Here is a 112,412-nt window from a genome sequence, read left to right as displayed (position 1 = left end):
GCGGCTACGAGATCCACACGACCTTCGACAAGAAGAAGGTCAAACAGCTCGAGAAGGCGATCAACACGGTCTACAAGGCCAAGATCGACCCGAAGAAGCGTCCCGACAAGGACACACACGTCGAGTTCGGCGGCGCGTCGGTGGACACCAAGACGGGTGCCATCGTCGCCACGTACGGCGGCCAGGACGCGACGAAGCACTACACCAACAACGCGGACGCGACCGGTGCGCAGGTCGGCTCGACGTGGAAGCCGTTCGTGCTGGCAGCCGCCATGCAGTACGGAAAGCGTGACCCGAAACTCCCTGAGGACCAGGGCCTTTCGGACCGCAAGCTCGTGTCGCAGAAGAGTATCTACAACGGCGACAACAAGCTGAGGATCACGAAGTACAACGGCGAGGTCTGGCGCGCGAAGGACCAGGCCGAGCTGCTCCAGACCAACGACGGTGACCACAGTTATGGGCCCGTCACCCTGCGCTACGCCATGCAGGAGTCGGCGAACTCCCCCTACGTCCAGCTCGGCATGGACGTCGGCACCGACAAGGTCAAGCAGGCGGCGATGGACGCGGGGTTGCGTGACGACGAGTTCATGGCCGACTCGAACGTGCCCTCGTTCTCCATCGGCACGTCCTCTCCGAGTGCCATCCGCATGGCCGGCGCCTACGCCACCTTCGCCACCAGCGGCAAGCAGCGGGACCCCTTCTCGGTCACCGAGGTGAAGCACAAGGGTGAGGTCATCTACCAGCACGAGACGGAGACCAAGAACCGGTTTTCCCCTGCCATCGCGGACAACGTCACCGACGTGCTGAAGAACGTCGTCGAGCACGGGACGGGTACACCCGCGCAGCTGCCGGGACGCGACGTGGCGGGCAAGACGGGTACCACCGACGGCAACAAGTCGGCCTGGTTCGTCGGCTACACCCCGCAGCTGTCCACCGCCGTCAGCATGTTCCGGCTGGACGACGACGAGACGAAGAAGAACCGCAAGTTCCTTGAGATGTACGGCACCGGCGGCGAGAAGTCGATCCACGGTGCCTCGTTCCCGGCACAGATCTGGCACGACTACATGGCCGACGCCATGCAGGGCAAGAAGGTCATCAACTTCCCGAAGCCCGAACCGTGGGGCGAGAAGCTCTACGGCGGTGGCGCCAGCCCCAGCCCGACGCCGAGCCCGACTCCCTCGCCCTCGGAGACCACCAAGGCCCCCGAGACGCCGTCGCCCACCCCGACGACCCCGTCCCCCACGCCGAGCGACACGTGTGCGCCGCTCGACTGGGACTGCAAGAACAACGGCGGAGCGACCGCGGGCCAGGACAACGGCGGCACCACCGACGGGACCACGAACGCAGGGACCGACGCCGGGACCACGGACGGCGGTACTGACACCGGCACGACGCAAGGCACGACGCAAGGCACGACGCAGGGCACGACGCAGGGCACGACCAACGGCAACTCGAACAGCAACGGCGCGCTCTTCGGAGGCGGTGGATAGCGCCGCAGAGGGCGGTGGACACCACCACCGCCCTCCGGGAAGCCCTCCAGGGCCCGCCCGACGCGTATGAGGAGGGCCGCCGCACCAGCCAGGTGCCGGCGGCCCTCGTGCGTCGCGTGGGCGGCCCACGCCCGCACACAGCGCCGTACGGCAGGATGTGGGGCATGCCAAGCGCAGAAGCCACGAGCGTGGACCAGGAGCCGTCCGTCGTACCGCCCACGCGACAGGACGAGATCGCCGCCGCGGGCAGCGAACTGATCGGCGGGCCGAAGGGCCGCTGGGCGCGGTTCGGTTCCGGGCCGCTCACCCCGGTGCGCGTCATCGCGCTCCTGGCGATCGGGATGTTCGCACTCGGCATGGTGCAGAAGGTCCCCTGCTACGACTGGGCCTGGTTCCGCGGCACCAGCTCGCAGTACACGCACGCCTGCTACTCCGACATCCCGCACCTCTACCTCGGGCGCGGCTTCGCCGACGGCCTCGTGCCGTACTTCGACCGGCTCAGCGGCGACATGGCGTACCTTGAGTACCCCGTCCTGACCGGCCTGTTCATGCAGATCGCGTCCTGGCTGACGCTGACGCCGTCCTCGGACCCGATCCAGCAGCGCGAGCAGATCTACTGGATGGTCAACGCGGGCATGCTGATGATCTGCGCCGTGATCATCGCGGTGTGCGTCGCCCGTACGCACCGGCGCCGCCCGTGGGACGGCCTGCTCGTCGCGCTCGCCCCGGCCCTCGCCCTCACCGCGACCATCAACTGGGACCTGCTCGCCGTCGCGCTGACGGCCGCGGCGATGCTCATGTGGTCCCGGGGCAGGCCCCTCGCGTTCGGCGTCCTGATCGGCCTTGCGACGGCCGCCAAGCTGTATCCCGTGCTGCTCCTGGGGCCCCTGCTGGTGCTGTGCTTCCGGGCCGGGAAGTGGCGCGAGTGCGGTTCCGCCGTGTTCGGCGCGGCCGCGGCCTGGCTGGTGGTGAACCTGCCGGTGATGCTGTACGCCCCCGAGGGCTGGAAGAAGTTCTACACGTTCAGTCAGGAACGGCAGATCGACTACGGCTCCTTCTGGCTGATCATCACCCAGCGCACCGGCAGGCCCATCGACGTGGACACGGTCAACACCGCCTCCGTGGCACTGATGATCGTGCTGTGCGCGGGGATCGCCGGGCTGGCGCTGGGAGCCCGGCGCAGGCCCAGATTCGCGCAGCTCGCGTTCCTGGTCGTGGCCGCGTTCATCCTGACGAACAAGGTCTACTCGCCGCAGTACGTCCTCTGGCTGATCCCGCTGGCCGCGCTGGCCAGGCCGCGCTGGCGCGACTTCCTCGTCTGGCAGGCCTGCGAGGTCGCGTACTTCCTGGGCATCTGGTTCTACCTCGCCTACACGACGAGCGGCGACAAGCACCAGGGGCTGCCGCAGGAGGGCTACCAGGTCGCGATCCTCCTGCACCTGGTGGGAACGCTCTACCTGTGCGCCATGGTCGTCAGGGACATCCTGAGGCCGGAGAGGGACCCCGTGCGGCGCGACGGGGCCGACGACCCGTCGGGCGGGGTGCTCGACGGTGCGCCGGACAAGGTCGCGCTCGCGGGTCCGGCGGACCGCCGTGCGGCCGGAAACACCGCACCCGCGGTCGAAGGACCGCGGGTGGAGTGGGGCACCGCCGGCCGGACGGCGTCCGACTGAGGGGAGGGCCGGGCTACCGTTCCACGAGGCGGTCGAACTGGGTGGTCGTGTGGCGCAGGTGGGCCACCAGTTCGTCGCCGACGCTCGGCTCCTGGGCGTCCGAGGGAACGAAGAGGATCGACACCTGCATGTGCGGCGGCTCGGCGAACCAGCGCTGCTTGCCCGCCCAGACGAACGGCGACAGGTTGCGGTTCACCGTGGCCAGCCCCGCGCGTGCGACACCCTTGGCGCGGGGCATCACTCCGTGCAGGGCCTTCGGAGCCTCCAGGCCCACACCGTGGGATGTTCCGCCGGCGACGACCACGAGCCACCCGTCGGAAGCGGCCTTCTGCTGGCGGTAGCCGAAGCGGTCGCCCTTGACGACGCGCGTGACGTCGAGCACGGCGCCGCGGTACTCGGTGGCCTCGTGGTCGCCGAGCCAGAGCCGCGTGCCGATGCGTGCGCGGAAGCGGGTCTGCGGGAACTGCTGCTGAAGGCGGGCCAGCTCCTCGGCACGCAGGTGGCTGACGAACATCGTGTGCAGGGGCAGCCGGGCGGCGCGGAGACGGTCCATCCAGGTGATGACCTCCTCGACCGCGTCCGAACCGTCCGTGCGGTCGAGCGGCAGGTGCAGGGCGAACCCTTCGAGGCGCACGTCCTCTATCGCCGCGTGCAGCTGGCCGAGCTCCTCCTCCTTCACGCCGTGGCGCTTCATCGAGCTCATGCACTCGATGACCACCCGCGCGCCCACCAGGGCGTGTACGCCGTCCACGGAGGAGACGGAGCGGATGACGCGGTCGGGCAGCGGCACCGGCTCCTCGCCCCTGCGGAAGGGGGTCAGCACCAGCAGGTCGCCGCTGAACCAGTCCTTGATGCGGGCGGCCTCGTACGTGGTGCCGACGGCCAGGGTGTCGGACCCGAAGCGGATCGCCTCGTCGGCCAGCCGCTCGTGGCCGAAGCCGTATCCGTTGCCCTTGCAGACGGGGACGAGCCCCGGGAACTGGTCGAGCACGGACTTCTGGTGCGCCCGCCAGCGCGCGGTGTCGACGTAGAGGGAGAGCGCCATGGCCGGCCCGGAACCTTTCTGGTGGCTGCGGTGTAAGTGAGATGAGGGAGAGGAGCTGGTGGTGATCGTGACCGGGGTGCGCCTAGCGGCGCGACATGTACATATCGAGCGCCTTGTGCAGCAGCTTGTTGAGGGGGAAGTCCCATTCCCCGACGTACTCGACGGCTTCCCCGCCGGTGCCCACCTTGAACTGGATCAGCCCGAAGAGGTGGTCGGTCTCGTCCAGCGAGTCGCTGATGCCGCGCAGGTCGTAGACGGTCGCGCCCATGGCATACGAGTCGCGGAGCATCCGCCACTGCATGGCGTTGGAGGGACGGACCTCGCGCCCGATGTTGTCGGAGGCGCCGTAGGAGTACCAGACGTGGCCACCGACGACGAGCATCGTGGCAGCCGAGAGGTTCACTCCGTTGTGCCGGGCGAAGTACAGCCGCATGCGGTTGGGGTCCTCGGAGTTGAGGACCGTCCACATCCGCTGGAAGTACGAGAGCGGGCGCGGCCTGAAGTGGTCTCGCACGGCGGTGATCTCGTACAGCCGCTGCCACTCGGCGAGGTCCTCGTAACCGGCCTGCACGACCTCGACGCCGGCCTTGTCGGCCTTCTTGATGTTGCGTCGCCAGAGCTGGTTGAAGCCCTTCAGCACGTCCTCGAGGGAGCGATTGGCCAGCGGCACCTGGAAGACGTAACGCGGCTGCACGTCGCCGAAGCCGGCTCCGCCGTCCTCGCCCTGCTGCCAGCCCATCTTGCGCAGCCGGTCGGAGACCTCGAAGGCGCGGGGCTCGATGTGGCTCGCCTCGACGTCGCGGAGCCGCTTCACGTCGGGATCCTGGATGCCCGACTTGATGGCGGCCGAGTCCCAGCGCCGGATGACCACGGGCGGGCCCATCTTCACGGAGAAGGCGCCCTGCTGCTTCAGGTGGGCGAGCATCGGCTGGAGCCACTCGTCCAGGTTCGGGGCGTACCAGTTGATGACCGGGCCCTCGGGAAGGTAGGCGAGATAGCGCTTGATCTTGGGCAACTGGCGGTAGAGCACCAGTCCGGCGCCGACCATCTCGCCGCTCTTGTCGAACCATCCGAGGTTCTCGGAGCGCCACTCGGTCTTCACATCAGCCCACGCCGGGACCTGGCAGTGACTGGCCGAGGGGAGGCTCTGGATGTAGGCCAGATGCTGTTCTCGGCTGATGGTCCTCAGGGTCAGGCTCATGCTGGGGCGCTCCTCGGCAGGTGTGTCCCCATCGGTCAGGGGCTCCGGCTCTCGCGCCGAAGCCTACTGTGGCCGACGGGCGCCCGGCCCGGCCCCGTCGGGACCGAACCGGGCTGCCGCCTCGCCGCATGGCCTGCTGGAGCGCTGCGGGGGTGGCCGACCGGAGTCGCCGGAGGTTCTGCCGGTCAGGTGATGACGCCGCCGAAGAGGCCCCCGTGCGCCATCCCGAGGTAGAAACCGACGGCGGCGGAGCCCATGCCCATGATGAAGCCGAATCGCTGCCAGGTGGTCTTGGAGTGGTACTGCCCGTAGGCGCCCACCAGCACGCCGATCAGGCCCGCCCACGAGCTGAGCAGGTGCAGGCTGTGGAACTGCGCCGCCACGAAGGCGAGGATGCCCAGCACCCCTGTGACCGCCATCAGCGCTTCCTGGAGCGGATGGGGCCTGCCGTCCGTGGCGAACAGCGAACCGGTGGCGGGACGGGCGTTGGCCACGCGGCTGGGAGCCGTTCGGCCGCCGGGGGACCGCATTGTCTGCGCCATGGAGCACCTCCTGGCAGAAGAGCGGTGCGATGTTGTGCCGATCACACCGCGACTGTCTCGATTGTGCGCCCTGAACACCGGATTTCAACCGGAAGCCCGTCTGCGGGTACTCTGTACGGTCTGCACCCGTGTCTGCCTTGAGCCAGCACAGCAGCTCCCCTCGATCATCGAAGACGGGCGCTGTCAGTGGCGGCTGTTTTACTCGGAGACACTGTTGCTTACGCATCACGACCCTCCTGCCACGGAACGACCGTGGCCGCTGAGTCCAAAGGAGGTGGGTTCCACATGCGTCACTACGAAGTGATGGTCATCCTCGACCCCGATCTCGAGGAGCGAGCTGTCTCCCCGCTGATCGAGAACTTCCTCTCCGTCGTCCGTGAGGGCAACGGAAAGGTCGAGAAGGTCGACACCTGGGGCCGTCGTCGTCTCTCTTACGAGATCAAGAAGAAGCCTGAGGGCATCTACTCGGTCATCGACCTGCAGGCCGAGCCTGCGGTCGTCAAGGAGCTCGACCGACAGATGAACCTGAACGAGTCGGTCCTCCGGACCAAGGTCCTCCGTCCCGAGACCCACTGAGCATCTAGCTCAGTGGTTCCCGGGTTCGAGTAGCAAGCAGCCAGAAGCAATCCCCGCCGAGAGGTTCACCCATGGCAGGCGAGACCGTCATCACGGTCGTCGGCAATCTCGTCGACGACCCCGAGCTGCGCTTCACCCCGTCCGGTGCGGCGGTCGCGAAGTTCCGTGTCGCGTCCACTCCCCGCATCTTCGACCGGCAGACCAATGAGTGGAAGGACGGCGAAGGCCTGTTCCTCACCTGCTCGGTCTGGCGTCAGGCGGCGGAGAACGTCGCGGAGTCGCTTCAGCGAGGCATGCGCGTCGTCGTGCAGGGCCGGTTGAAGCAGCGGTCCTACGAGGACCGTGAGGGCGTCAAGCGCACGGTCTACGAGCTGGACGTCGAGGAAGTCGGCCCCAGTTTGAAGAGCGCCACGGCCAAGGTCACCAAGACCAGCGGTCGCGGTGGCCAGGGTGGCGGCCAGGGTGGATACGGCGGTGGCCAGCAGGGCGGCGGCAACTGGGGCGGCGGTCCCGGTGGCGGTGGCCAGCAGGGCGGCGGCGGTACTCCCGCCGACGACCCGTGGGCCACCAGCGCGCCTGCCGGCGGTCAGCAGAGCGGGGGCCAGCAGGGCGGCGGAGGCGGTTGGGGCGGAAGCTCCGGCGGTTCCGGCGGATCTGGTGGTTCTGGCGGCGGCTACTCGGACGAGCCTCCCTTCTAGGGCTGCTCGTACCCCCACTTCTTGATCACACAGGAGAAACACCATGGCGAAGCCGCCTGTGCGCAAGCCTAAGAAGAAGGTCTGCGCGTTCTGCAAGGACAAGACCCAGTACGTGGACTACAAGGACACGAACATGCTGCGGAAGTTCATTTCCGACCGCGGCAAGATCCGTGCCCGCCGCGTCACCGGCAACTGCACGCAGCACCAGCGTGACGTCGCCACGGCAGTCAAGAACAGCCGTGAGATGGCGCTGCTGCCCTACACGTCCACCGCGCGATAAGGGAAGGGTGACCGAATCATGAAGATCATCCTCACCCACGAGGTCACAGGCCTCGGTGCCGCAGGTGACGTCGTGGACGTCAAGGACGGGTACGCCCGTAACTACCTGGTTCCGCGTGGCTTTGCCATTCGCTGGACCAAGGGTGGCGAGAAGGACGTGGCGCAGATCCGCCGCGCCCGCAAGATCCACGAGATCGCGACGATCGAGCAGGCCAACGAGATCAAGGCCAAGCTCGAGGCCGTCAAGGTCCGGCTGGCTGTTCGCTCCGGCGACGCCGGCCGTCTGTTCGGCTCCGTCACCCCGGCCGACATCGCTTCGGCGATCAAGTCTGCCGGTGGCCCGGACGTCGACAAGCGTCGCGTCGAGCTCGGCTCGCCGATCAAGACGCTTGGCGGACACCAGGTGTCCGTCCGGCTGCACCCCGACGTTGCCGCGAAGCTCGGCATCGAGGTCGTTGCTGCCTAAGGGCACAGCTCAGCAGAGCTAGGTGAAGGGCCGCACCCCTGGGTGCGGCCCTTCGTCGTGTCGTGTGAATGGGCAAGACTGCCCGTTTCACGTGAAACGGGCAGAGAGATGACTGCCCGCCTTGAGTGCAGCCGGATATACAGGGGGCTGGGTGCTTGGTGGGCGAGGGGCTAACAGGCACAGACCGGTTTCACGTGAAACGAACGTGCCGGGACCGTACATGCTTCAGCGCGTGGCGCCGGTGACGATCCAGCGCCCCGAACGCGCACGCAGCCAGAGTGTCACCAGCCGTACTCCCATCATCAGCGTCATGGCCCACCAGAGAGCGGTGAGACCGCCTCCGAAGCTGGGGACGAGGAGCGCGAACGGAGCGAAGACTGCCAGGGTCAGGATCATGGCCGAGGCGAGGTATCGGCCGTCCCCCGCCCCCATGAGGACTCCGTCCAGCACAAAGACCACACCGCAGATCGGCTGGGAGAGTGCCACCACGAGCAAAGCGGGGAGAAGGGTGTGCTGTACATCGTTGTCGCTGGTGAACAGGGGGACGAACAGCGGCCGGGCGAGCACGATCAACAGACCCAGTACCACCCCTGACGCGATTCCCCACTGGATCATCCTGCGGCAGGCCTCCCGGGCGCCCTCTGTGTCGCTCGCTCCCAGGTACCGGCCGATGATGGCCTGGCCCGCGATGGCGATCGCGTCGAGCGCGAAGGCCGTGAGGCTCCAGAGCGACAGGATGATCTGGTGTGCGGCGATGTCCGTATCGCCGAGTCGTGCGGCCACCAGTGTGGCGATCAGCAGGACTGCCCGTAGGGAAAGGGTGCGGACCAGCAAGGGGATACCCGCTTGGGCGCTGGCGCGGATGCCCGCCAGGTCTGGACGGAGCGAGGCTCCGTGCTTACGCGCTCCGCGCACGACGACGATCAGGTAGACGACCGCCATCGCTACCTGGGCGATGACCGTTCCCCACGCGGACCCTGCGATCCCGAGGCCGGCACCGTAGACGAGGGCGAGGTTGAGGGCGCCGTTCACCGCGAATCCGCCGATTGCGACGTAGAGGGGTGTGCGGGTGTTCTGCAGTCCGCGCAGTACTCCGGTGGCCGCCAGGACGATGAGCATGGCCGGAATGCCCAGGCTGGAGATCCGCAGGTAGGTGCTGGCGTACGGTGCTGCGGTGTCGGACGCACCGAAGGCATTCACCAGCCATGGAGCCAGGGGAAGGGTGAGCGCGACCACCACCACGCCGATGAGAAGGGCGAGCCAGATGCCGTCCATGCCCTGCCGGATGGCGGAAGCGAGATCTCCCGCGCCCACGCGGCGGGCGACGGCAGCGGTGGTGGCGTAGGCGAGGAAGACGAAGATGCTGACCGCGGTGGTCAGCAGAGCCGCCGCGATGGCCAGGCCAGCCAGTTGAGGAGTGCCGAGATGGCCGACGATGGCGCTGTCGACCATCACGAAAAGTGGCTCCGCGACGAGAGCGCCAAAGGCGGGGACGGCGAGCGCGATGATCTCGCGATCATGTCTGCGGCGGGACGGCCGCCGGTCGGCGGGGGCCTGGGTCATGGGGGTCAATCTAATCTTCCACAGGTAAGAGATGCAAACCCTATGGAGTCCTTACTTAAGTCGCAGCAACGACGGCTCTCGGGGGCTGGTTACGGTGATCTTGAGCTGAGGGCAAAAGTTTTTCTCTCCCACAGCCCGTGGACGGAGAAAGGCCAGTTCACAGGGGGTGCAAGGGATCCGGTATGAGTTTGTCCACAGTGCTGTCCCCCGGTCCGTGCACAGGTTCTGCCGAGTTCTCCACAGCATCTGGTCCGTCGTCCACATGCCCTGTGGATAACCAGATTGGCTGACGGTGCCGACGGGCCTACCGTGGTGCGGCGCCCGCACTCCGTCTCGGCTCGGAAAACCGCAGAACCAGACGCGCCGGAACCGGAGTCGGGCGTCTTGTTTGTCGGTGCCGTGCCGTAAGAAAGAGTGGCACGGCTAGGTCCGCGACGCGGACGGGAGGAGGTGGCCCGGTGAGCATTCCCGAGCCTTTGGACGATCCCTGGGCCGACGTCGGTCCCAGTGACCGTCTGCCCGTGTCCCGTCAGCGCCGCGGAGAGGGCAAGGGGCGCGACGAGCAACACGAGCGCGGCCGCGAGAGCGGCTGGGACGGCGGATCGGCCGGCTTCGAACGGGTGCCTCCGCAGGATCTCGATGCCGAACAGTCGGTGCTCGGCGGCATGCTGCTCTCCAAGGACGCCATCGCCGACGTCGTGGAGATCATCAAGGGTCACGACTTCTACCGGCCGGCCCACGAGACCGTCTTCACGGCGATCCTCGACCTCTACGCCAAGGGGGAGCCGGCCGACCCCATCACCGTCGCGGCCGAGTTGGTCAAGCGCGGCGAGATCACCAAGGTCGGCGGAGCTCCGTATCTGCACACCCTGGTCCAGTCCGTCCCCACAGCGGCCAATGCCTCGTACTACGCGGAGATCGTCCACGAGCGGGCGGTGCTCCGCCGCCTGGTCGAAGCCGGTACGAAGATCACGCAGATGGGATACGCGGCAGACGGCGACGTAGACGAGATCGTCAACTCGGCCCAGGCCGAGATCTACGCCGTCACGGAACAGCGCACCAGCGAGGACTATCTCCCGCTCGGCGACATCATGGAAGGGGCTCTCGACGAGATCGAGGCCATCGGGTCCCGAAGCGGTGAGATGACGGGTGTGCCGACGGGCTTCACCGACCTCGATGCCCTGACGAACGGCCTGCATCCCGGTCAGATGATCGTCATCGCGGCCCGCCCGGCCATGGGTAAGTCCACACTGGCCCTGGACTTCGCCCGTGCCTGCTCGATCAAGAGCAATCTGCCGAGCGTGATCTTCTCCCTGGAAATGGGGCGTAACGAGATCGCGATGCGCCTGCTGTCCGCCGAGGCACGCGTGGCGCTGCACCACATGCGGTCGGGCACTATGACCGACGAGGACTGGACGAGGCTGGCCCGGCGCATGCCCGACGTCTCCGCCGCTCCGCTCTACATCGACGATTCGCCGAACCTGTCCATGATGGAGATCCGGGCGAAGTGCCGTCGCCTGAAGCAGCGCAATGATCTGAAGCTGGTGGTCATCGACTATCTGCAGCTGATGCAGTCCGGTGGCGCCAAGCGGGCCGAGAGCCGTCAGCAGGAGGTCTCGGACATGTCCCGAAATCTCAAGCTCCTGGCCAAGGAGCTGGAATTGCCGGTCATCGCGCTCTCCCAGCTGAACCGTGGCCCCGAACAGCGCACCGACAAGAAACCGATGGTCTCCGACCTGCGTGAGTCGGGTTCCATCGAGCAGGACGCCGACATGGTGATCCTGCTTCACCGGGAGGACGCGTACGAGAAGGAGTCGCCGCGCGCGGGCGAGGCGGACCTGATCGTCGCCAAGCACCGTAACGGTCCGACGGCGACGATCACCGTGGCGTTCCAGGGCCACTACTCGCGGTTCGTGGACATGGCGCAGACCTGAGGCGCCGCTGTGTAGCGGCTCCAATTTCGTGTCGGAATCTCACGGTCGGTGTCGGATCGAAGTCGGATCCGACACTGAGCCGAGATTCGCAGGTCGCTGCCGTGGCTCGTTCGAGTGAAAGCGTTGCTGGTGTGCTCCCCACGACCTGGGCGGCCTCGACAGCGCAGAGTTCCGGGCGACGTCCTTGCGGTTCACAGCGCTTCAGATCCCTGAACTCGCACACGCCCTCCAGCAGGAAGCCCTCTGCCGGGATAGTTTGCCGTGCTTCCTGCCGAATGCGACCAGTGGCTCCGACGGTGTTCTTTGTCAGTGTGTGGGTGCAGGGGCTGGATGTCACCGGCCCATACGCGCGGCACCGACTTGCGCGATTCCTGGCAGTCCTGCCGGTGAGCCGGGACGGCTCCGAAGACCCACATGGCCGTGAGACAGCACCCATGCCAACCCGCGTGAGACACCGCCAAGACCTGCAGGTCACAGCGTCGCGATAAGACACCGAAAGCGAGAACCTACAGCCGCCTTAAGGGCCTCTTGATCCGCGCCGTAGGTGCGGAACCGCCAGAACCACCAGATCCAGCAGAGCCGGTGCCTGTCGTCGGCACATCTGGTGTAGTGCCGACAAGCGCGGTACAGCGGAGCCGGTCCTCAGGGGCGAGAGCCGGCACCCGAAGGGCCAAAGCGCTCAACTCCGAGGCGGGTCCGGGGCTTCGTCCTGGCCGCGGCCGATCGCGGCCAGCGCGCGGTCCAGGATCTCCTGGACCCGGCCGACGGCCGAGACGGTGGTCAGCAGGCCCTGTGCCCTGTAGTGGTCGACGACAGGCGCTGTCTCGCTGCGGTACACCTCCAGCCGCCTGCGCACAGTCGCCTCGAGATCGTCGTCGCGCTGGTACAGCTCACCGCCGCAGAGGTTGCAGCGTCCTGCCACCTCAGGCGGGCTGTACTCGACGTGGAAGATGTGCCTGCGGTCCTGACGGCACAGCCGCCGCCCGGCGATACGCCTGACCACCTCGGCCTCGGGGATCTCCAGGTCGAGCACGGCATCCAGCCTCGACTCCGAGGCTGCCAGGATGCCGTCCAGAGCCTCTGCCTGGAAGCGATTGCGGGGGAAGCCGTCCAACAGGAATCCCCGCACGGTGTCCGCGCGGGCAAGGCGCTCTTCGATCACCTCGATCGTGACCTCGTCCGGCACCAGAAGACCGGCCAACATGTGCGTGTGGGCGTTCCGCCCGAGCTCGGAACCCTGGTCGATGTGCTCGCGCAACAGGTCACCGGCGGAGATGTGCTGGATCGACAGATGCGCGGCGAGGCGCACTGCCTGCGTGCCCTTGCCCGCTCCGGGCGGACCGATCAGAAGGATGCGCATCGATGAGGTGTCCCTTCGTCATGCGTGAACAGTTCCTGGGATCGAAGTGGCCGGGCGCCGTGACGAAGTGGACGGCACCCGGGGAGCATCCCAGCCCGGCAGGCCGCGCCACAACCGGCTTGCGGGCCGATCACAGCAGCCGGGCGCCTGGCCCTTGCCGCGTCCGCCCCGGGACTCGAGGCGCACGGGAAACGGTTAGCCGGATGATCGCCGTACGGGCCATCCTTGGGCATGAACTCTTCCGAATCCCTGCTCCCCGGCACTCGACGTGCCCTGCTCCATCGTGTGGCCACCGCGCAGTCCGAAGGGCGGACTCCTTCGCTCGTCGCCGCGGTGCAGCGGGACGGCCGGATCGCCTGGAGCGGTGCCCGGAGCTGTGTGGAGGGCCATGCCCCCGATGGCGACACCCAGTTCCGGATCGGCTCCATCACCAAGACGTTCACCGCGGTGCTGGTGATGCGGCTGCGGGACGAGGGCCTGCTGGACTTGGACGACCCTCTGGAGAAGTACCTGCCCGGTACTGACGCGGGCCAGGTGACCGTGTTCCAGCTGCTCGGTCACACCGCGGGTCTGGGGGCCGAGACGCCCGCTCCGTGGTGGGAGAGGACGCCGGGAGACACCCGGCCGGGACTGGCCGACGTGCTGGGCGAGAAGCCGTTGATGCATCCCGCGGGCCACGGCCACCACTATTCCAACCCCGGTTACACGCTGCTCGGTTCACTCGTGGAGAAGCTCCGGGGAGCGCCCTGGGCCGACGTACTGCGCCGGGAGGTCCTGGAACCTCTCGGGATGGACCGTACGACTCCTGAGGCTCGGGCCCCGCACGCCGGAGGCTGGGCCGTCCATCCGTGGGCGGACGTCATGCTGCCGGAGCCGGCCGAGGATCTCGGGCTCATGGCTCCGGCCGGCCAGCTCTGGTCGACCACCACCGATCTTCTCCGCTTCGCCTCCTTCATGGCCCGGGGCGACGAGCGTGTACTGCGGGCCTCCTCGGTCGAGGAGATGCGTGCCCCGGCCGCGCCGCTCGAAGCAGGCGAATGGGCCGCCACTTACGGACTCGGTCTGCAGGCTGTGCGACGGAGCGGCCGCACGCTTCTGGGTCACTCGGGATCGCTGCCGGGCTTCGTCGCCGCTCTGTGGTTCAGCGTCGAGGACGATGTGGCTGTGGTGGTGCTCTCCAATGCCACTTCCGGTCCGCTCACGGGTTCGATCGCTGCGGACCTCCTGCAGATCGTCGCGGACGCCGAGCCGAGGATTCCCGAACCGTGGCGCCCGCTCCCAGAGTTCGACGAAGAGCTGCTCGCGCTCACGGGCCCCTGGTACTGGGGCACTCACGTCTACGGCCTGAAGCTACTGGCCGACCGAGGTCTGGAACTTGTGCCGTTGCGCGGGCCCGGTCGTTCCGCCCGGTTCCGGGCGCGCACCGACGGGACGTGGACGGGCCTGAACGGCTACTACGCGGGGGAGACCCTCAGAGTCGTGCGCGCGGCCGACGGCACGGTCGATCACCTGGACCTCGGGTCGTTCGCCTTCACGCGGGAGCCGTACGAGCGGGGCGCGGACGTCCCCGGCGGCGTGGACGAAGGAGGCTGGCGAGGTCTCGCCACCTGAGGGGCGTGGCCGGCGTTTCACGTGAAACGCCGGCCACCGCGCCGTAGTCACGCACCCTTCGCCGGCCGTATCCGTGCCCTCGGCGCCCACGTCTGCTGCCCTCAGCTCGCGGGCCCACCGTCCTCAGCCCTCGCGCCCGGGGCCCCTGCTCCCTGTGCGGTCCGCCCGGACCCGTGCCGCGGCCCGGGAGCATGCGCGCACGTCCCTCGGGCGGGCAGGGGGGATCAACCCGTCAGCTCGCGCTCCAACGGGGTGCGGAAACGGGGAGTGACCCGGGCGGGGCCCACCCATGCCGACAGCCGGGCAGCCTCTGCCTCGATCAGTCGGGAGCCCTCTTCGCCCACGTCGGACAGGAGTCGCCACACCAGCTCACCGTCCGCACGCTGGGCCCAGCCGCCCACGATCCTGCCGTTCCACCACACCGTGGGGCCGACGTTGCCGGCTCGGTCGAAGAGCACGGCGCGATGATCGGCGGACAGATGGAAGCCGCGGTCGGCCCAGCCCATCGCGCTGGGGTCCAGGCCGGGCAACAGAGCCGCCCAAGGCTCCGGTGCCGGTTCCGGGACATGATCACCCGGGGCGACCAGGCCCACGGCCCCGCTGTCGAGCAGTACCTCCTGCGCGCCGGCGGCGGCCAGAGCCGCACGCGTGTCCCGGACGCCCCAGCCCGTCCACCACTTCAGATCCCCCTCGGTGGCCGGACCGTAGGAACGCAGCCAGCGTCCGGCCACCTCCGCCCGTGCTGCGGCGGGCTCCGACGCGGGCCATGGCTCGGCGGTCGTCCAGCGGAACTGGCTGGAGGTCCATGAACCGCGTGGCCGGTCGCGTCGGATCCGACCGTCCGCGGCGAGCACTCTGATGACGCGCGAGGCGACCCCCTGCACCGACTCCTGCCTCGTGCCCGGGAAGACCGTGATCCTCGTACGCAGGGCCGGTACGACAGCGGAGAGCTCGCTTCCCGTCGCCTGCCCTCGGGTGGCCAGAGCGGTGAGCGTCTCGGCCTCCGTGGCGGCGAGCCACCGCTCGTCCAGGCCGTTGCCGTCCTCCCGCAGATGCTTGAGGAGCTTGAGGCGTTCCTTGGCTGCCACTGCGCGTGCGCTCGCCGCGTCGACGAACGGTGCGACGTCCGTGGACACCGTGAACAGGGTGTTCCGCATCGAGAGCAGACGGACCAGCGCGACGTCCTCGTAGAGCGCCCGCTCCACGACGGCCGTCCCGGGGTCGGAGAGGCGCGCGCACACGGAGAGATGGAGCGTCGCGGCGTCAGTCGCGTGCAGGGCCACCAAGGCGTCCGCCACGGCCACGACCGAGTCGGTGCGCACGGACGCTGCCAGCAGATGACGTCGCCCCAGTCTGCTTCTGCGCTGCTCGTCGTCGATGCGGTACATGTGTGCCTGCCTTCTTGGAGGCGGGGACTTCCCGGGTCCTACGGATTCACAGTGCGAGTTTGAACCCCACATGGCTCGCCGTGAAGCCGAGCCGCTCGTAGAAGCGGTGGGCGTCCAGGCGGGTGGCGTCCGAGGTCAGCTGTACCAGTTGGCAGTCCTGGCGGCGGGATTCGTCGACCGCCCACTGGATCAGCTGGGTGCCGAGACCGCTGCCCCGTTCGTCGGCGTGGACGCGGACACTCTCGATGAGGGAGCGGGTGGCCCCGCGGCGCGACAGTCCGGGAACGACGGTGAGCTGCAGTGTCCCCACGACACGGCCCTCGCGCACGGCCACGACCAGATGCTGGTTCGGGTCGCCGGCGAGCCGCTGGAAGGCGGCGTGATAGGGGGCGAGGTCGTCCGGGGACTCGCGCTGCGCTCCCAGCGGGTCGTCGGCGAGCATGGCCACGACGGCCGGGATGTCCGTGGGTGCGGCAGGGCGTATGACGAGATCGTTCATGATCGGCAGAGTACGCAACTCACCGGCCCAGGAGAGGACCTTGAGCGCCGCGGGTTCCGGGGAGGGTGGGCCCGGACCGTTGAACCCGAAGCGCGCGTCGCGTTCAGGAGGTCGGTTCAGGCGCTCATCGCGCGCACCCGGTCAGTTCGAGCGCAGGGACCTGGGGACAGGCCGCCCTGCGCGTGTCGTGCTTCAGGCAGGCACCTTGAGTGCTTCGACCGTCCGGACGAGCGGAGCGAGCTCCGGGTTCTCGGCGGCCTCGTCCAGAGCGGCGCGCAGCGCGGTGTCGTTGGTGGGCCTTGCCTCGCCGAGAAGTTCGAGACCCGCGTCCGTGACATCCGTGTAGATGCCCCGGCGGTCGGTGTCGCAGAGGTAGCGGGTGAGCAGACCACGGTCCTCGAGTCGTGTGACGAGCCGGGTGGTGGCGCTCTGGCTGAGCACCACGGCGTCGGCCACCTGCTTCATCTGCAGATGTCCTCCCGTGCCGCTGTGCTGGCGGCTCAGGACGTCGAGCAGCGAGAACTCTCGCGCACTGAGGTCGTGGCTGGACTGCAGCGCCCGCTCGATCCGCGCCTCGATCTTTCCGTGGAGCAGAGAGAGGGCGCACCAGCTCTGAGCCAGGGCCGTCAGTGCGGGATCCGTCGCTGTCATGGGTCTTCCCTCCGTGCGGGAGCTGCTTGCCTCAAGGATAGGGCACGCACGCAATAGCCCGCGTTTGCAATTAACCTGCGCCTGCAATTATTGTGAGCGCTCGTAAAGCGCAGACGCAATCTCTCGGAAGGTGGCACTCATGCCGCTCGCGCTCCTCGCCCTGGCCATAGGGGCCTTCGGTATCGGGACGACAGAGTTCGTGATCATGGGACTCCTCCCTGATGTCGCGGCGGACTTCCACGTCTCGATTCCGACCGCCGGCTTCCTGGTCACGGGCTACGCCCTGGGTGTGGTTCTCGGTGCTCCGCTGATGACGGTGCTGGGCACCCGGGTGACTCGTAAGCGCATGCTGATGGTTCTGATGGGGCTGTTCATCGTGGGCAACGTCGTCTCCGCGCTCGCTCCGACGTTCGGTGTGATGCTCGCGGGGCGGGTGATCGCCTCTCTCGCCCACGGGGCCTTCTTCGGCATCGGATCCGTCGTGGCGGCAGATCTGGTGGCGCCGCAGAAGAAGGCCGGCGCCATCGCCATGATGTTCACCGGCCTCACCGTCGCCAATGTCGTCGGTGTGCCGCTGGGGACCTACATCGGGCAGAACTTCGGCTGGCGGCTCACGTTCCTGGTCGTCGCCGGCCTGGGAGCCCTCGGGCTCGCCGGCGTCGCCAAGCTGGTGCCCGAGCAGCCGAAGCCCCGAGGTGTCAGGATCCGGCACGAGCTGGCCGCGTTCCGCAACGTCCAGGTGCTGCTCGCCATGGCGATGACGGTGCTCGGGTTCGGAGGGGTGTTCGCGGCGATCACCTACATCACGCCGATGATGACGGAGACCGCCGGATACGCGACCTCGTCCGTCACCTGGCTGCTGGTTCTCTTCGGGCTCGGAATGGTCGGCGGCAACCTGCTCGGCGGCCGGTTCGCGGACCGACACCTGATGCCCATGCTGTACGTGTCCCTCGGCGCTCTCGCCGTGGTCCTGGCCCTGTTCACTCTGACCGCGCACAACAAGGTCGGGGCAGCGATCACCATCGTCCTCATCGGTGGCCTGGGCTTCGCGACCGTCCCGCCGCTGCAGAAGCGGGTCCTCGACCAGGCGGCGGGTGCGCCGACCCTGGCCTCGGCCGTCAACATCGGGGCCTTCAACCTGGGCAACGCGCTGTCGGCCTGGCTCGGAGGCATCGTCATCGCCGCAGGGTTCGGTTACACCGCGCCCAACTGGGTCGGTGCCGTACTCGCCGGCTCGGCGCTCCTCCTTGCGGCGTTCTCCGGCATGCTGGAGCGCCGCACGGTCACCCGGGACCCGCTGGCCGTCGGCCGGTCTCCCGAGACCGTCGCAGGAGGTGGCCGCGGCGGGTCGGGCCCCACGGCTTCAGTACCGATATCGCGGTGATGAAGAGGTACGTGGCCGTGGCCACCGAGGGTGCGATGACGAGATCGATGTCGGTCGCACCCCGCGCCGCGGCCTCGTCGATGCCCGGGCGGAGCAAGAAGACCGACAGCCCGGCGGTGACGAGTGTCAGCCAGAACTTCACCCAGACCCATCGGTGCCTGGCCAGGCCCCATGGGGTGCCGAGCGCAAGGATCAGCCCGCTGACAAGGGAAAGCAGGGCGACCGGCGTCACGAGCCAGTCGGCGAGCACCTTCATCGCGCGGGTGGCAGCCGTCGCCATCGTGGTGTCGTCGGTGAGGAACGCGGCGAGGCCGAGAGCCAGCAGGCACACGGTGAGGCCGAGCCAGCCCACGGACACCGCTACATGGGCGACGAGCATGCTTCGGCGCACTGGGCGCTTGAGTGGTTTCACGTGAAACACGGTGCCAAGCGCGGGACGCGGGGTCATCCGGCGGCGGGAGTATTCACGTCTACTGGCCTCGGCGTACACGACGGACCCCACCCGCGCCGGTCGGGCTCGGGCCGCGGTGAGAAGGCTCAGCCCAGGTCGGGGGCGTGCAGGGCTCGTACTCCCTCGATGTTGCCGTCCAGATAGTGACGCAACGAGAGCGGCACCAGGTGCACCGCCGCGATGCCGACACGGCTGAAGGGCACCCGCACGATCTCGTACTCCCCGCAGGGTTCGTCGATCTCCGGACCGTGACGGAGCGAGAGGTCCATCGATGCCAGCCGGCAGACGAAGAAGTGCTGCACCTTCACGCCTTTGACGCCATCGCCGACGATGTGCTCGACGGTGTCGACGAAGCACGGCACGACATCGATGACCTTGGCGCCGAGCTCTTCGTCGATCTCGCGGTGGAGCGCCTCGACGACGGAGGAGTCCTCCTCCTCGACTCCGCCGCCCGGCGTGACCCAGTACGGGTCGACCCCGGGCTTCGTGCGCTTGATGAGGATCAGGTCATTGCCGTCCAGCAGGACGGCTCGGGCTGTGCGCTTGACCACAGGACGTTCGGTCATGGCAAGAGAGTGGCCCAGGAAGGTCGATCTGAAACTCCTGTCGGCAGACCGGTCACCAGTCCACGGCAGCGCGCGTCAGCCACTCGTGCGCCCGCGCGATGTGCGGGAGGCCGAGTGTGCCGGTCCTGGCGATGAGGAAATAGGTGCGGAGCGGGGGTACCGGAGGGTCGAGCAGCGCGACGATCTCGCCGCGCTCCAGCGCGTTCGCGCAGAGGTAGCGGGGCAGCACCGCGAGACCGGTGCCGGCCGCGGCGCATTCCAGCACGGCGCGCAGGTCGGGAACGATGACTGCCGCGGAAGCTGCGGGGCGGCTGTCGAAGACGGCCGCCCAGTAGCGCGAGACCAGGGGAAGGCTCTCGTGCACCTCGACGACGGGGAGTTGCTCCAGCAGGACGGGTCCCTTGTGCTTCAGGGCTCCCGGCCCCAGCCGCCCGGCCCAGCGCGGTGCCGCGATGAGTACGTGTTCCTCGTCGCAGAGCGTCGTGGAGGTCAGCAGACCGCCCCGCGGGCGCGCCGTCGTGATGGCCAGATCGTGGTGTCCGGCAGACAGTCCTTCCAGCGCTTCCTCGGCGTTCGCCAGGAAGGTGCCGCGCAACGCGAGTCCCTGCGAGACCAGGGGGGCCAGGGCGGGCATGGCGCGCAGCGAGGTGAACTCGGGAGGGCCCGCCAGATGCAGCGTCCGTACGCCCGACTCGTCGTCCAGGCCGGCTTCGACTATGTCCACCAGTGCGTCCAGGTGCGGAGCGGCCCGGTGGGCGAGCTCGTCGCCCACGGTGGTCGGGGTGACGCCGCGGGCCCTGCGCAGGAAGAGGGGGCGGCCCAGCTGCCGTTCCAGGGTGCGGATCTGCGAGGTGACGGCGGGCTGGGACAGGCCGAGCAGCGCCGCGGCCCTGGTGAACGACCCGGCCCGGTGCACTGTGACGAACGTGCGCAACAACGCCAGGTCCATGGTCCCCCCTTGCCCGCCCGGTCCGTCCGCCCGTCCGCCCGTCCGCCACAACGATAAATATGTCGATAGGTCGCTGCCGCTACTGTGATTGGACACTGACGCACAGTCAACTAGCCTTTTCGAAGCGGTTCTTCACGAGGAACCGGGGCGGTCCGAGTCACGAGGGGGGAGACTCGGACCGCTCGTCCCCAGCAGGACCGGTCCGGTGGACGGGGACGCCCAGTCCCGGGCCGGTCCTGTCAGGGCCATCGGCAGGCGGTCAGTGTGCGGCGGCGTCCAGCGCGCTCTCGACGTCGGCGAGCAGATCCGCGGGATCCTCGGCGCCGACGGAGAACCGCACGAAGCCCGCGGCCACGGCGTCCCCGCCCCAGCGGGCCCTGCGCTCCGCGGTGGAGCGGACGCCGCCGAAGCTGGTCGCGTCGTCGACCAGCCGCAGGGCGGCCAGGAAACGCTCCGCGGTCTGTTCGTCCGCCAGCTCGAAGGAGACGACCGACCCGAAGCGCCGCATCTGCCGTACGGCTGTCGGATAGGACGGGTCACCGGGCAGTCCGGGGTAGCGCAGCCCTGTCACGTCCGCGCGCTCGGAGAGCGCCTGGGCCAGGGTGAGGGCGGTCGCGCACTGCCGGTCGATCCGCAGGTGCAGCGTGGCCAGTGACCGGTGGGCGAGCCAGGCCTCCATCGGGCCGGGGATCGCGCCGACCACCTTGCGCCAGCGTCGCACCTCCGCGGCGAGCCGGGGGTCCCGGCAGGTCACGTGGCCGAGCAGGATGTCCCCGTGACCGGTCATGCCCTTCGTGTCACTGGCCACCGAGAAGTCCGCCCCCAGTTCGAGGGGGCGCTGTCCGAGCGGTGTGGCGAGCGTGTTGTCGACAGCCACCAGTGCGCCCGCCGTGTGGGCCGCCTCGACCAGCTTGCGTACGTCACAGACATCGAGCCCCGGGTTGGACGGTGTCTCGATCCACAGCAGCTTGGCACCCTCCAGGAGCTCCAGCTGGGCGTCACCGCCGGTCGGCGCCGTCCGGACCTCGACGCCGTACGCCTCGAGCTGTTCCCTCACCAGGGGGAGCGCCTGGTATCCGTCGTCGGGCAGGACCACCACGTCGCCTGTGCGCGCCTGGGACAGCAGTACCGCCGAGACGGCGGCCATGCCCGAGGCGAAGACCGTGGTCTCGGCCTGCTCCCCCGGGGCCTCCAGCTCGCCGATGGCCCGTTCGAGATGGGTCCAGGTCGGGTTCGTGTCCCGGCCGTACGTGTAGGGGCCGACGGGCTCCCCGGACAGGTGGAAGTGCGCGGCGAAGACGGGACCCGGAAGTGTGGGCTCGTACTGCTCCGGTTCGGGCAGACCCGCTCGTACGGCCCGTGTTCCGTCGCCCATGGTGCTCATGTTCGTTCCTCTGTTCTCCCGGGCATCCACCGGTGTCCACCGGTCCGCTCCGCACTGTGCCATCAGGCGAGGGTTCAGTCCTCGTCGGGGAGGACCACGTTGAGTGCCCACGACACGACCGAGATGATCAGGCCGCCCAGGACGGCGGTCCAGAAACCGTCGACATGGAAGTTCAGGTCGACGACATCGGCCAGCCATGAGGTCAGCATCAGCATGAGGGCGTTGACGACCAGAGTGATCAGCCCGAGCGTCAGGATGAACAGGGGCAGGGTGAGCAGCTTCACCACCGGCTTGACGACGAAGTTCACCAGCCCGAAGAGCAGCGCCACGAGTATCAGGGTGAGCACTTCGCGCCCGGTGTCGTCGCCGGTCAGCGTGATGTCCTGGAGCAGCCAGATGGCCACGGCCAGAGCACCCGCGTTGGCGAGCGTCTTGACTACGAAATTCTTCATGTGTCTGATCGTGGCAGACGTGATCGGTGACGGGCACCGACGGGACAGACGAGTACGGGCACGAGGGGCGGACGCACGATGAAGGCATTCAGGCTGGACGAGCTGGAGGCGGAACGTGCCGCCAACGACGGGGCCTACCTGCAGTTCGTCCGGGAGCGCAACATGTCCGTGGGCCTCTACGCCCTGGACGCCGGAGCGCTCGACCCCCAGCAGCCGCACAAGCAGGACGAGGTGTACCTCGTCGTGAGCGGTCGCGCCTCGATCACCGTCGGCATGGAGACGACACAGGTGGGGAGGGGGAGCGTGGTGTACGTACCGGCGGGGACGGCCCACAAGTTCCACCACATCACGGAGGACCTCCGCGTGATGGTGGTGTTCTCGCCCCCGGAAGCCTGAGCGGCGCCCCTTCCGAGGTCCATCCGGCCGGCCCCCCTGGGGAACGCCGCCCCGCGGCCACCGCGATTCCCTAGGGGATCGTTCAGGGGACTCCAAGGGCTCCCGGCCCCCCGCCGGTGCCCCCGGCGCCTCTAGCATCGAGGCAGGAACTCACGGAGACGAGGTAGCGGCGATGGCGGTGCGGGAGATTTTCGCGGGGATGCCCTGGTGGGTGAAGTGGGTCGCGGTGCCTCTCATCGCGATCGTCGTGTTCGGGGGCTTGATCGCCAGCGTGATCGGATTCGTCATCGGTCTGCTGTTCAAGGCTCTGGTCTTCGTGGTCCTGGTGGGTGGCCTGATCTTCGTCGTGCGGAAGTTCATGGCCTCGTCCTCGCGCAGCGACTGGTAGAAGGGCCGCGGCGGCCGGCCGGCAGGGGTTGGCCGTGCGACCGCCGGTTCCCGGCCGGCGCCGGGTTCGGGCGCGGGCAGGTGGCCATGGGCCGGGCGTTAGCCCAGCGGAGCTAAGTCCGGGACGAAAACCTTCCCGTGGCAGATCGTGCCGATACAGTGACGTACCGCTGCCGCCAGCTGGGAAATGACGGCTCGTCACCATCCTGCCCAGTGGTTTGTGCGACCGTCCGGTCTCAGGACCCCAGTCTCGCGGCGGGCCCGTGGGGGCGGCCCCCACGGGAGGGCTGACAGCCCGTCACCATGCCTGGGGGCGACCTGTGACCACGGCATCGAGTACCGCTGTACCGACGTTGATCGGTTCGGTCCAGCGGGCGTTGCGACTTATGGAGGCTGTGGGCACCCACCGGGACGGGGCGCCGGCGAAGCAGCTCGCCCGGGAGGCCGGTCTTCCCCTCCCCACGGCCTACCACCTGCTGCGCACCCTGACCCATGAGGGCTATCTCCGACGGGAGAACGGTGTCTTCCTGTTCGGCGCGGCCGCCGAGCGGCTGGGCGGTGGCCCCGCCACCCCGCGTCCCGGGGTGATCGTCGACTCCCTCGCGCACTGGGCGGAGGTCGTCGGCGCCCCCGTGTACTGCGCCCTGTACCGGGAGGGCGAGATCGAGATGATCGCGGTCGCCGATTCGCCCTCCGCTCCCGCCGTACGGGAGTGGGTCGCGTTCCGCGAGACCGGCCATGCCCACGCGATCGGGCAGTGTCTGCTGGGCCAGCTCGACGAGCGTGCGCGGGAGGACCATCTCGACCGGTATCCCGTGAGGCCGCTGACGCGTTACTCCGTACGTGACCGTCAAACGCTCCTGGCCCGGCTCAGGGCGATGAAACATTCGGAACCGGTCGTCGAACGCCAGGAGTACGCCATCGGAACGGTGTGTGCGGCCATCCCGATCACCGTCGGATCCGCCGTGGCGGCCATGGCTGTATCTCTCCCCCTGCACCAAGAGGAACGGTTGCTCGCTGCAATCGAACAACTACGCTGCGAAGTGACCGCGCTCTTGCGCTCGTTCGTGTTCTCTATCAGTATCTGAAAAATCACTCCTTGTGATCTGCTAGCGCGTGCACCACGATGGCGTCAATAGGGCCATGGGGGATCATTCCTGGCCAGATTCATCTACTGCGGGGTTGAACGATGCGCGAGTCGGTTCAAGCAGAGGTCATGATGAGCTTCCTCGTCTCCGAGGAGCTTTCCTTCCGTATTCCGGTGGAGCTTCGGTACGAGGTCAGTGACCCGTATGCGATCCGGATGACCTTCCATCTGCCCGGTGACGCCCCCGTCACCTGGGCGTTCGGCCGTGAGCTGCTGCTCGACGGTCTCAACAGCCCCAGCGGTGACGGCGATGTGCACATCGGCCCGACCGAGCCCGAAGGGCTTTCGGACGTACACATCCGCCTGCAGGTCGGCGCCGACCGCGCGCTGTTTCGGGCCGGTACGGCACCTCTTGTGGCCTTTCTCGACCGGACGGACAAGCTGGTGCCATTGGGACAGGAGCACACGCTGAGTGACTTCGACGGCAATCTGGAAGAGGCTCTGGGCCGCATCCTGGCGAAGGAACAGAACGCCGGCTGAGCCGAGAAGTCCGGCCGGCCATCGAACACCGGCCGCCCCGGGGCCACGTGTCCGGCGCCCCCGGATCACGTCTTGCGACGTCGTCCTCTCCCGGTCCGCGCGGGTGCCGGAACTCCGGTTCCCGCGCCGGGCACCGTGCGGTCCGCGGAGACCACCAGGGCCGCGAGCACCGTCGTCACCGGCACCGAGGCGACCAGCCCGATCGAGCCGACCAGTGTCCGGACGATCTCCTCCGCGACCAGTTCGCTGTTGGCCACGGTGCCCACACTGCTCTGGGCGATCGAGAAGAGCAGGAGCAGGGGAAGAGCCGCGCCCGCGTAGGCGAGCACGAGGGTGTTGACGACCGAGGCGATGTGGTCGCGCCCGATCCTGATGCCCGCGCGGTAGAGCCTCCGTACGCCCATCGTGGGGTCCGCCTGGTGCAGTTCCCACACCGCGGACGTCTGCGTGACGGTCACGTCGTCGAGCACACCGAGCGAACCGATGATCACACCGGCCAGCAGTAGACCGCTCATGTCGATGTCCGGGTACAGGCCGTGGATGAGACCGGTGTTGTCGTCCGTGTTGCCCGACAGGTGCGCCCAGCCGATGAAGAGCGAGCCCAGCAGCCCGATCAGCACCAGCGAGATGAGGGTGCCGATGACGGCCACCGACGTACGGGCCGTCAGCCCGTGGCAGGTGTAGAGGGCGATCAGCATGATGGCGCTGGCCCCGATCACCGCGACGACCAGCGGATTCGAGCCCTGCAGGATCGCCGGCAGGATGAACAGCGTCAGCACGGCGAACGAGACGGCGAGTGCGATCAGCGCCATCAGCCCGCGCAGCCTCCCCACCACGACCACCGCGAGGGCGAAGATCCCTGCCAGCAGGGCCATGGGGACCGTACGGTCCACGTCCGTCACCGAATACTGCAGATCGCGGGGCGCGTCGGGGGCGTAGGCCACGACCACGCCCTGTCCCTCCTCCAGCTGCCGGGTGGCGTCGGGCTGGATGATCTCGACGAACCTGCGGCCCGCGTCCTCGCCGGTCGTCACTTCGACGGTGGCCTTCCTGCACTGCCCCGACTGCTCGTTGACGGCCTCTCTGCCGGATGGCGTGGAGGTGTCTCCGGTCGGGGGGACCTGGGAGGCGTTGACGTCCGCACAGTCGACCCTGGCGACCTCGACGACCGTGCCCTCCTGGGTCTGCCGATCGAAACCGACACCCGTGCGTTCGTGGGCGGGTGCCCCGTCCGGCCAGAACGCGACGAGGCCGACCAGGACGGCCGTGGCGAAGGGGATCACCACGGCCGCGATGACCTTGCGCAGGTGCTTCGAGACGGGCGCTGCGGGGCCGTGGCTGTGCGTATGGGCGTGGGCATGACTCTGCGTGCTGCCAGACGCGGGGGCGTGCGGTTCGGGAGCGATTCCGGGGGACGTCACTCGCCGATCATCCCAAGAACCGAGGAGGCCCTCTGGCCAGCACGCCAGCCGGGCCGCTAGCGTGGAGGCACATTTGCACACGCGGGAGCTCGGAGCACCGGGCTGAGAGGGCGCTGACCTCCGTATATCCGTACGGGACAGCTGCGCCGACCGCCGAACCTGTTACCGGGTAATGCCGGCGTAGGGAGTAGGTCTGATGACCACAGCGGACGCACGCACGCCTGCCTCGGAGCGGAACGCGCAGCATGCGCAGACCGCCGAGAACACCGAGGCCGGGAAGTCCATCGGCTGGCACAAGGGGTACGTCCAGGGCTCGCGCCCGGATCTCCGGGTGCCGGTCCGTCAGGTGCACCTCACCAACGGCGAGGACGTGACGCTGTACGACACGTCCGGGCCGTACACCGACCCCACCACCGAGACCGACGTCCGCCGCGGGCTCTCCCCTCTCCGGGAGAACTGGATCATCGCGCGGGGCGACACGGAGGAGTACGCGGGCCGCCCCGCGCGCCCCGAGGACGACGGACTGAAGCACACGTCACCGCGAGGTGGCCTGCGGAATCTGGACGCGGTCTTCCCCGGCCGGCCGCGACAGCCCCGGCGGAGCCGTGACGGCAGTCCGGTCACCCAACTCGCCTATGCCAGGCGGGGCGAGATCACTCCGGAGATGGAGTACGTCGCGATCCGCGAGAACGTCGCCCCCGAGGCCGTGCGGGACGAGATCGCGGCGGGCCGGGCCGTACTGCCGGCCAACGTCAACCATCCGGAGATCGAGCCGATGATCATCGGCAAGCGATTCCTCGTGAAGGTCAACGCCAACATCGGCAACTCCGCGGTCACCTCCTCCATCGAGGAGGAGGTGGACAAGATGACCTGGGCCACGAAGTGGGGGGCCGATACGGTCATGGACCTCTCCACCGGACGGAACATCCACACGACCCGCGAGTGGGTGCTGCGCAACAGCCCGGTTCCGATCGGCACCGTCCCGCTCTACCAGGCCCTGGAGAAGGTGGACGGCCGGGCCGAGGAGCTGACCTGGGAGATCTACAAGGACACGGTCATCGAGCAGGCCGAGCAGGGTGTCGACTACATGACGGTGCACGCCGGCGTCCGGCTGCCGTACGTCCCCCTGACGGCCCGTCGCAAGACCGGCATCGTCTCCCGCGGTGGCTCGATCATGGCGGCCTGGTGTCTGGCGCACCACAAGGAATCTTTCCTCTACGAGCACTTCGAGGACCTGTGCGAGATCCTCGCGGCGTACGACGTGACGTACTCGCTCGGTGACGGCCTGCGCCCCGGCTCCATCGCCGACGCCAACGACGAGGCGCAGTTCGCGGAACTCCGGACGCTGGGTGAACTCAACACCGTCGCCAAGCGGTTCGGCGTACAGACCATGATCGAGGGTCCGGGCCACGTCCCGATGCACAAGATCAAGGAGAACATCGACCTCCAGCAGGAGATCTGCGAGGAGGCGCCGTTCTACACGCTCGGCCCCCTGACCACCGATGTCGCGCCGGCGTACGACCACATCACCTCGGGCATCGGGGCCGCGATGATCGCGTGGTGGGGCACGGCGATGCTCTGTTACGTCACGCCCAAGGAACACCTGGGGCTGCCGAACCGGGACGACGTGAAGACCGGCGTCATCACCTACAAGATCGCCGCTCACGCGGCGGACCTGGCCAAGGGGCACCCCGGGGCGCAGGAGTGGGACGACGCGCTGTCGGACGCCCGGTTCGAGTTCCGCTGGGAGGACCAGTTCAACCTGGCCCTCGACCCCGACACGGCACGGGAGTTCCACGACGAGACCCTGCCGGCCGAGCCTGCGAAGACCGCCCACTTCTGCTCGATGTGCGGGCCGAAGTTCTGCTCGATGAAGATCTCGCACGACATCCGGCGCGAACACGGCGACCAGCAGGCCGAGATCGAGGCGGGGATGGCGGAGAAGTCCAAGGAGTTCGCCGCCGCCGGCAACAGGGTCTATCTGCCTCTCGCGGACTGAGCCCGGAGCGGCCCGGCGGGCTTCCTGCCAGGTGAGTGTTCCGGCGATTCGGCGGCGTCGTCCTGGGCGATTCGGGCCCTCGACGGCGTCGCCGAGCTGCTTCTCGCCTTGTGCGTATAGATGCCGAAAAGTCTTCTCTCTGGCTGATTTGCTTTGCTTGAACACCGACTGACGCTGTTTCACCAGGTGTTCGGAGTCGATAAGGACACGGTAATGCGGCAGGTAGATGTACGTTTCGGCGGAAGTCCGCCTGTGCTTGACCGTGTACTTATCTGTGCCTTACGTTCCGCTGTGCTTGGCCGAAAAAGTGTGCGTCCCGAACGGGGGACGCCAGGGGAGGGAAAGCACAATGAACTGGTACCTGGCAGTACTCAAGAACTACGCGGGCTTCAGCGGGCGTGCACGCCGCAAGGAGTACTGGATGTACACGCTGTTCAACCTCATCGCGGCATCGGTGCTGGTGGCGCTCGGCGCGGTCATCGACTCGCAGATCCCGTACTTCATCTACGTCGTCGCCGTGCTCGTCCCGACCCTGGCCGTCTTCGTCCGTCGTCTGCACGACACGGGCCGGTCCGGCTGGTGGCTCCTGCTCGCGATCGTCCCCTTCGGCGGCATCGTCCTGCTCGTCTTCGCGTGCCTCGAGGGTACGGGTGAGGTCAACGAGTACGGTGCCAACCCGAAGCTGGCCCCGCACGCCGTCTGAGTTTCGCGGATGACGGGTCGCACCGGCTGAGCCGGGTACCCGCACAGCAGTCGAGAGGCCGGGGTGGCAGCGAGCCGCCCCGGCCTCTGCCGTGTGCGGCCGGTGGCCCCGGGGCGCCGGATCACTCCGGCTGGTGTTCGGGGCCGCCGAAGTCGGGGCTCGTGAAGTCCGGGCTCGTGAAGGTGGGGCGCGGGCCCGCGGACGGGCCGTCCTCGGGTCCGGTGAAGTCCGGCCTGCTGTAGCCGATCTTCGGCATGCGGTGGACCGAGCGGTGCGGCGTGCGGGAGGCCGGCCCGGCGGTCGGGTCGGCCAGCGCGTCCCGCAGGAAGGGAAGGATGCCGCGTTCCAGGAGGGCGTGGCGCCAGGCTTCCCTGGCGCGTGCCACCTCCTCGGGCAGTTCCTCCTGCTCGTCGTCCACGGCGGGCAGTGCGGTGGCGCCGTTGCGCAGAGCGGTGACGAGCAGACCGATCGCGGCGACGAGCACGGCGGCGGCCGCGACGGCCGCGAAGAACCAGCCCGCCGTGACCATCGGGCCGGCGAAGGCGGCGGAGCTGACGGCCTTCAAGAGGTAGCCGACCAGTAGGAATATCAGGGCGGCCGTGCCCGCGAGGACCGGGGCGAGCGCGGCTATCACCGCGAGGGTCCCCGCGCCCTCGGAGTCCGTCTCGTCCGCGGCGGGCCCGAGGACGCTGTCGGTGTCCGCGGGGTCGACGGGGCCGCGCAGTTCACCGCGGACCTTGACGTAGTGGTCGTACTCGGTGGCGGCGGCGGTCGTGATGAGGGCCGTGGCGTTGAACGCCATCGTCCGGAGCTGTTCCGTGTTGAGGCGCTCGCCGACACCGTCCAGATCGGGGCGTTCGTGAGCATGACGCAGCGCGTCGGCAAGGATCCGCTCGTATTCGGGGCGGTCCTCGGCCAGCAGGTGCGGAGCGCTTTTCATCTGCATCCCCCGATGCTCCGTAGGGCCTGGCCGCCGCGTGGACCGGGCGATCGGGCGAAAACGGAGGAGAGCCTGCTACTGATACGCCGATGGTAGAGCGCATACGGCGTGCGGTGACAGAGGGTTTCCGGAAATAGCCCGGCCGCCGACGGTGTCAGGTGGTGGCGCGCCTACCCCGTCAAAGGTCATCCATGCAGGGGGAGTTGCACGACCAGCAGCTTTCCGGCCATGGTCACACCGCCGTCCATGGCGATGGCCAGACCCTCCGCGTAGACGTGCGGCCCGTCGACCACCGGGCGGGGCGCCTCCTCGCCGTCCTCCGACCCGACCTCACCGAGCAGGTAGGGGATGGGGCTGTGACCGTGGACGACGCGCTGCCCGCCGTACGTCGTCATGAGGTCCCGGACGGCCTGCGCCCCGCCCTCGTCGCGGAAGGCGAAACGCTTGGTCAGCTTGCGGAAGAGGTCCCAGCACTCGTCCGCGTCGTTCCGCGTGAGGATGGCGTGGACGGTGTCGTTGACGTCCTCGATGGTGGACCCGTAGTCGAGGTACGCCGTGGTGTCGGAGTGCATCAGCAGGTGCCCGTCCTCCTCGACGACCGCGTCGAGCCTGGCCATCCACTGGAGATGGACGTCCTGGAGCCGCTCCATGTCCGTCTTCTGGCCGCCGTTGAGCAGCCAGGCGGCCTGGAAGGTCGCGGTGCCGGCACCGGAGTTCACCGGGGTGTCGCCGAACTTCTTCGCGCCGATCAGCAGCAGCTCGTGGTTGCCCATGAGGGCCTTGCAGTACCCGCCCGCCGCCGCGGCCTCCGCCGAGAGGCGCATGACGAGGTCGATGACACCGATGCCGTCCGGGCCGCGGTCCGTGAAGTCACCGAGGAACCACAGCCTGGCGTTGCCGGCCGCCCATCGGCCGTCGGCGTCGATCAGGCCCTGCTCGCCCAGAGCCGCCATGAGTTCGTCGAGGTAGCCGTGGACGTCACCGACGACGAACAGGGGACCGAGTCCCGCTTCCGGGGTCGGCCGGGTGTCCGGGACGGCTTGGACGTGGAGGGTGTCGCCACGGTTGATCACGGGAAGATCGCGCTCGGTCGGGGTGTACCCCTCCGGCGGTTCGTCGCCCACCATGGCGTTACCGGGATGCGGCAGAGGCGCCTGCGCCTGTGCATACGGCGGTACGCGGAAGTCGCGCAACGTCGCTGTCCGCACCACGGGTTCCTGACCGGCCCCCTGAGTCATCGACCCCTCCACCACCGTCGTGCCGCCGTACACCTGACGGGCCCTGCCTGGTAGAGGTGGTCCGCGGTGTCGTGCGCCCATCATAGGAATGCGGATCGTGCTCTGTGACGCACCAGGGGTGGTGAATCCGGACGCACTCGCGGTTCACCGACCATTTGGTCCGGATTATTCCGATCAGTCCCCGGCGGGTGACCGTGGGGGGCTGACCGTGGTGCGCGGTGGCCGCCGTTGCGAGGAGGTCCGGACGATGAGTTCCGTCGGTATCACCTGCTCCACCGGGCCGTCGTGCTCGACCCCTTCGATGGCGTCGATGAGGAGTTGGACGACCGCCGTGCCGATTCTGCGGGGCTTCAAAGAGAGCGTGGTGATGGGGGGCTCGGTCGAGGCGTACACGGTGGACTCGCTGCAGCAGACCAGCAGGAGGTCCTCGGGGACGCGCAGTCCGTAACGGCGTGCGGCGGCGAGCAGGTCGGTCCCGTTGGGGTCGAAGAGCCCGTAGACGGCGTCGGGGCGGTCGGGGCGGGCCAGGAGGCGGTCGGCGGCGACGGCCCCGGCGCAGGGGTCGTGGGCCGGGTAGGACTCGTAGACCGGGTCCTGCCCGACCCGCTCGCACCAGTGGAGATACGCGGTGGTGGACAGGCGGGTGTACGTGTCGGTGGTCGTGCCGGTGAGCAGACCGATACGGCGTGCCCCGGCGGCCGCGAGGTGGTCGAGGAGGTCGAGTACGGCGGCCCTGTGGTCGTTGTCGACCCACGCCGTGACGGGGAGTGTTCCGGCCGGGCGTCCGTCGGAGACGACGGGGAGGCCCTGGCGCACGAGCTCGGTGACCACCGGGTCCTGGTCGGAGGGGTCGATGACGACGGTGCCGTCGAGAGCGACGTTCGACCACACGTCGTGACGTGAGGTCGCCGGCAGGATCACCAGCGCGTAGCCGCGGGCGAGCGCGGCCGACGTCGCCGCTCTCGCCATCTCCGCGAAGTAAGCGAACTCGGTGAAGGTGAAAGGTTCATCCCCGTACGTGGTCACGGTCAGGCCGATGAGCCCCGATCTGCCGGTACGGAGGGTGCGGGCCGCGGCAGACGGGCGGTAGCCCAGCCGTTCGGCGACCTCGCGGACATGGCGGCGGGTGGCATCCGGAAGCCTGCCCTTGCCGTTGAGCGCATCGGACACGGTCGTGATGGAGACTCCGGCCGCCGCGGCTACGTCCCGGATACCCGCCCGTCCCGGTCGGCCGCTGCGCCGGGGCGTCTGTGTCCGGCTCACCTGGTGCTTCCCTGCTGCTGTCATGGCGAGCCGATAGTAGGGCTCGGACGCCAGGTTGGGCCGGTCGCATATGCACGCGTTGACAGGCACGTTTCTGCATGATCATAGAGCAGTAAATGCCTTGTGATGTAAGGGTGTTGGGGCCCATTTGGTCGATGTGTCATGCATCGACGGGCATGAACCTGGCCAGTGGTCCAGGTCTCGAAGAGGTCTCAACTCACCTGTTCGAGGGATGCGCGCCACGGAGTGAGCGACGGGCGTGCGCCAGGTTGCCGTGTGCTCCCCCCTGACAGGGCATGCCGGGAGCGTGTGTGGAGGGGCCGTCCGGTCGCGCGTGGAGATTTCGCATCCGGGCCCATTCGCACGGATGCCCAATCCTCATAAGGTGAGCAGTATTGATGTGTGCGGACGGTCGAGGAGGACCTGCGGTGAGCGAGACGAGCCCCAAGCTGCGTGCCGAGTTGGACGGCGTCCCTGCGTACGTGCCGGGCAAGCCGGCGGCCGCGGACGGACCGGCTGCCTTCAAGCTGTCCTCCAACGAGAACCCCTATCCGCCGTTGCCCGGAGTGATGGAGTCGGTGCTCGCGGCGGCCGCCGGTTTCAACAGGTACCCGGACATGGCGTGCACGGGTCTGATGAACGAGCTGGCCGACCGCCACGCCGTGCCGGTCTCGCACCTGGCCACCGGCACCGGTTCGGTGGGGGTCGCCCAGCAACTGCTCCAGGCCACGTCGGGTCCGGGTGACGAGGTCATCTATGCCTGGCGTTCGTTCGAGGCGTACCCGATCATCACCCAGATCAGCGGCGCCACGTCGGTCAAGGTGCCGCTGACCGCCGGTGATGTGCACGATCTGGACGCCATGGCCGGTGCCGTCACCGACCGGACACGGATGATCTTCGTCTGCAACCCGAACAACCCGACCGGCACCGTGGTGCGCAGGGCGGAGCTGGAACGATTCCTCGACCGGGTTCCGAGCGACGTGCTGGTGGTCCTCGACGAGGCGTACAAGGAGTTCATCCGGGACGCCGAGGTGCCGGACGGCATAGAGATCTACCGGGACCGTCCCAACGTCGCGGTGCTGCGGACCTTCTCCAAGGCGTACGGGCTCGCGGGGCTCCGGGTCGGCTTCGCCGTGGCCCACGAGCCGGTGGCGGCGGCGCTCCGCAAGACCGCTGTCCCCTTCGGCGTGAGTCAGGTCGCCCAGGACGCCGCTGTCGCCTCGCTGCGTGCCGAGGGCGAGCTGCTGGGCCGGGTCGGAGCACTCGTGGGCGAGCGGTCCCGCGTGTACGACGGCCTCGTGCGGCAGGGCTGGACCGTTCCGGAGTCCCACGCCAACTTCGTCTGGCTGCGGCTCGGTGAGCGCACGCTCGACTTCGCGTCCGTCTGCGAGCGGGCCGGAGTGGTCGTGCGGCCGTTCGCGGGTGAGGGCGTGCGCGTCACGATCGGGGAGGCGGAGGCGAACGACGTCTTCCTGAAGGTGACGGAGTCCTACGGCCCGGAGTAGCGGCCCCGGCCCGTCGCTCCGCCCCCGGTGGCCCCGGACCTCGATCGTCGAGGTCCGGGGCCACCGGCGTTTCCCTGTCGTGGGCGGGCCGTCCCCGCGGCGGTGTCCTGTCCGGTTTCGGGTGGTCCGGGCTGTGCGGCCGGAAAGGACCCCCCGCGCGACGGACTCGAAGATGTGTGCGCCATACTGGCTTGTGAATGTGAACGCGTTCACAAGCGCATCCCGTTTCCTCCCGTGATCGGGTGGATTTATGGGACAGGAGGACGGCTGTGATCGCGGCGACGTAAGGAGAAGCGGCGTGGACATGGCTCTGGCACCGGAGACGTTGGCGCGATGGCAGTTCGGCATCACCACCGTCTACCACTTCCTGTTCGTCCCTCTGACGATCTCTCTCGCCGCACTCACGGCCGGCCTGCAGACCGCCTGGGTGCGCACGGACAACGAGAAGTACCTCAGGGCGACGAAGTTCTGGGGCAAGCTCTTCCTGATCAACATCGCGATGGGCGTGGTCACCGGCATCGTCCAGGAGTTCCAGTTCGGCATGAACTGGTCCGACTACTCGCGGTTCGTCGGCGACGTCTTCGGTGCTCCGCTGGCCTTCGAGGCGCTGATCGCCTTCTTCTTCGAGTCCACCTTCATCGGGCTGTGGATCTTCGGCTGGGACAAGCTGCCGAAGAAGATCCACCTCGCCTGCATATGGATGGTCTCCCTCGGCACCGTCCTCTCCACGTTCTTCATCCTGGCGGCCAACTCCTGGATGCAGCACCCGGTCGGTTACCGCATCAACAAGGAACGCGGCCGCGCCGAACTCACCGACTTCTGGCACGTGCTCACCCAGAACACCGCGCTGGCCCAGTTCTTCCACACGATCACGGCGGCCTTCCTCGTGGGCGGCGCCTTCATGGTCGGTATCGCCGCCTTCCACCTGATGCGTAAGCGGCACATCCCGGTGATGCGCACCTCGCTGCGCCTCGGACTGGTCACCGTGGTGATCGCCGGCCTGCTCACCTCGGTGAGCGGCGACGTGCTCGGCAAGGTGATGTTCAAGCAGCAGCCCATGAAGATGGCGGCGGCCGAGGCCCTGTGGGAAGGCCAGAAGGGCGCGCCCTTCTCGCTCTTCGCGGTGGGGGACGTCGCCGAGGGCCACAACGACGTCGAGGTCTCGGTTCCCGGCGTCCTGTCCTTCCTCGCGGACGACACCTTCACCTCGTACATCCCCGGCATCAACGACATCAACAAGGCGGAGCAGGAGAAGTACGGCCCGGGCGACTACCGGCCGAACATCCCGGTGGCGTTCTGGAGCTTCCGCTTCATGATCGGCTTCGGTATGGCGTCGTTCAGCCTCGGCCTGCTGGGACTGTGGCTGACGCGGAAGAAGTTCATGCTCCCGGAGGCTCTGCGCACCGCCGAGGACGACGTGCCGCATCTGGTGCTCTTCAAGAACAAGGCGCTGAGCCCGAAGTTCGCCCGGTTGTACTGGATCACGGCCCTGTGCACCATGCTCTTCCCGCTGATCGCCAACAGCTGGGGCTGGATCTTCACCGAGACGGGACGCCAGCCCTGGGTGGTCTACGGCGTTTTCCAGACCCGCGACGCGGTCTCCCCCGGCGTATCGCAGGGCGAGGTCATCACCTCGCTGATCGTCTTCACGGCGCTCTACGCGGTCCTCGCCGTCATCGAGGTCAGGCTGCTCCTGAAGTACGTCAAGGCCGGACCGCCCGAGCTGACCGAGGCCGACCTCGACCCGCCCACCCGGATCGGCGGCCACGACCAGGACGCCGACCGGCCGATGGCCTTCTCCTACTGAGACCAAGCGGAGCTGAGAGATGGAACTCCACGACATCTGGTTCGTGCTCATAGCCGTCCTGTGGACCGGCTACTTCTTCCTGGAGGGATTCGACTTCGGCATCGGGGTCCTCACCAAGCTGCTGGCCCGCGACCGCAAGGAACGTCGTGTCCTGATCAACACGATCGGACCGGTCTGGGACGGGAACGAGGTGTGGCTGCTCAGCGCGGGCGGAGCGACTTTCGCGGCCTTCCCGGAGTGGTACGCCACCCTGTTCTCCGGCTTCTACCTGCCCCTTCTGGTCATCCTGCTCTGCCTGATCGTGCGGGGCGTCGCCTTCGAGTACCGGGCGAAGCGGCCCGAGGAACGCTGGCAGACCAACTGGGAGCACGCGATCTTCTGGACCTCGCTGATCCCGGCCGTGCTCTGGGGTGTGGCCTTCGGCAACATCGTCCGGGGCGTGAAGATCGATGCCGACATGGAGTACGTCGGCAACCTCTTCGACCTGCTCAACCCGTACGCCCTTCTGGGCGGACTGGTCACGCTGTTCCTCTTCACCTTCCACGGGTCGGTGTTCGCCGCGCTCAAGACCGTCGGGGACATCCGGGCCCGGGCCCGCGCGCTGGCGCTCAAGCTGGGGCTCGTCACCGCGGTACTCGCGCTGTGCTTCCTCGTGTGGACGCAGGCGGAGAACGGCAACGGCCGGAGCCTGGTGGCGATGATCGTCGCCGTGGCGGCCCTGGTCGCCGGCATCGCGGCCATCGCGGCGGGACGGGAGGGCTGGTCCTTCGCCTTCTCCGGGGTGACCATCGCGGCCGCGGTGGCCATGCTCTTCCTGACGCTCTTCCCGAACGTCATGCCGTCCTCGCTGAACGACGCCTGGAACCTGACGGTCACCAACGCCTCGTCCAGCCCGTACACCCTCAGGATCATGACCTGGTGCGCGGGTATCGCGACTCCCCTGGTGCTGCTGTACCAGGGCTGGACGTACTGGGTGTTCCGCAAGCGCATCGGTACGCACCACATCGCCGACGCGCACTGAACGGGTGCCCGCACCGCCGCCCGTCCGCAGAGGATCCGCCCGCGCGCCGAACCCGCGCGGGCGCGCCGAACCCGCTGATGCCGACGACATGAGCTCACTGGGGAGCTGTTTCACGTGAAACCGATCGACCCTCGCCTACTCCGCTACGCCCGCCCCACCCGCTTCTTCCTGGTGGCCGTGGTGGCACTCGGACTGGTGGGAGCGGCACTGGTGATCGCCCAGGCCATGCTCGTGGCCGACGTGGTGGTGGGCGGCTTCGAGGACGGGCTGACCACGGCCGGGCTCCGGACGCCGCTGCTCCTGCTGGCCGTGGTCGCGCTCGGGCGGGCGTTCGTGGCCTGGCTGACCGAACTGGCCGCCTACCGGGCGAGCGCCGCGGCCAAGTCGGAACTGCGGGGCCGGCTCATGGACCGGGCGACGGAACTGGGCCCGGACTGGCTGGGCGGGCAGCGGACCGGCTCGCTGGTGGCGCTTGCCACTCGTGGAGTCGATGCCCTCGACGACTACTTCTCGCGCTATCTCCCGCAACTCGGGCTGGCAGTCGTGGTGCCGATGGCGGTTCTGGCCAGGATCGTCACCGAGGACTGGGTCTCGGCGGCGATCATCGTGGTGACGCTGCCGCTCATTCCGCTCTTCATGGTTCTCATCGGCTGGGCCACGCAGTCCCGCATGGACCGTCAGTGGCGGCTGCTGTCCAGGCTCTCCGGACACTTCCTCGACGTGGTCGCCGGACTGCCGACGCTGAAGGTCTTCGGCCGAGCCAAGGCGCAGGCCGAGTCGATCCGCACGATCACCTCGCAGTACCGCACCGCGACGCTGAAGACCCTTCGGATCGCGTTCCTCTCCTCCTTCGCCCTGGAACTGCTGGCCACCCTGTCCGTCGCGCTGGTCGCGGTGACGATCGGGATGCGGCTCGTCCACGGGGAGCTCGACCTCTACACGGGGCTGGTCGTCCTCATCCTGGCGCCGGAGGCATACCTGCCGATCCGGCAGGTGGGCGCGCAGTACCACGCGGCAGCGGAGGGGCTCTCGGCGGCGGAAGAGATCTTCGCGGTGCTGGAGACGGAGTCCGCGGTCGGTGGCACGCAGGACGTCCCGCGGTCGCTGCGGCTGGAGCTGGAGGAGGTGACGGTACGGCACCCGGGCCGCGCCGAGCCCTCGCTGGACGCCGCGTCACTCGTCGTCGAGCCCGGGGAGACGGTCGCACTGGTCGGCCCCAGCGGCGTCGGCAAGTCCACGCTCCTCAGCGTCGTGCTCGGCTTCACGGACCCCGACGAGGGCTCGGTGAAGGTCGGCGGAACCGACCTCCGTTCCCTCTCCGCAGAGCGCTGGCGCGAACAGATCGCCTGGGTTCCGCAGCGGCCGCACCTGTTCGCCGGGACGATCGCCGAGAACGTAAGGCTTGCCCGCCCGGACGCGGACGACGACGCGGTCACAGCGGCGTTGCGCGATGCGGGGGCGTACGACTTCGTCGAAGCTCTGCCCGACGGCCGGGAGACGCTGCTGGGCGAGGACGGTTCCGGACTCTCGGCGGGCCAGCGGCAACGCCTGGCCCTGGCCCGGGCGTTCCTCGCCGACCGGCCGCTGCTGCTGCTCGACGAGCCGACGGCGAGCCTGGACGGCGGTACCGAGGCGGGCATCGTCGACGCGGTACGGAGGCTGGCGGCGGGCCGCACCGTGCTGCTGGTCGTCCACCGTCCGGCGCTGCTCTCGGTCGCGGACCGTGTGGTGTCACTGACCCCGAGGCGGGCACCGATCGGCAAGGAACCGGGTCCGGACGGCCTGTCGTCCGCGGCCTCCGCCCCCGCCGGTCCGCCGGCCGGGGCGGACACGGGGCGGCCGGGGGAGCCTGCCCTGCTGAAGGACACGGCCCCGACGGCCGGCGGCCGGGTGCTCGCCAGGGTGCGCGAGGCAGCCGGTTCCCAGTACGGGAAGCTCGGCCTGGCGGCGCTGCTGGGCAGCCTTGCCGTGGGGTCGTCGGTGGGACTCATGGCCGTCTCCGGATGGCTGATCTCCCGCGCCTCCGAGCAGCCCCCGGTGCTCTATCTGATGGTCGCTGTCACCGCGACCCGGGCGTTCGGCATCGGCCGTGCCGTCTTCCGCTACGCCGAGCGGCTGGTCTCGCACGACGCCGTTCTCAGGATGCTCGCGGAACTGCGGGTCGCCGTGTACCGCGGACTCGAGCGCGTCGCGCCCGCCGGCCTGCGGACGACCAGGCGGGGAGACCTGCTGTCCCGCCTCGTCGCCGACGTGGACACGTTGCAGGACTACTGGCTCCGCTGGCTGCTGCCGGTGGGTACCGCGCTCGCGGTCGGGGCCGCTGCCGTCGGGTTCACCGGCTGGCTGCTGCCCGGGGCGGGTGCCGTCCTAGCGGTGGGGCTGCTCCTTGCCGGCGTCGGCGTGCCGTGGCTGAGCGGTGCGTGCGCCAGGCGGGCCGAGCACCAGTTGGCGCCCGCACGGGCCGCGCTGGCCGTCCGGGTCGCCGACCTGCTCGGCGGGACGGCGGAACTGGCTGTCGCGGGCGCGCTGCCCGGCCGCAGGCGACAGGTGCGTGGGGCCGACGCGCTGCTCACCCGGATCGCCTCGCGGGCCGCGACCGCGACCGCGCTCGGCGGCGGACTGTCCGCGCTGATCTGCGGACTGACCGTCGTGGCGTCGGCGGTCGTGGCGCTGCCCGCGGTCCGGGACGGGCGCCTTGCGGGGGTCGAGCTCGCCGTCGTCGTCCTCACCCCGCTCGCCGCCTTCGAGGCGGTGACCGGGCTGCCGCTCGCCGTGCAGTACCGCCGACGTGTCGAGCGGAGTGCGGAGCGCGTCTTCGAGGTGCTCGACGCTCCCGTGCCGGTCGACGAGCCGGCCGAAGCCGCGGAGGCGCCCGCGACCCCCTACCCGCTGGTGGTCCGGGGGTTGTCGGCCCGCTACGAGGGTGCGCAGCGCGATGCCCTGGATTCGGTCGGCCTGACGCTGCTCCCGGGCAAGCGGGTGGCCGTCGTGGGGCCGTCCGGTTCCGGGAAGACGACGCTCGCTCAGGTACTGCTCCGCTTCCTGGGCGCCAGGGAGGGGACGTACAGCCTCGGCGGGGTCGAGGCGACGGCCCTGGACGGCGACACGGTGCGTTCCTTCGTCGGGCTGTGCGCGCAGGACGCCCATGTCTTCGACAGCTCCATCCGCGAGAACCTGCGGCTCGCCCGCCCCGGGGCGACGGACGGTCAGCTGCGGGACGCGCTCGCCGGGGCCCGGCTGCTGGACTGGGCCGGGTCGCTCCCCGACGGCCTCGACACACTGGTGGGAGAACACGGTGCGCGCCTGTCGGGGGGCCAGCGGCAACGGCTTGCCCTGGCCCGTGCCCTGCTCGCGGACTTCCCCGTACTCGTGCTCGACGAGCCCGCCGAGCACCTCGACCTGGAGACGGCGGACGCGCTGACGGCGGATCTGCTGGCGGCGACCGAGGGCCGCACGACCGTGCTCATCACGCACCGGCTGGCAGGGTTGGACGAGGTGGACGAGGTCCTGGTGCTGGACGCCGGGCGGGTGGTGCAGCAGGGCACGTACGCCGCCCTGGCCGCTCAGGACGGTCCGCTGCGCCGCATGATCGAACGCGAACAGCGGCCGGTGGGGGGCGGGCCGGAGCGGGCGCGGACGCAGGAGGCGGTGTCCGTACCGAGGTGAGGGCCACGTGCCCGCCCCCTGCCCGACTTTCCGGACCATTCGGTGCTTATTAGGCTCGGACCATGCCCGAGCCGGATCCGAAGGACTCCACCGAAGCCGCGCGGCGGACGCCCGGCAGTCTGCGGGAGCTCTCCGCGGAGCTGACCGCGCGAGTGCCGCAGCTGCTGGAGGCCACCAGGTCCGTGGGGGCGGGCCTCGAACTCCACTCCACCCTCGAACGCATCTGCGAGACCGCGGCTGAGCTCGCACACGCCCGCTACGCGGCCGTCGGAGTCGTCGACAAGCCGGGCGAGAGCCTCTGCGACTTCATCACCTACGGGGTGTCCGACGAGACGGCCCGGGCCGTCGGGCGGCCGCCCGACGGACACACCGGCCTGCTGGGCGCACTGATCAGGGAGGGGGTCTCCATCCGGCTGGAGGACCTGGAGGCCGACCCGCGCTTCGAGGGCTTCCCGCCCGGTCACCCGAGGATGCGGACGTTCCTCGGCGTCCCCATCCGGGTGCAGGGCAAGATCTTCGGCAATCTCTACGTGATGGAGAAGCGGGGCGGCGACATGTTCGGCCACGACGAACTGCACATGCTGCGCGTGCTCGCCACGGAGGCCGGGATCGCCATCGCCCACGCGCGGACGTACGAGGCCGCCCGGCAGCGCGAGCGGTGGATCGACGGCTCGGTCGCGGTCACCACCGCCCTGCTCTCCGGCGGGGACGCCGACGAGGCACTCACCGTCGTCGCCGAACAGGCACGCCGCCTGGCCGACGCCGAGGCCGGCATCGTCCTGCTTCCCGCCGAGGGGGGTGGCCTGGAGATCGTGGCGGTCGCCGGGAACAAGCCGGCCGACTCCCTCGGGGTGATCATTCCGCCGAACAGCCCGGTGGTGGCGGCCCTCCTGCGGGGCGAGGAGGTCTTCGTCAGCGACCCCGCCACCGACCCGCGCATGATCACCGGGCTGGCCGACCAGTTCGGCCCGCACATGCTTCTCCCCCTGCGGAGCGGAGGGAGGGTGCTCGGCGCGCTCGCCGTCCCGAGAGCCCGGGGAGGCCGTGCCTTCTCGCAGACCGAACGGACGCTGGCCGGCCATTTCGCGGCTCAGGCCGCTCTCGCGCTGAAGCTGGCCGAGGCACAGAGGGACCGGCAGCGGCTCGCGGTGTACGAGGACCGGGACCGGATCGCCCGGGACCTCCACGACCTGGTCATCCAGCGGCTGTTCGCCACGGGGATCATGCTGGAGGAAGCTCGGAGCCGGTCGCGGGTGCCCGCCGTGCGGGAAGGCGTCGGACGGGCGGTCGACGAGCTGGACGTGACCATCCAGGAGATCCGCACCGCCATCTTCGCCCTGCAGCAGGAGGCGGCCGAGGCGCCGTCGGGTCTGCGGACCCGTGTGCTGCGGGAGATCAACATGGCGGCGGTGCCGCTGGGCTTCGAGCCCACGCACCGGTTCCTCGGCCCCGTCGACTCCCTCGTGGGAGAGCTGGCCGGAAAGAACCTCATCGCGGCCCTGCGGGAGGCGCTGTCCAACACCTTCCGGCACGCGAGGGCCTCGCGCGTCGACGTGAGTGTGGACGCGACCGCGGTGCTGCCCGGTGGGCAGGACGCGGTCCGGCTGTCGGTCGCCGACGACGGGGTGGGCATCCCGGAGGGCGGACGGCGCAGCGGTCTGCGGAACCTCGCCCGGCGCGCGGAGTCACTGGGCGGTGCGAGCTGGTTCGAGGCCGGGCCGGGCGAGGACGGCGGCGGCACGACGGTGATCTGGCAGGTCCCGCTCTGAGCGAGGGGACGATCGCGCCGCCCCCGGGCCGTCAGCGAGTGGCGAGGATCCGCTCGATGACGGCCGCCACGCCGTCCTCGTTGTTGGTCAGCGTCACACCGGTCGCGGCCGCACGGGCGGCAGGGTGCGCGTTGCCCATGGCGAACGAGGCTCCGGCCCACCCGAGCATCTCCACGTCGTTCGGCATGTCCCCGAACGCGACCACCTCGTCCGCGGTGATGCCGCGTTCCGCGCAGCAGGCGGCGAGCGTGTTGGCCTTGGACACCCCGAGACCGCTCACCTCGAGCAGCGCGGTGGGGCTGGACCGGGTGAACGACGCGTGGTCCCCGGCGGCCTCCCGTGCCAGCAGCAGGAAGGCGTCCGGTGCGAGCTCGGGGTGGTGGGCGAGGACCTTCAGCACCGGCGTGCCCGTGCCCGGCGCCTCCTCGTGGAGGAGCTTCTCCGCGACCGCGACCGTGGCACCCGGGTCCATGTGGAAGGGCGGGTAGGCCGGCTCGTAATGGATGCCGGTGGTCAGCTCGACGGCGAACGAGACGCCTGGGGCCGCCTCGCGCAGGATGCGGACCACCTCCAGTGCGACCGACCGCTCCAGCGGGTGGACCTCGATCAGCCGGCCGTCGTCGTGCAGGTCGGCGACTGCTGCGCCGTTCGCGCAGATGGCCATGCCGTGGCCCTGGACGTGGGCGCTGACCACGTCCATCCAGCGGGCCGGCCGGCCGGTGACGAAGAAGACCTCGATCCCCGCCGCTTCGGCAGCCGCCAGCGCGGCGACCGTACGGTCCGACAGGGTCTTGTCGTCACGCAGCAGTGTGCCGTCCAGGTCGGTGGCGATCAGCCGGGTCACGGCAGGCAGCGGGTGCTCGGTAGCTGGGGTCACCTGGTCATTCTCCCGCACGAGGCTGCACGGGCGTGCGCAGGGTCGCACATCTGAGTGCGCGAGCCCCTGAACTGCGGTACATGCCTGAGGCATATGCCAAGGGCTGTCGAGCCCGTCGAAGCCCGGCGCGGACGCCCGGAACGTCAGTCGAACTGGGCCGCGGCCTCGGTCGCGATGCGCTCGAACACCTTCGTGTCGATGTCGAAGACGCTCTCCGCCACCGGCCAGTGGACGACGATCTCGGTGAAGCCGAGTTCGTCGTGCTTACCCGCGAAGTCGACGAAGGCGTCGAAGGACTCCAGCGGGCTGCCCGGGGTGAAGCCGGTGAGCAGGATCTTGTCCAGCTCCGCCACGTCCCGGCCGGCGTCCTCGCAGGCCGCTCCCAGCCGGCTGATCTGGCCGCCGATGGCCGCCACGGACTGCTCGGCCGTGCCGCTCTCGTACAGCTTCGGGTCCCCCGTGGTGACCCAGGCCTGCCCGTACCGTGCGGCGAGCTTCAGCCCGCGCGGACCGGTGGCGGCCACCGCGAAGGGCAGCCGGGGACGCTGTACGCAGCCGGGGATGTTCCGGGCCTCGGAGGCGGAGTAGAGCCGGCCCTCATGGGTCACCGAAGGCTCCCTCAGCAGCTTGTCCAGCAGCGGGACGAACTCCTCGAAGTGGTCGGCGCGCTCCCTCGGCGTCCATGGCTCCTCGCCGCTCCCGCGCAGCGTGGTGGCGTCGAAGCCGTTGCCGCCGGCGCCGATACCGAGCGTGATCCGCCCGTCGGACACGTCGTCCAGCGTGATGAGTTCCTTGGCCAGTGTCACCGGGTGCCGGAAGTTGGGTGAGGTCACGAGGGTGCCCAGGCGCATACGGTGTGTCACCGCCGCTGCGGCCGTGAGCGTGGGGATCGCGCCGAACCACGGTTCGTCCCGGAACGACCGCCAGGACAGGTGGTCGTAGGTGTACGCGGCATGGAACCCGAGGTCTTCGGCCCGCCGCCAGATCTTCTGTCCTTCGGCCCACCGGTAGATGGGGAGGATCACCGTGCTCAGACGCATGACCTCGACGATACGCGGGCCTCCCGCTGCCACGGATATGCCGGCGGAGCAGATCAGGGAATCCGCGCCGGCCCGGTTCGTCGCCGGACGGAAGGACTTGACCCGTACTCGAATGTCGGGCGGGCGGCGTTCCGTGGCGTATCCAAGGGGGCTCGCACCCATGGGGCCCGGCCGCCGTCGTGCCAGCGGTTGATGGGCAGGATCACGCGGGGTGCCGGCTCCGGGCAAGGGTCCGGACAGCCTCGTCCGTGGGTGTACGGCTCGGATGTGCGGCATCGGGGGCCCGCACGGCCCGGACGCAGACCTGTGGGAGGGCGTGGGCCGTCAGTCGCGCAGGCGCAGGAAGTCGGGCGGCACGCAGTCGGTGAGCCAGACCCCGTTGGCGCTGACGTGGAAGAGGTGGCCCGCCCGGTGCATGGCGCCGGCGTCCACCGCCAGCACGACCGGCACGCCGCGCCTCGCTCCGACGCGCACCGCCGTCTCCCGGTCGGGCGACAGGTGGACATGGTGGCGGGCCATGGGGCGCAGCCCTTCCGCGCGAATGGCGTCGAGTGACCGGGCGACGGTGCCGTGATAGAGGTACGCGGGCGGTTCGGCGGGAGGCAGACCGAGATCGACCGTGACGGTGTGGCCCTGGTTCGCCCTGATGAGGGGGCCGGCGACCATGAAGCGCTTCTTGTCGTTCACCGCGACGACGTGGTCGAGCTCCTCGCGGGTGATCGTGAACCCGTGCCGTGCGCAGGCCTTCAGCAGCTCGTCCACGGCGACCCAGCCGTGAGGATCCAGACTGATTCCGATCCGGTCCGGCTGATGCCGTAGATGCTTCGACAGATACTTGGACACCTTGACGGTGCGTCGTTCGTCCATCCCGCCAGAGTGGCGCTGCGCGCCTGTTGCCGCACCTGGATTTCAGCTGACGTTTTTCACATTCATTGACGTCAGCAGGTTTGATCCACAGCCAACTGGCCTTATCCACAGGGTTTTTGACAGCTCTGTGGACAAGTGGACTTCATTGTGCGGCATTTGGGCAACTGTGGTGCACATGGACGTAGATGGGAGGATAAGTGGCCTTTGGGGTAGAGTAACCACCCAGGGTTGCACTGTCTGTTCAGGAAGTGTCCTGAGAGCGGCGACAGTTACGCTCACCAGCCTCAACTCGACTTTTTTCAGGCAAGGATGGCGAGCAGTGCGAGCAACACCGAAAAGCCTCACAGCGGTGGGTTCAGCCGAGCCACCGCACGCAGTATCCGGGGGCTGACTCTGGAGAGCAGTCGTGTGCCTCGGGCCTCGGGCGTCACCGGGACCACGGCACGGTTGTGCACGACCGCGTTCAGAATGGCCTGAGCAACCTTCTCCGGAGGGTAGTTGCGACGGGAGTAGAGCCTGCCGGTCCGCTCGCGGAGCCGGTCCTGCTCGGCCTCGTCCGCTCCGGCGAAGCGTGCTGTCGCCGTGATGCCGGTGTTGACGAAGCCCGGGCAGACGGCACTGACACCGATCGACCTCTCGGCGAGTTCAGCACGCAGGCACTCGCTGAGCATCAGCACGGCGGCCTTCGACGTGCTGTAGGCCGGGAGCATGCGTGAGGGCTGATAGGCCGCCGCAGAGGCGATGTTGACGATATGGCCGCCCTGACCCCGATCGGCCATCTGCTGACCGAAGAACCGGCAGCCGTGGATGACTCCCCAGAGATTGACATCGAGAACGTTCCGCCAGTCCTGACTCGTCGTCTCCAGGAAGGAACCCGCCAGCCCCACACCCGCGTTGTTCACCAGTACGTCGACGACGCCGTACTCGGTGGCGACCCTCTCGGCGAGCTTCTCCATCGCCTGCTCGTCACGGACGTCGACCGCCTCGGTCCAGACCGAAGGAGCGCCGATGAGACGCGCGGTAGCGGCAGTTCGGGCCGCTCCCTCCGCGTCGCTGTCCACGGCCACCACGCGAGCGCCGGCTCGGGCGAACGCCAGTGCCGTCGCGCGACCGATCCCGCTCGCCGCTCCGGTGACCAGGACCAACTGGCCGCCGAACTGGGCAGCATGAGGCCCGTCGGGCATGCTGTCCGTCACGGTCTCCTTCACGGAGGACGTGGTGCTCGGCGCCGAACCGGTGCTTTCGCAGGCGGTCACGAAGTCACCGATCCAGGCGCACAGCTGAGCGGGCCGGGTGCGCGGCACCCAGTGCTTGGCGGGAAGAGTGCGGCGCACCAGATCCGGAACCCAGGTCTCGAGGTCGTCGTAGAGCGCAGGTGAGAGGAAAGCGTCTCCGGTCGGTGTGATCAGCTGGACCGGCACGTGTGCGAAGGCGTCGGGACGGGGGTGGCGCAGGCGGGAGCGGATGTTGTCGCGGTAGAGCCAGGCCCCGTGCGCGGCGTCCTGCGGGAGCGAGTCCGTCGGATACCCGTCCGCGGGCATCTTCTCCATCCGCCGGAGTATGCGCGGCCACTGCCTGCCGAGTACCCCGTGCCAGGCCAGCTCGGGCAGGGCGGGCGCGTGCAGGGCGTACACGTACCAGGACTTCGCTCCCTGGCCGAGCAGCTGACCGACCCGGCGGGGGCTCGGGCGCGACGTGCGCTGCTTGATCCAGTGTCCGAAGTGATCGAGGGAGGGGCCGGAGATGGACGTGAACGAGGCGATGCGGCCTTTGGTCCGTTCGACGGTCGCGAATTCCCAGGACTGGACGGAACCCCAGTCGTGGCCGACCACATGGACCGGGTGGTCCGGGCTCACCGCGTCCACGACGGCCAGGAAGTCGTCGGTCAGCTTCTCCAGTGTGAAGCCTCCCCGCAGTGGGCGGGGTGCCGTCGACCTGCCGTGGCCACGCACGTCGTACAGCACGACGTGCCAGTCCCGGGCGAGCCGGGCGGCGACTTCGGACCAGACCTCCTTGCTGTCCGGATAGCCGTGCACGAGCACGATCGTCGGCCGCGCCGCATCGCCCAACTCGGCTGCACACAGCTCGATTCCGCCCGTACGCACCCAGCGCTCGCGCGCGCCTCGCAGATCCACGCCGCCTCCTCGTCCCGTGCCGACGTCGCGGTACGCGTCCGTAACGTCACACCGCTGAATGTGGCAACCGGCGGGCGATCACGTCAAGGGATGCCCCGGACCTGTGGAAAACAGCCCGACGGCCCCGGCTCCGGCGTCCTGCGGCGGCGGTACGCCCCGGACACCGAGGGCCGCTCGGGGGAGGTGCCCCACGGCCGACGGCCGGAAGCGGCTTTGATCAGCCACTATCCCGTTGCCGTGCGGTCGGTCCGGGTTCGGCGTCCTCCCCCGTGGGGTCCCCCCTACGGGTCCGTACTCCTCGAGTCGGACGTGGATGCAACCGTCAGGTCTGACGACTCCTGTGGCGCGCGCCACTACCTTCGAACATGTGACTGTGATCGCAACCGAAAGCCTGAGCAAGCGGTTCCCGAGGGTGACCGCGCTTGACCGGCTCTCCTTGGACATCGGACCGGGCGTGACCGGCCTGGTGGGTTCCAACGGGGCCGGCAAGTCCACACTGATCAAGATCCTGCTGGGTCTGTCCCCCGCCACCGAGGGCCGGGCCGCGGTGCTCGGGCTCGACGTCGCCACCGAAGGCGCCGCGATCCGGGAACGGGTCGGCTACATGCCCGAGCACGACTGCCTGCCGCCCGACGTCTCGGCCACCGAGTTCGTCGTCCACATGGCACGGATGTCCGGACTGCCGCCGACCGCCGCCCGCGAGCGCACGGCGGACACGCTGCGGCACGTGGGGCTGTACGAGGAGCGGTACCGCCCCATCGGCGGGTACTCGACCGGCATGAAGCAGCGGGTGAAGCTGGCCCAGGCCCTGGTCCACGACCCGAAGCTGGTCCTCCTCGACGAGCCGACCAACGGCCTGGACCCCGTCGGCCGGGACGAGATGCTCGGTCTGATCCGCCGGGTCCACACCGACTTCGGCATCTCGGTGCTGGTGACGTCCCACCTCCTGGGGGAGCTGGAGCGGACCTGCGACCACGTCGTCGTCATCGACGGCGGGGCGCTTCTGCGGTCCAGCTCGACCAGTGACTTCACGCAGACCACCACGACGCTGGCCGTCGAGGTCACCGACAGCGACGACCACCCCGACGGCACGGACGCGCTCCGCCGGGCACTCACCGGGGCCGGCATCAAGCTCGTCGGCCACGACGGTCTCGACGCCGAGGGGCTGCCGGGAGCGGGACACATCCTCCTGGTGGAGGCCACGGGCGAGGAGACCTACGACTTGGTCCGGGACAGTGTCGCCGGCCTCGGTCTGGGACTCATCCGCATGGAACAGCGACGCCACCGCATCGCCGAGGTCTTCCGCGCCGAGGAGACGCCCGTCGCGGTCCCGGCAGCGACGGCCGGTGCCGGACAGCAGAAGGGGAGCGGTCGCGATGAGCACTGAGACCGGAACCATGGCCGGGAGCGACACCTCCCGCATCCACAACATCGGGTACCGCTCCTACGACGGGGTCCGGCTGGGCCGGGCGTACGCCCGGCGTTCGCTCTACTCGCAGTCCCTGCGGGGCTCGTTCGGACTCGGCAGGTCCGCCAAGTCCAAGGTGCTGCCGATGCTCCTGTGCGGGGTGATGTGCCTGGTGGCGCTGATCCTCGTGGCTGTCGCCATCGCCACGCCGGGCATGACGAAACTCCCCATCAAGTACACGGACTTCGCGATCTACCTGCAGGCCGTGATCGGACTCTTCCTCGCCTCCCAGGCGCCGCAGTCCGTATCCCGTGACCTTCGCTTCAAGAGCGTGCCGCTGTACTTCTCGCGCCCGATCGAGCGCGTCGACTACGTCCTCGCGAAGCTCGCGGCCATGGCGTCCGCCCTGCTCATCCTGACCGGGCTGCCCCTCGTCATCCTCTACGTGGGCTCGTTGCTCGCGAAGTTCGACTTCGCCGACCAGACCAAGGGCTTCGGGCAGGGGCTGGTCTCCGTGGCACTGCTCTCCGTTCTGTTCGCCGGACTCGGCCTGGTCGTCGCCGCACTCACACCCCGCCGGGGCTTCGGAGTCGCCGCGGTGATCGCGGTCCTGACCATCACCTTCGGCGCGGTCTCCACCGTCCAGGCGATCGCCTGGGAGACGGGCTCCCCCGGCGCCATCACCTGGCTGGGGCTGTTCTCGCCCATCACACTGATCGGCGGCGTGCAGACCGCGTTCCTCGGCGCCACCTCCGCCTTCCCCGGCGGGGACGGGCCCGGAGCCGGCGCCGGCGTCGTCTATCTGATCGTTGTCCTCGCGCTCGTCGCCGGCTCGTACGCCGTACTCATGCGCCGCTACCGGAGGGTCGGGCTGTGACCACCATCGAGATCGACCACACCTCGCGCTGGTTCGGCAACGTGGTCGCCGTCAACGACGTCAGCATGACCGTGGGCCCCGGTGTGACGGGGCTGCTCGGCCCCAACGGAGCCGGCAAGTCCACGCTGATCAACATGATGGCCGGCTTCCTCGAACCGTCGACCGGCAAGGTGACGCTCGACGGCACGCGGATCTGGCGCAACGAGGCGGTCTACAAGGCGATCGGGATCGTGCCGGAGCGGGAGGGGATGTACGACTTCCTGACCGGCCGTGAGTTCGTGGTCGCCAACGCGGAGCTGCACGGACTGGGGGATGCCGCCGCCGCGAAGGCGCTGGCCACCGTCGAGATGGAGTACGCGCAGGACCGGAAGATCTCGACGTACAGCAAGGGGATGCGCCAGCGCGTCAAGATGGCGTCCGCCCTGGTCCACGACCCTTCGGTGCTCCTGCTGGACGAGCCGTTCAACGGCATGGACCCGCGTCAGCGGATGCAGCTGATGGAACTTCTGCGCCGCATGGGCGCCGAGGGCCGTACGGTCCTGTTCTCCTCGCACATCCTCGAGGAGGTCGAGCAGCTCGCCTCGCACATCGAGGTGGTCGTCGCGGGCCGGCACGCCGCTTCCGGCGACTTCCGCAAGATCCGCCGGCTGATGACGGACCGGCCGCACCGCTACCTCGTCCGGTCCAGCGACGACCGGGCGCTCGCCGCGGCGCTCATCGCGGACCCCTCGACAGCCGGTATCGAGGTCGACGTCACGGAGCGGGCCCTGCGCATCCAGGCGGTCGACTTCGGCCGTTTCACGACGCTGCTTCCCAAGGTCGCGCGCGAGCAGGGCATCCGGCTGCTGACCGTCTCACCGTCCGACGAATCCCTCGAATCGGTCTTTTCCTATCTCGTAGCGGCCTGAGTAGTGGCCTGAAAGGAGCTGTGAAGCGTCATGTACGACCCCACAGTCGCCCGGCTCACCTACCGGGCCCTGCTCGGCCGGCGCCGGGCCGCCATCCTGTTCGTCCTGCCCGTCCTCCTGGTGGCCATCGCCGTGGCGGTACGGGCGTTCGCCGGAGCCGATGACGGCGTGGCCTCCGGTGTACTGGGCGGCTTCGCCATCGCCACGATGGTGCCGCTGATCGGTGTCATCGCGGGGACCGGAGCCATCGGCCCGGAGATCGACGACGGCTCCATCGTCTACCTGCTGGCCAAGCCGGTGAAGCGGCCGACGATCATCTTCACCAAGCTCATCGTGGCCATCGGAGTGACGATGCTGTTCTCGGCCCTGCCGACGCTGATCGCGGGCCTCATCCTCAACGGCAACGGCGGGCAGATCGCCGTGGCCTACACGATCGCTGCCCTGGTCGCCTCGATCGCGTACAGCGCGCTGTTCCTGCTGCTCGGCACGGTGAGCAGGCACGCGGTGGTCTTCGGTCTCGTGTACGCGCTGGTGTGGGAGGCGCTCTTCGGCAATCTGGTGCCGGGCGCGCGGACGCTCAGTGTGCAGCAGTGGTCCCTCTCGGTCGCGGAGAAGGTCGCCGAGGACGGACTGGTGACCTCGGACGTCGGCCTGCCGCTGGCGACCCTGCTGCTGGCCGGTGTCACGGTCGTCGCGACGTGGTACGCGGGGCAGAAACTCCGGGCGCTGAAACTCGCCGGCGAGGAGTGAGAGCCGGATTCCGCGCAACCCCCGCCCTGTGGGCGGGGGTTGTTCCATGTCCGGCGGACGGATGTGCGTGTCCGCGCGCCGGCCCGCTCGTTGTGCCGGGTGCGTGGAGGCAACTGGAATCTGTGGCGTCGAGCTTTCGTGAATTCGGGGAACGCCGGCATCGGTGAGGCAGTGCCCGCCGACCGGTCATCGAGCAAGTGGCAACCGTGAGCGCCCTCCGCCCTCGCAGCCCGGGGACAGGGCCCCCTTTGCCGTTCCCGCGCACGAAAGGCACTCCCATGCCCACCGAAGTCGCCCTGCTCGAATCCCATGCTCTCCGGGTCGAGCAGATGGGGCGCGTCGAAGTCCTCGACAAGGTCAAGAGTCTTGTCATGCTCCCCGATGGAATTCACCTTCGCACAGAGGACGTGGCTCGCTACTTCGAAGTATCCACAGAGGTGGTCAAGAAGCTGACCCAGCGGCACCGGGCCGAGGTGGAGGAGAATGGCCTCAGGTTGTTGCGGGGCGCTGAGCTGCGCATCTTCCATAGGGACATGATGTCCCTATGGAGCGGTGAGCAGGGGGAGAGTTATCCACAGGCACCCACGCAGCTCACGCTCTACACCCGCAGGACGGTCCTCGACGTCGCCATGCTTCTTCGCGACAGCGACATCGCACGCAGCGTTCGGACCCACCTTCTCGACGCCGAGGAGGATCTGAGGGCGTCGTTCGCGTCTCTCGACCGGCGCGTCACCCGCATCGAGGGCTGTCTGGCCGGCGTGGGCAGCGCGCTCCAGGAGCTGGGCCCGGTGCTGGGGCGTATGTCCCAGCGGCTCGACTCCCTCGACCGCAAGCTCGATCGCACCCATCAGGTGGTCGGTGCCATCAGCCTCCGGCTCACCGACGTGTCACAGGATGTCGTCCGGCTCGATGCCCGTATGCACGACCTCGCCGACCAGTTGCGGGACGTGGGCCGCAGGGAAGGCTGAGCCCGGCCCGGGGCGCCACCGAGCGGAAAACGAGTGGTCCCCGGACGGGTACCTCGGGCACAGTGAGGGGACGGCGCAGCACGACGGCGCACACGGGGACCGGGAGAGGAGCGCGGCGATGACCAGTAGTCCGAGTCCGTCACGTTCCCGACAGGGTGGTCCGCGGCCGGTCACGCAGTAGCTTCATCAGCTGCCCGCGGTACCGCTGTCGCAGGACCCCCGGGTGGCCCTTCATGCGCATCGCGCGGCCACCTCCCGGAGGATTGGCCGAGTGGTAAGGCAGCGGCTTGCTAAGCCGTCGTCGGGGCACATCCCCGCGCGCGTTCGATCCGCGCATCCTCCGCAGCATCCGGCATCCGGCATCCGGGACCGGCGTCGCGCGAGTGCGTGCCGGACCGCGAGGCCCGAGCGGCCGGCTCCGAACACCCTCGTCCGGGTTTCCCCGTCAGCGGACCCGGCCGGTCTTCGGCCCGATGCCTTTGATCCTGTGCGGAGTTCCGTCCGGGGCGAACGAGTCGTGGAAGGTGAAGGCATGCGGCGCGGAGCCGTGCTCGTCGAGGTGTTCCAGCTGGGAAACCCCGTCCCGCCAGGTGGGTATCACGCCGTCGGCGACCCACCAGAACACGTGGTTCGGATGCTCGGTCCTCTCGAACCAGTCGTAACGCCTGTTCAGTGCCTCACGGTGCGGACCGGTGTAGATGGCGTCGAACGCGGGGCGCAGATCGGTCCAGAGGGAGAGGGTCGTGGCCAGGGCAGTGGTTTCCGGCGTGCGGCCCTTGCCGTACCAGGTCGGTACGGCGAACTCTCCCCATGCACCCCAGTCCGCGTCGAAGAGCTCGCCCCGGTCACCGTCCACCGCTTCGGCGTGCGCGAGGTATCCGGGGTGCTGACCGATCTTCCGGTAGACGGCCTCACCCATGCCGTAGAACTCGCGGGTGACAGGTGTGGGATCGGCGAGAGGCGACTTGAGGACGCCGAATGTGTACAGAGCGAGATGGGGCATGCGTCTCTCCCTGGTTGGGGGTGCGGGTCAGCCTGAGGGAACTCCTGCGCGGTGGGGGAGATCGCCGAAGCCCAGGTGAAGGTAGCTGCCTCCGCGGCTCATGTCGAAGTTGCTTTTCCTCGGTCCAAGTGGCCTGCCGAACAGGGAACTTCGGGGCTGACGCGGTGACGGCCGAGGCCAGGTCCGGGGTACCTGTGATCCACTCGGTTTCGAGCGCGTGCGCAGGTGGTGATCGCGGCCCGTCCGGCCCGGGGAGGTCGGCACGCCGCTCAGCGTGAACCACCCCCGAGGGACGCGCGGCGCCGACCACGCCGTGAGGCCCGGTGCCGGGGCACGCGAGCACGGCATGATCCAAACAGAGGTTCTAGACGCCCGGGGGCGTACGCAGCAGTTCCTCCAGCACGACCGCGATGCCGTCGTGCTCGTTCGATGCGGTGATCTCGTGCGCCACGGCCTTCAGCTCGTCGTGCGCGTTGGCCATGGCGACCCCGTGCCGGGCCCAGCCGAACATCGGGATGTCGTTCGGCATGTCACCGAACGCCAGCGTGTCCGCCGCCTTGAGCCCCAGCCGGCGGGCGGCCAGCGAGAGGCCGGTCGCCTTGCTCAGCCCCAGGGGAAGGATCTCCACCACGCCGGGCCCCGCCATGACCACGTTCACGAGGCTGCCGACGGCCTGGCGCGCGGTCCGTGCCAGCGCGTCGTCGTCGAGCTCGGGATGCTGTATGTAGATCTTGTTCAGCGGGGCGGCCCACATCTCGGCGGGATCCTTCATGTACCGCGCGGGTACCGGCCCTTCCTGCACCCGGTACCCGGGGCCGACCAGCACCTCCCCGTCGAGCCCGTCGCGACTGACCGCCAGCGCCAGCGGACCGGCCTCCGCCTCGATCTTGGACAGCGCGAGCCCGGCGAGCTGCCGGTCGAGCGTGAGCGAGGTCAGCAGCCTGTGCTCGCCCGCGTGGTAGACCTGCGCACCCTGACCGCACACCGCGAGCCCGTCGTAGCCCAGGTCGTCCAGGATGTGCCGGGTCCAGGCCACCGCGCGGCCGGTGACGACGATGTGCGCCGCGCCGGCCGCGGTGGCCGCGGCCAGCGCCTCCCGGGTGCGTTCGGAGACCGTGTGGTCGTCACGCAGCAGGGTGCCGTCGAGATCGGTCGCGACGAGCTTGTAGGGGAACGTCACTTGGAGACCGGCTCCAGCAGCTCGCGCCCGCCCAGGTACGGCCGGAGGAGCTCGGGCACGCGCACCGAGCCGTCGGGCAGCTGGTGGTTCTCCAGGATCGCCACGATCGTGCGCGGTACGGCGCAGAGCGTGCCGTTCAGCGTCGACAGCGGCTGGACCTTCTTGCCCTCACGCATGCGGACGGAGAGCCGGCGGGCCTGGAAGCCGTCGCAGTTCGACGCGGAGGTCAGCTCGCGGTACTTGCCCTGGGTCGGGATCCACGCCTCGCAGTCGAACTTCCGGGAGGCCGAGGCGCCCAGGTCGCCGGTCGCGACGTCGATCACCTGGAACGGCAGCTCGAGGCCGGTGAGCCACTGCTTCTCCCAGTCCAGGAGCCTGCGGTGCTCGGCCTCGGCGTCGGCCGGGTCGACGTACGAGAACATCTCGACCTTGTCGAACTGGTGCACGCGGAAGATTCCGCGGGTGTCCTTGCCGTACGTGCCCGCTTCGCGGCGGAAGCACGGCGAGTAGCCGGCGTACCGCAGGGGCAGCTTGTCGGCGTCGATGATCTCGTCCATGTGGTACGCCGCGAGGGGGACCTCGGAGGTGCCGACCAGGTAGTAGTCGTCCTTCTCCAGGTGGTACACGTTCTCCGCGGCCTGGCCGAGGAAGCCCGTGCCCTCCATGGCGCGCGGACGCACCAGTGCAGGGGTCAGCATGGGGACGAAACCGGCCTCGGTGGCCTGGGCGATCGCCGCGTTGACCAGGGCGAGTTCGAGCAGCGCGCCGATGCCGGTCAGGTAGTAGAAGCGCGATCCGGAGACCTTGGCGCCGCGCTCCATGTCGATGGCGCCCAAGGCCTCGCCGAGCTCCAGGTGGTCCCTGGGCTCGAAGCCCTCGGCGCCGAAGTCACGGATCGTGCCGTGTGTCTCCAGGACGACGAAGTCCTCCTCGCCGCCGACCGGCACGTCCTCATGGACGATGTTGCCGAGGAGCAGGAGCAGCCGCTTGGCTTCGGCGTCCGCCTCGTCCTGCGCGGCGTCGGCGGCCTTGACCTCGGACTTGAGCTGATCGGCCTTCTTGAGGAGCTCGGCACGCTCCTCGGGGGTGGCCTTGGGGATCAGTTTGCCGAGCGACTTCTGCTCGGAGCGGAGTTCGTCGAAGCGGACGCCGGACGACCTGCGCAGCTCGTCGGCGGAGAGCAGGGCGTCGACGAGCGCGACGTCCTCTCCACGGGCGCGCTGGGAGGCGCGAACACGGTCGGGGTCCTCACGGAGCAGGCGAAGGTCAATCACCCCTCAAGGCTACCGGTGCGGGGATCCGCCGCTCGAACCGATATCACCGAGCGCGGCGCTTTGCCCGGATTGCCGGAATCGGCAATCCTAGGGGCAATCGTGGGCGCTCCCGGGCCGGCGCTCGTCGATAAACAGCCCGCATTGCCCCGATAAGGGAATAACCAGCCCGTGGTGCGGCGCATCGGCGTTGCGTGTGGCGGGAGTTGGGGGTGCCCTCTCGGGGCCTCTTGTCCACAGGGGGGTGATGATCCATTTAGTTATCCACAGGCTGTGAAGAAGTTCTGTGGACATCGGAAGAGATCGTTCCGAAAGCGGCATGACGGGACAAGGATTCGCCCCTTAAACCTGAACCGTGCACTCATTCGGGTGGGTATTCGCCGTTCCGATGTGTTGATCAAGGAAATTGGGCTGGCGCGGGCGAGGTGCGCCCTCGTGGGTGATCTAGGTCCTCCGAGGTGATTTGTCGACCATGTCGCATTGTGGTGTCGACTTGTCCCCAGGCCGCGGGTGCACCCTGTGGATAACTCTGTGTGCAACGAGGCCGGTGATCCCTCCGCGATGAAGCCGGAGGGGAGGGCCGCCGGATTCCCCGTTTACCCGGTCGTCCGCGACGTGGCGGTTCACGCTGCCGGACCGCTGACGTGCCCCTCGGTCCTCAGGCTCTGCCGTCCTGGCTGCGTGCCAGCCAGTCGGACGCCTCGGTGAAGTCCGTGTCCGATGTCCCGACCCGCAGGGGGCTGACCTCCCGGGGCGTGACTCCGGCCCGCGGATAGGACCCCAGGAACCGTACGTTGGGGCAGATGCGCTTCAGCCCCATGAGGGCCTCGCCGACCCGGCGGTCCGCGATGTGTCCCTCCGCGTCCACGGCGAAGCAGTAGTTCCCGATGCCCTCCCCCGTGGGCCGGGACTGGATCAGCATCAGGTTGACCCCGCGTACGGCGAACTCCTGGAGCAGTTCGAGCAGGGCGCCCGGGTGGTCGTCCCCGAGCCAGATGACCACAGAGGTCTTGTCCGCGCCCGTCGGCGCGGACGGCCTGGCCGGGCGTCCGACCAGCACGAAGCGGGTCTGCGCGTTCTCCGCGTCGTGGATCTGGGTCACCAGGGGTTCGAGCCCGTAGGTCGCCGCCGCGAACTCGCCCGCGAAGGCCGCGTCGAAGCGCCCCTCCTGGACCAGCCGGGCACCGTCCGCGTTCGAGGCCGCCGACTCCCACACGGCGTTGGGCAGGCTGGCCGCCATCCAGTTGCGTACCTGGGGCTGTGCGGCCGGATGGGCCGTGACGGTCTTGACGTCCGACAGCTTCGTCCCGGGACGTACCAGCAGTGCGAACGTGATGGAGAGGAGAACCTCGCGGTAGATCATCAGCGGGGCACCCGTGGTCAGCTCGTCGAGCGTCGCGCTGATACCGCCCTCGACGGAGTTCTCGATGGGGACGAGAGCCGCGGCTGCCTCTCCGCTGCGCACCGCGTCCAGCGCGGCCGGCACCGAGACCATGGGTACGAGTTCCCGGGTGGCGGCCTCGGGCAGGGTGCGGAGGGCGACCTCGGTGAAGGTGCCTTCGGGGCCGAGGTAGGCGTAACGCGTGGCTGACATGCGGTCACCCTAGTGGGCCCACGCCGTGCGCCTCACGCCTCCAGCAGCCGCTGTCCCACGTACTCCCCGGACGCGGCGCCCCCGGGGACGGCGAAGAGACCGCCCGCCTCGTGCCGGATGAACGGCGAGAGCGCGTCCCCCCGGTCGAGCTTGCGCTGCACCGGGATGAACCCCTTGAACGGGTCGGCCTGCCAGCAGACGAACAGCAGCCCCGCGTCCGGGACTCCGTCGTCCGAGATGCCGTCGTGGTACGAGAACGGCCGGCGCAGCATCGCGGCGCCTCCGTTCTTCTCGGGGGAGGAGATCCGCGCATGAGCGTTGCCGGGCACGAGCAGCTCGCCGTCCGGCCCCGCCTTGTCCAGGTCCATCGGCGTGGTCTCCGAGCCGCCGCTGAGCGGAGCGCCGTCGGTCTTGCGCCGCCCGATGATCTGCTCCTGCCGCTTCACCGTCAGTTGCTCCCAGTCGTCGAGGAGCATCCGGATCCGCCGTACGACGACGTACGAACCACCCGCCATCCAGGTGTAGGCCGAGGGACCGCCGGACGGCACGAAGACCCGCTCGTCGAAGTCGCTCTCCGTCGGCTTCGGGTTGTTCGTGCCGTCGACCTGGCCCATCAGGTTGCGCGCGGTCATCGGCCGGTCCGTGGCCCCCGGGGTGCGGTTGAAGCCGTTCATCTGCCAGCGCACGCGGGCGGCCGTTCCGGCCTCCTTCTGGAGCGCGCGCAGCGCGTGGAACGCGACCAGCGCGTCATCGGCGCCGATCTGCACCCACAGGTCCCCGTCGGACCGCTTCGGGTCGAGGTGGTCGGAGGAGAAGGCGGGCAGTGGGTCCAGGGCCGGCGGCCTGCGATCGGTCAGACCGGTGCGGTCGAAGAAGGTGCGCCCGAAGCCGAAGGTGACCGTCAGGGAGGAAGGTCCCGCGTCCAGGGCCACCCCGGTGTCGTGCCCGTGGCCGTCTGCCGGCTCGCCGGCCATCAGCCCTGCGGCCACGGCGGACCAGCGGCGCATCAGGGCAGCGGCCTCCTTGCGCCCGGAGCCCGGGGCGAGATCGAACGCGATCAGGTGCCCGCGGGCCTGAAGCGGAGTGGTGATCCCCGCTTGATGTTTCCCGTGAAACATCGCCTGGGTCGAACCGACCGTGGTCAGAGCCGTCGGCTCGTCACCGCGCGTCGCGGCGTAACCGCCCGCACCGCCTGCCGCGCCGAGGACCAGGCCTGCGGCACCCGCCGCTCCCACGCCGCCGATCAGCCGTCGCCGGGAGACGGCTCCCGTGCCACCGGATGAGTCGCTGCGGGCGTCGGTGGGACGGCGGGCCCCGGGACTGTCCTTCTTCGTGCTCACCCTGCTCAGCCGATCTTCACGTTCTTGTCGATGGTCGTCTGGTCGATGTCCGACGTCCTCACCGTGACCGAGACCTTCCAGTCGCCGGCCATCGGGATCTGTACGTTGGCGGCCGTCCAGTGCCCCTCGGTGAGGCGGTCGGGGATCACCGGGAGGGGACCGATGTCCTTGGACTCCAGGGTGAAGGCGAGCTTCACCTCGGGTACGTCCATGGGGAGGTTGCCGGGCGCCTCGATCCAGAGGTGCACGTTGTTGGACCCGGTTCCGCCCGGCGACATGTCCATGCGCACGGTGCCCTTCCCGCCCCTGCCGCCGGTGTCGAAGGGGAGGCTCACGGTCACCTGGCCGCCGGTCACCGGCGTGGCCGCCGCCGTGGTGCTGCCTCGGGCCGCCTCCTCCTCGGTGCGGCCGGGTTCGGTGGAGGTGAGGATCGTCGTCACCACGAGCAGCACCACCGCGATGCCGGTCTCCACCAGTACGGAGCGGCGCAGCCCGGACCGTTCGGGGTCGGCGTCGCGGGCACGCTTCTCCTTCGTCGCGGTCAGAGCCGCGCGCTGCCGGGACAGTTGTGCGGCACGTTCCGGATCGACGTCGACCTCGGCCGCGCCGCTCGTGGCGGTGACGTCCGCCGAGGCGACGACGGTCGTGACCGGGGCATCCGAAGTGGCCGTGGCCGCCAGGGCCTTCGGCATATCGGCGGAACCCCCGGTCCCGGAAGCCGCCGGTTCGTCCGGCCCGGCTGACCGGATCCCGGCGGCGGCCGGAACCGGGTCGCCGGATACGGCGCCGGCGGTCAGCCGCGCCGTCCACCGCCGTGAGATCCACGCGACGCCCACCAGTACGGCGACGAGCGCCACCTTCAGCAGCAGGAGCTGCCCGTACCGGGTGCCGGTCAGGGCGGACCAGGAGCCGACCTGGCGCCAGGACTGGTAGAGCCCGGTCGCGGCAAGGACGACCACGCTGCCGAACGCCATCCGGGAAAACCGCCGTACGGCGCCGCTCGTGATGTCCGGAGCCCGGTACAGGGCGACCAGCAGCGAGGCGAGACCGCCCAGCCAGCCGGCCACGGCCAGCAGGTGGAGCACGTCGACCGGCATCGCGATACCGGGCTGGACGCCCGTCGACGCGTGCTCGGCCAGGGCCCACGTACCGGCGATGCCCGCCGCGATGACCGCTCCGCCGATCGCGAGTCCGAAGGTGAGGTCCTGCTTCTCCTTCCCTTCCTCGCGCTTGGCGTACGCCCCGAAGAGGACGGCGATGAAGAGGGCGGAGGCACCCAGGAGCAGCAGCCGCGAGACCAGCGCGGCTCCCGGCTTGGTGTCCAGCACCGTCTGCAGTCCGTCGAGGTCGAAGGCGTCCGAGAGCTTGCCGGAACCGGTGTAGGGGCTGCGCAGGAGCAGCATGGCCAGGGTGGAGGCGGTGAGCGTGATCCAGCCGCGTACGACGAGCCGCTGCAGGGGCCGGGACCCCGCCCCACGCTGCCAGCACGCGAGCACGAAGGCGGATCCGCCCGCGAGCAGGATGAATCCGGCGTACGCGGCGTAGCGCGCGATGCCGTAGAGCGCCCCGACGAGGCCCCCGCCGGCCCCGGAGGAGGGCAGCGCCACGGTGGTTTCCGAGGGGGCCCCGACGGAGAAGGTGAAGGCTCCGGACACCGGGTGGCTGTCCGCGGAGACGGCCTGCCAGGCCACGGTGTACGTGCCGTCGGGCAGGCCACTGTGGAGCGCGACGCCGTAGCGCACCGCACCGCCCGCCGTGAGGTCACGCGGTGCGCCGCTGTCGGCGCGCTTGCCGTCCGGGTCCAGCACCCGGATCGAGTCGTCGCCCATGGCGATCTGCTCGGAGAAGGTGAGGGTGACCTCCTCCGGGGCGGTGACGACCACCGCCCCGTCCTGCGGGTCGCTCCCGGTGAGGGCGGCGTGCGCGGACGCGGGGCTCGCGCCGGCCAGGACCAGGCCGAACAGCAGGCTGATCAGGGCGGCGAGGAGCGGGACCGCGGCGAGCGGCCGTCGTGCCGGGGAGGGCCCGAAGTGCGGGGCGGTGGCTGTCATGGGGTGTCAGTACCTCACTGCTTCTTCGGGTTGTAGGTGGTCTCCTTCACGGGAATGTCGACCTTGATGGGGTCGGCCTTCTCGAAGTTCAGCTCCACGGAGACCGTCTCGCCCGGCTTGGGCCGCTGCTTGAGGTCCGTGAACATGATGTGGCTGCCGCCGCGTTCGAGGTTGAGCTCGCCCTTGGCGGGCACCTCGAACGACGTGACCATCCGCATCGTCCGGTTCCGCGTCTCGTGGATGGAGACGTGGTCGGAGAGCGAGCTGGTGACCGAGGTGAGCCGGTCGGTGGCCCCACCGCTGTTCTTGACGAGGAGGAATCCGGCCGCCATGTCGCTGACGGGCTGCGGCATGAACGCCCCGGTCACCTCCAGCCGCGGGGGGCCGTCCGACGAACACGCTGCCAGGGCCAGCCCGGTGGCCAGTGTCAGCGTCCCCGCGACGGTCTTGCGACGCCTCACGGGGTCGCCCCCTCGACGAGCTTCGGCAGGTCCTTCTCGTAGTCCTCGGCCGTGGTGTCCTCGCCGTAGAGCACGTAGCCCTGGTCGGTCTTCGGGGAGAACGCGATGACCTGGGCGCCGTGCATCGAGACGACCGTGCCGTCCTTCTCCTTCTTCGGCGGGTCGATGCCGATACCGATCTGCCGTGCTCCCGCCTGGATGGCGGGGAAGTCGCCGGTGAGGCCGGTGAAGTCGGGGTCCTGGGCCTTGAGCCAGCTGCCCAGGGACGCCGGGGTGTCCCGTTCGGGGTCGGTCGTGATGAAGACGACCTGGAGTTCGTCCTGCTGGGACTTGGGCAGGGCGCGCTTGGCGAGCGCGATGTTGCTCATGGTCAGCGGGCAGACGTCGGGGCAGTTGGTGTAGCCGAAGTAGATGAGGGTCGGCTTGCCCTTCGTCCGTGCGCGCAGGTCGTACTTCTCCCCGTGCGTGTCGGTGAGCACGAGGTCGGGCTTGGTGAACGGCTGGTCGAGCACGGTTCCCGGCTTGGACGCGGGCTGGGCGGAGACGTCGGCGACGGACTTGTCCGCCGGGGCCTCACTGCTGCCGCATGCCGACAGGGTCAGTGCGGCCACGGCGGCGAACGCCGCGGCCAGCACCGTCTTCTTGCTGTGCATGGAGCTGATTCCCTGGTCTGTCGTTCGAGTGGTGGTCCCTGCCGGGTCAGGCGCTGCGGCGACGGCCCGCGAGGACGCCGAAGGCCACTCCCGCGACGCCGACGACGATGCCGACGATGCCGAGGACCCGGGCGGTGCTGTCACTGTTCGACGAGGACGCGGTCTCGGTGGCAGCCGTCCTCTCCTTCGCCTCGGCGGCGTCGTGGTCGTCCTTGTCGTCCGCGGCGGCGCCGTGGGCGCCTTCCGCGGGAGCGGACAGCGCGAGGACGGGAGCGGGGTTCTCGGGCTCGTCCCCGCCCTCGGTGGGCTCCTCGATCCAGCGGACGACTTCCTTGTTGCTGTACGTCTGGAGCGCCTTGAAGACCAGCTGGTCGGCGTCCTCGGGAAGCTGCCCGACGGAGAGCGGGAACTGCTGGAAGAAGCCCGCCTTGATGCCGTCGCCCTCCGCGGTCCAGGTGACCTTGGAGACGGCCTCGTTGATCTTCTTGCCGTGGACGTCGAGCGGCTTGGCCAGCTTGCTCTTGGTGACGTCGATCTTCCAGCCGGCCACCGGCTGCGGGCTGACCGACGAGAGGGGGTGGTCCGTCGGGAAGCTGACCTCGAGCTTCACGGTCGAGGCGTCGTCGCGCTCGTTGGGAACCTTGAAGTTGACGGTGGCGTAACCGCCCTTGGCGGCCGGGCCCTGCGGCTGCACGCTGACGTGCGCGGAGGCGGTACCGGCGAGCAGCACGACGGCGGACGCGGCGACGCCGCCGGCGATGGCGATGCGGGAAACGTTCATGGCAGTGATCACTCCACAGGACGAGAGAGAAGGGGGGGTCCGGCGCGCGGACGCGCGACGGCATCACGACCGCCTCTTCACCAGGTCCGGCGGAGGGGGTCGCGTCAGGCTGCGCGTACGTATACGGGCGGCGGCCCGCGCCTGATCACCATGTGCTGCAGAGGATCCCCGGTGGCGGGCACAGGTGCGTCCACGCCGGTACGGGGGAAGGGCGGCGCGGTCGTGAGCTGCCCGGGGAGCCCCGCGCGCAGGGCGCGCACGAGTGCCATCGCCGCCCGCAGCGCTCCGAGCCGGGCCCCGGCCGCGAGCTGCCGGCCACCCCTGGCCGAGATCCTGGCCAGTCGGAAGAGCGCGATCTCACCGCGCCGCAGCAGCCAGCCCGTGGCGACCGCGGCGAGCAGATGTCCCAGGAACATCGGCAGGCTGGGCAGCCCGGTCATCATCGACGCCATGGACGTCGGGTCCGCCCCGGAGACCATGTGTGCGTGCCCCTGGGTCACGGTCGCGGGGTCGATGCCCGCGGTCGTCACGATGCGGTGGGCCTCACCGGCGCTCAGCTGCGCCGGTCCGGCGCCGCACACGAGCCCGGCTGCGAAGTGGATCAGCGAGTCGTTCCCCGACGACGTCGCGGCGTCCGGCGCGTGCCGTCCCAGTCCGAAGAGGACGTGGAGGGCGACCTGGCCGGCCGCGAGAGCGGCGGTGATCGACAGGAGGGTCCGTTCGCGTCCGGCAAGTGCGGCCGCCACGGCGAACACCCCGGCGAAACCGGCCGCCAGGGGCCATCCGGAGACGCTCGTGCCCGAGGCCATCCCATGTCCGGCCGCGGCGAGCACGACACAGACCGCGGTGAACACCGCGGTCCTCAGAAGCCGCATACCGGCTCCGGCGCGTGCGACGGGGATAGACATGGCCGGGTCATCATCGCACCCGGCCCCCACCTCCCGTACGGCAGGTCCGGAAGGTCGGCATCCGTCCTCATCCGGGGGTGATCGGGACGTGTTGCACCTGTTCACGCATGCTCCGCGGCCCTCGTCCGGCCGGGCATACACCGGGGAACGGAATATCCGCATCCGCCGAATGAGCGCTGTCATAGGGGATTTGTGCTTACGGAGGGTTCTCCCCGGCAATACGTAACGGTATGTCGAGCCGCAGCCAGGAGGCTGGAGCATGAGCATGTGGTGGTCACTCCATTTGCGGCGCGAAGCTGCGAGCGTCCCGCTCGCCCGTCGTTTTCTGCTCGGCACCATGGAGACCGCCGGGGTGGACCCGGACATCTCCTACGACCTCTCCGTCGCCCTCAGCGAGGCCTGCGCGAACGCCGTCGAGCACGGCGGCGGACGTGATGACGCGGGTGAGGCCGGCCACGAGCAGTCCGGCCACGCCTGCGGGCAGTACCGGGTCACCGCTTACCTGGACGGCGAGAAGTGCCGTATCGAAGTCGCCGATTCGGGGCCGGGTTTCCCCGTGCGGCGCACGCTTCACACCGCAGCGCAACCGTCCGCGGGTCACCCCGCGGACCGGCAGCCGCCCGCTGTCCGCCCGCCGTGCGACGCGTCGCCGGCGCGCACCGCGGCGCACCCTCCGGAGACCGCGGAGAGCGGACGGGGACTCTGCCTGATCGAAGAGCTCGCCGATCACGTCCACTTCGGGAACCGTCCGGGGCGGGGCGCCGTGGTGAGCTTCGACAAGATCCTGAAATGGCGGGAGGGCGCGCTGCTCATGGTGTCCTGAGCAGCGCGCCCTCCGGTGTGCGGGCGCGGACTTCCGCGCCCGCCGTGTCAGCCCTTGAGGCCGGCCATCCACGCCTCGACCTCGTCGGCGCGGCGCGGCAGCGACGCGGACAGGTTCCGGTTGCCGTCCGTGGTGACGAGGATGTCGTCCTCGATCCGGACTCCGATGCCCCGGTACTCCTCGGGCACCGACAGGTCGTCGGCCTGGAAGTACAGCCCGGGCTCGACCGTGAGGCAGACCCCGGCCTCCAGGGTGCCGTTGACGTAGGACTCGGTGCGCGCGGCGGCGCAGTCGTGGACGTCCATGCCGAGCATGTGGCCGGTGCCGTGCAGCGTCCAGCGGCGCTGCAGACCCAGCTCCAGCACCTTCTCGACGGACAGGTCACCGAGCAGGCCCCACTCGACCAGCTTCTCGGCGAGTACCCGCTGCGCGGCGTCGTGGAAGTCGCGGAAGGCGGCGCCGGGCTTCACCGCCGCGATGCCCGCCTCCTGGGCCTCGTACACCGCGTCGTAGATCTTCCGCTGCAGCGGGGAGAACGTGCCGTTGATGGGCAGGGTCCGCGTCACGTCGGCCGTGTAGAGCTCGTCGGTCTCCACACCGGCGTCGAGCAGCAGGAGCTCGCCGGGGCGGACCGCGCCGTCGTTGCGGACCCAGTGCAGTGTGGTGGCGTGCGGACCGGCGGCGCAGATCGAGCCGTAGCCGATGTCGTTGCCGTCGACGCGGGCGCGCAGGAAGAAGGTGCCCTCGATGTAGCGCTCGCTCGTGGCCTCGGCCTTGTCGAGGACCTTCACGACGTCCTCGAAGCCGCGGGCCGTGGCGTCGCAGGCCCTCTGGAGCTCGGCGACCTCGAAGTCGTCCTTGACCAGGCGGGCCTCGGAGAGGAAGACGCGCAGTTCCTCGTCGCGCTCCGCGGTGACCTTGTCGGTCAGGGCGGACTCGATGCCGGCGTCGTGGCCCCGGACGTTGCGGACGGGGCCGGTGGCCTCGGTCAGCGCGGCCGGGAGCTCGCGGACGTCCTTCGCCGGGATGCCCAGCAGCTGCTCTGCCTCGTTGAGGGAGTGGCGGCGGCCGACCCACAGCTCACCCTGGCCGTTGAGCCAGAACTCGCCGTTCTCACGGTCGGAGCGGGGCAGCAGGTAGACCGTGGCCTCGTGCCCGTCCTCGGTGGGCTCGAGCACCAGGACGCCGTCCTGGGTCCGGTCACCGGTGAGGTAGGCGTACTCGGTGGAGGGCCGGAAGGCGTACTCGGTGTCGTTGGAGCGGGTCTTCAGATTGCCCGCGGGCACCACCAGGCGCTCGCCCGGGAAGCGCGCGGAGAGCGCGGCGCGGCGGGCGGCGGTCTGCGAGGCCTGGGCGATGGGCTCCAGGCCGTGCAGCTCGGTGTCGGCCCAGCCGGACTTCATGTTCTCGGCGAGCTCGTCGGAAATGCCCGGGTACAGGCCGTTCTTCCGCTGCTTGATCGGCTCTGTCTCCGCTGTTTCCGGGGTCTCCGGGGTGAGCTCCTCAGACACGATTTGTCCTCCTTGTATGACACTGGGCCTTGCCCATCGTACGGGCGTACGGAAGGGGGCACAGGCGCGGAGGAACTATTACTTGTCCGGGGGCGGCCGTCAGTCGAAGCGGGCCGCCAGCAGGACGACGTCGTCGGTGGCGTCGTTCCGGCCGTGGTCCTCCGGGAGCACGGTCCGCAGGATGTGGTCGGCGACGGCTCCGGGGTCCTGGCGCGCGGCCCTCGGCACCGCGGCCGCCGCCGCGTGGAGCCGTGCGAACGCGCGGTCCATGGAGTCGCCGGAGCGGCGCAGAAGGCCGTCGGTGTAGATCAGGAAGGTCTCGCCCGGCGCTGTCGTGAACTCCACGCTCGGCGCTTCCCAGCAGGAGAGCATGCCCAGGGGTGCGGACAGCGTCGTCTCCACGAATTCGGTGCGCCGGTCACCGATCACGAGCGGGGGCGTGTGCCCGGCGCCGGCGAACACGACCGTGCGCCGTTCGGGTTCGCAGTACGCGTAGAGGGCGGTCGCCGCGCGAGCCGGTTCGGTGAGCCGCAGCAGGAGTTCGAGGTCGGAGAGTACGGCGACGGGATCTTCGCCCTCCATCACGGCGTAGGCGCGCAGGCCCGCGCGGAGCCGCCCCATGGCGGCCAGGGCGGTCGGTCCCGAACCTCCGACCGAGCCGACGGCCAGGCCGAGCGCGTTGTCCGGGAGGGGCAGTGCGTCGAACCATTCGCCGCCGCCGCCGTGGGCGGTGCGGTGGCGCACGGCGAGCCGCACACCGGGCACGCGGGGCAGCCGGGTGGGGAGGAGTTCCTCGGTGATGACGGCCGTGTCCGCCCTGGAGCGTTCCAGTTCCAGCAGGCGGGCCAGGTGCGCGGACGCGTAGCGGGCGTACACGCCGGCGAGATGGCACTGGCGTTCCAGTGGCTCGGCGGGTTCGTCGTAGAGCCAGACGGCCACGCCGAGTCTTCCGGTGGCATCGGTCGCGAGGGGCAGGGCGTAACTCGCGGCGTACCCGAGCCGGGCGGCGACCTCGCGGCAACGGGGGTCCAGGCCGGCGTCGCCGAGGATGTCCGGGCTGGTCAGGGGTTTGCCGGTGTCGGAGAGGCCGTCGAGGAAGCGGCCGTACGGGGTGGCGCTGCGGGGCACGGTCTCGATGTGACCGAGCTCCGCGTGGGCGAGGCCGAGCCCGATGGTGCGGGCCGGTCCGGCGCCGTCGGCGGGCTCGAGGACGAGGAGCCCCCGGGCGGCCCCGACGAGGGCGGCTCCGGCGCTCAGGAGTTCGGGCAGGGCGTGGTCCAGGGTGCCGGTTCCGGCCAGCCGCTCGGTGAGCTCGTGCAGGGTGGTCAGATCGGAGACCCAGCCGGCCAGGCGGTCCTGGAGGAACACCCCGGGTGCGAGGGGCACTTCTCTCAGCGGCGCGTCAGTGTGCGTTGAAACGGGAACCATGGGGTCGATTCCAGCCACTTTCGGCAGATGGGGGGCGCTCATGACGGCGGGCTTTCCGACCGGTGTGTTCTGTCGAATAGCATCGCAAACCCCCATGTCGTTCTGCGCCGCTATCAGTGCATCCGCATGTACACGTCCCCACATCTACACGCACAAGTAAGGTCATGTCCAGCATTGTCCTCGCGGTATTTATGGTGTCCGTGGCGTCAGTCAACTTGGCCAAAAAATGCACCCCCGGGCGGCTATTTGCGATCGACTGGGCGGGCTCGACAGCGGGAACCCTCGGGGTGAAGTGCCGGAGGGAGCGTCATCCCGGGCATGCTGGGTACGTAACCGTGGATGGCCAGGGGCAGTTGCGATCGCCTCGGAACCCGACAGCGAGCCCGGACGTCCTCACCGATGACGGCCGCCCGCCCACCCCTGAGTGGCGGGGCAGCACAAGGGACGGCACGCGCGTTGCGCACGCCGACCGCGCGATGTTTCAACTGGACTCGGCTCGGCTCAACCCGGCTCGACTCGGCTCAGCCCCATTCTGTTCGGTTCCACTCTGCTCGGCTCGGCTCACGTTCGGCATCGACGGTACGTCCGTGCCCGAAACCCGATGGGCCGGCACGCACAGCGAAGAGACGCACACGTGGTGTAACGCACACGTGGTGTGATGTGGACCTCGGCGTTCAACGGAAAGGAACGAGCGCTCATGCGCGAGATCCTCGGAAGGCGACGCAGGCGCCGGACCCGGCGCAAGGAAAGTTCCGCCCAGCTCGACGCGGCGCTGACCTGTGCCACCGTCTGGAAGTGGCCCGTGCTCCCGGGAGCGGGGCTGGCCGCGGGAGCCGTGCGCGGCGAACGCGGGCGCGGCTGCGCCTGTCCCGACCCCGAGTGCGCGGTGCCCGGCGCGCATCCCTTCGATCCCGGTCTCCTCGCGGCGACCACCGACGCGCGCATGGTGCGCTGGTGGTGGACCAACCGGCCCGGCGCCCCCGTCGTCCTGGCGACCGGCGGCGCGGCCCCCTGCGCACTGAGCCTGCCGGCCGTGGCCGGCGCCCGTGCGCTGACCGCCCTCGACGGCATGGGGCTGCGTCTCGGTCCCGTCGTCGCGACCCCGACCCGGTGGTCGCTGATGGTCTCCCCCTACACGCTGGAACGTCTCGGGGAGCTCCTGCACGCCAAGGACCGGGTGCCCAGTTCCCTGCGGTTCCACGGGGAGGGCGGATACATGATCCTTCCCCCGTCCGAGGTCGGTACGGGTCAGGTGCGCTGGGAGCGTGCGCCGGTGGCGGGCGACGCGGCTCCGTGGCTTCCCGATGTGGAGACGGTCCTGGACGCGCTCGTCGAGGCGAGCAACAGTGCTCCGGACGGCGGCAGCCGGCTCTCGTACTGACCGGCGCGAGCGCGGTGGCCCGCCGACGGCACACCGGCCGTCGGACAGGGCGCCGTACGGCCCGCGGTCGTGACGGACGCCGAGCGTACGAGCGGCTCATCCGCATGGGTGTGGGGCCGCTCCCGGTATCGCGTCGCCGGTGGGGTCACGCACGCCCTGCGCTTCGCGTTCCTGCAGCGTGGGATGCCACTGCCGGCCCGCTTTCTGACGCTCTTTCCGCGGAGAGCGGAGACAGGTCGCGGTGGTGCCGGTGCGGATGGCTTCCGAGGTGCTCCCGGTGCATTCACGGTGAGGGCGGAGACCCGGGGATTCTGTCCGAAAGCGAACGGCCCGGGTTCATCGGCTCCGTGGGGGCGCACGGTCGGCGCCCGGATCCGAACCGGCCCCGCACACCGGGACCGAAGGGCTGCGGACCTGTGAAGCCGGGGGCGCAAAGGACCGAAGCCGGGTGAGGGCCGGGGTGGTTGCCGCAGGCCCCGGGTCCGCCGCGCGCTCCGGCGTGCGCCGTGCCCGCCCGGGCCTGGAAACGAGGACGTCCGGCCGCTGGCGACGGGGGATGCACCAGCGACCGGACTTCCAGAACCGTAACAAGAGATCCGCCGTGAGCAAATTCGATCTCGTCTATTCGGTCAGCTATTTACCGACGGGTACGGGGAGTTGTGACGGGAGTCACCGCCACGGCCCCGCGTCGTCGCTGTCAGCTGAGCGTCACCTGGCGGTTGGTGAGCCCGCCTCGGGCCCGGCGCTCGTCGGCGGTGAGCGGTGCGTCGGACGCGAGGGCCTCCGTGAGCCGCTCCGCGAACTGCGCCGCGGGCTTCTCGCACTCCTCGGCACCCATCGCGCTCGGCAGGTCCCACACCGGGACCATGAGCCCATGGGCGCGGAACGAGCCGACGAGGCGGGTTCCCTCGCCGAGCGAGGAGGTGCCCGCGGCGTGCAGACGGGCGAGGGCGTCGAGGAGCTGCTCCTCCGGGTGCGGCATGACCCACCGCAGGTGGTTCTTCTCCGGTGTCTCGCACCAGTAGGCCGCGTCCACGCCGGTGAGCCGGGTGGTGGGGATGGCAGCAGCGTTGGCGCGCTCCAGGGAGGCCGACACCTCCGCCGTGGCGTTCTCCGCGTCCGGGACCCAGAACTCGAAGCCCTTGTGCACGACGGGCTCGAACGCCGCCTCGGGATCGAGTACGTCCTGCAGGCGCGGGCCGTCGGCAGGGACCCGGCGGGCGGCGACCGGTGAGCCGGGCTCGGCCTCCAGGGCCCGCTGCAGGGTGTCCGCCAGGTCCCGGCTGAGGTCGCCGGACGAGGTGTCGTTCTGCAGGGCGAGGAGGACGGAGCCGTCGTCACGGCGCAGCGCGGGCCAGGCCATCGGCAGAACCGTCGCGAGCGTGACGGAGGGCACGCCCTCGGGCAGTCCGCCCTTGAGTGTCAGGCCGACGGTGGCGGCGGGGACCAGCTCGCGCAGGGCGATCCAGTCGCACTCGCCGGCGAGCCCTTCGAAGGGGCGCTGCACCAGCTCGGTCACGGCGTGGGCGGCGGCGCGTCCGTGACACGCCTTGTAACGGCGGCCCGAACCGCACGGGCAGGGCTCACGTGCCCCGACGACCGGGATTTCACCATCCTTGAGCTGCGGCTTCCCGGCCTTGGACTGAGGGCGCTTCTTGGCCATGGTGGACGTTCTCCCGATTGCGACAGTGCGGTCTCGGGCGCGAGCCTAGTCGTCCCCGTCAGCCCCTGGGGCACACATGTCACGGTGTCCGGCCGTCCGCCGAAGGCCCGACGGCCCGACGTCCACCGGTCGTGCGGGCGGGCGGAGCTCTCGGCCGGCGTCCTCGCGCAGCTTTCGCCCCGCGTCGTCGCGGAGTTCTCAGCCCGCGTCGTCGAAGGCGTCGAGAGCGGCGGCCAGTTCCAGTCCTTCCAGCGAGCCCAGCCCGCCCAGCCCGGCGAGTCCCTCCAGGCCGCCCGGCCCGCCGGACGGGTCCCGGCGTGCGGCCGGAGCGCGGCCGGGGCCGACCGTGGGGAACCCGTGACGCCCGTGAGCTGCCGGGACCAGGGCCCAGACGGTGACTTCACCCGCCGGGTCGTCCCGCACGCCCCATTCCCGGGCGAGGGCACTGATGATGTTGAGTCCGCGCCCGCCGCGGGCGGTGACCGAGGGCGTCGCCGGGACGGGCCTGGTCGGTCCACCGCCGTCCGTGACCTCGACGGTCAGGTCGCCTTCGCCGTCCACGCGCCACGCGGCACGGATGTCGCCGTCGCCCACTTCTGTGTGTGTCCCCAGCGGTCTGCCGTGCCGGCAGGCGTTGCTGAGGAGTTCCGAGAGGATCAGTACAGCGTCGTCGACCACGGTGTCCGAGACCCCGTTGCTGCGCAGTTGCTCGCGCATACGGTGTCGCGCCTGCCCCACACCCGCTGGACCATGGGGTACGGCCATGCTCGACGACGTCGGCACTTCCTGTGCCACCACAAACGCCACCCCCGAGACCTCCTTTGCCCCACGCCAGGGATTGGATGCCCTCCTGGGATGCGCCGGAAACCGGCCAAAGCCCTGGCAGTGATGCACTCGTAACGATCGATTGCGGAGTGAATGCGCCGGTGCACACCGTGTAACTGATGTTAAGAACGGCCAAGTTGCGACAGGACCTGCTTGGGGCGGTTCGTGATGATTGCCTCCACTCCGAGGTTCACGCAGAGGTCGACGTCCTCCGGCTCGTTCACCGTCCAGACGTGCACCCGGTGGCCCGCCCTGTGCAGGCGGGCGATGTACCCGGGGTTATTGCGTACGATCCGCATCCCGGGGCCGGCGATCCGTGCCCCCGCCGGGAGGCGGCCGTCGCGCAGCCTCGGTGAGACGAACTGCATCAGGAAGACGGTCGGCAAAGCGGGTGCGGCGGCCCGCACCCGGTAGAGGGAGCGGGCGGAGAAGCTCATGACGCGCACGGGGGACGGCCCCTCGGCGGGCGGCTCGTCCAGGCCGAAACGCCTGAGCAGATGGAGCAGCCGCTCCTCGACCTGGCCGGCCCAGCGGGTCGGGTGCTTCGTCTCGATGGCCAGCTGGAGCGGCCGGCCGCCCGCCCGGACGTCATGGGTCAGCTCGAGTAGGCGTTCGAGCGTGAGCACCGACGTGAGCTCGCCCGGCACCGGATCCCAGTCCGGGGACTCCTCGTGGTCCTTCCAGGAACCGAAGTCCAGGGCGGCGAGATCGGCCAGCTCCAGTGCGGACACGGCCCCCCGGCCGTTGGACGTGCGGTTCACCCTGCGGTCGTGGACACAGACGAGCTGCCCGTCGGCGGTGAGGCGTACATCGCACTCCAGGGCGTCGGCCCCGTCCTCGATGGCTTTCCGGTACGCGGCCAGAGTGTGTTCGGGAGCGTCGTCCGAGGCCCCGCGATGGGCGATGACCTGGATGGGAGGCTGCTCGGAGGGTAGGCGTGCGTGGGTCACGGCGCCATCGTGTCACCGAGACTCGTCGTGTGCTGTCAGCTTGTTGTGTACGACCGTTTTGCCTGATGTAAAGATTGGTGTGCGGATGCACAGGTCCTGCTTACAGTGGCCTGACGTGCTGTGGGAAAAGCTGACCGCAGACACGTGCACAGCGGATCTCTTGCCGAATGCCGAGTGGAACCGAGGAGTAAAGAGCTGTGAGCACCGAGAACGAGGGCAACGAGGGCACCGCGGGTCCGTCCGTACCGTCTGTTCCGTCCGCACCTCCCGTGCCGGCTGCCGCTCCTGAGGGCACCCCGCAGGGGGGTCCGCCCGCGCCGGGGGCCCCGACCGCCACGCCCGCGGACGCGCCGACGGCCCAGGTTCCGGCCGCGCACCAGACAGGCGCCGAGCAGGCTTCCGCCGGGCACGCGCAGTACCCGCAGTACCCGCAGTACCCGTACACCCCGTCGGCACCGGAGCACGCCCCCGCCGGCTCCGAGGCCTGGCCTCCGCCCCCGCCCGCCATCCCCTCGTATGCCGACGGCGGCAGCCCGCCCGCCTGGGGCGCGCCCGCGCACGCGGCGCCCGAGCACCCGCGCAAGCGCCGTGCCGGCGGCCTGGTCGCCGCGGTCGCCGTGGCGGCTCTCGTCGCGGGCGGCGTGGGCGGAGCCCTCGGCTACTGGGCCGCGGACAGCAGTGACTCCGGCTCCTCCTCCGGGTCGACCACGGTCGCCGCGGCCAACAGCCCCAAGGACTTCAAGCGCGCCGCGGGCACCGTCGCGGGCGTCGCGGCGAGCGCGCTGCCCAGCGTGGTCACCATCGACGCGCAGTCCGGCGACGGCGAGGGCGGCACGGGGACCGGCTTCGTGTACGACAAGGAGGGCCACATCCTCACCAACAACCACGTGGTGGCCTCCGCGGCGGACAGCGGTCAGCTGACCGCGACCTTCTCCAACGGCAAGAAGTACGACGCCGAGGTGGTCGGCCGCGCCCAGGGTTACGACGTGGCCGTGCTGAAGCTGAAGAACGCCCCGGACGGACTGACCCCGCTGGCCCTGGGGGACTCCGACAAGGTCGCCGTGGGCGACTCCACCATCGCGATCGGCGCACCGTTCGGCCTGTCCAACACGGTCACCACGGGCATCATCAGCGCCAAGCACCGCCCCGTGGCCTCGGGCGACGGGTCCAGCAGCAAGAACTCGTACATGAGCGCCCTGCAGACCGACGCCTCGATCAACCCGGGCAACTCCGGCGGCCCGCTCCTGGACGCGGGCGGCGCGGTGATCGGCATCAACTCGGCCATCCAGTCCACCAGCGGCGGAGGCGTCGGCCAGTCGCAGGCCGGCTCCATCGGCCTGGGCTTCGCCATCCCCGTCAACCAGGCGAAGAACGTCGCCGAGCAGCTGATCAAGACCGGTGAGCCCGTGTACCCGGTGATCGGCGCGACGGTCACGATGGACGAGAAGACCGGCGGCGCCGTCATCTCGGAGGAGGGCGCGGGAGGCAGCCCCGCCGTCACCCCGAACGGCCCGGCGGCCCAGGCGGGCCTGAAGGCCGGCGACGTGATCACCAAGTTCGACGACACGGTGGTCGACAGCGGCCCGACCCTGATCGGCGAGATCTGGACCCACAAGGCCGGCGACAAGGTGACGCTCACCTACAAGCGCGACGGTAAGACGGCGACGGCCGAAGTCACCCTGGGCGAGCGCAAGGGCGACAGCTGACCGGCTAGGCTGTTCCACGCATCGAGCCGGACCCGGGGCACCGGGACCGGCTCCGACGCGGGGTGGGTTGCCCGAGCGGCCTAAGGGAACGGTCTTGAAAACCGTCGTGGCAGCGATGTCACCGTGGGTTCAAATCCCACACCCACCGCAGGTGAACGGCCCCTGACCAGTACGTATGGTCGGGGGCCTTTGCCATGCCCGGTCCCCGCCGGGCACCGCTGTTCCCCGTGGTTTCCCGCTCTATCGGGCACGGAAGGGGCACGCGGGGGGGCCGGAGGAAGACACCAGCACCTGCACCTCAGTCGCCTGCGAACCACACATAGCTGCCCGGGGTGGCCGAGCACTGTTCGAGTACCGCCGAGAGATCGTCCAGCGCCGCGCGCTGGCGCTCGTCCGCGCACTGTTCTTTCAGGCGGGGCACTTCGATGAGTGCTGCTGAGGCTTCCTGCTCGTTCATCACCGTGTCTCCGTAGAGATCGACGGCTGGAAGGCGCCCAGGGACGCCGAGATAGTGAAGCGACCCGAGCGCGTCGGCCAACGCCTCGGCGTGCCCGTAGCAGCCTCGCAGAAACGTCCTGCGTGCCTTCTTCCAGTTGCGCGCCGGGCGAGCAGAGTGCAGTTCCACATCGATTCCCACGCACGCATGATGCCGTAGTGACACTTCCCGCAAGGGGGTACGGCCGCTCAGCGATGGATCGGGATCTCGTAGACGATCTCGCAGTGCGCTGCGGGCACCACGATGTCCGCCGTCTCCACGGGGCGGCCCTGGTCGCTGTAGTACGTCCGCCGGATGTGCGTCACGAGTGCGGCCTTCTGTATGCCGAGTAGCGATGCCTCTTCGGCGGTCGCGTGCCGCGGTTCAGGCTGCTCCACCGCATGGCTGACGGTGACTCCGATCGCGGCCATGCGGTTCACGACTCCCGCCCCGGCGTGCGGCCCTCCCTCGGGGAGGACGACGAGTGTGCCGGCGGTGAGGTCGTAGGGCTCCCAACTCGTCGACAGCTGCACCGGCCTGCCGTCCGCCAAGAACTCGTACGTCGTACGCACGCACAGTTCGCCCTCGACGATCCCGAGCCGCGCCGCGATCTCCACCGGGGCGGGCACCTTCGCGTCGGTCCGGCTCTCCCAGTCGCCCTGTCTGCCGAGCGCCTTCATGTCCTGGCGGAACGGAGCTCCGCCGGGCTGCTCGCGCGCCGTTGACCGGACGACCCGTACTCGCTGCCGGGTCTCGGCGACGTATGTGCCCGATCCGGCCCGGCCCTCCAGCACGCCGTGGGAGATCAGCAACTCCTGAGCCCGGCGAACCACGTTCTCGCCCACGCCGTACTCCTGGCCGATCTGGGCGCGGGAGGGGAGGCGGTCGCCCGGTTCCCAGACGTGCTCCGCGATGCGCCGCCGGAGTTCGTCGGCGATGCGGAGATACGGCGGTTGCTCAGACATATGGAAAATCTAGTCCACTAGCTCTAATCTAGTTAACTAGCTTCACTGAAAGTGATCGCTGGTGACGGAGGCTGCCCTGTGCCCGCTTCGGGAGTGACCGCGGCGGCCATCGCCGCCCGACTGTCCGCCATCGGGCTCCCCACGCGCGTGGAGGAGCACAAGCGGTTCACGACGGTCGAGGCGGAAGTACCGGAAACGCTCTCCGCTGAGTCATGGCGGGAGGTCCTGGACGTGGTGGCTGAGGCCGATCGATTCGGACTCCTGGCCACCAGTGTGAACGGCCGCACCTTATGGGCGGCTGTACGCAAAATGGTCCCCACGACTGGCGATGTCGGGGGACCGGGCTATCAGCGATAGGAGCTGAACAGCATGCTCAACCGTATCCGCCGTGCCGCCTCGTTCACCAGAGAGCGGTACTTCTCGAAGGGCCGGCATCGCCGCCCCTTAACGCCCTCCCGGCCGCTGGCTGCTCGCACCGTTATCGCACCCGCTGACGCTTCGGCCGTCGCCCTGGGTCGGGCTTCGGCGGGCGCGGTCCACCGTTACCCGCTGAGGGGTGAGGACGTCGCGCTTGTCCGTCCGTACCTGCTGGCGTGGGAAGAGCGAGTTCGGACGCGCACGGTGCTCGTCGCCCCCCAACTCCCCGCCGACGCCTGGTCGGCCCTCGCGGGGGTCCACTGATGCCTCCTCGCCGACAACCGCACCCCACGGGCACAGCTCCCGTCCCGTACCGCTCGATCGCGTGCTGGATCGGCACGCACCACTCCTGCATCGAGCCCTCCCCGTCTTTGGCGCCGGCCGACGTACCGGTGATCTACGAGGTGTGTGACTGCCCGTGCCACTCGACCCCCGACCCTTATGTGCCTACGGAGGTCACGGCGTGAGGGGCCGAGCACCAGGCGGCGCGCTGGTTTCCCCCGTCGAGGTCACTGCGGCCACGGTGCAGCGCGGCGACATCATCCAACTCGGCGGCCAGGCCTACCGGGTGCGAGACCTTCTCCAGCTCCCGCAGGGGGCCAAGCAACTGGTCTTCGAATCGGGCGAACTGCTGGCCATACACACGCGTACCCGGCTCATCGCCCTGCGACTGCTGAGAAGGCGGTGACCGGCTCCGTGCCTTCTCGTCACCACGACATCGCCGACGACCTCCGCCACCAGATCAAGACGGGCAGCATCAAGCCTGGCGAACGCCTCCCGTCCGAAGCCGGCCTGGCCGTCCGGTACAGAGTCAGCACAGTGACCCTGCGACGTGCTCTCGCTGTGCTCCAGGGCGAAGGACTCGTCGAGAAGATCCACGGCAAGGGCAACTACGTCCGTCACCCCCGCCGCAAGATCATGTACGTCGGCGGCTGGGGCACGCTGGACCCCTGGACCGCTGCTGAGCCGACGTTGCGCGTCACGGTTCGCAGCACCACGGTTCCGGCCTCCGTGCACCTGACGACGTTGCTGAAGGTGCCAACGGGAAGCCCCCTCGCGGAGTACTCCTGCCTCAGCATCGAACAAGGGTCGCCGCACGGCCTGGCCCGCATCTACATCCCGCGCGACTTAGTCCCGGCCGGAGTCCTCGACGACGACTCCGCGTGCCGGGAGGCGGTCACTAGATTCGCCGTCCTCGGCTCGTCGCCGGCCACCGTCCGAGAGACGGTCTGCGCCCGCTCACCGACCCCAGATGAAGCGTCGGCCCTCCGGATCGGATCCACCGCGGTTGTCCTCGCGATCACCCGTGTCGCCACTGACTCCACCGGACGCGTCATCGAAGCGGCGCTCCTGGCCTTCCCGGGAAATCGCGTCGATGCCGTCTTCACCGCCCACCATGTGCTCGACGAGAGGCAGACACAAGGATGACGGCACCGAACGAAATGCGACTGCTTCCGTGGACGGGCCCAGAGGGCAGGCCCTGCTTCCTGAGCACCGACGACCGGGGCGGCTACATGTCCCGTCTGGCAGACCACATCGAGGCGGTCCAACTCGGCACGGCGGCCGAACTGCTGGAAGAGGCCGCGGAAGCCTTCGACGACCAGGACGTGGACCTGACGGACCTGCGCTGCCTGGGCCACGCCCTGACGGGCTCCCTGAGGGACGTGCTTCGGGTTGCGGCCAGCCGTGGTCATCTGCTCACAGTGCGCGAGCCTCACCGAATCTGATAGAGGCTGCGGCACAACGGCGCCAGCCGAGCACAGACTCCCGAGGGGAACCCGAGTGAAGTTCTCGGGTTCCCCTCCCCGTTGTGTTATGCCAGTTCGGTTGCTCGCCGCAACGAGGTAGCCAGACCGGCGGGATGCCCCGAGGGTCGGTTCCTAGGACACCACGCGTGCCGCGAGCTTGGGAACCACGCATGGCTCGTGCTCAAACATCGCCTGGCTTACATAACTGGTCCCTAGCGGGACGTAGTTGAGTAACCTGGGAGGGTTACGTCCATCCCCGGCCGAGCTGTCCTGCCGGGCCGTCAGGACAGGAGCCCTCGCGTAACTATGGCTCGGGTTAGTGCAAATTTTTTAGACAAGGCTTGGTCGAGACTCTACGGCGGGCATGGGCAGTCGGAGATTCCCGACGTTATCAATTTGCGAGACATATCCTCTAACTGGCCTAAGTTTCGAGCAGAGGTAATAAAGAGCCTTCGGAGTGGACAGGTTGGACCCGATTATGTCGAGATCATAGACCTGCCCAAGAACCCCGTCGGGGTCCGCCCAATTGCGCGACTAACAGTGCACGATCGTCTCGTTTATGACACGCTAGTATTTGCGATCGCTGATCTGATTGATCATCAGGTCGGGGATGCGGTCTATAGCGCCCGTTGGAGCAATGGGGGAAAGGAATTCTGGACACCTGTTAACTCTTGGGTGAACATGCAGAAGCAAGGCGTCAAGATAATTAACTCGGCCCCCTTTCAGCTTGCCCGAACTGACGTAGTGTCTTTTTATGAGCACATTGACGTGAGCACACTTTCGGTGGACCTGCAAACCTTAAATGCTAATCCGAGAGTGTTGGGGCTTCTGGATAAATACCTGCAGATGTTCCAGTCATCCAGCCATGCGTGGGGAATACCGCAAGGGCCTGATTCTTCGGGCATCCTTGCAAATATGTACCTCTTGCCGGTGGACGAGTTCGTATACAGGTCTAAGGTCAATTATCTACGATACTCGGACGATATGATGATTTTCGACACCGATTGGACCGCCCTGCGAAGTATTTTGTTGGAGATCAACTCCATTTTGCGGTCTCGACGGCTTTCAATGTCTGCAGCGAAGACGGACATCTTTGATAATTCCGAGTCGGTCACGCAGTTGGAAAACCTTGAGAAAGATGCAATCAATTATGGGCTAAAAATTGGCGAGATGGGCGCTGATGATCGACTTTATAAACTCTTCACTCAGGCCATATCGGGGAACCAGAAGGATCGAGATGTAAAATTTGCGCTCTACCGCATGGGAGTATGGCTCAGTGATGACCGTGCAATTCCCTGGGTCATGAAGAACTTGATAGAGAGCCACCATTTGGCTGGCAACTTGTTGGACTATTTGGAGTGCTTCCCAAGTCGCCGTATTGCTATCGGTAGGGTGCTCGCATCCACGCTGTCCCTCGTAGCCGGGAAGGATTACGACTATCTGGAGCAGCGCGTGCTTCAATCTGCAGCGCGCCAGGAAATCAGGTCGCGTAAGATTCGGGATCATTCCTGGCAGATCCTGCAGAATAAAAACAAATCCAACCTGCCGCGGGAGTTTGCTGCGCGGTATCTGGGGAGATTTAGCTCGCCGGCGGACGGTCAGCTTCTGCGACGCCAGTATGAGGATGAGGCGAATCCTAGTGTCCGTCGTGCTCTGCTTGTTGCCATGTACGAGGCTCGTTCAGTTTCCAATGGGCTGCTTGAGCGGCTCGCTGGATCGGAATCGGAACTGGCCTGGGTTTGTCGCTATCTACTCAAAAACCCGAAAATCCCTCTGCCTAGATAGTTGGTGGCAATTATGGTCCGACTAGTGTCTTATTTTCTTGCCGCACTGGTGAGCGGAATAGTGAGTTTCTACCTGCCTAACCCGACAGCGGTCAACCTTGTGGCGGGATTTAGTGTGGGAATGCTCATACCTACACTCGATGAAGTTGGTAAAAATCGTCAAGATATAAGACACCTATGGTACTCGACCAGGTATAGGAATCGGAGCATTCGTGTTTCCACTTCTTACTTGTTCAGGATTAAGCTCGATGACAAGTACCTTCTGATCCGTGGGCGCAGATTCCCGCAGTTCCAGCCAGTCGGTGGTGTTCACAAAGTGACGGCACAAGGCAGCGGTAAGTTGCTTGCTATGGGGGTGACGGATGACGATCTAGTGCCTTTCGATGCGTCGAGTAGGGGTGATCTTCGCGTTCGTGTACCCGGGCGCCAAATCGCACGCTTCTTTAACTGGTTTAATTCACGACAGGGGCGCGAGGATTCTCCGTGGCGTGAGTTCCAAGAGGAGCTCGTTGCTTCCTCGATTTTGCCGAGTTCTCATTTTCCGCACATCATGCACAACTATGTCAGGCGCGATGTGGATAAAATTCGCTATAGCCCTCATGCGCAATCGCTTGAAATCTTGGTCGCAGACATTTATGAGCTAACGCCGAATCTTGACCAAGAGGCTGAGCTCCGCAGTCTTATGAATTCAGGGCACCCGGATTTGCTGTGGGCAACCACGCAACAGATAAGCCGACGGGGGTCTATTCCGGGGCAGAGGCATCAAGTTGATATTGCTGCGCATGCTCAACGGATCCTGTAGAGCGCGCATAGGTCGGCGGAGCGGGTTTGGCCGGTGTCCTGCCCGGTTTGGGGTCGAGCATGATCAGGGGGCCGTACGCTGGCCGGCAACTCGGGCAGGCTGTGATCCTGCCCGGAATTTGAACGAGTGGCCCCCTGGTCTTGCTCGGCGCGGGACCCGAACCGGGGAGGTGGCTAAAGCCGTGGAGCCGACCGCCCCAGCCACAGCGGGGCCCCCACCTTCTGCCCGCAGCTCGCCAGCGCGCCGCCGGGCGCGGCTAGCCGGGGCGGAGACAGGAGGCAGGCCGCGCCGCAGAGGCGGCGCGCGCCCGCGCCGTGCGCGGGCCTTGATGAAGTAGAGAAAGTCTTATCCCGCTGTGATGAGCTGCTTGCCGTCGTGGCTTCGCACGTGAGGGCCGTTGCCGTCCAGGGCGTCCAGGAGACGGACCGCGTAGACCTCGGCCATGCGCTCGCTGACCTCGTCGGGTGTGAGCCAGGAGACGGCTGTCGACTCGCTTGATGTGCGCTCAGTGCCACCGGAGGGCTTACAGCGGAAGACCAGAGCCACGATGCCTCGGGTCGTGTTCTTGTAGACGCCGGTGAGCTGTTCCACCTCGACGTGGATGCCTGTCTCTTCCCAGACCTCGCGTGCAACGCCGGCCTCGGGTGTCTCGTTGAGTTCGAGGATGCCGCCGGGGAGCTCCCAGGTGCCGTTGTCGGCTCGGCGGATCGCCAGGAGACGGCCGTCCTCGCGCACCACTACTCCGGCGACGGACACGGAGTGCAGGGGAGTGGGTGCCGCTTCCTGTGATTGACTCATGTAGAGGAGCATAGGAGGCAGGGAAGGACTATGGGAACTGCGGCGGGAGGGGCCGGTTCCGGTCCTCGGTATGTGCAGATCGCTGATGACCTCGTGCAGCAGATCCGGGCGGGGGTTCTCAAGGCCGGCGACATGGTGCCGAGCGAATCCGAGCTGGTGGACCGCTACGGCGTCTCCGGTGGGACGATCCGTAAGGCCATGGTCGAGGTACGGGCGAGCGGGCTCGTCGAGACCCGGCATGGCAAGGGCTCGATCGTCAAGAACCGGCCCCCCGTACGGCACCGCTCCTCCGATCGCTTCCGGCGCTCGCTCCGGCAAGGTGGCCAGGCCGCCTACCTCGCGGAGTCCGCACAGTCCGGCGCCACCGCAAAAGTCAGCGTCCTCTACATCGGCCCCATGGACGCGCCCGAGGATGCGGCCGAGCGCCTGGGCGTGCCCGCCGGTACGCAGGTGTTGGCCCGCCGGCGCCTCTACTTCCGTAACGGCACCCCGGTGGAGACCGCCTCGTCGTACCTGCCCTGGGACGTGGTGAAGGAGATCCCCGAGCTGTTCGCCGAGAACCCCGGGGGCGGAGGCATCTACGCCCGACTCGAAGACCACGGGCATGAGTTCGCGGAGTTCGTCGAGACGCTGCAAGCGCGCCCGGCCTCGAAGTCGGAGGCGTCGGAACTGACGCTTAGCCCGGGTGCGCCCGTGGTTCACCTGATCCGGGAGGCCCGGACGACTGCGGGTCGGGTGGTCGAGGTGTGCGACACGCTCATGGCCGCTGACCAGTTCGTTTTCGAGTATCGGATCCCTGCTGACGACTGACGTCCCCTCAACTTTCCGCAACCCGTCGTGAGTTCTTCTTCGCGACGGGTTGACTCATGTACAGGAGTCGGGCACTCTTCTTCATGTCACTCATATACATGAGTGGCGGAGTTCAGCATCTATAGAGGAGTGATCTGCTGTGCGTCAGATTCCCGTCGACACCTCCAGCGCTGTCGTGATGGTCGCCAAGCCTCCGCTGGTCAAGGTCCGTGACCGCCGCACCGGTGAGATCGCCACCGACATGGAGACCGGTGCTCAGCTCATGACCGTGGACGTGATGTTCGCGGCGAACGAGGAGGTGGAGATCCTGTCCGTCACCGTTCCGGAGCCCGGGATCACCGGTGAGCTGTCCATGGGTACGCCGGTCGCGCTCACCGGCCTGGTCGCCCGTCCGTGGGAGAACGACTTCAACGGTCAGCGGCGGCACGGCATCGCGTTCCGCGCGGTCGCCGTCACCTCGCTCGCCGACGTCGCCGCCGCAGGGTCGAAGGCGGCCTAGTCATGACCGCCTTCACGGTCGCTCTGGTGCTGGTCGTCGCCGCTGCGGGTCTCCTGCGGTGGCGGCGGCCCGCCTGGTACTGGCTGGCCTTCGGGGTCACTCTGGCCGCGCTGCGGGTCTTGGTCCGGTACCGCTCGGTCATGGACGCGTGCGGGTTGACCGTTCCGCCGGCGCGGTGGCGGTTAGCTCTGGCTCGGGCCACCAACCAGCCGATACCTGAGCCCCGCCCACCGCGTATCCGGCGACTGCGGCCGACTCGCACCGGCCTGGTCCTCCGACTCAAGCTCGGTCCCGGCCAAGACGTCTTCGACATCGCTGCGGCCTCGGACCGGCTTCGGCACTCGTTCTCGATGTTCGGCGTGACCTCGCGTGAGGTGCGGTCCGGTGTCGTCGAGGTGCGGATGACCGGATACGACGTGCTCAAGCGGGTGCAGATGCCTGCTGAGACGGAGACCCGGGCGATGCGGGTACCGGTCGCCCTCCGGGAGGACGGGTCGGTGCACTACCGCGACTACCGCGCGATACCTCATGCCCTCACCCTCGGCGCCACGGAGTCCGGCAAGTCGGTCTACCAACGCAACCTGGTCGCCGGCCTTGCTCCTCTGGACGTTGCCCTCGTCGGCATCGACTGCAAGCAAGGGGTCGAACTCTTCCCGCTGGCGCGCCGGTTCTCAGCGCTGGCCGACAGCCCGGACACCGCTGCCGAACTCCTCGATGCACTCGTGGCGCGGATGGCGGACGTCTACCGCCTCATCCGTACCCAGCAGCGCATCACCGTCGATGTACCGGACGCGGAGATCGCCGCCGACATCTGGGACCTGCCTGATGGGCTCCGCCCGACCCCGGTCGTCGTCCTGGTCGACGAGGTGGCCGAACTCGCTCTGTACGCAACGAAGGAGGAGGAGAGGCGGCGGGACCGCATCATCACCGCCTTGGTCCGTCTCGCGCAGCTCGGCCGCGCCGCCGGTATCTACCTCGAAATCTGCGGACAGCGCTTCGGCTCCGAACTCGGCAAGGGCATCACCATGCTCCGCGCCCAACTCACCGGCCGCACCGCCCACCGTCTCAACGACGAGACCTCCGCCAACATGGCCTTCGGCGACATCGCCCCGGACGCGGTCCTCGCCGCCATCCAGATTCCCGCCGAACTGCGAGGCCTCGCCATCGCGGGAGACGCGTCCGGCGGTTGGCACCGCATCCGTGCTCCGCACACCTCGCTCCGCCAGGCCGTGAACCTCTGCAACCGGTACGCCGACAGGACCCCTGACCTGCCCGAGCTGGCCCCTTTCCGGCCCACCACCGGCACCGCCACCGAACTTGTGCCATCGGCGAAGGCCTCTCCGGCCACCGCCTGAACTCTCCCCCCACCCGGTAGGCGTGACCGTCTTCGCGCCGAGTCCCTACCACCGCCATGCCCAGAGAAGGGAGAACCGCCATGTGCCCCGACTGCGAGGACTTCGCCCGGACCGTGCTCCTGCTCGGCCAACTCGCCCTGTACGCCGACATGGCCGACGCCGACCTCGACTTCGTGGACGTCGTCAGCCCGTCCCTCGCTGTGTCGCTGCCGGAGCCGCCGCCGGGCACGTTCCCGGACGACTCCGACCCCGCTGAGGACTCCTGATGGGCGCCCGTCACGGTCTCCGGATCGACGCGGTGTTGATCCAGGCGGTCATCGCCGGAGCTCTGTCCTTCGCCCACCTGCACGACCTCGCCGCCGCGGCCGGACAGGACGGCTGGAAGGCATGGGCCTACCCGGTCAGCGTCGACCTGCTCCTTGTCGCCGCCTGGCGTCGGCTGCGCAGCGAGGGTCCGTCCCGGTTGGCCTGGTGCTGGTTCCTGATCGCCCTGTTCGCCTCGCTCGGCGCCAACGTCGCCACCGCCGGGTTCCTCGACCTGGCCGACCCGCCGGCCCCGCTCCGGCTCGGCATCGCCGGATGGCCCGCACTCGCCTTCCTCGGCGGCACACTCCTCGCCCACTCGTCGGGGAAGCCGGAGCCAGCTCCGCCAGCCGCCGTCACGGAGACAAAGGACGTCGAGCCAGCGCGTACGCCTGACGCCGCCCCGATCCCATCCCTGGCCGATGAACCCCCTGCGACAACGCCCCTGTCCTCGCAACCGGCCGCGCCCCCGGATCCGCCCGTTCCCGCCGTGCTGATCGACCACGCCCGCAAGGTCGCCGACGAGTACCGCACCCGCACCGGATCACCGATCGACACCGACACCCTCCGCTCCCGCCTCGGCGTTCCGCCCCACCTCGCCGACGCCATCGCCGCCCGCCTCAGCTGACCGCAACGGAGAACTGAGATGACCCACGATCCCGCCGACCTGACCGTGGACGACTACCTCGACGGAGCGCGTGAGATGGCCGCAGCCGGACGCCCCTTCCTCGCCCACCTGCTCGCCGAGGAAGCCGCACGGCGCGTCGACGACCCGGCCACCGCCCGCAGCATCCGCGCCCAGTACACCGACCCGACGACCGACAGGGGCTGACCGACATGCCCGCCCGCGACAGCTTCCACTCCGTGATGCGTATCGGCCCCGTGCAGATCGGCACCCACCGCGACCGCACCGCCCACGCCGCCGTCTGCACTGCCGACCGCTGCGGCTGGTCCGCCGACTACTCCAGCCGGACCGCCGCCCAACTCGCCGCCCGTACCCATCGCTGCACCGTCCGATAGGAGACAGCGTCCATGGACGTCCCCCTCTGGATCGCCCTGCTGGTCGTCGGCTACCTCGGCATCAAGCTCTTCCGCCCGCCGGCGTGGCTGATCTGCGTACTCCTCCTCGGCGGCTACCTCCTCGCCGACAGCCTCGTCGCCTCCGTCATCGACACCGCCGTCAAGTAACCCGCGCCCGGGAGAGGAGAACCACCCATGTTCCAGCCCAAGATCCCGACCATGCCGCAGCCCTCGGGCCTGGTCACCCCGCCCGCCGTCGTCCAGCCGACCACCATCACGCCGGGCACGCCTGCCCCGGCACCCGCCGCCGCCCCTGAGCCGTCCCGTCCGGTCGTACAGCTCACCCCCGGCACCGCGGTCGCGCTCGTCGGTGCCGGTACTGCCGTCGTCCTGGTCGTCGGCACCGTCTTGGTCTCGCTGCTCCTGGCGGTCGCCGTCACCAGCGCATCGGTCGCCGTCTGTGCGGTCGTCGTGCGCTCCCTGATCGCGTCCGACGCCAAACGCCGCTGACCGGCCCCCGGGCGGCCTCGATACCGCCAAGCATCCGCCGCCCGGGAGCCGTACCCACCGATCGATCTCGCAACCGGAAGGAACTCCCAGCATGGCCCACCGGCCCTCACCCTCGGAACAGAAGCGGTCCATGCCCGCCCCACAGCTCGACCCGACCGTCCTCGGGGACGTCCTCCGGGTGGCCTCGGCCTCCGACTACACCCGCTGGGAGGACCAGATCCGCCGTACCGGCGGCTGTGCCGACCCCGTCCATCTGAGCGGCTGGGTAACCCATAAGGACAAGACCACCGGCGAGACCCTGCACCGCTACTCGACCGCGTACGAGCCGGGCGGACGCCTCCGTATCGCCTGCGGCAACCGCCGTGCCTCCCGCTGCCCCTCCTGTGCCTGGACCTACGCGGGCGACACCTACCACCTGATCCGTGCCGGCCTCGCCGGAGACGATCGCCGCGACATCACCGCCGCTGTCCGCGACCACCCGCGCGTCTTCGCCACCCTCACCGCACCCTCGTTCGGCCCCGTCCACAACCGCCCCGACCGGGGCACCTGCGGTTGCGGCACGGCACACGCCCCGGACTCCGGAGACCTGGGCTCCGCCCTTGACCCGGAGACCTACGACTACGCGGGCGCCGTGCTTTTCAACAACCACGCCGGGGAGCTCTGGCAGCGTTTCACCACCCGACTCCGCCGCGAACTCGCCATCCACGCAGGAATCCCACGCCGTGAGCTGGGCGACCATCTCCGCGTCTCCTTCGGCAAGGTCGCGGAGTTCCAGAAGCGCGGAGCCCTCCACTTCCACGCCGTCATACGTCTCGACGGCCCGGAGGGACCTCGTACGCCGCCGCCCTCTTGGGCCACGGTCGATCTCCTCACCGACGCGATACGCGCCGCAGCCGCGCACTCGTACACGTCGGTCTCCGTCCCGGCTGCCGGTGAACAGTCGGCCCGGACCTTCCGGTGGGGCCGACAGCTCGACGTCCGCCCGGTCAAGGCTTTCGGCGACGGTTCAGATGTCACCGAACAGGCTGTTGCCTCGTACGTGGCCAAGTACGCCACCAAAGCCGCCGAGAACACCGGCACCCTGGACCGCCGCATCGGCGAACTCGCCGAACTCGACCGCCACCGCGTTCCCGATCACACCCGTCGGCTCATCACCGCATGCCGTGAGCTCGACACCCTCTATCCGGACCGGCGTCTCTGGGCCTGGGCCCACATGCTCGGCTTTCGCGGCCACTTCTCGTCCAAGTCCCGCACCTACTCGACCACCCTCGGCGCCCTCCGCCAGGAACGCGCCGACTATCGCGCTGCGCAGGAAGCGACGGTCCTCGGCCTGGCCGACCGTGAACCGGACACCGTCCTCGTCCTGGCGGACTGGCAGTACGTCGGCCACGGGCACACCCCCGGCGAAGGGGCTCTGGCCGCCACCATCGCCCGTGACCTCCAGACCAACCGCGAGACCGCCCGGGACGCACTGAAGGACCGCACTGCCAACGAGGGGGAGTGGTGACCGTGGCGGACCGACTGCTCACCGTGAATCAGGTCGCCGAACGCCTCGGCACCGGCCTCCGCTTCCCACGCCGGCTCATCGAGGAACGCCGCATCACGTTCGTCAAGGTCGGCCGACATGTCCGCATCCCCGAGAGCGCCGTGGAGGAGTACGTCAGTGCCCACACGGTGGCGCCGATCGTCCTGCGGCCCACCTCGGCGTACTCGTACCGGAGGGCTGCCTGATGGCCGCCAAGCGTAAAGCCCGCCGCGCCTTCGGCCGGATTCGGAAGCTGCCGTCCGGCCGGTTCCAGGCTCGGTATCCGGGGCCTGACGGCGTGCTGCGTGCAGCTGATCAGACGTTCGCGACAACGACGGACGCCGATCGCTGGCTGGCACGGAAGCGAATCGAGATAGAGGAGGGCCGCTGGCTCGACCCCGCCGAGGGACGGACCACCGTCCGCGATTGGTCGGCACGATGGCTCACCGCGGTCTCCCCGCAGCTCAAGCACAAGACACAGGCGTCGTACCGATCCCTGATCAACTCGCTGATCGTTCCGGCGCTCGGTGATCGTGAGCTGTCCAGCCTTCGGCCGATCACCATCGTCGAATGGGTCGGTGCGATGAAGACCCGTGGTCTCAGCGCCTCGCGGATCAGGCAGGCCTACCGGGTGCTCTCGCAGATCATGCGGGCGGCCGTCGACAACGAGATGATCGGGCAGACCCCGTGCAGGGGTGTGAAGCTGCCTCGCATGCCGCAGACCGAGCCGCACATCCTCACCCCGCTGGAAGCCTCACGGATCGTGCGGAACGCGACGAAACCGCATGACCTGCTGATCTCCTTGCTCGCCTACGCGGGTCTGCGGGTCGGAGAGGCGTTCGCGCTGCGGCGGGCGGACATCGATGTGTCCGGCGGCCTGGTCCTCGTCGATGAGAACCTGGCCGAAGCGAATGGCACCCTCGTCTTCGACACACCCAAGTCCCATCAGAAGCGGGTCCTGCGGATCGGGCCGTCACTCGCGGCGCGGATCGGCCGGCACCTGGAGACGCTGCCCGGCGGGGAGGACGCTCTCCTCTTCGTCACGCCCGGCGGCAAGCCTCTGCGCTACAACCAGTGGCGCAAGGCGTACTTCGATCCCGCCGTGGCGGCGGCCGGGCTCACCGACGTCACGCCGCACGATCTCCGCGCCTCGCACGGGACGTGGGTCGCCGACCGGTACGGCGTGATGACCGCCGCGCGGCGGCTGGGGCACTCGAACGCGAGCGTGACCACTCGGCACTACGCCCGGCCCGTGGCTGGTCGAGACGACCAGGTGGCGGAAGCGGCGGACAGCTGGCTCAGTGGGTCGGACACCGACGACGGCCCTGCCGGTGTCGCTTCGAGCTGACCACCCTGCCTCTCCTGCCAGTTGAACGGCCCCTGACCATGTACCTGGTCGGGGGCCGCTTTCCTGATCAACCCCTTGGACGGCCCGGCCCGGCACGAGGTAAAACCCGATGTATGACCGTCCTCTACTGCGCCAGATGTGGGGTCGCGCTCACTGGAGACCTGGTGGCGCTGCCGATCGTTCCGGAAGTGGCTGACTCCGATCATGGCCGGGACAAGAAGACCGGTCGGGCTTGCTCCACTGTTCCCAGGGGGCACTATGCCATCGACCCCAACCCCTGGGGCGCTCCGTTCGTCGTCGCCGACGTATCCTCCCGCCTTGCTCGCAGCACGGGACGCGAGCTGCTGAGAGCCGACTCCCATGTCACCACGTCCGCCGGAGCCCGTGACAGCTTTGTCCTTCACCCGGACGATGCTGTGCCGCGTCTTGAACCCTTCACCCTCGGGGACAACTGGCTTGGGTGCTGCGGTCCCACCGGCGCGCACGGCCCCAACCTGGCCTGCCCCTGCGGCTCCCGCCTGGCCACTTGGGCGGCCGATTGTTTGGGCCCGAATGAACTTCACCTTGACCCGGTCCGTGTCTACGCCTGGCATCAAGAGTCACGATGCTGAGCGAGGGACACGTAGCGGGCACGAAGCCGATGACAACGGCTCCGTCAGGAGGCCTGTACCCGTCTGACCTGCGGCGGAGTCCAGAAGCCGCCCGACCCGCGAAAGGTCTTGAAAACCGTCGTGGCAGCGATGTCACCGTGGGTTCAAATCCCACACCCACCGCAGATGAATGGCCCCTGACCAGGTGAATCGGTCAGGGGCCGTTCTTGTGAGCGTTGTCCGCGAGGGGCCGTGGCTCCCCGCTCTCGTTCTCAGGCCGGTGCGACGAAACAGACGGCGTCTACTTGCCTACCACCGAAGGTGTGGACCACTTCGCCGATTCGCTTCCAGCCGAGGCGTTCGTACAAGCGGATTGCGGCAGCATCCTTCGTCAGAACTTCGAGAACCAAGCGTAGGCCGCTGGTCCGGGCGTAGGCCGTTGCTGCGTCCATGAGGTGCTTCCCGACAGAGCTTTTGCGCACTTCGCCGGAGACGAAGAGCCGAGCTAGCACCGCGAACTGGGAGTTGTCGGCGCCACTCCTCTCCCTCCAAAGCCGGGCTACTTCCTCCATCGGCTGCGGCGTGTTGACCGCAACATGGCCCACCACATGCCCATCGACCTCGGCAACCCACGCTGCCAACAATCCTTCTGGGCTGAGCCAGCCTTCGGGGTCCTCCACGACTTCGACCGGGTAGCCGTCGGATTCATGCACTGCGGCCATCACGGTCGCCGCCTCGGCAAGATCGTTTGTCTCGCGTGGGCGAACTATGGCTTGCGGCATCGGTCGTCCTTCCAATCGGAAACTACTCAACAGGCAACTCGTAGAGGAGCCGGTTGGGTCGGCTCGGTGCACCTCGAACGGCTGAAAGTTCTGGTCAAGGCTGTGTGCAGCACTTCAAGGATCGGGACGCCCGGAAGCAGGCGAAGGCTCCTCGGCCGTTCCACCGGTGCTCGGACCTCGGATCGAGATCGGCCCACGGCCACTCGACCGAGGCGGGGGAACGGGACACGTCGGTCACCCGGCCCCGGGCCGGCGGGCAGCTCACCCACAGGACGTCGCCCACGTCGAACTCCCTGCGTGGGATCCCCTCACACGCGACCGGCGTTGCCGCCGATGACGTCGGGCACGAGAGCGCCGGCCGGCGGGGCATGTGTCGCCGCCCGGCTTTCGGTTGCCATGGGAGCGGTCGTGGCGCTCGCGGATCCGTCCCCGTCCGGCGCGGATGATGCCCCGCAGGCGGTGACCGCGGCCAGGACGGTGGCCGCGAGGGCGAGTTTCGACAGCTTGGCCGATGTCATTTTTCCCCCGGTGCGACGGCAGTTCGGGACAGTATCCGTCCGGACCCGGCCGGCCACGCGCACGGGGGTGTGCGTTCAGACTGTCCGCCGGGGTGTCGTGAGCCTGGCAGCCGAGGCTATGGCTGCGCGGGCCTCCTGTTCGCTGAGACCCGTGCTGATCGCCGCGTCGGTGAGGGCGTTCGCGAGTGCGTCGCCGAAGCCGTGTTCGTAGGCGCGGCAGGCGGCCCAGAACAGGCGGGTGTTGCGCTGGCCCTCGTGTGCCGCGCGTACGAACTGGACCAGGCCCTGTCCTTGTCGGACGGGGGAGCTCCGGCTCGTTTGGTGGTGCGGGCGTGGTGGTGGCCTGAGCAGGTGCAGGAGGGCGCTGGGGCAGGGGGCCGGTGCGAGGTGGGCGGTGCCGGTGGCGAGCAGGTACCTGCCGTGCGTGGTCACCGAGCCCGGGCCGACCAGGTAGCCGCCCGCCCCGCGTACGTCGATGCCGGGGGCGAGGCGGCCGGCGGAGTTGGGGACCGAGACGCCTGGCGGGCCCGTCAGCCAGAGGTGCCGGCCGCCGCTGGGCGTGAGCACCGTGACGGTGGCCGGGATGGTGAACAGGTGCTCGAGGGCCAGCTGCTGGAGCGCGGCGACGGAGTCGTTGCCGTGGGTGGTGTCGATGTCCAGGTCGATGCCGATGAGGCGGTGCGGGGGGCGCCCGCAGGCGATGCCGTAGCCGGTTGCTCTGGGCGCGGCGGCGAAGAGCGCGCGGACGGCGGAGGGGTCGGTGGTGGCGTCGTGGACGCCGTGACCGGGCAGCCCGCATTCCCCCCTGCAGCGCACGGGCGGGACCTCGTCGTGGTGCGGGGAACGCAGGGCGGGCAGCTTGGTGGCGGACAGCGGGAAGACGGGGAGCCCACGCTCGGCGGCGGAGAGCGCGTGGGCCAGGGCCAGGGTGGCGGTCTGCCGGTCGGTGGTGGCCATGCCGTTATTTTCGTACAGACGTTCGAAGAAGGGAAGGGGGCGTGTGCGGGTGGTGGTGCGCCGGTCCGCACGGGGTTTAACCGGCCTCCCTCATCCGTGCGGGGGAACCGCGGGGCCCGTGCGGTTCGCCGGAGGGGCTGTGGGCAGTTCTGCTCCGCGACGTCGCGACCAGCGTCGGAGCGGCCGGCCGGCCGCTCCGGAATCAGCCGTAACAAGCCGCTTTCCGGTTCCTGGAGGAATTGACATGGCACCTACCCGTACCGCCCGCGTCCTCGCCGTCCTCGCCGCCGCGCCTCTGGCCGCCGCTCTGTTCGGCGGAGTCGCCGCAGCCGACAACGGCGCGTTGGCGAGCGACGGATCGAACGCGGGAGTGGCGACCATCGGGTCCGGCGGTGTCGGTGGCAACAACTCCGGCAATTCGTCCACTTCGCAGCAGCAGGCCGTCGGCGCGGGTGCCTCCAACCACAGCAACTCCGCGCAGGTGATCGGGTCACCCTTCGCTTACATCGACCAGTCCACCACGTTCGTCTACGTCACGTTCTCGCCGCTCTGGGTGAACTGACCCGGAGCCCGTGCGGCGGTGACACCGCCACCGCCGCACGGGCCGGCCCCACCCGCCGGGGAGCAGGTGACCCCGGGGTGAGGACCCTGAGGGTGGTGGAGACGGCCTCCACCTTCAGGAGGTGGAGCCCGCCCCACCCCTACAACCTGAGGCGGATGTCGCTTCGGGACCTGGGGCCGATCCCCTCGCAGGTGCCCGCTCCTAGCGTGGAGACATGACCACGCCAGTCTGTGCCGGTGCCTCCAGGGCGGCCGCCGCATCCGCAGGACACCGTCGCTATCCGTCGTTCTCGTCGTACGTACGGGCGCGGGGGCCCGTGCTGCTGCGCACCGCCCGGTCCCTCACCGCGAATCCGAGCGACGCCGAGGATCTGCTGCAGACCGCTCTCACCAAGACATACGTCGCCTGGGAGCGGATCGAGGACCACCGGGCTCTCGACGGCTACGTGCGCCGCGCACTGGTGAACACCCGCACGTCGCAGTGGCGCAAGCGCAAGGTCGACGAGTTCGCCTGCGAGGAGCTGCCGGAGAAGGAGGCGCCGCCCGCTCCCGACCCCGCCGAGCAGCAGTCGCTGCACGACGCGATGTGGCGGGCCGTGCTCAAGCTGCCGGACCGCCAGCGCGCCATGGTCGTCCTGAGGTACTACGAGGACCTGAGCGAGGTGCAGACCGCCGAGGTGATGGGGGTGTCCGTCGGGACGGTCAAGAGCGCCGTGTCGAGGGCGCTCGGGAAGCTCCGTGAGGATCCGGAGCTCAGCCCCGTGCGGTGACCCCGGCCTCGCCCGCGACGGCCCCCGGACCCGGCCCCCGTACGGCGATCCCTTCCCTCAGGGGCCGCGCCGCCTCGGCCCCGTCATGTCGGCCGACATCGATTCGTACTCCCGGAAGTAGTGACATACCGCTTGGTATGTGAGCAGAATCAGCGCACTCTTACCGCCGCGTAGCGCCCACCGGGAGGACGCCGTGCTGAGCACCATGCAGGACGTACCGCTGACTGTCACCCGCATCCTGACCCATGGGATGACCATCCACGGGAAGTCGCAGGTGACGACCTGGACCGGCGAGCCCGAGCCGCACCGGCGCAGTTTCGCCGACATCGGCGAACGCGCCACGCGCCTGGCGAACGCCCTGCGCGACGAGCTCGGCGTGGACGGCGATCAGCGCGTCGCGACCCTCATGTGGAACAACGCCGAGCACGTCGAGGCATACCTGGCGATCCCCTCGATGGGCGCCGTGCTCCACACGCTCAACCTGCGGCTCCCCGTCGAGCAGCTGATCTGGATCGTCAACCACGCCGACGACAAGGTCGTCCTCGTCAACGGTTCGCTGCTGCCACTGCTCGCGCCGCTGCTCCCCCACCTGCCGTCGGTCGAGCACGTGGTGGTCTCCGGACCGGGCGACCGCTCCGTGCTGGAGGGTGTCACTCCCCGGGTGCACGACTACGAGGACCTGATCGCCGGGCGCCCCACCACCTTCGACTGGCCGGAGCTGGACGAACGCCAGGCGGCAGCCATGTGCTACACCTCCGGCACCACCGGTGACCCCAAGGGCGTCGTCTACTCCCATCGCTCCGTCTACCTGCACTCGATGCAGGTCAACATGTCCGAGTCGATGGGCCTGACCGACAAGGACACGACCCTGGTCGTCGTGCCCCAGTTCCACGTCAACGCGTGGGGCCTGCCGCACGCGACCTTCATGACCGGCGTCAACATGCTCATGCCCGACCGATTCCTCCAGCCGGCGCCGCTCGCCGACATGATCGAGAAGGAGCGGCCCACGCACGCGGCCGCCGTCCCGACCATCTGGCAGGGGCTGCTCGCCGAGGTCACCGCCAAGCCACGCGACCTCAGCTCCATGGCCAGCGTCACGATCGGCGGCGCCGCCTGTCCGCCCTCCCTGATGGAGGCGTACGACAAGCTGGGTGTCCGGCTCTGCCACGCCTGGGGGATGACGGAGACGTCTCCGCTCGGCACCATGTCCAACCCTCCGGCCGGGCTCACCGAGGAGCAGGAGTGGCCGTACCGCATCACGCAGGGCCGTTTCCCGGCGGGTGTGGAGGCGCGTCTGGTCGGCCCCGGCGGGGAACACCTGCCGTGGGACGGTGAGTCCGCGGGAGAGCTGGAGGTTCGGGGTGCCTGGATCGCCGGCGCGTACTACGGCGGCGCGGACGGCGAGGACCTGCGGCCCGAGGACAAGTTCAGCGAGGACGGCTGGCTGAAGACGGGTGACGTCGGCGTGATCAGCGCGGACGGCTACCTCACGCTCACCGACCGGGCCAAGGACGTCATCAAGTCCGGCGGCGAGTGGATCTCCAGCGTCGAACTGGAGAACGCGCTCATGGCCCACCCGGACGTGGCCGAGGCCGCGGTCGTCGCCGTCCCGGACGACAAGTGGGGCGAGCGTCCCCTCGCGACCGTCGTGCTCAAGGAGGGCGCCACGGCCGACTACGGGGCGCTCAGGACCTTCCTCGCCCAGTCCGTCGCCAAGTGGCAGCTGCCCGAACGCTGGACGATCATCCCGGCGGTGCCCAAGACGAGCGTGGGCAAGTTCGACAAGAAGGTGATCCGCCGGCAGTACGCGGCCGGCGAACTGGACGTCACTCAGCTCTGAGCCGGGGCGGCCGGGCACCGGGCCGCGGCACAGAACGAGGGCGGTACTTCCCGTACCGCCCTCGTCCCGTGCGTCCGTTGTGCGTCCGTCGTGTGTCCGACGGTCAGTTCGTCCCTATCTTCGCCAGCAGGTCCACGATCCGGGACTGCACCTCGTCGCTCGTCGAACGCTCGGCGAGGAAGAGCACGGTCTCGCCCGAGGCGAGCCTCGGCAGTTCGGACTCGTCCATGCCGGCCGAGGTGTAGACGACCAGCGGTGTGTGGTTCAGAGCGCCGTTCGCGCGGAGCCAGTCGATGATCCCCGCACGCCGGCGGCGTACCTGCATGAGGTCCATCACGACCAGGTTCGGACGGATCCGGGTGGCGAGCTCGACCGCCTCGCTGTCGCCCGAGGCCCGTGCGACCTGCATGCCACGCCGCTCCAGCGTCTCCGTCAGCGCCAGCGCGATCGGCTCGTGCTCCTCGATCACCAGGACGCGCGGCGGATGCTGGTCGCTGTCGCGCGGGGCGAGCGCCTTGAGGAGTACCGCCGGGTCGGCGCCGTACGCCGCCTCCCGCGTGGCCTGGCCCAGACCGGCCGTCACCAGCACCGGGACCTCCGCCGCCACCGCGGCCTGACGCAGCGACTGCAAAGCCGTACGGGTGATCGGGCCGGTCAGCGGGTCGACGAACAGCGCGGCGGGGAACGCCGCGATCTGGGCGTCGACCTCCTCCCGCGAGTGCACGATCACCGGGCGGTATCCCCGGTCGCTGAGGGCCTGCTGGGTGGAGACGTCGGGCGCGGGCCAGACGAGCAGCCGGCGCGGGTTGTCCAGGGGCTCCGGGGGCAGTTCGTCGTCGACGGGGTGCGGCTGCGGACGGTTCGCCACCTCCACGGCGCCACCGGGGCCGTCCAGCGGCTCCGGCCCCTCGGCGCCCTCGTCGGGTGCGCCGATCGCGTACGCACGGCCCTCGGACGCCGGAGCGGACAGCAGTCGGCCGGAACCCGAACCCTGCGTGGTGCTCCCCTGGACCCCCGCGGGCTGCGGCGGCACCGGAGCCGGGGCGTTCGGCGCGGCGGGTTCGGCCTCCGGCGGGGCGGTGAGCTTGCGCCGGCGTCCGGCGCTGCCCAGTGTCTGGTTCTGCTGATGCGCGAGGTGCTGGGCGAAGGGCACGCCCTGGCCGAGTGTCCGCACGCTGAACGCACGGCCCTGGGTCGAGTCGGACGAGGCCGGCATCGGGGCTTCGGCGGGCAGTGGCCGGCGCAGTGCGTCCGGAGCGTGGGTGGGGCCGTCGGCCGGACGGGCCTCGGCCTCACCGGAGGCGGCCTGGACGACCGACGGATCGGCCGTGCCCGTGGTGTGCGCTGTGGTCCCCGGGGCTTCCCACGGCTCGTCGCCGGGCGTCTCGGCACCGTTCTCGTGCTGCACCAGGCCCGCCAGGCCCTGCCCGGACGTGCCGGACTGCGCCCAGTCGGGCTGCGGCGGGACGGCGGGCAGCGGCTGTCCGGGGCCGGCCTGGGCCTCGGGCGCCTCGGCGGGGCGTGCCCTGCGGCGGCCGGACGGCAGGGGGTGGGGCTGCGGCGGGGTGTGATCGGCGTCCGGCTCGGTCCGTACGGCGTCGTGGCGCTCGGCCGGCGGGATGCCCGCGGGCAGGGCGTCCGGCACGTCGGGCCGGGTCGTCCCCGGCCGGCGCGGCTGATTCGTCTGCACGGGCCGGCCGTCCGGGCGGGCGGCCCCCGGGGCCTGAGGCACGGCCTGAGGCACGGCCTGAGCGGGTGCCGCCATGGCCTGCGCAGGTGCCACCACAGGCGTACCCGGGGCCATGGGCGGGATACGGTCCGCGGCTGCCGGGGGCAGCGCGAACGCGGTGCGTGGCCCCGTTGGCTCGGCGGCCGCCGCGCGCTCCTGCGCGGCTGCGAGAGCCCGCCGGGCACGCCGGCCGTCGGGCTGCCGGCCCTGCTCCTGTCCGGCGGGGGCCTCGGCCGAGGCGAGCGCCGGCAGGGCAGCCTGCTCGGCGGGGCCCTGACGCCCTGTCCGGCCGGACGCGCCGTGCGGCACGCCCTGCGGCGGCACCGTCTGTCCGCGCTGGGGGCGTCCGCCGCCTCCCTGCGCGCCCTCGGCGGCCGTCACCACGGAACCCTCCGAGGCGCCGGTGGACGCCGCCGCGGGGAGAGCCAGTGCCTGCCGGGAACGGTCCTCCGGGACCGGTGCGGCGGTCTCCGCGGGGCTGGGACGGCCGCGCCTGCGCCCGGAGCCCTCACCCTGCTGAGGTGGGGTCATATCCGCTTCGGACTGCTGTTCCTGCGACGCGGCGGGCTCCCGTCGGGCCCTGCGCCGCCCGGTCGGCTCCGCCGCCGCGGTGTCCCCGTCCGGCGCGGGGCCGTCCACCGCGCTGTCCAGGAAGGCGTCCGTGGACGCTCTGCGCGCCCGGCGGCGTCCGCCCTGAGCGGGCTGCGGGGCGGGTTGCGGTGCGACAGGTTCCGGTGCGACGGGTTGCGGTGCGACAGGTTGCGGTGCGACAGGTTCCGGTGCGACAGGTTCCTCCACGACCGGGAGCGGCACCGGCGCGATCGTGCCCGCACCCGAGCCGATCGGCACCTCCAGGACGTAGGCACTGCCGCTCATGCCCGGCATCTCGTGCGTCTGCAGCACGCCGTCGTGCGCCCGCACGATCCCGCGCACGATCGGCACGTGCACCGGGTCGCCCCCGGCGAACGGTCCGCGTACCTCGATCCTGACCACATCGCCCCGTTGGGCCGCGGCCACGACCACGGTGGAGTCGACGTAGCCGCCGCCGGGGACCAGCCGGGCCTTGCCCGTGGAGTCGACGCCGGCCACGTCGGCGACGAGATGGGCGAGCGCCGTGATCAGACGGCCCGCGTCGACCTCGGCCTCGATCGGCGGCGCGTGCACCGCGAACTGGGCCCGGCCGGGACCGATCAGCTCGACCGCACCGTCGATGCCGGCGGTCACCACGGAGTCGAGCAGCACCGGCAGCTTGCTGAGCTCCTCGGTGCCGCTGTCCAGCCGCTGGTAGCTCAGGACGTTGTCGACGAGCGTCGTCATACGCGCGTAGCCCGCGGCGAGGTGGTGCAGGATCTGGTTGGCCTCGGGCCAGAGCTGGCCGGCCGGGTCGGCGGCGAGCGCCGAGAGCTCGCCGCGCAGCTCCTCCAGGGGCCCCCGCAGGGACTCGCCCAGGACCGCGGTCAGCTGGGCGTGACGCTCGCCGAGATCGGCCAGGCGCTCGGTCTTGTCCTCCAGTTCGGAGGCGTAGCGCTCGGTGCGGTCGGCGGTCTCGGCCGCGTGCCGTTCCGTGAGCGCCTCGATTTCGGCGCGGTGCTTCTCGGTGAGCTCGGCGATCTCGGCGGCGTGCTGTTCCGTGAGACCGGAGACCTCGCCGGTGTGCTGCTGGGTCAGTTCCTCGAACGGCCGGCGGTCGGTGAACGTCATGACGGCGCCGACCAGCTGGTCCCCGTCGCGCACCGGTGCCGTGGTCAGGTCGACCGGCACCTGCGCCCCGCTCTTGGACCAGAGCACCTGCCCGCGCACCCGGTGCTTGCGTCCGGACCGCAGGGTGTCCGCGAGAGGCGACTCGTCGTACGGGAAGGGCTCCCCCTCCGCCCGCGAGTGCAGGATCAGCGTGTGGAGTTCCTTGCCGCCGAGATCGCTCGCGCGGAAGCCGAGGATCTGCGCGGCGGCGGGATTGACCAGGACGACCCGGCCGTCGGTGTCCGTACCCACGACGCCCTCGGACGCGGCACGCAGGATCATCTCGGTCTGCCGCTGCGAACGGGCCAGCTCGGCCTCGGTGTCGACGGTGCCGGAGAGATCGCGTACGACGAGCATGAGCAGCTCGTCACCCGTGTAGCTGGAGTGGATGTCGTTGTACCCGGCCTGCCCGCTGTCCAGGGAGGCGCTGGTGACCTCGGCGGGGTACTCGGTGCTGTCGGTCCGGCGGGCGACCATGCGCGTGGGCTTGGTCCTGCCCTGCTCGTCCGCAGCGTCCGGCCTCCGCATCGACCCCGGGATCAGCCTGGAGTCGAACTCCGGAAGCAGGTCGAGCAGTCCGCGTCCCACGAGCGCGGTGCCCGGGGTCTCGAACATTTCGAGGGCGATGGTGTTGGCGTTGACGACCGTGCCGTTGCAGTTGACGAGCAGGAGCCCGTCCGGAAGGGCGTCGAGTATGGCTGCGAGGCGAGCAGCGCCTCGGGATGGCCTGCTGCTCACGAGACGCTTCCTCCCTGATTACCGCACCTTGCCGACAGCGGGCCCCATCCTGCCCCTCGGGCCTCAGGCTGTCACTGGAGGAGTCTAAAGGCAGGGAGCGCGTGAGGGGCGGCGGATGAGGGGGAGCTCTCACCAAGGTTCTGTGCACACGGTGTACGCCGGTGGTCCATGACGCGCCCTCGCGCGCCCCTTCTGACGTGCTCGAATGCGCCTCCGCGCATGCCGGAACGGGCCCGTGGAGGATCCGGAAACCGGCGGTCGCGCACCCCGGGCCGGCCGATTTCACGCCCCGGTGTGCGCCGCTGCGGCCGGTCGAAGTCCCGGCGCACGCCCCGCCGAACCGGCTAATCCCCTCCGCCGGACCGGCTACGTCGCCGCGGCGAACCGACAACCCGGCGGGGGTGATTGCTTCGCCGGAGTGGGGGACGGGGCGTGAGTGGGACGGCGCGTGAGTGGGACGGCGCATGGGGGTGCGCCCTCGTGAAGAGAACTCGTTCCATGAGGGGAGAGCCCGTACCCGCGAGGGGCGCACCCAGGGGGCTGCCCAGGTCACCTTGCCGAGGGGAGCACCGGCACAAGGGCGTTCCAGCGGGAGATCTCGCAGCCGTTGGCCCGGCTGAAGCGGGCGTCCACGTTCTGTCCCTGCCAGGTCCCCTCGACCCTGGCGGCGGCGGGTCCGCCCATCTGCTGGGTGCACATGGCGTTGCGGTCCGTGGCCACGAAGGGGTTGTCGCCCGACTCCGCCGCTTCGTCCAGCAGGTCGCAGGCCCGCTGCGCGGCGGGGTGGCTGCCGCCTGCGGGGTCGCACTCCAGCTCGAAGACACCGTCGGCCGCGGGGTTGCCGGAGTCCGAGACCGTGACCGTGAGCTTCGTCTGCGTGTCCTCGGCCGTCCAGTCCCCCTGAAGGACGGGGAGAGGGGGCAGGGGCAGCAGGGGGGACGCGGCGGTGGCGAGGGGGGTGGCGGCGGTCAGCGCGGCGACGGACGCGACAGCGGTGAGGGTGAGACGGCGCAGCATGCGGGGCTCCAGTTGCTCTGGCGCACCCGGGGGCGCGCCGGTCTGCTCCGGCACGCACCTGGACTGCGGGCGCACCGGGCACACGGGGTCACGGACGGAGGGCGGAGCCCTCGCCTCTCTAACGCTCCTTGCGCCCGCACGTTGCGCAACTCCTGGGGGGCCGACCGGAACAGTCGCCCGGGCGGCGGACGCGGCGCGCGGTTGGGGCCGGGTACGTCGGGAGCGGTGGGACTCCGGGCGTGACGGGCATCCCGGACCGACGAGCCGCAACATCCGCCCGGGGCGCTTTGCCTCGCCACCCGCCTGCCTAGTAGCGTGAGCAGCGATTGGTGACAGCGCGCTCGTCTGTGTCATCATCTGCACACACCACTCGCGCTCGCGCGGGGGTGTGCTGGAGGCGTCGCCTAGTCCGGTCTATGGCGCCGCACTGCTAATGCGGTTTGGGTCTTAAAGCCCATCGAGGGTTCAAATCCCTCCGCCTCCGCAAGATCCCGAAGCCCCGTGCCACTGGCACGGGGCTTCGGTCGTTTCCGGCCGCATGTACGCGGTGCGAGGGGGTGCGGAGGCGGGACAGAGCCGCTGCGGAGACTGCTCCAGATGAGTGTTTCCGCAGGTCAGGCGAGGTGCGACTAATGGATTTCGCGTGACGGCGCAGGTCATGTAATGTTGTTCTCGCAACGCCGACCGGGGAGAAAAAAACCGGGAAGCAAGGTCACCGGCCAACACCGCGACCACGCACTCGTAGCTTAACGGATAGAGCATCTGACTACGGATCAGAAGGTTGCAGGTTCGAATCCTGCCGAGTGCACGCAGCTCAAAGGCCCCCTGGACATCGACCAGGGGGCCTTTGACATCAGCGGGTGACATCAACGCGCCCGGAGAGACGCTCTCAGTCGTCCGACGCTTCCTCCTCCGACCCGTCATCCAGGTCATCGAGATTCAGCGCGTCGTCCATGCTCTCCGCAGCCGCCCGCAGCGTCGTGTCCATCACGTGCGCGTAGGTGTCGAGCGTCATGGTGATGGTGCTGTGGCCGAGCGTCTCCATGATCGTGCGGGCGTCCACCCCTCGTGAGAGCAGGATCGACGCGCAGGTGTGCCGTAGGTCGTGGACCCTGACGCGCCGTACGTTCGCGTCCCTGCACAGGATCGTCAGCATCCGGTTGAGACCACGCGGGTCGATGACCCTTCCTGTCTGTGTGGTGAAGATCAGTCCGTCAGGCTGCCCAGGCGTCGGCTGCCACTTCTTGCCCGCGACCGTGCGCTCGCGTTCCTGCTGCTCGCGGTGGTGGGCGAGCGCCCGTACGAGGTGCCGCGGCAGGGAAACCGTGCGGATCGACCGGGTGGTCTTCGGCGTCCCAAAGAGGAGCTCCCGCCGGATGCGCTGCACGTTCCGGCGTACCCGGAGCTGTCGGTTCGCGAGGTCAACGTCCGACCACGTGAGGGCGAGAGCTTCCCCGCGCCGCAGGCCGGTCGACACGAGCAGCAGCCACAGCGCGTACAGCCGGTGCGTGCGGGCGGTCTTGAGCAGGATTCGGACTTCGGCGCCGTCCAGGGGGAGCACCTCCTTGCGTGTGATGGTCGGGGTCTCGACGATGCGTGCGACGTTCCGAGCGATCAGCTCTTCGCGCATCGCCTGTTGTAGAGCCGACCGCAGTACGGCGTGCACGTACTGGACGGTCCGAGCGGACGGAAGCCGCTTGCAGCACTTGCCTACGGCGCAGCAGCCGCGCTTTCCTTCCGGGCGCTCGTGGTCGGCGCGTCGCAGACAGCACAGGCAAGAGCCCTTGAACTCGGTCAGGAACCGGCGCACGTCCGCAGGCGAGAGCCGGTTGAGTCGTTTCTTGCCGAGTGCCGGCCGAATGTAGAGCCTGGTCAGCCCCTCGTAGCTGTTGAGCGTGGCGGGCTTGAGCCGTTCCGGCGCGATGGCAGCGAGCCAGTAGGTCAGGTAGTCACCGAACCCCATCGTGGAAGAGGCGGCCGGGATGCCCTGACGCGTCTTCTCCTGCAACTCGGTGAGCTTGTCGGCGACTTCCTCGCGGGTCTTGCCATAGACGAACTTGCGCGTCCGCGTCCCGTCGGGGCGGTAGACGTAGGCGGCGGCGTGGTAGCGGCCGTCCGTGCGCTTGGTGATCGTTCCTTCGCCGTTGGCGCGTCGTTTGGCCATCAGGCGGCCTCCTCCATCTGGTTGCGCATGTACTCCCGGACGGCGTCGACCGGGATGCGTCGCGCCCGGCCGGCCGTGAAGCTGGGGAGCTGCTTGGAGCGGATGAGGTCGTAGACCTTGCTGCGGCTGAGACGAAGCGCCGCCATGACTTCAGGGACCTTGAGCGCTTCGTGACTGGCGGGCATGGCGGTGGTCATGCGGGGGCTCCTCCGGGATGGTCCTTGGGGCGTACCTCTGAGGGGCGCTACTTCCGCTACCGCCGCTACCTCGCAGGTCAGAGGGCCTGTCGGAGGTAGCGGACGAGGTAGCGGTAGCGGATGGGTAGCGGCAAGCGCGACGGCTTACCGCTACCGGGTTTGCGCTGGTCAGATGGTGTTTTCGGTGCCTGGTAGCGGAGGTAGCGGACTTTCCGGGGGTGGGGGGCAGTAGCGGGCCCAGGCGTCCCAGAGATCGGCGGTGTAGTAGCCCTTGAGCACGCTCCCGGCGGTCTTGATGTTGCGGGAGGCGATGGGCTCGTTGTCGGCCGTCATGTACTCGGCGAGCATCTTGGACAGACGCCGGTTGTCGAGCGGCTTGCCGTGGAGGTCGGCCCACGGGGCGTCGTCCAGAGCGTTGAGCCGGTCGAGGATGGCGACGGTGGGCAGGCGGTCGATGCCGACCATGACGTGGTCACGCAGGTCGGTGAGCAGCCGGACGCCGATGCTGCCCTTGTCGTTGGCACGGGAGGCGGTCACGAGGGTCACGCACGCGGCGCGGGCCCGCTCGGGCCAGTGACCCCCGACGGCGTCGGCGATGGCGAGCAGCGGTTCCCACACGTCTGCCGGCCGGTCGCTGACCCCGTCGGGCATGTCCGGCCAGGCACCCATGACGAAGCCGCGGGCGTGCTCCGCCCATTGGGCGAGCCGGTCGCGGAGCTTGTGCCCTTCGGCTTCGTGGATGCGGGCGCGGAAGGGTTCGACCGTTTCGTTGCGGGCTCGGCGGCGCATGCGGACGATGACGGCCCGGCTCATGATCGTGTCCGGGAGTGAGCCGAGACCTGCGACCGCGACCGCGCAGTACGAGGGGAATGCCTGGACGGTCTGCTGTCCGCCGTCGCCGATGCACCGGTAGGTGACCCCGGTGCGGCGGTGTCCGGCGTTCAGGAAGCCGCGCAGTTCCTCGTTGTCCCCAGCTTTGGGACCGAAGACGGTATCGATCTCGTCGAACAGGATGGTGGGCTTCCCGCTGCCTGCGGAGACGGACCGGAACAGGGCGGCTGCGGACGCGTTGACGGCCGTCATGGGCTGCGGGACGAGGGTTTCCACGATCTCCAGTGCCCGGGTCTTCCCGGACCCCGGTTCGGGGGACAGGAAGGCGATGCGGGGGGTGGAGTCGAAGCAGTCGAGCAGGTGGGCGTGCGCGTCCCACAGGGCGACCGCGACGAACGCGGCCTCGCTCGGGAAGACGTTGAAGCGGCGGTGGAAGGCTTCCACTTCGTCGAGCAGCGCGGCGCCGTCGGTGGGCGGTGTGGTGGGTGCGGGATCGGTCATGCGGCGGCCCTCCCGGTGATGGGGGTGGTGTGGGGGCACTGCTGGACGCGTGCGCGGGTGGTGAGTTCGGTGACGGCGCTGCGGCCCCGGGCGCGTTCGTGGTGGCCGCAGGCGCAGAGCCAGTCCGCTACGGGGATCTCGTTGCGGTCGAGTCCGCGCACGGTCGGGCCCGGTTGGATGCCGGTCACGGTGACCGTGCGCGGGTCAGGGAGAACAGCAACGCGGACGCCTTCGGCGACGACCTTCGCCGCCCTCTGTCCGCTGTGGGCGGGGGCGGTTTGGCGAGGCCGGGGCCGGTTGGGCAGGCTTTTCAGAGGGGGATTGGTCCGGGTGGTCATGCCGCCTCCGGTCGCGGCCGGCAGGTACGGGTGGACCAGTCCAGGGCGCTGGTGATGGTGGCGCGGCACTCGGCCGCGGTGAGCCCGACGGCCTCGCCCTCTGCCTGAAAAGCCGCTTCGACGAGGTGGCGGGGAAGGTCTCCCCACGCGACGAAACGGCCCACGGCCCGTACGGACGCGAGCAGGGTGGCGTTGCGCCTGCCCTCCCCTGCCGTCCGGACGGTCTCCCGCTCGCGCTGGAGGGCGGTTTCCGCGTACCGGTGGGACCGCAGCGGCACCGGAGCAGGCCCCGGCACGGCTGCGGGCTTGGGGTGCGGGGGCATGAGGATCTGCCGGAGCCACCCGGGCAGGGGGTTGATGAGGGCGGGCCCGTCGATGGCGTAGTGGTGGCCGTTGATGGTGCTGCCGGGGGCGACGACGTACCCGCCCCATGCGCGGGTGTCGACCAGGGGTGCGAGGGTTCCGGCGGTGTTGTGGAGGCGGGCGGCGGCGGGGGCGCTGAAGTACAGGTGGCGTCCGCCGCTCGTGGTCCGGATCGTGCGAGTACGAGGCACCGGGTGTCCGGCGCGCTCGCAGAGCGCCGTGAAGGTCGTCACGCCGCAAGGCGTGTCCGCACTGCTGTTGGGCTTGGGCATGTCGAGGTCGACGACGACTAGTTCGGACGGGCCGGTCGCGATGCCGATGTTCCATGCTCCGGTGGACCAGGCGGCTCGGATGCGGTCGGGGTCGGTGGTGGCGCGCTGTTCCCACTTCAGGTGGCTGGTGGTGCAGGGGCCGGTGCGGGGGCAGGCGCTCTCGCCGTGGAGGGCGGGGCGCTTGTCGCCGGGGCGGAGCGGGAAGACGTACCAGCCGCGTTCGGCGGCGGTTAGGGCGGCCGTCAGGAGGTGGGTGCTCATGCTGCGGCCTCCTTCTCGTAGGTGAGGAACTGCTGGCCGATCCATTGGGTGTAGGCGGGGGGTACGGCCTGGCGGGCTTCGGTCTTGTTCATCCAGGTGCAGCCCATGGCGTCGGCGTAGGCGCGCTCGCCTTTGTGCTCGAAGGCGAGGAGGTTCTTGTGGTGCCAGCAGGGCGGGAGCAGGTCCCCGCCGCCGCCCCATGACGTTTCGAAGGCGCGGTGGCGGCGGACGTTGAGGCCGAACTGCGACCCACACAGCAGGTAGTCGGGACGCAGGGCCCCGCACCAGGAGGCTTCGGGGACGTTCTCGATGACCCAGGGGCGGCCGGTGGACTGCATGGCTTGGCGGCCGGCGGGGATGAGGTTTTCGTGGTCGTCGCGGTTGCCGCGCCAGGCGGTGACGCGGGCGAAGTACTGGCAGGGCCAGGACCCGTGGATGAGGTCGAACCTGTGCCCGTGTTCGGCGACGTAGTCGACGGCGTCGGCCTGGACGAACTCGAAGGGGTAGTTCGGCATCGGGTTGATGTCGACGCCGACGATGTTGTATCCGGCGAGGTAGTAGCCCATGGACAGGCCACCGGCTCCGCAGCAGGCGTCCAGGAGCCGTAATCCGTTGGGCTTGCGGAAGGGCAGGATGCGGGCGTTCACGCGGCCACCCCCAGCAGTGCCAGGGCCTGGAGGGCGGCGGTGCCGATCCAGTGGGTGTAGGCCGGGGGGATGCACTCGCGGATGCCGTCGCGCGTCATCCACGGCACGTTCATGTCGTCGCGTGCTTCCTGGACGCCGCTGAAGTTGCCGACGTAGTGCGCGAAGTGTCCGGCGGCGCGGGGGCGGCCCATCTTGGTGAGCGGCGCCAGGTGGGCGCCGTGCTGGGGCGGGGTGATGGTGAAGCCGCGGGTCTCGAAGAGGCGGTGGCGGTAGGTGCGCATCCCGAATGCGGCGGCGCACATCGTCACCGGGTCCCGGAGTTCTCCGGCGGCCTCTTCGACGTTTTCGATGACCCAGGGGCGGCCGGCCGTTTCGAGGGCGGCCCGGGTGGGGGCGATGAGGTCGGGGTGGGCGCGGTGCTGGATCTTCTGCGCGCGGCTGTAGCGCTGGCAGGGCGGCGAGGCGTGGACGAAGTCGAACTCCCCGCCGTGTGCGAGCAGGTACTGGATCGCGTCGGCCTGGACGAACCGGTACGGGTACAGCGGCTGCGGGGCGCTGTCGACGCCGGTCACCTCGAACCCGGCATCCGTGTAGCCCTTGGCCGCGCCGCCCTGGCAGCAGTAGAGGTCCAGCAACCGCGGCTTGGTCTTGGTGCGGGTCCGGATGTCAGTGGGGTGGGGCATGCTGATGGTCTCCAGTTCTGTTGAGTGGGCTGGGGTGTGGGGCAGCCGCGTCTTTGGCGAGATGGGCGGCTGCCCCGGCTCATTGGCACGTGGAGGGGGCACAGTGACGACGGCATGGCTGGTGCTTGCTGTGGGCGACGAGGATCGCCAGCACGGGGGCAATGACGGGTATGACGACGACCCGTCGCAGCACTACAGCTGGGACGACACGGTCCCCAACCACGCGCGTATCGCTGTGGGGGACGTGATTGCGCTGTGGGACAAGAAGCAACTGCTCGGCCTCGGGGTGATTTCCGAGATCGAGACCGGGAGCGAGATCAAGACGCTCTACTTCTGTCCGGAGTGCAAGAAGGCTGACTTCAAGCGGCGCAAGCGGATGAAGCCGACGTGGCGCTGCAACAAGTGCCCCGCCCAGTTCGAGGTGCCGGGGAGCAAGACCAAGCGGGTAGTCACCTACCGGTCCCGCCACGGCGAGGCGTGGATGGACGGGCGGGGCCTGCTCGCCGGCCGCCAGCTGCGGGCCCTGTGCGATTCCCCGGACTCGCAGCTGAGCATGCGCCCTGCCCGGTGGGAGAAGCTGCGTGACGCACTCCTCGCAATCGAGGGGGTCGAGTTCAGCGACCTGGACCCGGACGCAGACGGCGCCGACGACAGCCCGGCAGAGGCCAGGGAGCGCAGGCGGATCACGGGTGGGCACCGGATGTCGAACGTCCGCACCCGCGTGGGCCAAGGGCCATTCCGTCAGCAGCTGCTGAACGACCACGGCCAGGTGTGCGCGTTCACCGGACCCGCACCGGCCGGGGCACTCCAAGCGGCACACCTGTACAGCTATGCCGATGAGGAAGAGCATCACGACTGGGGCGGCCTGCTCCTGCGCAACGACGTCCACAGCCTCTTCGACCGCGGCCAGATCAGCGTCAACCCAGACACCGGATGCATCGAGGTCGACGACGAACTCCTCGGCTACCCGGCATACGCCGAACTGCACGGCAGGAAGCCCCTCGCCAGGCTGCGGCCTGAGCATGAGGTGTGGCTGGCTGCCCACTGGCGCTTGAGTATGCCTGCAAAAGTGAGCGTGCCGGCCAGCCGCATCCCTGAAGCCGCGTCCTAGAAGCCCGAGCCGCGGGCTTGGCGGCCGGGCGGCTCTCTAGGAGGCTTTCGGGCCGCTGGGGCGGGTGGAGGTGTTGGTCGTGGCGGTGGAGGGTCGGCTGCCGCTCTCGGTGTTCCAGCGACCAGGCCCCGAACCGCACGGCATCGCAGGGCCGCTGCTGGTGGGCTTGTTGGGCTTTCCTCGGCTGTCGTTCATCTCGGCCTTCCTGACCGGTTGGGGTGCGATGCGGGAGGGCGCTATTCCTCGGGGGTGGTCAGCCGTGGAAGTGGTTGCGCTTGATGACGGCCTTGCGGATGTTCACCGTCGTGGGCCCGTGCTCGCGGCCGGCGGTGAGGACCTGTATGGCGATCCAGCCGCCGAAGATGACGGCGGCCAGGATGATGAGCTGCTGGACCAGAGCGGCGAGTGCAGCGATGAACGTGGTCAGCAGAACGAGCCCGCCACAGACGGCGGCGAACCCGATCCCACCGAGCGCGATGTTCACCGCCGTGCGGGAGACGATCGGCTTGGCCACGACCGGTTCGGGCTGGGTGTGGTCGATGGCGTAGCCGGTGATGACCCGCCCGTCCGGCAGCACTATCGACGTCACGGCGGGCACGCCGCCGGGCTGCACGGGCACGACCGGGGCGGCGGGGTAGGGCGTGATGGGGGTGGGCTGGTGGATGGTCACGGCCTGCTGGGCGGGCCGGTGGGCGGTGTTCTCGGGGAACATGCGGAATCCCTTCCTCTGCTGGGTCAGGGAGGCGGAAGCACCCCCCTCGGGAGGCGCTGTGAGAAGGGTGTGGGGGTGTTGAGCTGGGGTGACTCCCTGCCTCCCTGAACATCATCTGTGCAGGTCAGGTCCAGGGAGGCGGGTCAGGGAGGCGTTCAGGGAGTTCTCCCTTCCTCCCTGACCCGCCCGGGGCGTGCTCCCTGTGATCAGGAAGCGGAAGCGGAACCGTTCGTGTCCCGGTTGGCGAGGGCGCGGGCGATACGCTCCCGGCCCACGACCATCCGGCCGTCCGACTTGTAGGGCTCAGCCGCCGTGCCGTCCAGCACGCGCTTCAAGTCGGCGTGCGTCCAGCTTCCGTAACTGTCCTCGGACAGCACCGAGAGCCGCTGTAGCACGTCCTGCGTCAGGACGCGCTTCGTGTCACCGACCACGGTCGCGATGTCCGCGAGCGGGTCGCGCACCTCGCCCTGCTCGATGACGTGGAGGGTGGTGACCCCGTCGCGCATCGCCCGGGCGCGGGCGGTGATGAGGGCGGCGGTGTCGGTGTCGATGTAGTGCGTGCGGACCGTGATGGATGCCTGGCCGGCCGGGATCTCGATGCCGTCCGACGCGACCACAAGGGTTCCCTTGTCCAGGCCAGGGCGGAGCAGGTTCGGGGCGGCCCCGCCATCGACCGCCTTGTCACCCAGGGCCATGCGGGCCTGCGACTCGGTTCCGAGGGCGAGGGATGCGCGGGTGTGGGCGCCCTCGCGGACCAGCTTGGGCAGGTTCTGATCGGTGGGGTCCTGCGTGCCCTGCCACAGCGTCACGTTGACCGCACGCCCCTGGTTGTGAATCTTCCTCGCGGCCATGAAGTACCGGGACGTGGCCTTGGACCCGCCGTAGGGGCGCTTCTCCTCGTCGACGACCGGGCACATGAACGCCACCTGCGCCTCGTCGACCAGCAGCACGAGCGGCGGGAACACGGTGCCGGGCGGGGCCTGGAGGCGGCGTTCCATCTCGCTCACGCCGCCTTCCAGCATTTCGGTTGCCTGGATGACGTGGTCGTCCGTCGGCCCCTGGATGAGGACGGTGGCCAGGCCATCGAACATGGCCCAGTCGCCGGCGCCCTTGAGGTCGGCGAGCCGGAACTCCACCGTCTTGTCGAGCGCGAGCCACAGGGCGAGCGCGCGGAGTGCTGCGGTCTTGCCCTGGTTGGACAGGCCGGTGATGAGCAAGTGCCGCTGGTAGAGGCTGAGGGCTGCTGCGTCGCCGCGCAGGTCCTGGCCCCACGGTGCCTTGCCGGTCTTGTAGTTCGCGGTCATGTCCTGGTCGGTGGTCAGCGGAGACGGGCCGATAGGCTCATCCAGCGCCCCGGAATCCGCGACCCACAGCCGCACGGTGCGGGCGGCCTGCGGGATGGTGATGAACACCTCGTGCTCGTGCCGGGACAGGTTCTCAGCGAGCTTGCGCCGCCGGTTCTGCACCTCGTTCGTCGAGACACCGGAAGGCAGGGTCACGTCGACTTCGACGCCGCATCCGGCGATCCGGATCGGGCCCAGCATCGAGGCACCGGCGTCGCCCATCTCTTTGATCGCGGTCCGGAGCGGGGCGATGCCCAGGTTCCGGAGCGCGAGGACGACGATGGACGGGGTGATCGGCTCACCCTCACCCGAGCGGACGTTCGCCGGGAGAGCCCATTGGGGTGCTGCCTGCTGGTTCTTACCGACGGCCCACAGCCCAAGCAGGGCCGCCCACGGGCCGATCGTGACGAGGGGGCCCCAGGTCACGGTGATGATGAAGACGATCCAGCGGACCAGCTCCACCACGGCCATGGTGGGGGCGTAGACGTCGGTCCAGTCCTTGTTGGCGACGGCGAGCATTATGCCGAGCAGTAAGAGACCACCCGCCCCAATCCCAACGCCGGCCGCGATGCCCTTGGCCGCGTCCATCGGTGCGGTGAGCAGGTCCATGCGGCGGCGGTGGCGTTCCTGGCGGAAGCGCTGGCCGCGCTCCTCCCACTCGGCGGCGGCCTCCATGTTCCCCGCGGCTTCCGCCGCACGCAGCAGACGCTCGTACCGGGAGGCGGTACGGCCCTCCCACGTCCGACGGGCCACGATCCTGGTCCCACCGAGGACGTAGAGGCCGTGGCGCGCCGTAGCCCGGCAGACGGCCTTGGTGCTCTCGTGGGTGGCGACCGTGCGGATACCGCGTGCGGAGCGCACCCACAGGGGCACAGGCGGCTTTTCAGCGGTGGGCGCTGCTACAGCAGCCGTCTCGACACTCGGGGGCGCCACGGGGGCGGGGGTGGTCTTCTCGAAGAGGGGAACGACGTTGTCGCTCATGGCGGAACGACTCCTGACTGCCCCAGCCTTGGGGCGATGAAGGGGAGGTGCCGGGGTGGCCGCGACGCCACCCCGGCAGGCATGGGGATGGGTCAGGCTGCGGCGGCGGGAACGAGGCGGCCGGCGAGGTGCTCCGCGCCGTACGCCTCGTTCTCGTCGGCCTCGAAAAGGCGGTCGAGTTCGCGGCTCTCGCGACGCGACAGACGCTCGACACCCAGGTCGTGCCGCAGACCGGCGATCAGCCGGTCGCGGACGCCCTTGCGGCTGTGCTGCATCGCATGGACCAGCTCATGCACGAGCGTGATGGCGAACGTGGCTTCGTTGGGGTGCTGGTCGACGTTGACGACGATCAACACCCCGCCGTCCGAGAGCGGGACGGCGCGGGCGGCGGTCTCACGTGCCAACTTCTTCGCGGACCGCAGCGCACGAGCCTGGACGCGCTTGTCGGTGCACCCGGCGGCCTCCCACTCGGCAGCCGTGCTCACCTCCGCCAGGTTCCGCTCTGCGGTGAGCACCACCCGCACGTCCGGCATCCGGCCGGCGACCGCCCGGTCCACGACCCGGACGGCCTCTTCGGTCAGGCGCTTCGCGGTGCGCAGGGTGGAGCGGTAGCCGAAGAGCTTGTGTGTGCTGACTTCCAGCTTCACTACGTCACTCCGTCTCGTTGCCGCGGCTCGGGCGGCTGCTGAAAAGGTCTGAACAGGGCACGCACATGCCGAGCGAACGCGGGATGCAGTACCCCGCGTCGCGAAGGCAGTTGGGGCAGGTCCGCCGGGCCGCCATCGCCTTAGCGAGAGCGGCCCGCCGGGCGGGGGTCATCGGCCGTACCGGTTTGGCCCGGTCGATGCGGTAGAGGTAGGCGACCAGCGGGCCCCGCCGTCGGCGGGGCCGTTCGAGCTGCGCTGCTACGTCCTGGCCGCCGGGCCGTAGCCCGAGGGCTCGGAGTTGGCGGCGGGTGGCGTATCCGTCCGGGGCCAGGCGCCACCGGTAGACAGACAGCGTGGCCATCACGCAGCCACGCGCTTCCACGCGGCCCGCAGCCGAACCTCGGATGCGGAGTGCCCGGCGGTCCGGAAGCGGGCGGCCATCTCCCGGTAGGACAGGGCGGGCGTCTCGCTGTGCCGGATCTGGTCGACGAGGGCGTCGAGCACCTGATCGGTGAGGGCGCCGGGCGACTCCAGCGCGAGCACCGAAGCCGGGTCGGAGGGGATCCAGAAGGGGAGTTCCCAGCGGGGTGTGACGCCGGGCGTGACGGGGGTCGTCACGCTGGTCAGCGCCCGTCCGGTGTCCTCACCCTCCCGCGCGGATTCCAGGGTCGACCAGGCTCGGGAGAGGGTGTTGGCGGTGCGTGCCTGTACGTGTGCGACGCGGGCGCCGGCCTGCGTCACGGCCGTCAGCCGCGTCTCTTCCGTGGAGGCTTCGGCCCGGAGTCGGGCGCGGGCCACGGCGGCTTCGTCGCGGGCTTCCTGCTGGATCCCCTGGATCGCGTCCAGCGCTTCAACGGTGAGCGCGGTGCGCTCCCACAGTCCGTGGACCAGCCACAGGGCCTTGGCCGCGATCGGCAGCCACGCGACGGCCAGCCACGCACCCGTGGACTCTTCGGCGGTGAGGGCGTGGGCGACCAGCACGCCGGTGGCGATGAGGCCGAAGGACCAGCCGACGGCGGTGACCGGTGTGGAGTGGTCGCCTTGGGCTGCGAGGCGGCGTTCGTAGGCGAGGGTGGCGAGCCATCCGCCGTCGATCCCGAGACCGACGACCAATGCGACCGGCCACGGCATCGCCGTACCCAGCCACATCATCACCACAGCCAAGGTGAGGACCATGGACACGGCAGTCATGCCGACGGCGGGAAGAACGGTCTTGGCGTTCATGCCGCCCCACCTTCCAGCGGCCGGACCTTGACTGCGGCCAGCAGCGCGACGCGCACCGGGTGCGGGTGGTACTCCGGCCCGGTGTCCTCCGTCCACTCCCATGCAGCGCCCTCGGCGAGGGCGAACCCGAGTTCCGACAGCGCTTCCCGGCGCTGGTCAGGGGTCGGGACGTCGGTGGACGTCGGCCACGTGTAGGTGGGCCACTCACTGACCCGTCCGGACATGGCCACGAACACCTGCCAGCACGGACCGGTCGTCACTTCCGGCTTGGTGGTCCCGCAGCAGCGCAACGACATCTGCGCTCCGAAGATCTGCTTGCTCATGCCGCGCCCCCGGACTCCGCCGTGCCGGAAGCCCGGTTGGTGAGGTCCCGCCGGGCCGCCAGGACCCGGTTGCGGGCCCGGCGGACCCGGCGGATGTCCAGCTCGTTCGCCGGCCGGTCGATGGTCATGATCTGCGCGTCCAGCAACTCGACCTCCGCCCGGATGAGCGGCATCTCCCGGTCGATCGCGTCCAGCTCAGCGGCCGACGGCTCGACGTCGAGCGACGCGGCCGTAACAAGGGCCTGAAGTGCAGCGATGGGCTTCATGGGTCGTTTTCTCCTCACGGTGGGACGGCCCGAACTGAGGCCCCGGTGTTCGAGCACCGGGGCCTCGCGCCGTCTGGGGGTCGTTCGTGGGCTACGAGCGACCACGGCGACCCGGCACCGCAGCCCGCCGGAGAGGCGGGCCCGAATGCCGGGCACCGTGAGCGCTGGTGCTTCGGATCTCCTGTTCGCACGGCGCTGCTCGTTCCGGGGAGGTCCGAAATCCCGGAAGTCTGGGGTGGCAGCTTCGAAGGTGTGCCGTGCGGTTCTTAGAGCCGATGGCGTTCCCCGGTCAGGGGGTGTGGACCCCGGTGTGAAGGGGGCCGGTTCTCGGTCGGCTGGTCTCCACTCGCCCCGGCCGGTGTGGTCACGGCCGTACTGACGCGGTGGATCACGCTGTGCAGTTGTTGAGCCCCCACCACGAGCGATGCGCTCAGGAAGGGAATAAGGCGCAAGGGCGCACACTTGAAGGAGCTGCACCGCTTGCTCAACTTGTTGGTACAAGCTGATGTAGTGATGGTGCACCAACGGACTGTGAAGCGTCAAGCGATCGGAGGCCACATGTACCAACAAGTTGAGCGAGTGCGTCATGATGGGGGCATGAGCAAGCAGCCGAAGTACCGGCAAGTCGCGGATGCTCTGCGCCGCGAGATCGACAACGGGACGTATCCGCCCGGGTCGCGGCTC

General features: G+C 69.3%; 110 protein-coding genes and 4 tRNA genes (2 of these 114 only partly in view). 56 read left to right on the top strand and 58 right to left on the bottom strand.

What is annotated here, in order from left to right; translation table 11 throughout:
* Positions 1-1,490, top strand: partial view of a transglycosylase domain-containing protein gene (locus OG206_RS16630; RefSeq protein ID WP_327116769.1) — the 3' portion only. The gene continues 1,210 nt to the left of window position 1, outside the view; the window shows 1,490 of its 2,700 coding nt (coding positions 1,211-2,700); the start codon falls outside the window, past its left edge; its stop codon occupies positions 1,488-1,490.
* Positions 1,491-1,654: 164 nt separating this feature from the next.
* The gene (locus OG206_RS16625; RefSeq protein ID WP_327116767.1) at positions 1,655-3,163 is read left to right on the top strand and encodes a glycosyltransferase family 87 protein; all 1,509 of its coding nucleotides are present in this window, start codon (positions 1,655-1,657) and stop codon (positions 3,161-3,163) included.
* A gap of 13 nt (positions 3,164-3,176) precedes the next feature.
* On the opposite strand, the gene OG206_RS16620 is transcribed toward OG206_RS16625, so the two are convergent.
* The 3 genes from OG206_RS16620 to OG206_RS16610 form a co-directional block, all read right to left on the bottom strand.
* Positions 3,177-4,208, bottom strand: coding sequence for an alanine racemase (locus OG206_RS16620; protein ID WP_327116765.1), 1,032 nt, complete (start codon positions 4,206-4,208; stop codon positions 3,177-3,179).
* 82 nt (positions 4,209-4,290) lie between these two features.
* Positions 4,291-5,409 (bottom strand): lipid II:glycine glycyltransferase FemX, encoded by a 1,119-nt coding sequence (locus OG206_RS16615; protein WP_327116763.1) that lies wholly within the window; start codon positions 5,407-5,409, stop codon positions 4,291-4,293.
* A gap of 185 nt (positions 5,410-5,594) precedes the next feature.
* Positions 5,595-5,951, bottom strand: a complete 357-nt coding sequence (locus tag OG206_RS16610; protein ID WP_327116761.1) for a hypothetical protein — start codon at positions 5,949-5,951, stop codon at positions 5,595-5,597.
* Positions 5,952-6,236: 285 nt separating this feature from the next.
* Here OG206_RS16610 and rpsF point away from each other — a divergent pair, with 285 nt between their 5' ends.
* The 4 genes from rpsF (at position 6,237) to rplI (ending at position 7,970) form a co-directional block, all read left to right on the top strand.
* Positions 6,237-6,527 carry a 30S ribosomal protein S6 gene (gene rpsF / locus OG206_RS16605; RefSeq protein ID WP_006604399.1) on the top strand — a complete coding sequence of 97 codons (291 nt, stop codon included), beginning with the start codon at positions 6,237-6,239 and terminating at the stop codon, positions 6,525-6,527.
* A gap of 71 nt (positions 6,528-6,598) precedes the next feature.
* Complete coding sequence (locus OG206_RS16600; protein ID WP_327116758.1) at positions 6,599-7,225, top strand: single-stranded DNA-binding protein; 627 nt, start codon at positions 6,599-6,601, stop codon at positions 7,223-7,225.
* 43 nt (positions 7,226-7,268) lie between these two features.
* Complete coding sequence (gene rpsR, locus OG206_RS16595; RefSeq protein WP_003967857.1) at positions 7,269-7,505, top strand: 30S ribosomal protein S18; 237 nt, start codon at positions 7,269-7,271, stop codon at positions 7,503-7,505.
* A gap of 18 nt (positions 7,506-7,523) precedes the next feature.
* On the top strand, positions 7,524-7,970 hold the full coding sequence (rplI, locus tag OG206_RS16590) for a 50S ribosomal protein L9 (RefSeq protein ID WP_327116756.1): 447 nt from the start codon (positions 7,524-7,526) through the stop codon (positions 7,968-7,970).
* A gap of 225 nt (positions 7,971-8,195) precedes the next feature.
* Here the strand turns inward: rplI and OG206_RS16585 are convergent, their stop codons facing one another.
* On the bottom strand, positions 8,196-9,533 hold the full coding sequence (locus OG206_RS16585; protein WP_327116754.1) for an MATE family efflux transporter: 1,338 nt from the start codon (positions 9,531-9,533) through the stop codon (positions 8,196-8,198).
* 476 nt (positions 9,534-10,009) lie between these two features.
* Between OG206_RS16585 and dnaB the strand changes: the two genes are divergently transcribed.
* Entirely contained in the window at positions 10,010-11,467 is a 1,458-nt protein-coding gene (dnaB, locus tag OG206_RS16580; protein ID WP_327122297.1) for a replicative DNA helicase, read from the top strand.
* 679 nt (positions 11,468-12,146) lie between these two features.
* Here dnaB and OG206_RS16575 read toward each other — a convergent pair.
* Positions 12,147-12,827 carry an adenylate kinase gene (locus tag OG206_RS16575; RefSeq protein ID WP_327116752.1) on the bottom strand — a complete coding sequence of 227 codons (681 nt, stop codon included), beginning with the start codon at positions 12,825-12,827 and terminating at the stop codon, positions 12,147-12,149.
* Between the two features lie 231 nt (positions 12,828-13,058).
* On the opposite strand from OG206_RS16575, the gene OG206_RS16570 reads away from it, so the two are divergent.
* Positions 13,059-14,438, top strand: coding sequence for a serine hydrolase domain-containing protein (locus OG206_RS16570; protein ID WP_327116751.1), 1,380 nt, complete (start codon positions 13,059-13,061; stop codon positions 14,436-14,438).
* Between the two features lie 224 nt (positions 14,439-14,662).
* Here the strand turns inward: OG206_RS16570 and OG206_RS16565 are convergent, their stop codons facing one another.
* The 3 genes from OG206_RS16565 to OG206_RS16555 form a co-directional block, all read right to left on the bottom strand.
* Complete coding sequence (locus tag OG206_RS16565) at positions 14,663-15,826, bottom strand: winged helix DNA-binding domain-containing protein (protein ID WP_327116749.1); 1,164 nt, start codon at positions 15,824-15,826, stop codon at positions 14,663-14,665.
* 46 nt (positions 15,827-15,872) lie between these two features.
* The gene (locus OG206_RS16560) at positions 15,873-16,325 is read right to left on the bottom strand and encodes a GNAT family N-acetyltransferase (RefSeq protein ID WP_327116746.1); all 453 of its coding nucleotides are present in this window, start codon (positions 16,323-16,325) and stop codon (positions 15,873-15,875) included.
* A 192-nt stretch (positions 16,326-16,517) separates the two neighbouring features.
* Positions 16,518-16,976, bottom strand: coding sequence for a MarR family winged helix-turn-helix transcriptional regulator (locus OG206_RS16555; protein WP_327116744.1), 459 nt, complete (start codon positions 16,974-16,976; stop codon positions 16,518-16,520).
* Positions 16,977-17,115: 139 nt separating this feature from the next.
* Here OG206_RS16555 and OG206_RS16550 point away from each other — a divergent pair, with 139 nt between their 5' ends.
* Positions 17,116-18,360: an MFS transporter gene (locus OG206_RS16550; protein ID WP_327116742.1), complete on the top strand. Its 1,245-nt coding sequence runs from the start codon at positions 17,116-17,118 to the stop codon at positions 18,358-18,360.
* Here OG206_RS16550 and OG206_RS16545 read toward each other — a convergent pair.
* The 5 genes from OG206_RS16545 to OG206_RS16525 all read right to left on the bottom strand — a co-directional run bounded on the left by OG206_RS16545 (position 18,260) and on the right by OG206_RS16525 (position 22,162).
* Positions 18,260-18,772, bottom strand: coding sequence for a DUF2269 domain-containing protein (locus OG206_RS16545; protein WP_327116740.1), 513 nt, complete (start codon positions 18,770-18,772; stop codon positions 18,260-18,262). The two genes, OG206_RS16550 and OG206_RS16545, sit on opposite strands and share 101 nt — an antisense overlap.
* A gap of 125 nt (positions 18,773-18,897) precedes the next feature.
* Positions 18,898-19,377 (bottom strand): NUDIX hydrolase, encoded by a 480-nt coding sequence (locus OG206_RS16540; protein WP_327116738.1) that lies wholly within the window; start codon positions 19,375-19,377, stop codon positions 18,898-18,900.
* Positions 19,378-19,429: 52 nt separating this feature from the next.
* On the bottom strand, positions 19,430-20,326 hold the full coding sequence (locus tag OG206_RS16535; RefSeq protein WP_327116736.1) for a LysR family transcriptional regulator: 897 nt from the start codon (positions 20,324-20,326) through the stop codon (positions 19,430-19,432).
* A gap of 259 nt (positions 20,327-20,585) precedes the next feature.
* Entirely contained in the window at positions 20,586-21,710 is a 1,125-nt protein-coding gene (locus tag OG206_RS16530; RefSeq protein WP_327116734.1) for a cystathionine gamma-lyase, read from the bottom strand.
* A 74-nt stretch (positions 21,711-21,784) separates the two neighbouring features.
* A complete protein-coding gene (locus OG206_RS16525; RefSeq protein WP_327116732.1) occupies positions 21,785-22,162 on the bottom strand; it encodes a phage holin family protein in 378 nt (125 codons plus the stop codon).
* Positions 22,163-22,240: 78 nt separating this feature from the next.
* Between OG206_RS16525 and OG206_RS16520 the strand changes: the two genes are divergently transcribed.
* From OG206_RS16520 to OG206_RS16505, 4 genes are all read left to right on the top strand, one after another.
* Positions 22,241-22,558, top strand: coding sequence for a cupin domain-containing protein (locus tag OG206_RS16520; RefSeq protein ID WP_327116730.1), 318 nt, complete (start codon positions 22,241-22,243; stop codon positions 22,556-22,558).
* A 178-nt stretch (positions 22,559-22,736) separates the two neighbouring features.
* On the top strand, positions 22,737-22,946 hold the full coding sequence (locus OG206_RS16515; RefSeq protein ID WP_327122296.1) for a DUF5326 family protein: 210 nt from the start codon (positions 22,737-22,739) through the stop codon (positions 22,944-22,946).
* A 319-nt stretch (positions 22,947-23,265) separates the two neighbouring features.
* Entirely contained in the window at positions 23,266-24,033 is a 768-nt protein-coding gene (locus OG206_RS16510) for an IclR family transcriptional regulator (protein ID WP_327116728.1), read from the top strand.
* A gap of 101 nt (positions 24,034-24,134) precedes the next feature.
* A complete protein-coding gene (locus OG206_RS16505) occupies positions 24,135-24,572 on the top strand; it encodes an SsgA family sporulation/cell division regulator (RefSeq protein WP_327116726.1) in 438 nt (145 codons plus the stop codon).
* A gap of 65 nt (positions 24,573-24,637) precedes the next feature.
* Here the strand turns inward: OG206_RS16505 and OG206_RS16500 are convergent, their stop codons facing one another.
* The gene (locus tag OG206_RS16500; RefSeq protein ID WP_327116724.1) at positions 24,638-25,993 is read right to left on the bottom strand and encodes a YibE/F family protein; all 1,356 of its coding nucleotides are present in this window, start codon (positions 25,991-25,993) and stop codon (positions 24,638-24,640) included.
* A 196-nt stretch (positions 25,994-26,189) separates the two neighbouring features.
* On the opposite strand from OG206_RS16500, the gene thiC reads away from it, so the two are divergent.
* Positions 26,190-27,992, top strand: a complete 1,803-nt coding sequence (thiC, locus tag OG206_RS16495; RefSeq protein WP_327116722.1) for a phosphomethylpyrimidine synthase ThiC — start codon at positions 26,190-26,192, stop codon at positions 27,990-27,992.
* A gap of 349 nt (positions 27,993-28,341) precedes the next feature.
* Positions 28,342-28,695, top strand: coding sequence for a DUF805 domain-containing protein (locus OG206_RS16490; protein ID WP_327116720.1), 354 nt, complete (start codon positions 28,342-28,344; stop codon positions 28,693-28,695).
* A 121-nt stretch (positions 28,696-28,816) separates the two neighbouring features.
* Here OG206_RS16490 and OG206_RS16485 read toward each other — a convergent pair whose 3' ends face one another.
* The 3 genes from OG206_RS16485 to OG206_RS16475 all read right to left on the bottom strand — a co-directional run bounded on the left by OG206_RS16485 (position 28,817) and on the right by OG206_RS16475 (position 32,160).
* On the bottom strand, positions 28,817-29,641 hold the full coding sequence (locus tag OG206_RS16485) for a hypothetical protein (protein WP_327116718.1): 825 nt from the start codon (positions 29,639-29,641) through the stop codon (positions 28,817-28,819).
* Positions 29,642-29,820: 179 nt separating this feature from the next.
* Positions 29,821-30,873 carry a metallophosphoesterase gene (locus OG206_RS16480; RefSeq protein ID WP_327116716.1) on the bottom strand — a complete coding sequence of 351 codons (1,053 nt, stop codon included), beginning with the start codon at positions 30,871-30,873 and terminating at the stop codon, positions 29,821-29,823.
* A gap of 174 nt (positions 30,874-31,047) precedes the next feature.
* Positions 31,048-32,160, bottom strand: a complete 1,113-nt coding sequence (locus tag OG206_RS16475) for a LacI family DNA-binding transcriptional regulator (protein ID WP_327116714.1) — start codon at positions 32,158-32,160, stop codon at positions 31,048-31,050.
* Between the two features lie 404 nt (positions 32,161-32,564).
* Here OG206_RS16475 and hisC point away from each other — a divergent pair, with 404 nt between their 5' ends.
* The 5 genes from hisC to OG206_RS16450 all read left to right on the top strand — a co-directional run bounded on the left by hisC (position 32,565) and on the right by OG206_RS16450 (position 41,904).
* Entirely contained in the window at positions 32,565-33,641 is a 1,077-nt protein-coding gene (hisC, locus tag OG206_RS16470) for a histidinol-phosphate transaminase (RefSeq protein WP_327116712.1), read from the top strand.
* Between the two features lie 298 nt (positions 33,642-33,939).
* Positions 33,940-35,448, top strand: coding sequence for a cytochrome ubiquinol oxidase subunit I (locus OG206_RS16465; protein WP_327116710.1), 1,509 nt, complete (start codon positions 33,940-33,942; stop codon positions 35,446-35,448).
* A 19-nt stretch (positions 35,449-35,467) separates the two neighbouring features.
* Positions 35,468-36,469, top strand: a complete 1,002-nt coding sequence (gene cydB / locus OG206_RS16460) for a cytochrome d ubiquinol oxidase subunit II (protein WP_327116708.1) — start codon at positions 35,468-35,470, stop codon at positions 36,467-36,469.
* 114 nt (positions 36,470-36,583) lie between these two features.
* Positions 36,584-40,135: a thiol reductant ABC exporter subunit CydD gene (gene cydD, locus OG206_RS16455; protein WP_327116706.1), complete on the top strand. Its 3,552-nt coding sequence runs from the start codon at positions 36,584-36,586 to the stop codon at positions 40,133-40,135.
* A 62-nt stretch (positions 40,136-40,197) separates the two neighbouring features.
* Entirely contained in the window at positions 40,198-41,904 is a 1,707-nt protein-coding gene (locus OG206_RS16450) for a sensor histidine kinase (RefSeq protein ID WP_327116704.1), read from the top strand.
* A 31-nt stretch (positions 41,905-41,935) separates the two neighbouring features.
* On the opposite strand, the gene OG206_RS16445 is transcribed toward OG206_RS16450, so the two are convergent.
* The 4 genes from OG206_RS16445 to OG206_RS16430 all read right to left on the bottom strand — a co-directional run bounded on the left by OG206_RS16445 (position 41,936) and on the right by OG206_RS16430 (position 46,823).
* Positions 41,936-42,781, bottom strand: a complete 846-nt coding sequence (locus OG206_RS16445; protein ID WP_327116702.1) for a Cof-type HAD-IIB family hydrolase — start codon at positions 42,779-42,781, stop codon at positions 41,936-41,938.
* A 143-nt stretch (positions 42,782-42,924) separates the two neighbouring features.
* On the bottom strand, positions 42,925-43,821 hold the full coding sequence (locus OG206_RS16440) for an LLM class flavin-dependent oxidoreductase (RefSeq protein ID WP_327116700.1): 897 nt from the start codon (positions 43,819-43,821) through the stop codon (positions 42,925-42,927).
* Positions 43,822-44,145: 324 nt separating this feature from the next.
* A complete protein-coding gene (locus OG206_RS16435; RefSeq protein ID WP_327116698.1) occupies positions 44,146-44,688 on the bottom strand; it encodes an RNA 2'-phosphotransferase in 543 nt (180 codons plus the stop codon).
* Positions 44,689-45,029: 341 nt separating this feature from the next.
* The gene (locus OG206_RS16430) at positions 45,030-46,823 is read right to left on the bottom strand and encodes an SDR family oxidoreductase (RefSeq protein WP_327116696.1); all 1,794 of its coding nucleotides are present in this window, start codon (positions 46,821-46,823) and stop codon (positions 45,030-45,032) included.
* 313 nt (positions 46,824-47,136) lie between these two features.
* Between OG206_RS16430 and OG206_RS16425 the strand changes: the two genes are divergently transcribed.
* The 6 genes from OG206_RS16425 to OG206_RS16400 all read left to right on the top strand — a co-directional run bounded on the left by OG206_RS16425 (position 47,137) and on the right by OG206_RS16400 (position 52,077).
* Entirely contained in the window at positions 47,137-48,210 is a 1,074-nt protein-coding gene (locus OG206_RS16425; protein WP_442805849.1) for an ABC transporter ATP-binding protein, read from the top strand.
* Positions 48,200-49,108 (top strand): ABC transporter permease, encoded by a 909-nt coding sequence (locus tag OG206_RS16420; protein ID WP_327116694.1) that lies wholly within the window; start codon positions 48,200-48,202, stop codon positions 49,106-49,108. Before OG206_RS16425 ends, OG206_RS16420 begins: the two co-directional genes overlap by 11 nt.
* Positions 49,105-50,016 (top strand): ABC transporter ATP-binding protein, encoded by a 912-nt coding sequence (locus OG206_RS16415; RefSeq protein WP_327116692.1) that lies wholly within the window; start codon positions 49,105-49,107, stop codon positions 50,014-50,016. Before OG206_RS16420 ends, OG206_RS16415 begins: the two co-directional genes overlap by 4 nt.
* Before the next feature lie 30 nt (positions 50,017-50,046).
* The gene (locus tag OG206_RS16410; protein ID WP_327116690.1) at positions 50,047-50,766 is read left to right on the top strand and encodes an ABC transporter permease; all 720 of its coding nucleotides are present in this window, start codon (positions 50,047-50,049) and stop codon (positions 50,764-50,766) included.
* A gap of 278 nt (positions 50,767-51,044) precedes the next feature.
* The gene (locus tag OG206_RS16405; protein WP_327116688.1) at positions 51,045-51,734 is read left to right on the top strand and encodes a hypothetical protein; all 690 of its coding nucleotides are present in this window, start codon (positions 51,045-51,047) and stop codon (positions 51,732-51,734) included.
* Between the two features lie 257 nt (positions 51,735-51,991).
* Positions 51,992-52,077 (top strand) — tRNA-Ser (locus OG206_RS16400).
* A 102-nt stretch (positions 52,078-52,179) separates the two neighbouring features.
* Here OG206_RS16400 and OG206_RS16395 read toward each other — a convergent pair.
* The 10 genes from OG206_RS16395 to OG206_RS16350 all read right to left on the bottom strand — a co-directional run bounded on the left by OG206_RS16395 (position 52,180) and on the right by OG206_RS16350 (position 62,976).
* Positions 52,180-52,737 carry a DUF3291 domain-containing protein gene (locus OG206_RS16395; protein ID WP_327116687.1) on the bottom strand — a complete coding sequence of 186 codons (558 nt, stop codon included), beginning with the start codon at positions 52,735-52,737 and terminating at the stop codon, positions 52,180-52,182.
* Between the two features lie 364 nt (positions 52,738-53,101).
* Positions 53,102-53,917 carry an HAD family hydrolase gene (locus OG206_RS16390; RefSeq protein ID WP_327116686.1) on the bottom strand — a complete coding sequence of 272 codons (816 nt, stop codon included), beginning with the start codon at positions 53,915-53,917 and terminating at the stop codon, positions 53,102-53,104.
* On the bottom strand, positions 53,914-55,191 hold the full coding sequence (gene serS, locus OG206_RS16385) for a serine--tRNA ligase (protein ID WP_327116684.1): 1,278 nt from the start codon (positions 55,189-55,191) through the stop codon (positions 53,914-53,916). Before serS ends, OG206_RS16390 begins: the two co-directional genes overlap by 4 nt.
* Positions 55,192-55,846: 655 nt before the next feature.
* The gene (pheA, locus tag OG206_RS16380; RefSeq protein WP_327116682.1) at positions 55,847-56,782 is read right to left on the bottom strand and encodes a prephenate dehydratase; all 936 of its coding nucleotides are present in this window, start codon (positions 56,780-56,782) and stop codon (positions 55,847-55,849) included.
* Positions 56,783-56,814: 32 nt separating this feature from the next.
* Positions 56,815-58,122, bottom strand: coding sequence for an iron uptake transporter deferrochelatase/peroxidase subunit (efeB, locus tag OG206_RS16375; RefSeq protein WP_327116680.1), 1,308 nt, complete (start codon positions 58,120-58,122; stop codon positions 56,815-56,817).
* A 5-nt stretch (positions 58,123-58,127) separates the two neighbouring features.
* Positions 58,128-60,173: a copper resistance CopC/CopD family protein gene (locus tag OG206_RS16370; RefSeq protein ID WP_327116678.1), complete on the bottom strand. Its 2,046-nt coding sequence runs from the start codon at positions 60,171-60,173 to the stop codon at positions 58,128-58,130.
* 14 nt (positions 60,174-60,187) lie between these two features.
* Positions 60,188-60,634, bottom strand: coding sequence for a copper chaperone PCu(A)C (locus tag OG206_RS16365; protein ID WP_327116676.1), 447 nt, complete (start codon positions 60,632-60,634; stop codon positions 60,188-60,190).
* Positions 60,631-61,287 (bottom strand): SCO family protein, encoded by a 657-nt coding sequence (locus OG206_RS16360; protein WP_327116674.1) that lies wholly within the window; start codon positions 61,285-61,287, stop codon positions 60,631-60,633. Before OG206_RS16360 ends, OG206_RS16365 begins: the two co-directional genes overlap by 4 nt.
* Before the next feature lie 46 nt (positions 61,288-61,333).
* Positions 61,334-62,068, bottom strand: a complete 735-nt coding sequence (locus tag OG206_RS16355; RefSeq protein WP_327116672.1) for a YcnI family copper-binding membrane protein — start codon at positions 62,066-62,068, stop codon at positions 61,334-61,336.
* Between the two features lie 104 nt (positions 62,069-62,172).
* Positions 62,173-62,976, bottom strand: a complete 804-nt coding sequence (locus OG206_RS16350) for a hypothetical protein (protein ID WP_327116670.1) — start codon at positions 62,974-62,976, stop codon at positions 62,173-62,175.
* Between the two features lie 259 nt (positions 62,977-63,235).
* Between OG206_RS16350 and OG206_RS16345 the strand changes: the two genes are divergently transcribed.
* On the top strand, positions 63,236-63,799 hold the full coding sequence (locus tag OG206_RS16345) for an ATP-binding protein (protein WP_327116668.1): 564 nt from the start codon (positions 63,236-63,238) through the stop codon (positions 63,797-63,799).
* Positions 63,800-63,846: 47 nt separating this feature from the next.
* Here OG206_RS16345 and OG206_RS16340 read toward each other — a convergent pair whose 3' ends face one another.
* Positions 63,847-65,310, bottom strand: coding sequence for an aminopeptidase P family protein (locus OG206_RS16340; protein WP_327116666.1), 1,464 nt, complete (start codon positions 65,308-65,310; stop codon positions 63,847-63,849).
* 99 nt (positions 65,311-65,409) lie between these two features.
* Positions 65,410-66,780 carry a PP2C family protein-serine/threonine phosphatase gene (locus OG206_RS16335; RefSeq protein WP_327116664.1) on the bottom strand — a complete coding sequence of 457 codons (1,371 nt, stop codon included), beginning with the start codon at positions 66,778-66,780 and terminating at the stop codon, positions 65,410-65,412.
* Between the two features lie 655 nt (positions 66,781-67,435).
* Between OG206_RS16335 and OG206_RS16330 the strand changes: the two genes are divergently transcribed.
* On the top strand, positions 67,436-68,119 hold the full coding sequence (locus OG206_RS16330) for a bifunctional DNA primase/polymerase (protein ID WP_327116662.1): 684 nt from the start codon (positions 67,436-67,438) through the stop codon (positions 68,117-68,119).
* 697 nt (positions 68,120-68,816) lie between these two features.
* Here OG206_RS16330 and OG206_RS16325 read toward each other — a convergent pair.
* The 3 genes from OG206_RS16325 to OG206_RS16315 all read right to left on the bottom strand — a co-directional run bounded on the left by OG206_RS16325 (position 68,817) and on the right by OG206_RS16315 (position 71,557).
* On the bottom strand, positions 68,817-69,782 hold the full coding sequence (locus OG206_RS16325; protein WP_327116660.1) for a DUF5926 family protein: 966 nt from the start codon (positions 69,780-69,782) through the stop codon (positions 68,817-68,819).
* 198 nt (positions 69,783-69,980) lie between these two features.
* A complete protein-coding gene (locus OG206_RS16320) occupies positions 69,981-70,589 on the bottom strand; it encodes an ATP-binding protein (RefSeq protein ID WP_327116658.1) in 609 nt (202 codons plus the stop codon).
* 140 nt (positions 70,590-70,729) lie between these two features.
* Positions 70,730-71,557 carry a glycerophosphodiester phosphodiesterase family protein gene (locus OG206_RS16315; RefSeq protein ID WP_327116656.1) on the bottom strand — a complete coding sequence of 276 codons (828 nt, stop codon included), beginning with the start codon at positions 71,555-71,557 and terminating at the stop codon, positions 70,730-70,732.
* A gap of 197 nt (positions 71,558-71,754) precedes the next feature.
* Between OG206_RS16315 and OG206_RS16310 the strand changes: the two genes are divergently transcribed.
* Positions 71,755-73,263: a S1C family serine protease gene (locus tag OG206_RS16310; protein ID WP_327116654.1), complete on the top strand. Its 1,509-nt coding sequence runs from the start codon at positions 71,755-71,757 to the stop codon at positions 73,261-73,263.
* 61 nt (positions 73,264-73,324) lie between these two features.
* Positions 73,325-73,411 (top strand) — tRNA-Ser (locus tag OG206_RS16305).
* Between the two features lie 150 nt (positions 73,412-73,561).
* Here the strand turns inward: OG206_RS16305 and OG206_RS16300 are convergent.
* Positions 73,562-73,900: a hypothetical protein gene (locus tag OG206_RS16300; RefSeq protein ID WP_033247906.1), complete on the bottom strand. Its 339-nt coding sequence runs from the start codon at positions 73,898-73,900 to the stop codon at positions 73,562-73,564.
* Between the two features lie 47 nt (positions 73,901-73,947).
* On the bottom strand, positions 73,948-74,703 hold the full coding sequence (locus tag OG206_RS16295; RefSeq protein ID WP_030123106.1) for a GntR family transcriptional regulator: 756 nt from the start codon (positions 74,701-74,703) through the stop codon (positions 73,948-73,950).
* A gap of 78 nt (positions 74,704-74,781) precedes the next feature.
* Between OG206_RS16295 and OG206_RS16290 the strand changes: the two genes are divergently transcribed.
* From OG206_RS16290 to OG206_RS16265, 7 genes are all read left to right on the top strand, one after another.
* Positions 74,782-75,060 (top strand): hypothetical protein, encoded by a 279-nt coding sequence (locus tag OG206_RS16290; protein ID WP_030123107.1) that lies wholly within the window; start codon positions 74,782-74,784, stop codon positions 75,058-75,060.
* Positions 75,061-75,072: 12 nt separating this feature from the next.
* Positions 75,073-75,384 carry a hypothetical protein gene (locus OG206_RS32610; RefSeq protein ID WP_030123108.1) on the top strand — a complete coding sequence of 104 codons (312 nt, stop codon included), beginning with the start codon at positions 75,073-75,075 and terminating at the stop codon, positions 75,382-75,384.
* Between the two features lie 199 nt (positions 75,385-75,583).
* A complete protein-coding gene (locus OG206_RS16285) occupies positions 75,584-75,808 on the top strand; it encodes a hypothetical protein (protein ID WP_030123109.1) in 225 nt (74 codons plus the stop codon).
* The gene (locus OG206_RS16280) at positions 75,805-76,548 is read left to right on the top strand and encodes a GntR family transcriptional regulator (protein ID WP_030636126.1); all 744 of its coding nucleotides are present in this window, start codon (positions 75,805-75,807) and stop codon (positions 76,546-76,548) included. The genes OG206_RS16285 and OG206_RS16280 overlap by 4 nt, the downstream gene beginning before the upstream one ends.
* Positions 76,545-76,847, top strand: a complete 303-nt coding sequence (locus OG206_RS16275) for a hypothetical protein (protein ID WP_030123111.1) — start codon at positions 76,545-76,547, stop codon at positions 76,845-76,847. The genes OG206_RS16280 and OG206_RS16275 overlap by 4 nt, the downstream gene beginning before the upstream one ends.
* A gap of 327 nt (positions 76,848-77,174) precedes the next feature.
* On the top strand, positions 77,175-78,653 hold the full coding sequence (locus OG206_RS16270; protein ID WP_078468319.1) for an RNA-directed DNA polymerase: 1,479 nt from the start codon (positions 77,175-77,177) through the stop codon (positions 78,651-78,653).
* Positions 78,654-78,677: 24 nt separating this feature from the next.
* Complete coding sequence (locus tag OG206_RS16265; RefSeq protein ID WP_318259807.1) at positions 78,678-79,454, top strand: SMODS-associated NUDIX domain-containing protein; 777 nt, start codon at positions 78,678-78,680, stop codon at positions 79,452-79,454.
* A 345-nt stretch (positions 79,455-79,799) separates the two neighbouring features.
* Here OG206_RS16265 and OG206_RS16260 read toward each other — a convergent pair whose 3' ends face one another.
* A complete protein-coding gene (locus OG206_RS16260; RefSeq protein ID WP_033247907.1) occupies positions 79,800-80,264 on the bottom strand; it encodes an NUDIX hydrolase in 465 nt (154 codons plus the stop codon).
* Between the two features lie 18 nt (positions 80,265-80,282).
* Here OG206_RS16260 and OG206_RS16255 point away from each other — a divergent pair, with 18 nt between their 5' ends.
* The 12 genes from OG206_RS16255 to OG206_RS16200 all read left to right on the top strand — a co-directional run bounded on the left by OG206_RS16255 (position 80,283) and on the right by OG206_RS16200 (position 87,622).
* A complete protein-coding gene (locus tag OG206_RS16255; protein WP_051708339.1) occupies positions 80,283-81,062 on the top strand; it encodes a GntR family transcriptional regulator in 780 nt (259 codons plus the stop codon).
* Positions 81,063-81,201: 139 nt separating this feature from the next.
* The gene (locus OG206_RS16250; RefSeq protein WP_030123114.1) at positions 81,202-81,561 is read left to right on the top strand and encodes an SCO3933 family regulatory protein; all 360 of its coding nucleotides are present in this window, start codon (positions 81,202-81,204) and stop codon (positions 81,559-81,561) included.
* Positions 81,562-81,563: 2 nt separating this feature from the next.
* Complete coding sequence (locus OG206_RS16245) at positions 81,564-82,916, top strand: FtsK/SpoIIIE domain-containing protein (protein ID WP_030123115.1); 1,353 nt, start codon at positions 81,564-81,566, stop codon at positions 82,914-82,916.
* An 80-nt stretch (positions 82,917-82,996) separates the two neighbouring features.
* Positions 82,997-83,182, top strand: coding sequence for a hypothetical protein (locus OG206_RS16240; protein WP_030123116.1), 186 nt, complete (start codon positions 82,997-82,999; stop codon positions 83,180-83,182).
* Positions 83,182-83,847, top strand: coding sequence for a DUF2637 domain-containing protein (locus OG206_RS16235; protein WP_030123117.1), 666 nt, complete (start codon positions 83,182-83,184; stop codon positions 83,845-83,847). The genes OG206_RS16240 and OG206_RS16235 overlap by 1 nt, the downstream gene beginning before the upstream one ends.
* Before the next feature lie 18 nt (positions 83,848-83,865).
* On the top strand, positions 83,866-84,051 hold the full coding sequence (locus OG206_RS16230) for a hypothetical protein (RefSeq protein ID WP_030123118.1): 186 nt from the start codon (positions 83,866-83,868) through the stop codon (positions 84,049-84,051).
* A gap of 5 nt (positions 84,052-84,056) precedes the next feature.
* A complete protein-coding gene (locus tag OG206_RS16225) occupies positions 84,057-84,239 on the top strand; it encodes a mobile element transfer protein (protein ID WP_030123119.1) in 183 nt (60 codons plus the stop codon).
* Between the two features lie 12 nt (positions 84,240-84,251).
* The gene (locus tag OG206_RS16220) at positions 84,252-84,407 is read left to right on the top strand and encodes a hypothetical protein (protein WP_106972196.1); all 156 of its coding nucleotides are present in this window, start codon (positions 84,252-84,254) and stop codon (positions 84,405-84,407) included.
* Positions 84,408-84,434: 27 nt separating this feature from the next.
* Positions 84,435-84,749 carry a hypothetical protein gene (locus OG206_RS16215; RefSeq protein WP_030123120.1) on the top strand — a complete coding sequence of 105 codons (315 nt, stop codon included), beginning with the start codon at positions 84,435-84,437 and terminating at the stop codon, positions 84,747-84,749.
* A 91-nt stretch (positions 84,750-84,840) separates the two neighbouring features.
* The gene (gene repSA, locus OG206_RS16210; RefSeq protein ID WP_030123121.1) at positions 84,841-86,256 is read left to right on the top strand and encodes a replication initiator protein RepSA; all 1,416 of its coding nucleotides are present in this window, start codon (positions 84,841-84,843) and stop codon (positions 86,254-86,256) included.
* 2 nt (positions 86,257-86,258) lie between these two features.
* Positions 86,259-86,480, top strand: a complete 222-nt coding sequence (locus OG206_RS16205; protein ID WP_030123122.1) for a helix-turn-helix domain-containing protein — start codon at positions 86,259-86,261, stop codon at positions 86,478-86,480.
* The gene (locus OG206_RS16200; protein ID WP_030123123.1) at positions 86,480-87,622 is read left to right on the top strand and encodes a tyrosine-type recombinase/integrase; all 1,143 of its coding nucleotides are present in this window, start codon (positions 86,480-86,482) and stop codon (positions 87,620-87,622) included. Before OG206_RS16205 ends, OG206_RS16200 begins: the two co-directional genes overlap by 1 nt.
* A gap of 862 nt (positions 87,623-88,484) precedes the next feature.
* On the opposite strand, the gene OG206_RS16195 is transcribed toward OG206_RS16200, so the two are convergent.
* The 3 genes from OG206_RS16195 to OG206_RS16185 all read right to left on the bottom strand — a co-directional run bounded on the left by OG206_RS16195 (position 88,485) and on the right by OG206_RS16185 (position 90,469).
* Positions 88,485-88,994: a GNAT family N-acetyltransferase gene (locus OG206_RS16195; RefSeq protein ID WP_327116633.1), complete on the bottom strand. Its 510-nt coding sequence runs from the start codon at positions 88,992-88,994 to the stop codon at positions 88,485-88,487.
* A 308-nt stretch (positions 88,995-89,302) separates the two neighbouring features.
* Positions 89,303-89,512, bottom strand: a complete 210-nt coding sequence (locus OG206_RS16190) for a hypothetical protein (RefSeq protein ID WP_327116631.1) — start codon at positions 89,510-89,512, stop codon at positions 89,303-89,305.
* A 75-nt stretch (positions 89,513-89,587) separates the two neighbouring features.
* Positions 89,588-90,469: a bifunctional DNA primase/polymerase gene (locus OG206_RS16185; protein ID WP_327116629.1), complete on the bottom strand. Its 882-nt coding sequence runs from the start codon at positions 90,467-90,469 to the stop codon at positions 89,588-89,590.
* Positions 90,470-90,713: 244 nt separating this feature from the next.
* Here OG206_RS16185 and OG206_RS16180 point away from each other — a divergent pair, with 244 nt between their 5' ends.
* The 3 genes from OG206_RS16180 (at position 90,714) to OG206_RS16170 (ending at position 93,640) form a co-directional block, all read left to right on the top strand.
* Complete coding sequence (locus tag OG206_RS16180) at positions 90,714-91,031, top strand: hypothetical protein (RefSeq protein WP_327116627.1); 318 nt, start codon at positions 90,714-90,716, stop codon at positions 91,029-91,031.
* Positions 91,032-91,245: 214 nt separating this feature from the next.
* Positions 91,246-91,800 (top strand): SigE family RNA polymerase sigma factor, encoded by a 555-nt coding sequence (locus OG206_RS16175; RefSeq protein WP_327116625.1) that lies wholly within the window; start codon positions 91,246-91,248, stop codon positions 91,798-91,800.
* Positions 91,801-91,993: 193 nt separating this feature from the next.
* Complete coding sequence (locus OG206_RS16170; RefSeq protein ID WP_327116623.1) at positions 91,994-93,640, top strand: long-chain fatty acid--CoA ligase; 1,647 nt, start codon at positions 91,994-91,996, stop codon at positions 93,638-93,640.
* A 103-nt stretch (positions 93,641-93,743) separates the two neighbouring features.
* Here OG206_RS16170 and OG206_RS16165 read toward each other — a convergent pair whose 3' ends face one another.
* Together OG206_RS16165 and OG206_RS16160 are read right to left on the bottom strand one after the other, a co-directional pair.
* Positions 93,744-97,847: a response regulator gene (locus OG206_RS16165; protein WP_327116621.1), complete on the bottom strand. Its 4,104-nt coding sequence runs from the start codon at positions 97,845-97,847 to the stop codon at positions 93,744-93,746.
* Positions 97,848-98,396: 549 nt separating this feature from the next.
* On the bottom strand, positions 98,397-98,864 hold the full coding sequence (locus tag OG206_RS16160; protein WP_327116619.1) for an SSI family serine proteinase inhibitor: 468 nt from the start codon (positions 98,862-98,864) through the stop codon (positions 98,397-98,399).
* A 393-nt stretch (positions 98,865-99,257) separates the two neighbouring features.
* Between OG206_RS16160 and OG206_RS16155 the strand changes: the two genes are divergently transcribed.
* Both OG206_RS16155 and OG206_RS16150 read left to right on the top strand, forming a co-directional pair.
* A tRNA-Ser gene (locus OG206_RS16155) sits at positions 99,258-99,348 on the top strand.
* 251 nt (positions 99,349-99,599) lie between these two features.
* Positions 99,600-99,672 (top strand) — tRNA-Arg (locus OG206_RS16150).
* An 81-nt stretch (positions 99,673-99,753) separates the two neighbouring features.
* On the opposite strand, the gene OG206_RS16145 is transcribed toward OG206_RS16150, so the two are convergent.
* The 7 genes from OG206_RS16145 to OG206_RS16115 form a co-directional block, all read right to left on the bottom strand.
* Complete coding sequence (locus OG206_RS16145) at positions 99,754-101,028, bottom strand: tyrosine-type recombinase/integrase (RefSeq protein ID WP_327116617.1); 1,275 nt, start codon at positions 101,026-101,028, stop codon at positions 99,754-99,756.
* A complete protein-coding gene (locus OG206_RS16140) occupies positions 101,028-101,225 on the bottom strand; it encodes a helix-turn-helix domain-containing protein (protein WP_250288263.1) in 198 nt (65 codons plus the stop codon). Before OG206_RS16140 ends, OG206_RS16145 begins: the two co-directional genes overlap by 1 nt.
* Positions 101,226-101,393: 168 nt before the next feature.
* The gene (locus OG206_RS16135; RefSeq protein ID WP_327116613.1) at positions 101,394-102,557 is read right to left on the bottom strand and encodes a DUF3631 domain-containing protein; all 1,164 of its coding nucleotides are present in this window, start codon (positions 102,555-102,557) and stop codon (positions 101,394-101,396) included.
* Positions 102,554-102,745, bottom strand: coding sequence for a hypothetical protein (locus OG206_RS16130; protein WP_327116611.1), 192 nt, complete (start codon positions 102,743-102,745; stop codon positions 102,554-102,556). The genes OG206_RS16135 and OG206_RS16130 overlap by 4 nt, the downstream gene beginning before the upstream one ends.
* Positions 102,746-102,891: 146 nt before the next feature.
* Positions 102,892-103,791, bottom strand: coding sequence for a bifunctional DNA primase/polymerase (locus tag OG206_RS16125; protein ID WP_327116609.1), 900 nt, complete (start codon positions 103,789-103,791; stop codon positions 102,892-102,894).
* Entirely contained in the window at positions 103,788-104,438 is a 651-nt protein-coding gene (locus OG206_RS16120; protein WP_327116607.1) for a DNA cytosine methyltransferase, read from the bottom strand. The genes OG206_RS16125 and OG206_RS16120 overlap by 4 nt, the downstream gene beginning before the upstream one ends.
* Entirely contained in the window at positions 104,435-105,121 is a 687-nt protein-coding gene (locus tag OG206_RS16115) for an SAM-dependent methyltransferase (protein ID WP_327116605.1), read from the bottom strand. The genes OG206_RS16120 and OG206_RS16115 overlap by 4 nt, the downstream gene beginning before the upstream one ends.
* Here OG206_RS16115 and OG206_RS16110 point away from each other — a divergent pair.
* The gene (locus tag OG206_RS16110) at positions 105,120-106,232 is read left to right on the top strand and encodes an HNH endonuclease (protein WP_327116603.1); all 1,113 of its coding nucleotides are present in this window, start codon (positions 105,120-105,122) and stop codon (positions 106,230-106,232) included. The two genes, OG206_RS16115 and OG206_RS16110, sit on opposite strands and share 2 nt — an antisense overlap.
* Positions 106,233-106,485: 253 nt before the next feature.
* Here the strand turns inward: OG206_RS16110 and OG206_RS16105 are convergent, their stop codons facing one another.
* The 7 genes from OG206_RS16105 to OG206_RS16075 all read right to left on the bottom strand — a co-directional run bounded on the left by OG206_RS16105 (position 106,486) and on the right by OG206_RS16075 (position 111,728).
* Positions 106,486-106,944, bottom strand: a complete 459-nt coding sequence (locus OG206_RS16105; RefSeq protein WP_327116601.1) for a hypothetical protein — start codon at positions 106,942-106,944, stop codon at positions 106,486-106,488.
* Positions 106,945-107,150: 206 nt separating this feature from the next.
* Positions 107,151-109,268: an ATP-binding protein gene (locus OG206_RS16100; protein WP_327116599.1), complete on the bottom strand. Its 2,118-nt coding sequence runs from the start codon at positions 109,266-109,268 to the stop codon at positions 107,151-107,153.
* A gap of 92 nt (positions 109,269-109,360) precedes the next feature.
* Entirely contained in the window at positions 109,361-109,915 is a 555-nt protein-coding gene (locus tag OG206_RS16095; RefSeq protein ID WP_327116597.1) for a hypothetical protein, read from the bottom strand.
* A gap of 4 nt (positions 109,916-109,919) precedes the next feature.
* The gene (locus tag OG206_RS16090; protein ID WP_327116595.1) at positions 109,920-110,276 is read right to left on the bottom strand and encodes an RRQRL motif-containing zinc-binding protein; all 357 of its coding nucleotides are present in this window, start codon (positions 110,274-110,276) and stop codon (positions 109,920-109,922) included.
* Positions 110,276-111,139, bottom strand: coding sequence for a protein spdB (locus tag OG206_RS16085; RefSeq protein WP_327116593.1), 864 nt, complete (start codon positions 111,137-111,139; stop codon positions 110,276-110,278). Before OG206_RS16085 ends, OG206_RS16090 begins: the two co-directional genes overlap by 1 nt.
* A complete protein-coding gene (locus OG206_RS16080; RefSeq protein ID WP_327116591.1) occupies positions 111,136-111,462 on the bottom strand; it encodes a DUF6303 family protein in 327 nt (108 codons plus the stop codon). Before OG206_RS16080 ends, OG206_RS16085 begins: the two co-directional genes overlap by 4 nt.
* Positions 111,459-111,728, bottom strand: coding sequence for a DUF6284 family protein (locus OG206_RS16075; protein WP_327116589.1), 270 nt, complete (start codon positions 111,726-111,728; stop codon positions 111,459-111,461). The genes OG206_RS16080 and OG206_RS16075 overlap by 4 nt, the downstream gene beginning before the upstream one ends.
* Before the next feature lie 597 nt (positions 111,729-112,325).
* On the opposite strand from OG206_RS16075, the gene OG206_RS16070 reads away from it, so the two are divergent.
* On the top strand, positions 112,326-112,412 hold the beginning of the coding sequence (locus tag OG206_RS16070) for a GntR family transcriptional regulator (protein WP_327116587.1). Its footprint extends 687 nt past the window's final position; 87 of the gene's 774 nt are visible here — the first part of the coding sequence; the start codon lies at positions 112,326-112,328; the stop codon falls past the right edge of the window.

Source organism: Streptomyces sp. NBC_01341 (assembly GCF_035946055.1).
Classification (GTDB): Bacteria; Actinomycetota; Actinomycetes; order Streptomycetales; family Streptomycetaceae; genus Streptomyces.
This window is presented reverse-complemented; position numbering and strand designations above follow the sequence as displayed.

Coding starts and splice junctions, on each gene's coding strand:
- OG206_RS16625 (WP_327116767.1), top strand. CDS start 1,655: ATGCCAAGCGCAGAAGCCACGAGCGTGGACCAGGAGCCGTCCGTCGTA.
- OG206_RS16620 (WP_327116765.1), bottom strand. CDS start 4,208: ATGGCGCTCTCCCTCTACGTCGACACCGCGCGCTGGCGGGCGCACCAG.
- OG206_RS16615 (WP_327116763.1), bottom strand. CDS start 5,409: ATGAGCCTGACCCTGAGGACCATCAGCCGAGAACAGCATCTGGCCTAC.
- OG206_RS16610 (WP_327116761.1), bottom strand. CDS start 5,951: ATGGCGCAGACAATGCGGTCCCCCGGCGGCCGAACGGCTCCCAGCCGC.
- rpsF (WP_006604399.1), top strand. CDS start 6,237: ATGCGTCACTACGAAGTGATGGTCATCCTCGACCCCGATCTCGAGGAG.
- OG206_RS16600 (WP_327116758.1), top strand. CDS start 6,599: ATGGCAGGCGAGACCGTCATCACGGTCGTCGGCAATCTCGTCGACGAC.
- rpsR (WP_003967857.1), top strand. CDS start 7,269: ATGGCGAAGCCGCCTGTGCGCAAGCCTAAGAAGAAGGTCTGCGCGTTC.
- rplI (WP_327116756.1), top strand. CDS start 7,524: ATGAAGATCATCCTCACCCACGAGGTCACAGGCCTCGGTGCCGCAGGT.
- OG206_RS16585 (WP_327116754.1), bottom strand. CDS start 9,533: ATGACCCAGGCCCCCGCCGACCGGCGGCCGTCCCGCCGCAGACATGAT.
- OG206_RS16575 (WP_327116752.1), bottom strand. CDS start 12,827: ATGCGCATCCTTCTGATCGGTCCGCCCGGAGCGGGCAAGGGCACGCAG.
- OG206_RS16570 (WP_327116751.1), top strand. CDS start 13,059: ATGAACTCTTCCGAATCCCTGCTCCCCGGCACTCGACGTGCCCTGCTC.
- OG206_RS16565 (WP_327116749.1), bottom strand. CDS start 15,826: ATGTACCGCATCGACGACGAGCAGCGCAGAAGCAGACTGGGGCGACGT.
- OG206_RS16560 (WP_327116746.1), bottom strand. CDS start 16,325: ATGAACGATCTCGTCATACGCCCTGCCGCACCCACGGACATCCCGGCC.
- OG206_RS16555 (WP_327116744.1), bottom strand. CDS start 16,976: ATGACAGCGACGGATCCCGCACTGACGGCCCTGGCTCAGAGCTGGTGC.
- OG206_RS16550 (WP_327116742.1), top strand. CDS start 17,116: ATGCCGCTCGCGCTCCTCGCCCTGGCCATAGGGGCCTTCGGTATCGGG.
- OG206_RS16540 (WP_327116738.1), bottom strand. CDS start 19,377: ATGACCGAACGTCCTGTGGTCAAGCGCACAGCCCGAGCCGTCCTGCTG.
- OG206_RS16535 (WP_327116736.1), bottom strand. CDS start 20,326: ATGGACCTGGCGTTGTTGCGCACGTTCGTCACAGTGCACCGGGCCGGG.
- OG206_RS16530 (WP_327116734.1), bottom strand. CDS start 21,710: ATGAGCACCATGGGCGACGGAACACGGGCCGTACGAGCGGGTCTGCCC.
- OG206_RS16525 (WP_327116732.1), bottom strand. CDS start 22,162: ATGAAGAATTTCGTAGTCAAGACGCTCGCCAACGCGGGTGCTCTGGCC.
- OG206_RS16520 (WP_327116730.1), top strand. CDS start 22,241: ATGAAGGCATTCAGGCTGGACGAGCTGGAGGCGGAACGTGCCGCCAAC.
- OG206_RS16505 (WP_327116726.1), top strand. CDS start 24,135: ATGCGCGAGTCGGTTCAAGCAGAGGTCATGATGAGCTTCCTCGTCTCC.
- thiC (WP_327116722.1), top strand. CDS start 26,190: ATGACCACAGCGGACGCACGCACGCCTGCCTCGGAGCGGAACGCGCAG.
- OG206_RS16490 (WP_327116720.1), top strand. CDS start 28,342: ATGAACTGGTACCTGGCAGTACTCAAGAACTACGCGGGCTTCAGCGGG.
- OG206_RS16485 (WP_327116718.1), bottom strand. CDS start 29,641: ATGCAGATGAAAAGCGCTCCGCACCTGCTGGCCGAGGACCGCCCCGAA.
- OG206_RS16480 (WP_327116716.1), bottom strand. CDS start 30,873: ATGACTCAGGGGGCCGGTCAGGAACCCGTGGTGCGGACAGCGACGTTG.
- OG206_RS16475 (WP_327116714.1), bottom strand. CDS start 32,160: ATGACAGCAGCAGGGAAGCACCAGGTGAGCCGGACACAGACGCCCCGG.
- cydB (WP_327116708.1), top strand. CDS start 35,468: ATGGAACTCCACGACATCTGGTTCGTGCTCATAGCCGTCCTGTGGACC.
- OG206_RS16450 (WP_327116704.1), top strand. CDS start 40,198: ATGCCCGAGCCGGATCCGAAGGACTCCACCGAAGCCGCGCGGCGGACG.
- OG206_RS16440 (WP_327116700.1), bottom strand. CDS start 43,821: ATGCGTCTGAGCACGGTGATCCTCCCCATCTACCGGTGGGCCGAAGGA.
- OG206_RS16435 (WP_327116698.1), bottom strand. CDS start 44,688: ATGGACGAACGACGCACCGTCAAGGTGTCCAAGTATCTGTCGAAGCAT.
- OG206_RS16425 (WP_442805849.1), top strand. CDS start 47,137: ATGCAACCGTCAGGTCTGACGACTCCTGTGGCGCGCGCCACTACCTTC.
- OG206_RS16420 (WP_327116694.1), top strand. CDS start 48,200: ATGAGCACTGAGACCGGAACCATGGCCGGGAGCGACACCTCCCGCATC.
- OG206_RS16410 (WP_327116690.1), top strand. CDS start 50,047: ATGTACGACCCCACAGTCGCCCGGCTCACCTACCGGGCCCTGCTCGGC.
- OG206_RS16405 (WP_327116688.1), top strand. CDS start 51,045: ATGCCCACCGAAGTCGCCCTGCTCGAATCCCATGCTCTCCGGGTCGAG.
- OG206_RS16395 (WP_327116687.1), bottom strand. CDS start 52,737: ATGCCCCATCTCGCTCTGTACACATTCGGCGTCCTCAAGTCGCCTCTC.
- pheA (WP_327116682.1), bottom strand. CDS start 56,782: ATGTCAGCCACGCGTTACGCCTACCTCGGCCCCGAAGGCACCTTCACC.
- OG206_RS16370 (WP_327116678.1), bottom strand. CDS start 60,173: ATGACAGCCACCGCCCCGCACTTCGGGCCCTCCCCGGCACGACGGCCG.
- OG206_RS16360 (WP_327116674.1), bottom strand. CDS start 61,287: ATGCACAGCAAGAAGACGGTGCTGGCCGCGGCGTTCGCCGCCGTGGCC.
- OG206_RS16355 (WP_327116672.1), bottom strand. CDS start 62,068: ATGAACGTTTCCCGCATCGCCATCGCCGGCGGCGTCGCCGCGTCCGCC.
- OG206_RS16350 (WP_327116670.1), bottom strand. CDS start 62,976: ATGTCTATCCCCGTCGCACGCGCCGGAGCCGGTATGCGGCTTCTGAGG.
- OG206_RS16345 (WP_327116668.1), top strand. CDS start 63,236: ATGAGCATGTGGTGGTCACTCCATTTGCGGCGCGAAGCTGCGAGCGTC.
- OG206_RS16335 (WP_327116664.1), bottom strand. CDS start 66,780: ATGAGCGCCCCCCATCTGCCGAAAGTGGCTGGAATCGACCCCATGGTT.
- OG206_RS16330 (WP_327116662.1), top strand. CDS start 67,436: ATGCGCGAGATCCTCGGAAGGCGACGCAGGCGCCGGACCCGGCGCAAG.
- OG206_RS16325 (WP_327116660.1), bottom strand. CDS start 69,782: ATGGCCAAGAAGCGCCCTCAGTCCAAGGCCGGGAAGCCGCAGCTCAAG.
- OG206_RS16295 (WP_030123106.1), bottom strand. CDS start 74,703: ATGTCTGAGCAACCGCCGTATCTCCGCATCGCCGACGAACTCCGGCGG.
- OG206_RS32610 (WP_030123108.1), top strand. CDS start 75,073: ATGCTCAACCGTATCCGCCGTGCCGCCTCGTTCACCAGAGAGCGGTAC.
- OG206_RS16275 (WP_030123111.1), top strand. CDS start 76,545: ATGACGGCACCGAACGAAATGCGACTGCTTCCGTGGACGGGCCCAGAG.
- OG206_RS16270 (WP_078468319.1), top strand. CDS start 77,175: ATGGCTCGGGTTAGTGCAAATTTTTTAGACAAGGCTTGGTCGAGACTC.
- OG206_RS16260 (WP_033247907.1), bottom strand. CDS start 80,264: ATGCTCCTCTACATGAGTCAATCACAGGAAGCGGCACCCACTCCCCTG.
- OG206_RS16255 (WP_051708339.1), top strand. CDS start 80,283: ATGGGAACTGCGGCGGGAGGGGCCGGTTCCGGTCCTCGGTATGTGCAG.
- OG206_RS16245 (WP_030123115.1), top strand. CDS start 81,564: ATGACCGCCTTCACGGTCGCTCTGGTGCTGGTCGTCGCCGCTGCGGGT.
- OG206_RS16240 (WP_030123116.1), top strand. CDS start 82,997: ATGTGCCCCGACTGCGAGGACTTCGCCCGGACCGTGCTCCTGCTCGGC.
- OG206_RS16235 (WP_030123117.1), top strand. CDS start 83,182: ATGGGCGCCCGTCACGGTCTCCGGATCGACGCGGTGTTGATCCAGGCG.
- OG206_RS16230 (WP_030123118.1), top strand. CDS start 83,866: ATGACCCACGATCCCGCCGACCTGACCGTGGACGACTACCTCGACGGA.
- OG206_RS16225 (WP_030123119.1), top strand. CDS start 84,057: ATGCCCGCCCGCGACAGCTTCCACTCCGTGATGCGTATCGGCCCCGTG.
- OG206_RS16220 (WP_106972196.1), top strand. CDS start 84,252: ATGGACGTCCCCCTCTGGATCGCCCTGCTGGTCGTCGGCTACCTCGGC.
- OG206_RS16215 (WP_030123120.1), top strand. CDS start 84,435: ATGTTCCAGCCCAAGATCCCGACCATGCCGCAGCCCTCGGGCCTGGTC.
- repSA (WP_030123121.1), top strand. CDS start 84,841: ATGGCCCACCGGCCCTCACCCTCGGAACAGAAGCGGTCCATGCCCGCC.
- OG206_RS16200 (WP_030123123.1), top strand. CDS start 86,480: ATGGCCGCCAAGCGTAAAGCCCGCCGCGCCTTCGGCCGGATTCGGAAG.
- OG206_RS16195 (WP_327116633.1), bottom strand. CDS start 88,994: ATGCCGCAAGCCATAGTTCGCCCACGCGAGACAAACGATCTTGCCGAG.
- OG206_RS16190 (WP_327116631.1), bottom strand. CDS start 89,512: ATGACATCGGCCAAGCTGTCGAAACTCGCCCTCGCGGCCACCGTCCTG.
- OG206_RS16185 (WP_327116629.1), bottom strand. CDS start 90,469: ATGGCCACCACCGACCGGCAGACCGCCACCCTGGCCCTGGCCCACGCG.
- OG206_RS16180 (WP_327116627.1), top strand. CDS start 90,714: ATGGCACCTACCCGTACCGCCCGCGTCCTCGCCGTCCTCGCCGCCGCG.
- OG206_RS16175 (WP_327116625.1), top strand. CDS start 91,246: ATGACCACGCCAGTCTGTGCCGGTGCCTCCAGGGCGGCCGCCGCATCC.
- OG206_RS16160 (WP_327116619.1), bottom strand. CDS start 98,864: ATGCTGCGCCGTCTCACCCTCACCGCTGTCGCGTCCGTCGCCGCGCTG.
- OG206_RS16145 (WP_327116617.1), bottom strand. CDS start 101,028: ATGGCCAAACGACGCGCCAACGGCGAAGGAACGATCACCAAGCGCACG.
- OG206_RS16140 (WP_250288263.1), bottom strand. CDS start 101,225: ATGACCACCGCCATGCCCGCCAGTCACGAAGCGCTCAAGGTCCCTGAA.
- OG206_RS16135 (WP_327116613.1), bottom strand. CDS start 102,557: ATGACCGATCCCGCACCCACCACACCGCCCACCGACGGCGCCGCGCTG.
- OG206_RS16125 (WP_327116609.1), bottom strand. CDS start 103,791: ATGAGCACCCACCTCCTGACGGCCGCCCTAACCGCCGCCGAACGCGGC.
- OG206_RS16110 (WP_327116603.1), top strand. CDS start 105,120: ATGCTGATGGTCTCCAGTTCTGTTGAGTGGGCTGGGGTGTGGGGCAGC.
- OG206_RS16115 (WP_327116605.1), bottom strand. CDS start 105,121: ATGCCCCACCCCACTGACATCCGGACCCGCACCAAGACCAAGCCGCGG.
- OG206_RS16105 (WP_327116601.1), bottom strand. CDS start 106,944: ATGTTCCCCGAGAACACCGCCCACCGGCCCGCCCAGCAGGCCGTGACC.
- OG206_RS16100 (WP_327116599.1), bottom strand. CDS start 109,268: ATGAGCGACAACGTCGTTCCCCTCTTCGAGAAGACCACCCCCGCCCCC.
- OG206_RS16090 (WP_327116595.1), bottom strand. CDS start 110,276: ATGGCCACGCTGTCTGTCTACCGGTGGCGCCTGGCCCCGGACGGATAC.
- OG206_RS16085 (WP_327116593.1), bottom strand. CDS start 111,139: ATGAACGCCAAGACCGTTCTTCCCGCCGTCGGCATGACTGCCGTGTCC.
- OG206_RS16080 (WP_327116591.1), bottom strand. CDS start 111,462: ATGAGCAAGCAGATCTTCGGAGCGCAGATGTCGTTGCGCTGCTGCGGG.
- OG206_RS16075 (WP_327116589.1), bottom strand. CDS start 111,728: ATGAAGCCCATCGCTGCACTTCAGGCCCTTGTTACGGCCGCGTCGCTC.